The sequence below is a fragment of the Pseudoclavibacter chungangensis genome (assembly GCF_013410545.1).
Classification (GTDB): domain Bacteria; phylum Actinomycetota; class Actinomycetes; order Actinomycetales; family Microbacteriaceae; genus Pseudoclavibacter; species Pseudoclavibacter chungangensis.
In genome coordinates, this window is record NZ_JACCFV010000001.1 from 574,843 (window position 1) to 687,654 (window position 112,812).

Sequence of the window (112,812 nt, forward strand, 5' to 3'; positions counted from 1 at the left end):
AGTGCCAGTCTACGAACGTCATGTCACGTCCGGAAAGGACGAAGTACCCATATGTCGAAGATCATCGCCTTTGATGAAGAGGCCCGCCGCGGTCTCGAGCGTGGCCTGAACACGCTCGCCGACGCGGTCAAGGTCACCCTCGGCCCGCGCGGCCGCAACGTCGTTCTCGAGAAGAAGTGGGGCGCGCCCACCATCACGAACGACGGCGTCTCCATCGCCAAGGAGATCGAGCTCGAGGAGCCCTTCGAGAAGATCGGCGCCGAGCTCGTCAAGGAGGTCGCGAAGAAGACCGACGACGTCGCCGGTGACGGCACGACGACGGCGACCGTCCTCGCCCAGGCACTCGTCCGCGAGGGCCTCCGCAACGTGGCCGCGGGCGCCGACCCCATCACGCTCAAGCGCGGCATCGAGAAGGCCGTCGAGGCCGTCACGGCCGAGCTGCTTTCCTCCGCCAAGGAGGTCGAGACCAAGGAGCAGATCGCTGCGACCGCGTCCATCTCGGCCGCCGACCCGCAGATCGGCGAGATCATCGCCGAGGCGATCGACAAGGTCGGCAAGGAGGGCGTCGTCACCGTCGAGGAGTCGAACACCTTCGGCACGACGCTCGAGCTCACCGAGGGCATGCGCTTCGACAAGGGCTACCTGTCGCAGTACTTCGTGACGGACCCCGAGCGCCAGGAAGCCGTCTTCGAGGACCCCTACATCCTCATCGTCAACAGCAAGATCTCGAACATCAAGGACCTCCTCCCGGTCCTCGACAAGGTCATCCAGTCGGGCAAGCCGCTGCTGATCATCGCCGAGGACGTCGACGGTGAGGCGCTCGCGACGCTCGTCGTGAACAAGATCCGTGGCAACCTGAAGACCGTCGCCGTCAAGGCGCCCGGCTTCGGCGACCGCCGCAAGGCCATGCTGCAGGACATCGCGATCCTCACGGGCGGACAGGTCATCTCCGAGGAGGTCGGCCTCAAGCTCGAGAACGCCACGGTCGACCTGCTCGGTCGTGCGCGCAAGATCGTCGTCACGAAGGACGAGACCACGATCATCGAGGGCGCCGGTGACCCCGAGGCCCTCGCGGGTCGCGTCGCCCAGATCCGCGGCGAGATCGCGAACACCGACTCCGACTACGACCGCGAGAAGCTCCAGGAGCGCCTCGCGAAGCTCGCCGGTGGCGTGGCCGTCATCAAGGCCGGTGCCGCGACCGAGGTCGAGCTCAAGGAGCGCAAGCACCGCATCGAGGACGCCGTCCGCAACGCGAAGGCCGCCGTCGAGGAGGGCATCGTCGCCGGTGGTGGCGTCGCCCTCATCCAGTCGGGTGAGAAGGCCCTCGCGGCCCTCGACCTGCACGGTGACGAGGCCACCGGGGCGAACATCGTCAAGGTCGCCGTCGACGCACCGCTCAAGCAGATCGCGCTCAACGCGGGCCTCGAGCCCGGTGTCGTGGCCGAGAAGGTTCGCGGCCTCGAGGCCGGTCACGGCCTCAACGCAGCGACGGGTGAGTACGTCGACATGATCCAGGCCGGCATCCTCGACCCGGTGAAGGTCACGCGCTCGGCGCTGCAGAACGCCGCGTCGATCGCCGGTCTGTTCCTCACGACCGAGGCCGTCGTCGCTGACAAGCCCGAGAAGGCTGCTCCGGCCGCCGGCGCGCCCGACATGGGCGGAATGGACTTCTAGTCCGCACAGCACCCTCCGCGAAAACGAGCGGGCGGCCCCATCGGGGCCGCCCGTTCCGCGTTCCGGCACAGGATGTCCGATGGTCGGTGGATCAGCCGGCGGCCGCCGATCCTCTGCGAACCCGCGACCCGCCGAATCCGCTACCCCACGAACCCGCGGACTCGCTGCCTCGCCGTGCCATTGCAACCGGGCCATTGCACCGTGCCCCGCGCCCGTCCATCGGCCGCGGGTGAGGCGCGCCGGACTCAGGCGCCGAACATCCGCCGCACGTCGTTCTCGGCGCCGTCGTAGCTCGTTCCCGCCGCACCCAGCGCCGTGGTGATGAGGCCGATCTGCTCCTCCACCGTGAGCTGTGTGCCGCGCCACTGCTGGACGACCGCCTGGAACGAGGTCGACGCGTCGCCCGACCAGCAGTCCTGCAGCGCGACGAGTCCCGCCGTCAGCGCGGCCGCCTCGGCGCGGACGCGCTCGACGGCCCCCTGCGTCTGGACGACCGCCGCGAGCAGACGCTCGCTGTCCACCTGATATGCGACCATGTGGGCCTCCTCCGTTCGATGCGGTTGTCCACCGCATGCGTGGAGGCTACGAGTACTCGAGGTCGTCGCCCGGATCGGCGACCGCGGTTGTGGAGACCGGCTCGTCCACATCCTCCGCCATGAGCAGTGGGAACACGAGGCGGAACGTCGCGCCGCCACCCGGGGTCTCGACGACGTCGACGGATCCGTCGTTCGCGCGCATGATCGCCGAGACGATCGCGAGACCCAGACCCGAACCGCCCGTCGCCCGATCGCGAGAGGTGTCGGCGCGCCAGAACCGCTGGAAGATCTTCTGCCGGATCGGTTCCGGGATGCCCTCGCCGTGGTCGATGATCTCCACGACCGCGAGTCGCGCGTCGGGGTCGAGGGCGATACCGATCTCGAGCGGCGTGCCGGGCGGCGTGTACCGCAGAGCGTTCCCGATGAGGTTGGAGATCGCCTGGCGCACCTTGTCCTCGTTCGCGAGCACCATGGCGGGGAGGTCGGTCGAGTCCTCCGACGCAGCGGCACGGGGGCCGTGCACGGCGTCCTCCGCGGCGGGCGAGGCGCCGACGGTCGCCTCCGCCTCCGCTGCCGGTGTGCGTCGACGGAGGATGCGCCCGACGTTCGGCCGGGGGAGACCGGTGGGTCGCGCAGCACTCAACCAGCGTCGGAGGGCCGGCCTGTTCTCGGGGGCCGGGTCCACGTCGTCCTCGCCGGGGGCCGCCGTCGACGCAGGCCCGGACGCGTCCGTGGCGGCAGGGACGCCTCGCGGCGCCGGGGAATCGTTCACCGCCGCGTCCCGTTCGACGTCTCGATCCGATGCGCCGTCGCCGGCATCGGCGTCGGCGTCGAGCGCGTCCGGCGCACCGTCGACGACGTCGCTGACCCGGACGCCGAGGGCCCTGATCCGGCGATCGGGTGCCTGCGCGGTCGCGTCCATGGCCGCGTCCTCGGCAATCGGCTCGAGATCGATGATCGTGCGAACGAGCTCGCGGGTCTCGTCCAGCCGGGCGAGCTGCAGGAGGTCCTCGACGAGGCCCCCCATGCGCAGCGCCTCCTTCTCGATGCGGTCCATGGCCTGACCGACCTTCTCGGGCTCGTCGAGCGCGCCCATCCGGTACAGCTCGGCATAGCCCCGAACGGTCACGAGCGGTGTCCGCAACTCGTGGCTCGCATCGCCGACGAATCGGCGCATCTGCTCGATCGTGCGGTTGCGTTGCTCGATCGCGCCGTCGATGCGGCCCAGCATGATGTTGAGCGAGCGCGAGAGACGCCCGACTTCGGTGTTGGGCGTGGCGCCGGCGAGCCGCTGCGAGTAGTCACCCGCTGCGAAGGAGATCGCGGTCCCCTCGACCTCGCGAAGCGGCTGGAGCGTCGCCGACACGAGCAGACGAGTGAGCGCGGCCGCGAAGATCACGACGGTGAGGCCGAATCCGAAGAAGATCGCGAGGAACGCGGCCATCGTCGCTTCGACCGTCTTCATGTCGCGGGCGATGACGAGCGTGCCGGACGCCGTGTCCGAGCGGTAGTCCGCTTCGGGGACGACGATCGCACGCCACGGTTCCCCCGTGCCCGTCCTGATCGTCTGGATACCGAATGGCGCGCCCGCCTCCGGGGCCGAGGCCTCGACCTCGACGAGCCCGCTCGCGTCGGGCCGCAGCGCCGTCGGGCCGTTCCAATTGCTCACGATCACCTCGCCGTCCTCGTCGAGGAGCGCGACGAAGTACGGCTGCGGCGCATTGCGGATGTTGTTGATGTCGAACGTCCTGTCCGACACGTCACCCCCCGACGATCGTCGCCGGATTGCGTGCGAGGTCGTTCAGTTGCGCGTCGAGCTGCGCGACGAGCGCCGGACGCAGGAGCAGGGTCGTCCCGATGCCCGCGATGACGAGACCGAGCGTCAGCAGCGCGACGATGACGATCGTGAGTTTGTTGCGAAGGCTGAGCTGGTTCCAGCGGATCGCGCGGTAGGCCACGCGCCTATCCCTTGGCGGACGGGACCTTCAGCATGTATCCGAAGCCGCGCTTCGTCTGGATGAGCGGCTCGGGCGTGTGCTGGTCGAGCTTGCGCCGAAGGTAGGAGATGTACGACTCGACGATGCCCGCGTCCCCGTTGAAGTCGTACTCCCAGACGTGGTCGAGGATCTGCGCCTTCGAGAGCACACGGTTCGGGTTGAGCATGAGGTAGCGCAGCAGCTTGAACTCGGTCGGGCTGAGCTCGATCGCCTCGTCGCCGATGAACACCTCGTGCGTGTCCTGATCCATCGTGAGGTCGCCCGCCCGGATGACGGCCTCCTCTTCGGCGAGCATCGTGCGCCGCAGGATGGCCTTGATGCGTGCGACGATCTCGTCGAGGCTGAACGGCTTGGTGACGTAGTCGTCGCCGCCGGAGTTGAGGCCCTCGATCTTGTCGTCCGTGTCGTCCTTCGCCGTCAGGAACAGGATCGGCGCGGTGTAGCCGGAGGCCCGGAGGCGCTTCGTCACGCCGAAGCCGTTCATGTCGGGCAGCATGACGTCGAGCACGATGAGGTCGGGTTCCTCCGCGATCACGGCCGAGATCGCCGAGGCGCCGTTGCCGACGGCCCGCACCATGAAGCCGGCGAACCGCAGGCTCGTCGACAGGAGTTCTCGGATGTTCGGTTCGTCGTCGACGACCAGGATCTTGGGTCCGCCTTCAGTCATGCGTCCAGTATCTTGCCGCTGATCTGGGAGCACGCTGACGAGCTGCGGCGTGTCGGTGTGCGCGTGGGCGTGGCACGATCGGCTCATGACGAACGCGCGTTTCTCCCAGGGCCACCACGAATCGGTTCTCGCGTCGCACGGTGTCCGCACCGCGCAGGACTCGGCGGCCTACCTTCTGCCGTCCCTGCGGCCGGGCATGCGGGTGCTCGATGTCGGCTGTGGCCCCGGGACCATCACGCTCGATCTCGCGGCGCTCGTCGGGTCGACCGGGCTCGTGGTCGGGATCGAGCCGAGCGAGGCGCCGCTCGGCGTCGCGCGGCGCAACGCCGAAGATCGCGGCGACGCCCGAACCCGTTTCGAGGTGGGCGACGTGTTCGCCCTCGACGAGGCACTCGGACGCTTCGACGTCGTCCACGCGCATCAGGTGCTGCAGCACGTGGGTGATCCGGTGGCGGCACTGCGTGCCATGGCGGCCGCCACGGTACCCGGCGGCCTCGTCGCGGCACGCGATGTCGACTACGGCTCGGTCAGCATCTTCCCCGAACTCCCGGAGCTCGGACGCTGGCTCGCGCTCTATCGGGCGGTTGCGCGGGCGCTCGGTACCGAACCGGATGCGGGACGTCGGATGCGCGCGTGGGCCGAGGCGGCCGGGTTCGAGGGGGCCACGGTGACCGCGAGCGTCTGGGCGTTCGCCGATCCGTCCTCGCGCGCGTGGTGGGGCGGTATGTGGTCGCGTCGCATCCTCGAATCCGACATCGCGCGCCACGCCGTCGAGCTCGGCCTCGCCGACCGTCCGGAGCTGGAAGCGATCAGCAGGGCATGGTCGACGTGGGCGTCGTCCCCGGACGGCTGGATCGCACTGACGCACGGCGAGGTCCTGGCCCGCACCCCGACCCAGGCCTGAGCCGATCCTCGGGTTCGCGTTCCGGGTGGTTTTCGGGCTTCCGGGGCACCCGGAACCCCGAAAACCACCCGGAACTCGGCGGAGGGTCAGGCCCCGATCCGTTCGCGACACGCTGAGAGGAACGCCGCGCCGGCCTCGTCGTCCGCGAGATCGTCGAACGCGTCGACCGGGTAGGGACGGGGGAGCGGGCCGTCGCCGGGGCGCACATCGAGGTGTCGTACGCCGAAGCCCCGCTCGTGCAGGTGATCCGCCATGTCGTAGTCGGTTCGTGAGTCGCCGACCGTTCGCCAGGTGTCGGGGAGCGGCCCGAGTTCGGCGAAGTGGTCGAGGGCCCGCCTCGCGCCGAGGCGCTTGCCGAGGCGGGCCGACTCGAGGTCGACGGCGATGATCGTGGGGTCGATCCGATAGGGCGTCCGGCCGGCGCTGTCGAGGGCCTCGTCGTCGCCCGTTCGCAGCCCGAGATCGAGGCGTCGGGCGAGCGACTCGAGTGCGGCGATGAACACCGGTTGAGCGCCGGCGTAGGTGTCCGCGTCGACGTCGATCCGCTGTTCGACCGAGATCATCGCGCGTTTGGTCGTGTCGACGAACATCGTCTCGGCGAAACGGGACGAGACGAGCGCGGCGACGGCGTCCACGATCGTCCTGTCGAGTGCGACAGCGGGGTCGACCTCGACGCGTCCGAGCCCGTCGGGGCCGACGGGGGCCCATGCGCCGCCCTTCTCGAAGACGCCGAACAGGCGGGTCCCCTGGCTCCCGAGCGCCCCGGCGAGCCCGTGCGCGAGCAGCGGACGCACGAGCTGCTCGCCGACGAACGCGTCGGACCGCCCCGTGACGAAGGCGACGGGAACCCCCGCGGCGACGAGCGCCACGAGGTCGTCCAGGATCGAGGGGATCCGCACGGATCGCGCCACGGGACTGGCGAGCGGTCCGTCGACGTCGAGAAGAAGACCGAGCTCGGTCGCGGCGGGGCTCTGGGGAACCATGACTCGAGCCTATGAGGCCGAGCCCGAAAATGGCAGGCGCGTCGCGTTCCGGGTGGTTTTCGGCGGGCGCCGCGCGGAGCGGGGGTCAGCGGGCCGCGTCGGCGAGCAGGTCGGCGCCGTCGAGGATCGTGTAGGCGTAGCCCTGTTCGGAGAGGAAGCGCTGGCGGTTCTGCGCGAAGTCCTGGTCGACGGTGTCGCGCGCGACGAGCGTGTAGAACGACGCCGTCACGCCGCTCGCGGACGGCCGCAGCAGGCGGCCGAGTCGCTGCGCTTCCTCCTGGCGCGAGCCGTAGCTGCCGGACACCTGGATCGCCACCGAGGCGTCGGGGAGATCGACCGAGAAATTGGCGACCTTCGACACGACGAGCACCCGCTCACGTCCCTCCCGGAACGCGGTGTACAGCTCCTGCCGCTCGGCGACCGGCGTCTGGCCCGTGAGCTTCGGCGCACCGAGCACCTCGGCCAGTTCGTCGATCTGATCGAGGTACTGGCCGATCACGAGGATCTGCTCGTCGGGGTGGCGGTCGATGATCGAACGCACGAGCGGGAGCTTCGCCGGTGCCGTCGCGGCGAGCCGGTAGCGCTCGTCGTCCGCGGCCGCCGCGTACTCCATGCGCGTCTCGTACGGGAGGTCGACGCGCACCTCGAAGCACTCCGCGGGTGAGATGAATCCCTGCGCCTCGATGTCCTTCCACGCCGCGTCGAATCGCTTGGGCCCGATGAGACTGAACACGTCACCCTCGCGCCCGTCCTCGCGGACGAGCGTCGCCGTGAGCCCGAGCCGACGACGCGCCTGCAGCTCGGCCGTGAGCTTGAAGACCGGCGCGGGGAGGAGGTGCACCTCGTCGTACACGATGAGTCCCCAGTCGAGCGCGTCCAGGAGCGAGAGGTGGCGGTACTCGCCCTTCCGGCGCGACGTGAGGATCTGGTACGTCGCGATCGTGACGGGCTTGAGCTCCTTCGTCTCGCCGGAGTACTCGCCGATCTCGTCCTCCGTGAGCGTCGTGCGACGCAGGAGTTCGTCGCGCCACTGCCGCGCCGAGACGGTGTTCGTGACGAGGATGAGCGTGTTCGTCTTCGCGGCGGCCATCGCCCCGGCGCCGACGAGCGTCTTCCCCGCGCCGCAGGGAAGGACGACGACGCCGGAGCCGCCCTCGAAGAAGTGGTCGACGGCGTCGCGCTGGTAGTCGCGCAGGTGCCATTCCCGCTCGTCGAGCGCGATGTCGTGCGGTGTTCCCGGCGTGTAGCCGGCGTGATCCTCCGCGGGCCACCCGAGCTTCACGAGCTGTTGCTTGAGCTCGCCCCGAGCCCACGGCTGGACCCTGATCGCTCCCTCACCCGCGGACCCTTCGACGAGCGGCACGATCTTCTTGGAACGCGTCACCTGCAGGAGGACCGCCGGGTCGTCGCTGCGCACCACGAGCGCGCCGGGCTCTGCGTCCTCACGCCGGTCGCGCTCAATGACGAGCCGCCCGTAGCGTGACACCGTCTCGCGGAGGTCCTGCTCGACGGCGGCCGGGACGGGGAACTTCGCGAACCTGTTCAGGGTCTCGAGCATCTCGTCCGCGGTGTGTCCCGCCGCTCGCGCGTTCCAGAGCCCGAGTCGCGTGATGCGATAGGTGTGGATGTGCTCCGGGGCGCGTTCGAGTTCGGCGAACACGGCGAGGGCATGTCGTGCGTCCTCGGCGTCGGGGTGGGCGACTTCGAGGAGGACGGTGCGGTCGCTCTGAACGATGAGGGGGCCGTTTGGCATAGGGATCGAGTCTATCGCCGTCGGGCCGACGTGCCCTCAGCCGTGAGCAATCGGCCGTGGCGACGGCTCACGCTTCGCCGTCCCCGGGCGCGGCGTCGTCGAGGAGTTCGAGTGCGTCGAGCGGGAGGGTGCGTTCGACATCGGAGGCCTCGTCGCGGGCCCGGAGCCGGTGCGCGGTGACGCTGAGCGGGCGCAGTTCGAGCACCCGCGGCTCGTCACCGCGGACACTGACGCGGACGCGCACCGAGGAGCGTGCACGTCGCGCGAGTTCGAGCCGTCGTTGGAGCCACGTGGTCGCCTCGTCGTCGGCGAGGCGTGCCGAGTCGGCGAGCAGGGCCCGCGCGAGCTCGCGGGCCGGTGTCGGCACGGGAAGTGTCGGGGCCGTCGCGGTGACGCGTTCGACGGCGGGCCGCTCCCGTCCGGCATCATCCTCCATCGCGACGGGGTAGCGGGCCTCCACGAGTGCCCAGTAGACGGAATCGACCGGCAGGATGGAGTGCAGCGTGCCGGATGCGCCTCGCCGGAGGTCGAGCGGCCGCAGGTCCTGGTCGACACCCAGACGATCGAGGAGGGTGGGGTCGCTCGAGGACACCCTGGTGCCGGAGACGCCGTCCTCCACGACGCGTCGCACCCGGACGAGGCCGTGGGTCCGCGCGGCTTCGTCGAGCAGGTATGCCACGGGCTGGGGGAGCGGGGTGAGCGAGAGCGAGCGCAGCCGCTCTCGGATCTCGTCCATGCCGAGCCCGCTGCTGAGCCCGCGTGCGAGGGACGCGAGGGACAACCGGTACGTCGATGCGAGGCCGCGTGTCTCGAGATCGGCGACCGCGCGGAGTCCGGCATCGGCGTCGGCGGGGAGCGGGCCGGGGGCGATGATCGTGAGGTCGGGCTGGATGTAGACGCCCTCGATCTCGTCCGGGAGTGCGGCCCGGATGCGCTCCGTCGCGTCGTCGAGGTCGTCGGACAGCGCGGCTCGGCCGAGCGCGGTCGGTTCTCCGCCCGTGAGCGCGCCGACCGATTCGGCGACGAGCGCGGCCTCGCTGTCGCCGCGAGGCCCATTCACGAGCTCTCGATGCTCGGCGACGCCGAGTCCGTCGAGCCACTGCTCGGCGAGGACGCGCCATCGCGCGACGGTGCCGTCCGCCAGGAAGTCCCGGCCACGCTCGGTGGGGCGCCAGGTGCCGTCGGCGTCGCCAACGAGTCGAGCGCCCACGAGCCAGCCGGCGACCGCCGCGACGAGTTCGTGTGGCTCGTCGAGCGATGCGGCGATGCGACGGATGTCCGTTCCGCCGATGCGCGTGCCGGATCGTCCTGTCCGAACGGGGATCGGGGCGGCGTCGAGCCGGGCGAGGACGTCGGCTGCGAGGGAGGTCAGGGCGAGCGCCCGCTCACCGGCTCGGGCCTCGTGCTCGCCGTCGCCGTCCTGGCGGTGCGGTTGGTCGTCGCCGAGCAACTCGGACACCTGTCGCGACACGTCGGGAAGGACCTCGACGCCGTGCGGGCCGAGCACGGCGAAGCCCCGCCGTCGGGCGCGCAGGCGTGCCTGCGGGTCGCCGCTCCGGAGCCGGTGGAGCTCGCGCCACCCCAGCCGTTCGAGATCGTCGTGGACGCGCCGCGGCTCGAGCAGCCATTCCGCGAGGTCGATGAGCGAGCCGGTTCCACGCAGCGGCACGCGGCGTTCGACCACGAGCGCCGCGAGTGCGTCCTCGTCGCGTGCTCGCAGATCTCCGAGGAGTCGAACGACGGAGTTCACGTGCGAGGCGCTCCTGGGCCGCGCGCGGGACGTCGGGCCGGGGTCCCTCGCAGACCGCCGTGGGTCGGGCGAGCTCGCTCGGTTCGGTGCCTGGTCGTCACGATGGGCCTACCGGTCGTCCGTCCGGTGCCGTCGGTTGGACACGATGCGGATGATGACGAGCGTCAGCATGAGCACGAAGGCGATCGGGAGTCCGAAGTAGGCGACGAGGAAGAGGGTCTGCCAGAGCGGTGTCGTCATGGCGTCGCCCGGGACGCCCGCGAGCGGCGCGCCGACGACGACGATGAGCGCCACGAAGGCGATGACGGCGATGCCCAATGCCATGAAGGCGATGATCCGCTCGACCTTGGAGATCGGCGCGCGTGCGGGTGTGCTCACCGTCCCACCCTAAACGAACCGCACGCGGCCGATTAGACTGGAGCCGCCGCTCGCGTCTGCGCGGGCGAGCTTTTGTGGCGCCGACCGGCCGGACGACCGGCAGCGGCCCGACGGACGACGATCTGCGGTCGCGAGGCGACCTGCGAAGGAGATGGCCATGCCGACCGGCAAGGTGAAGTTTTACGACGAGGCGAAGGGCTTCGGATTCGTTGCGAGCGACGACGGTCAGGAGGTCTTCCTGCATGCGACGGCGCTGCCGGAGGGCGTGAAGACGGTCCGGCCCGGTACCCGGCTCGAGTTCGGCATCGCGGACGGGCGTCGTGGCGCGCAGGCACTTTCGGTGCGGATCGTCGGGCAGCCGCAGAGTGCGGTGCGTGCGCAGCGGAAGTCACCGGACGACATGGCGGTCATCGTCGAGGACCTCGTGAAGCTCCTCGATCAGGTGGGCGGCGGACTTCGTCGGGGCCGGTACCCGGAGGGCGCGCAGGCGAACAAGATCGCGGCCGTGTTGCGCCGTGTTGCGGACGACCTCGATGCCTGAGCCGGAGTTCGATGGTTCGAGCCCGACGGGTGACGTCTCGTCACCCGTCGACGGCACCGAGGCCGGGTCGACCGCCGGGCACGACGGCGCGTCGACCGAGGCGGCGGAGCGGTCGGACGGCGATGGGCCGGTCGAGGCCGTCGCGGCGGCACCAGCTCCGGTGCGGCTCGCGCTCGACAGTCCCGCGCTCGCCGAGTCCGAACGACTGGCGCGGGCGGCGCTCGCCGAGATCGCTCCTGCCTCGCTCGTCGGGGCACTCGTCGGGGTGGACGACGAGGGGGACGGCGTGTACTCGCTGCGCTTCGCGACGTCGCAACCCGGGTACGCCGATTGGCTCTGGACCGTGGCGATGAATCGGCTCGTCGACGAGGCGACGCCGAACGTGCTCGAGACGGAACTGCTGCCCGGGCCGGATGCGCTGCTCGCTCCCGCATGGGTGCCGTGGGCCGACCGGCTCGCGGAGTACGAGGCCACGCACGCCGAGGGCGCGGATGCCGATGACGCGGGGGCCGAGACCGCGGCGCGTGCGGTCCCGACCCGGCGCAGACGACGCACGAGGGTGCGGGTCGACGGGACGCAGGCTGCCGTGGACGACGTGTCGGCGGCGGACGGCCCGTCGTCCGGGCACGCGGCGGATGACGATGAGTCGGTGGCCGAGCGGGACCGTGCCGGTTCGACGGGCGACGACGAGCGCGGGCGTCGTGACGCCACGACGCGGCCGGCTCGCGGGACCGTGCTCAGGACGGGCGCGCGACGACGCCGCACCGTCCGGGAACGCGCGGCGACGGAGGAGCTCGGTGACACGAGCATCCCGGAAGGCGCGTCCGGTTCCGAGTGACCGGACCCGGCACGCGGCGGGCGACCGCTCGCGTGCCGCGTCACCCGGCCGCGAACGGGCGGCAGTCCGTCGGTGTCTCAGCCGAGCCGCTCGACGACGAAGTCGATCGCGCGCGTGAGTCGCGAGACGTCGTCGGGGTCGATGGAGACGAAGGTCGCGATGCGCAGCTGATTGCGGCCGAGCTTGCGGTACGGCTCGGTGTCGACGATGCCGTTCTCGCGGAGCGTCCGTGCGACGGCGGCCGCGTCGACGCCCTCGACGAGGTCGATCGTCGCGACGACCTGCGAGCGCCAGGCGGGGTCGCCGACGAACGGCGTCGCGAAGTCGCGCTCGTCGGCCCAGCGGTAGATGGTGGAGGACGAGCGGGCCGTTCGCTCGGCGGCCCACGCGAGCCCGCCGTGCTCGTTGAGCCATTCGATCTGGGCCTCGAGGAGGAGCAGGGGCGAGAGCGCAGGGGTGTTGAGGGTCTGGTTCTTGCGTGAGTTCTCGACGGCGTGGCGCAGTCGCAGCGTCTCGGGGATGTAGCGCCCGGACGCGTCGAGGCGTTCGATGCGCTCGATGGCCGCGGGGGAGAGGAGGGCGAGCCACAGGCCGCCGTCCGAGCCGAAGTTCTTCTGCGGCGCGAAGTAGTAGGCATCGGTCTGCGCGATGTCGACGTCCACGCCGCCGGCCGCGCTCGTCGCGTCGACGACCGTGAGCGCGCCGGGATCCCCCGCGACACGCCCGATCGGTGCCATGGCGCCGGTCGAGGTCTCGTTGTGTGGCCAGGCGTACACGTCGACGCCCTCGACGGGCTCCGGAACCGCGATCGACCCGGCCGGTGCCTCCCGCACGTCGGGAGCCTCGAGCCAGGGTGTCGTGACCGCGGACGCGAACTTCGAGCCGAACTCGCCGAACACCGCGTTCTGTGCCCGGCGTTCGACGAGCCCGTACGCGGCGGCGTCCCAGAACGCCGTCGCGCCGCCGTTCGCGAGCACCACCTCGTAGCCGTCCGGTGCGCGGAAGAGCGACGCGATCCCGGAACGGATGCGGCCCACCATCTCCTTGACGGGGGGCTGCCGATGCGAGGTCCCGAGCACGTTCACGGAGTGCGCGACGAGGTGGTCGACCTGCGCCGGTCGGACGAGCGACGGGCCGCACCCGAAGCGCCCGTCCAGGGGGAGGAGTTCGGCGGGAATGCGGATTTCTGGCATGGTGCAAGCCTACGCGCGCACGTTTCCGTCCCCGGACGCCGGTAGGCTGAGGCGTCAGCGTCGTGAGCGGAGGCACCGTGACCAACCTGGTCGATACAACAGAGATGTATCTGCGCACGATCCTCGACCTCGAGGAGGAAGGGATCGTGCCCCTTCGTGCGCGCATTTCGGAGCGGCTCGGTCATTCCGGGCCCACGGTCTCGCAGACCGTGGCGCGCATGGAGCGAGACGGACTCGTGGAGGTCGCACCCGATAGACGACTCGTGCTGACGCGGGACGGCCGGGCGAAGGCGATCCGCGTGCTGCGCAAGCATCGGATCGCGGAGGGCCTGCTCGCGAAGGTCATCGGTCTCGACCTCGCGATCGTGCACGACGAGGCGTGCCGCTGGGAGCACGTCATGAGCGACGAGGCGGAACGCCGGATCTTCGAGTTGCTCGACCGTCCCAACGAGTCGCCGTACGGCACGCCGATCCCCGGCCTGGACGAGTTCGGTGCCGAGCCCGCCGATGCCTTTCTCGACGGTGTCGTCGATCTGGCCACGGCGCTCGCCGGAGCGATCGAGTCCGGCAGAGACCACGTCGATGCGGTGATCCGTCGTCTCGGCGAGCCCGTGCAGTCGGACATGCCGACACTTCGTCTCCTCGACGATGCGGGACTCATGCCGGGTGCGAAGGTGCGGGCCTCCCGGGCGGGCGGCCGGATCTCGGTCGCGGTCGAAGGGACCGACGAGCAGATCGAACTGCCCGACGCGCTCGCGGAGCACGTCTACGTCCTCGGGGACGCCTGACGCCGTCGGACGCCCCTCCGGCTCGGCAACACCGCGTGCGGCGTTCTCGGGACACGCCGGTCACGGCGATGTCGTGCGAACATCACGGAGTGCTGTACGCTGGCTGAGTGGCAGGTGGTATCTGCCCCTCAACGCGGTCCGAGACCACGAAGTTGACGATGTCGTCACCGTGACTCCCGCTCTTCTCCGCCGAACTGAGGCACTCCGTTACGCAACTGTTAGCGATTTGCGTCGAAAACGTGACATTTGCCGGGAATTGCCCTAGCGTGGTCAACGTCAAGTCGAGCGACGGGGTTTCCGCCGCTCAGCGACCTAGCTGATGCGCCTTTCCCGCCCTCGGCTCGGATCCCCTGAACGAACGCAACATGGGGCGGGAGCGGCCGAAAGGCCGGGGCGCTGGAGGAAGCCTTTGGACACCACGACCATCGCACCGCTCACGCGCCGTGAAGCCCGTGAGATCGAACGTCGTACGGGGCGTCGCCCCGTGGCGGGGGCTGTTGCGCCGACCGAGTTGACGCTGACCACCGCCCTCGACGTCGCACACACGGACGTCGAGGACACCTCGCGCATCGAGCGCAACGAGATGGCCGCGCTCGTCTCGGTCGTCCCGACCGAGATCATCGAGCGCATCGCCGCTCCGAGCCCCGTCGAGTCGCTCGTCGACGCCGAGACCGAGATCCCGGACGCGTTCCGTGGTCGTCCCGTCTCGGTGCGCGCCGCCAAGCCGGCGTCGCTCGTCGCTCGCCAGCGTCGCCGCCGCGCGACCGGCCTCGCGATCGCCGCGTCGGCCGCCGCACTCGCGACCGCGGGCGCCATCATCCCCGCTTCCCTCGGGAGCGCGAGCAACGAGGCGCACAGCGCGAACCTTCTCGAGCAGGCCAACGTGGCCGCCGCCGGGACGTCGACCGCTCCGGACGATGCAGCCGCCGACGCGGCCGCACCCGTGGTCGACCTCGTGCCCGCTCCCGAGCAGGTCGACGGATCCGACCCGTTCAGCGTGACCACCTTCTCCGCCGACGAGGTCTCCGAAGCCGCCGAGGTCAAGGGCACGACCGACGGAGGCGTCTCGACCGGCGGCTCGACCGGTTCGGACACCCAGGGCGCCGGTGGTGGCGGCTACGGGAGCGGATACGGCGAAGGCGTCATCAACACCGCTGCGAGCATGCTCGGCCAGAACGCGGGCTGGACCTGCGACCGCTTCGTGCGTGAGGTCTTCGCCGCGAACGGCATCTCGGTCGGTGTCGGCGTCAGCGCGATCGCCGCTCAGGGGTACCAGGTCAGCGCGAGCGAGGCGCGTGCGGGCGACCTGGTCGTGTGGCCGGGCGAGCACATCGGCATCTACGACGGTGCCGGCGGCGTCTACGACAACCCGGGCGACGGGCGTCCCAACGCGCACCGTGCGATCTGGAGCAGCAACGTCATCTACATCCGCCTCTGATCTCAGGGGATCGGAGCACCGACGCGCAGGGGCGGCATCTCACGATGCCGCCCCTGCGCGTTTCGTGTATGGACTGGCGGGATCCTCAGGGTTCGTTGCGGTCGATTCCGGTCGCTCAGGAGGTGCTGCACATCGCTCGCCCGTCAGGCTGTGACTTCGGTGTGATCCGATCGTGACTTTTTCGTGATCTTTGGTTATCGTTGCCGCAGCGCCGGGGAGCACCGCCCCGCGCGCGACCACGGACCCGCACGATCCCGCCCGGTCCGAGAGGGAAAGCCACGAACACCGGGGCGGGACGCGGACCCAGCCGCGGTGCAGGGAGATGCCATGACCAACATCAGCTCAATGCTCGAGGCGCCCCTCACGCGGCGCGAAGCCCGGGAGATCGAGCGACGCACGGGACGACGCCCCGTCGCGGGTGGTGTCGCGCCGACCGAGGTGACGTTCACCGGCGTCCGCGGCGACATCGACGACCGCACGCGGATCGACGACACGTCCCGCATCGAGCGCGCGGACATCGCGGGCCTCGTCTCGGTCGTCCCCACCGCGGTTCTCGAACGCATCGGATCGCCCGTCGACGAGACGCAGGTGACCGACGCTCCCGCGGCCTTCGCGCGGTCGACCGCGACCGTGCGCGCGCCGCGGCCGTACGCCGTCGTCCGGCGCGAACGGCGACGCAAGGCCGCGGGTATCGCGGTCGCGGCATCCGCCGCCGCGCTCGCGACCGTCGGTGCCGTGGTTCCGGTGCAATTGGCGGCGGGCGCGGACGAGGCGTCCCAGGCGAGCCTCCTCTCGGCAGCCCAGCAGGCGCAGCAGGAGGCGGCACAGCAGTCGGCACCGGTGGACGAGGCGGCCCCACCGCAGGTCGACCTCGTCGAGGCCCCGGTCGAGGCTGCCGGTGCCGACGCGTACTCGGTCACCTCCCTGACGGCGGGGGACGTCGCCGAGATCGTTCCGCCCGAGCCGGTCGCGGACGAACCCGCCGAGGACACCGCGAGTGAGGGGACGAGCGGCGGTACCGCTGCGGACGAGTCGACCGGCGCGTCGCAGGGCGGCGGCGAATCGACGCCCGGCAACGGCTACGGCCAGGGCATCATCGCGACCGCCGAGAGCATGCTCGGTGGCGGTCAAGGATGGCTGTGCACCGACTTCGTGAGCGCCGTCCTGACCGCGAACGGCATCCCGCATGCGCAGGGGACCGTCAGCACGATGGCCGCGAGCGGCACCCCCGTGTCCGACCCGCAGCCCGGAGATCTCATCGTCTTCTCGAGCGGTCACATCGGCATCTACGCCGGTGGCGGCATGATGTACGACAACCCCGGATTCAACAGCTCGTACGTCGGGTGGCAGAACGTCTACCGTTCGATCGACGTCATCGACGGTTCGTACTCGTTCGTGCGCATGGGCTGACGCAGGCGCCTCGAAGGGCGGCTCGCACCGGAATCCCCGGCGCGGGTCGCCCTTCGACATGGTTGCCGACGCCGCTCGGAGACGCACGCCGAGACCAACTCGACACCTGTCCGTGATCTGATCGTGACTTTTCCGTGATCTTTCGTTATTCTTAATCGTGTCGCCGGCTCCATCACCCGGCCGCGTCCGAGGGCCAGCACCATCCCGCCCGGGTTCTCGGACCGTTCCTCACCCCACGGGCGGGGCGTCGCCCCCAGCGACGGTGCCAGGAGATTCGATGAACGACTTCACCTCGACGACCGCGACGCTCACGCGACGGCAGGCCCGCGAGATCGAACGCCGGACCGGGCAGCGCCCCGTCGCCACGGCCGCGGGCACGGCACCCGTGCGGACCGTGGATCGGACGGAACAGGTTCTCGCCGACGCCGTCCGCGAGCGTCTCGATCGGGCCGGCGCGACCGCCCGCCTGCGGATCGCCGAGCGCCTCGAGAGCGAGATGGCCGAACCGGTCGGTCCCGCGGCGACCGTCTACGAGCAGGAGCAGGCCGCCGAGCCCACGCTCGACGAGAGCGAGCCGGCGACCGCCCCGGCATCCGGTTCGGCGTTCGCGAGGACGAGCGGGAGCACGCGTGCCCACCGCCCCCGCACGCGGTCGCGCCGACGCATGATCGGGACCGGGGCGGGCATCATGGCCTCCGCCGCGGCACTCGCGACCGCGGGCGTGGTCGCGCCCGGTGTCGTCGCAGGCGGCACGGAGGCCAACCTGCTCAGCGCCGACCAGTCGCTCGATGAGTCGACGACCGACGCCGGGACGCAGACGGCCTCCGCCGCCGAGAGCGCCGCCCCCCAGGGACCGCTCGTGCCGGCTCCGGAGTCGGTCTTCGACGCGAGCGAGCTCAGCGTGACTCAGTTCGATCCCTCCCAGGTGGACGGCGCATCCGTCGAAGCGCCCCAGGTCACGCCGACGTTCGTTTCCCCGATCCCCGGCGGCAGCATGAACGAGGGGTACGGCACGCGCGGCGGCGCCCACAACGGCATCGACGTCGTCATCCCTGGCGGCGGCACGTGCGGGACCGAGCTGCAGGCGATCACCTCCGGCACCGTGACGTTCGCGGGCCCGCAGGGCGGGTACGGCAATCACGTCGAACTGGCGCTCGACGACGGCACCGTGGTGTCGTACTCGCACCTCGAGCCGAACGGGATCGGCGTCTCGGTGGGGCAGCGGCTCAATGCGGGCGACCGCATCGGTTCCGCGGGGACGACCGGCAACTCGACCGGCTGCCACCTCCACTTCGAGGTCAAGATCGGCGGCTCGTTCGTCGACCCGGTGCCGTGGCTCGCCGCGAACGGCATCGTCCTCTGACATGCGTGTGACGTGGGGCGGTCGGGACGTGATCCCGGCCGCCCCACGTCGTCGTCCGGGTGAACGAGACGTGACGACACGGCGCCTCCGTGCGCGCGTGTCGCACGAGTGGTCTACGCTGAACCTGGATCGCACCGGACGAGGAGCGCGTATGCCGAGGAACGTCACCGCACGGACCGGTGCGTCGCGCGTGCCCGGCGAGGCGATACGACCGTTCGTCGCGTCGCGCGTCACGATACGCCCGCCGCGTCCGCACCCGGGGTACCGCCAGTTGATGGCGGTGCCCTTTTTTCGTCTCCGCGCACACGACGTCACGGGGCCCGCGCGTCCCGGCGCGTGCCGGCGGCTCTCCACCATGAAGGAGTCCCCATGCGAACGCTCGTCCTGAACGCCGGCTTCGAGCCCCTGGGCGTCGTCACCGACCGTCGTGCCCTCACGCTCGTCATGAACGGGCGCGCGAGCGTCCTCGACGTGGACGAGGAGCGGCCCGTGCGAAGCGTCGAGGGCAGCTGGCCGCGGCCCGTCGTCATCCTCCTCAGGCGCTACGTCAAAGTGCCGATGGCGCGCGTGTCGCCCGTGAGTCGGCGCGGTGTCCTGCGGCGCGACGATCACCGGTGCGGATACTGCGACGCGTTCGCCAACACGATCGACCACATCCTGCCCCGCTCGCGAGGCGGTGCCCACTCCTGGGAGAACCTCGTCGCGTGCTGCCTCACGTGCAACAACGTCAAGGGGGATCGCACGCCGGCCGAGATGGGGTGGCGTCTGCGGCGTGCCCCCGTCGCCCCGCGCGGCGTCCACTGGACCGGCCGAGGGATCGAGCACGCACAGCCCGAGTGGGCGGCCTACCTTCCGGCGGCCTGACGGACGAGTCCGCGGCCCTTCGTCAGCCGGCCGTCGCGCGGCGAGCGCACGCGTCGGCGAACGACTCGAGGCGACGCCGCAGCGCGCGGCGACGGAACGGGACGGTCAGCGCGCCGACCTGGCGCCGCAGGATCGGTACCCGGAGGCGACACGTCTCGACGACGGTCACTCGGGTGCCACCCGCGATGAGCGGCGTGAACCGCCACCCCTCGCCGTAGGCGTCGAGCGATGCGGGCCCCTTGATCATGCGCAGCGTGAACTGCGTCCCCGCGTGCACGTGCTCGTATCGCAGCAGGAGCCGGACGCCCGCGGGTGAGCGGGTGAAGAGCACCGCGTCGTCGACCGGTCGGGTGGCGCCACGCACCCAGCGTCGGTGGCTGACCTCGGGGTCCCATGCTGCCCGTTCCTCGCCGACCGCGGTCGCGACGGTGAACGCGTCGGCGGGGGAGAGGGGCACGTCGACGGTCACTTCGAGACGGGGCATGACGACAGTGTACGGAGCCCGCCGTCGGTGCTCGCCGAGGTCGATACAGTTGCGACATGACGGATGCCGCAGCCAACGTTGAAGCCGCACGCAAAGCCCTCGCCGAAGCGGAAGCCGCGCTCGCGGCGGCGCAGGCGAACGCCTCGGGGGCCGCACGGACGCCCCCGGCCGATGGGCCCACGGCGCCCGGAACCGACGCACCGACGCCCCCCGGCGAGTCCGTGCCGTCCACGGATCCCACCGCCACCGCCACGGACGCCGGAACGGATTCGGCGCCGGCGCCCGAGTCGTCGGCACCGGACTCGGTGGCAGGTGCCCCGGCATCGCCCACCGGTCCGCTCGACGAGGCGGCCGTCGAGGCGATCCGTGCGGGCTACGCCTTCACCGAACCGGCCCTCGAGATCGGGGCGCTCGTCAACGGCGAGGCGCGCCCCGACGTGCCCGTGCGGATCCCGGTCGCCATGACCAATCGTCACGGCCTCGTCGCCGGCGCGACGGGAACCGGCAAGACGAAGACCCTGCAGGTACTCGCCGAGCAGCTGAGCGCCGCGGGCGTCCCCGTCTTCGCGGCCGACATCAAGGGCGATCTCTCGGGGATCGCCACGCCGGGGGAGTCGAACGAGAAGCTCCTGGCCCGCACGCGGGGCATCGGCCAGGACTGGCAGGCCGCAGCCGCCCCGGTCGAGTACTTCTCGCTCGGCGGTCGCGGGCACGGCGTGCCCATCCGCGCGACCGTGACGAGCTTCGGTCCGCTCATGCTGTCGAAGGTGCTGGGGCTCAACAAGACCCAGGAGTCGAGCCTCGGTCTCGTGTTCCACTACGCCGACGAGAACGGGCTCGCGCTCGTCGACCTCAACGACCTTCGCACCGTCCTGCAGTACCTCACGAGCGCGGAGGGCAAGGCCGAACTCGACGGCATCGGCGGCCTCTCGAAGCAAACCGCAGGCGTGATCCTCCGCGAGCTCGTGAACTTCGCCGAGGCCGGGGCGGACGTGTTCTTCGGCGAACCCGAGATCGACACGCAGGTGTTCCTCCGGCAGGCCACCGACGGCCGCGGCATCGTGAGCCTCCTCGAGGTCCCCGGTGTGGCGCAGCAGCCGGCCGTCTTCTCCACGTTCCTCATGTGGCTGCTCGCCGACCTCTTCAACGAACTGCCCGAGGTGGGTGACCTCGACCGGCCCAAGCTCGTGTTCTTCTTCGACGAGGCGCACCTCCTCTTCAACGGTGCGAGCAAGGAGTTCGTCGCCTCGATCACCCAGACCGTGCGGCTCATCCGCTCGAAGGGCGTCGGGATCTTCTTCGTGACGCAGACCCCCAAGGACGTCCCCGACGAGGTGCTCGCGCAGCTCGGGTCGCGGATCCAGCACCAGTTGCGCGCGCACACGCCCGACGACGCGACGGCGCTGCGGGCCACGGTGCGCACCTACCCGAAGTCCGGGTACGACCTCGAGCAGGTGCTCACACAGCTCGCCACGGGCGAGGCGATCGTCACGGTCATGAACGAGAAGGGCTCACCGTCGCCCGTCGCGTGGACCCGATTGCGGGCCCCGCAGGCGTCGATGTCCCCGACGCCGGAGGAACGCATCGAGGCAACGGTCGCCGCATCGCCACTGCTCGCACGGTTCGGTACCGCGGTCGACCCCGAGTCGGCGCACGAGATCCTCTCGGCGAAGATGAACGCGGCGGCCGAGGCGACGCGTGCGGAGTCGGAGCGTGTCGAGAACGAGAAGCGCGCCGCGGCCGAGCAGAGGGAGCGAGACCGTCAGGCCGCGGCGGCCGAGAAGGAGGCCGCGCGACAGGAGCGAGCGACGAGGACGCGCACCACGTCCCGCGGCCGCGACAAGAACGTCGTCGAGGAGATCCTCGGATCGCGAACGGGCCAGACCGTCGTGCGCGAGGTCGTCCGCGGGGTCTTCGGCACCCTCTTCAAGAAGAAGCGCTGAGGCCCGGACGTGCACGTCGGGCCGGTCCCGAAGGACCGGCCCGACGTGCACGTCACTCAGGAGAAGAGGTCGAGGAGATCGCTCCCCGAACCATCGCTTCCCCGTGCTCTCTAACCGGTGACGACCGGCTGTCCCTCGCTCGGCTGCACGACGACGAACCCGGGGCCGTGGAACGCGAGCTGGAACGACTCCCCGGAGCCACGGCCGATGAGCGAGCCCATCTTGAAGTCGTTCTTGATGGTCGGGGCGAGGTTGCTCGACCAGCACACGGCTGCCTGCGGGTCGACGAACGTCGGCTGCTGCGAGCAGTCGAGGAGCATGGGCGGGCCGTCGCTCGAGATCGCGACCGTCCCCTGGCCGTTGACGACGAGGTTGAAGAGGCCACCCGCGAGGATGCCGGCGTTGCCGATCATCTTGATGTCCCAGGCGAGGTTCGCGTCGAACGCGAGCAGGCTCGACGTGTTGACCGTGACGCCGTCACCCGTGAGCTCGATGAGGAAGACGTCCTCGGCGGCGCGAGCGAAGAAGACCTCTCCCTGGCCTGCCACGCGCTGCAGGTTGCCGCCCTCGCCCGAAACCATCTTCTTCATGAACTTGCCGACGCCGCCGGACCCCTCGTACTTGAAGTCCATCTGCCCTTGGTAGGCGACCATCGCGCCCTGGGCGGCGAGCACGTCGGGGCCGAGGGCGACCCGCAGCATCTTCGACGACTGCAGCGTCCAGCGCTGTCCCGTCTGCCGTTCCTGCAGTGACTGGTCGAAAAGGGGACTGCGCATGGGAGTGGTCCTTCCGTGGAGAATCCACCGGCGGAACTGCCGCACGGCGGTGTCTTCCGGTCGACGCAGCAGCGCCGCCCGCGACAGTGCAAGCGTAGGGCGGAGCGACCCTCCGGGACAGACTTTCGGGACTCTTGCGCGCGCGAATACGACTGGAGGATGACGAGCGCCGTGCGTCCCGCCGACGTCGCACCGGGCGCCGCGAATCGCGCGGAACCCGCTGTGCCGGCCTCGAACCGGGAGATCGGCGGTAACGGTTACATAACACCGGGATCGATGCGCCGCGATCCCCGTCATTGCGGGGCAGTGGCACGATGATTCGCCGCGTGGTCAGGGTTGACGGGGCCCGCTTTCCGGCTCCCGTCACGGGCAGCGCCGCGGCGAGCTTGCTACTGTCGAAGCACCGGCGTCGCAGTCGCCGTGGGGTCGACACCGCGCGGACGCTCCTGAGAGCGGAGGAAATCGCCGTCGACCACGCATCGCAGATCCCATCCGGGTGATCGACGAATTCGCGCGTTCGCGCGTTCATCGCATCCCGGGACGACGTCGGCCAGATCCAGCATCGAACGAGAAGGGAAACCCGATGGGCGAACCACCGATCTCCGTCCGAGGCGTCTACAAGGTGTTCGGACGCAGAGCGAGCGAAGCCGTTCGGCAACTCGAGGCGGGCGCCGAGCGCTCCGAGCTCGACAAGGGAACGGTCGCCGCCGTCATCGACGCGACCTTCGACGTGAACCCGGGCGAGATCTTCGTCGTCATGGGGTTGTCCGGCTCCGGCAAGTCGACACTCATCCGTGCCCTCAACGGCCTGCACGACGTGACCGCGGGAAGCGTGCTCGTGCACGGCGTCGACCTCGCGAAGGCGAACGACGCCGAGATCCGACGTGTCCGACAGGAGCACGTCTCGATGGTGTTCCAGCACTTCGCGCTGTTCCCGCACCGCACCGTCATCGAGAACGTCGCGTTCGGCCTCGAGGTGAAGGGCGTCGACAAAGCCGAGCGCACACGGCGAGCACAGGAGATGATCGACCAGGTCGGGCTCACCGACTGGGCCGATCGCCTGCCGTCCGCACTCTCGGGCGGCATGCAGCAGCGCGTCGGCATCGCCCGCGCCCTCGCGTCGGGCACCGACATCCTGCTCATGGACGAGGCGTTCAGCGCCCTCGACCCGCTCATCAGGCGGGAGATGCAGCAGGAGCTCATCGACCTGCAGGCCGAGCTCGGCAAGACCATCGTCTTCATCACCCACGACCTCAACGAGGCCATGTTCCTCGGTGACCGCATCGCGGTCATGCGCGACGGTCGCATCGTGCAGATCGGCACGCCGGAGGAGATCCTGACGGACCCCGCGAACGACTATGTCGCGCAGTTCGTGCAGGACGTCGACCGTGCCCGCGTCCTGACGGCCGAGTCGGTCATGGAGCCGGCGCGCGCGGTGGTCCCGACGACCGCCGGGCCCCGCGGCGCACTGCGCGTCATGCGCGACACGCAGTCCGACAGTGCGTTCGTGACGGCACGTGGGCGTGTGTTGCTCGGAGCGGTCACCGACCGGCGCGTCCTCCACGACATCAAGGCCGGGGTCACCGAGCTGCAGCCGTCGATCATCACCGACATCGCGACGGCGAGCCCCGACACGTCCGTGTCCGATCTGCTCGAGCTCTCGGTCGATTCGCGCCTCCCGATCGCCGTGGTCGACGAGCAGCGCCGCCTCCAGGGGGTCGTCCCGCGCGTCACGCTCCTCGCGGCGCTCGCGAACGTGCCGACGGTCACCGGGGCCATCGACCTGCCGGACACATCGGCATCGCCACTGCTCGACACGCAGGCCACCGGGCTCGACGAACCGACCGACGAGGTCGTCGTCGAGGAGATCATCGAGATCGTCGAGGAACCGGCCCACGACGCACCCACCGCCGGAACGAACGAAGGGACCGGGCGCGCATGAACGACGCCACCATCCGCATCCCGTTCGGCGACTGGGCCGAGGTCGTCGTCCACTGGCTCACGACGACGCTCGGGCCCGTCTTCGACGTCCTCCGGGCGATCTTCGGCGGCTTCTACGACATCGTCTACCTCGTGCTCGGCACCCCGCCGTTCTGGGCCGTCATCATCGTGCTCGTCGCGATCGGCTACTGGGCGGGGCGCTGGAAGCTCGCCCTCGGGACGCTCATCGGCCTGTTCGTGATCGTCTCGGTCGACCAGTGGGACAACGCGATGAAGACCCTCGCGCTCGTCCTCGTCGCGAGCACGATCGCCGTCCTCATCAGCATCCCCGTCGGTATCTGGGCGGCCCGGTCGAACACCGTCTCGAGCATCGTGAAGCCGGTTCTCGACTTCATGCAGACGATGCCCGCGTTCGTGTACCTCATCCCGGCACTCGTGCTCTTCCGCATCGGCGTCGTCCCCGGCATCGTCGCGACGATCATCTTCGCGCTCGCGCCCGGTGTCCGCATGACGGAACTCGGCATCCGTGGCGTCGATCGCGAGGTCGTCGAGGCCGCCCGGTCCTTCGGGGCGACTCCCGCGCGCATCCTGCGCCAGGTGCAGTTGCCGCTCGCGATGCCGTCGATCATGGCGGGCGTGAACCAGGTCATCATGCTCTCGCTGTCGATGGTCGTCATCGCCGGCATGGTCGGTGCCGGCGGCCTCGGCGCCGACGTCGTCCAGAGCCTCAACCGGATCGACGTCGCCCTCGGATTCGAAGCGGGTATCTCGGTCGTCGTCCTCGCGATGATCCTCGACCGCATGACGAGCGCCTTCGCCAAACACGACCGGACGCGACGGACGAAGCGCGAGGCGAAGACCAGCGCCGAGGACGAGAGCGTCGCCGAGAAGGTCGCACAGGCTGACCTCGAGCTCGATGCCGCGAACGCCGCCGCACGGCGGCCGTCCCGATGACCCCAACCCACCCCGAAGAACGAGAGAAAGAAGGCAACATGCGCAAGCGACACGGAGCCGCGATCCTCGCCATGGCGGCCACGGCCGCCCTCGCCCTGACGGGCTGCACCGGTGCAGGCGGCGGCGAGACGCTCGAGAACGGCGACCAGAAGGACATCACGATCGCAGTGTTCAACGGCTGGGACGAGGGCATCGCGGCGAGCGAGCTCTGGAAGGCCATCCTCACCGAGAAGGGCTACAACGTCACGCTCGAGTACGCCGACCCGGCACCCGTCTACTCGGGCCTCTCGACCGGCGACTACGACGTCACGCTCGACACCTGGCTGCCGATCACGCACAAGAGCTACATCGAGCAGTACGGTGACTCGATCGTCGACCTCGGCGCCTGGAACGACGAGGCGAAGCTCACGTTCGCCGTGAACGACGACGCCCCGATCCAGTCGATCGACGAGCTCGCGGCGAACGCCGCACAGTTCAACAACACGATCGTCGGGATCGAGCCGGGGGCCGGCCTGACCGAGATCACCCAGGACGCGGTCATCCCCGGCTACGGACTCGAGGGCATGACGTACACGACCTCGTCGACCGCGGCCATGCTGACCGAGCTCAAGACCGCCACCGACAACGGCGAGAACATCGTCGTGACGCTCTGGCGCCCGCACTGGGCGTACGACGCGTTCCCGATCCGCGACCTGGAGGACCCGCAGGGCCTGCTCGGTGACGCCGAGGGGATCCACTCCTTCTCGTCGACCGACTTCGCCACGACGCACCCCACGGTGAGCGGCTGGATCTCGAACTTCAAGATGGACTCCGAGACGCTCTACTCGCTCGAGAACGTCATGTTCAACGAGAACTCCACCGACGACTACGCACCCATCGTCGAGCAGTGGATCACCGACAACAAGGCGTACGTCGACGGCCTCACCGCGTAGCACCGAGCCGCTCGGCTACCATCGCATCAGGCGATAGGGCCGGGGGAGCGACGCCGCTGTCGGGCGGCGACGCTTCCTCGGCCCTCCGCACTCATCCACCGCCCATCGCCGCGCCACGCGCACAGAGGAGATCTGCATGTCGGCATCTGAATCCACCACCGCGCTCGAATCCGAGGTGCGCAGCTACTCCCGTTCGTGGCCGACCACGTTCGAGTCGGCCGTGGGCGCGACCGTGACCGCCGACGACGGCACGACCTACCTCGACTTCTTCGCGGGCGCGGGCGCCCTGAACTACGGACACAACGATCCGCGGCTCAAGCAGGCCGTGATCGACCACTTCCTCGCCGACCGGCTCGTGCACTCCCTCGACATGTTCACGACGACGCGCGTCGACTTCCTCCGTACCTTCAAGTCGCTCATCCTGGAGCCGCGCGGCCTCGACTACAAGGTCATGTTCCCCGGCCCCGCCGGCACGACCGCGACCGAGGCGGCCCTCAAGCTCGCCCGCAAGCTCACCGGCCGCACCAACATCGTGCACTTCACCGACTCGTTCCACGGCATGACCGTCGGAGCCCTCGCCGTGACCGGCAGCGCGAAGAAGCGCGGCGGTGCAGGGGTTCCCCTCTCGAACGCGACCGTACTGCCGTACGACGGCTACCTCGGCGACGGCGTCGACACCCTCGACTACTTCGAACGACTGCTCGCGGACGCATCGAGCGGCGTCGACCGGCCGGCCGGCGTCATCGTCGAGTCGGTGCAGGGCGAGGGCGGCATCAACGTCGCCGGCCTCGACTGGCTGCGCCGGCTCTCGGCCATCTGCGAGCGCGAGGGCATCCCGCTCATCCTCGACGACGTCCAGATGGGATGCGGCCGTACCGGGGCCTTCTTCAGCTTCGAGGACGCCGGCATCGTGCCCGACATCGTCGTGCTCTCCAAGTCGATCTCGGGCATCGGGCTGCCCATGGCGCTCACACTCTTCAAGCGCGAGCACGACGTGTGGGCGCCCGCCGAGCACAACGGCACGTTCCGCGGCATCGGCCCCGCGTTCGCGAGTGCCGCCGAGACGCTCCGGCTGTTCTGGTCGGACGACACGTTCGAGCGGGCGACGCGCGCGAAGGGCGAGCTCGCCGACGAGCGCTTCCGGGCCATCGTCGACGCCTACCCCGAGGCGGGTCTCTCGACGCGCGGGCGCGGTCTCGCTCGTGGCCTCGTCTTCCCCGACGGCGCGCAGGCGACCGCGGTCACGACGAAGGCGTTCGAGCGAGGGCTCATCGTCGAGACGGCCGGTGCGTTCGACGAGGTCGTCAAGCTCCTGCCTCCGCTCACCGTCACGGACGACGAGCTCGAGCGCGGCCTCGCGATCATCGCGGAGGCCACGGCGGAGGTGCTCGCCGAGGCGCACGCCTGATCGCCGCGAACTAATCGGACGGCCGCTACTCCCTCGGGAGCGGCGGCCGTTCGCGTGCGCGGCACCTCCCGATTGCGGACGCTCACGGCCTGTGGATAGGTCCGGCAGCACGAGGCGCGCCCGACTACGGTCGGACCACCGGTGCGAGCCTCGCGCCGCGGAGGGAGCGTCTCATGGAACGGACCACCGCTCGCAAGCGCATCAGGACGCGCGCACTCGTCATCGGCGGCAGCGTCGTCGCGGTCGCCGGGGCCGTGGCCGCGACGAACCTCGTCGTGCGCCTCGGTGAACACCTGTCGGGTGGCACCCAGGCGGTGCCCGCCGATCCGGTGGCGACCGTCCTCGACCTCGTCCGCGGCAGCATCGGGTGGACGGGTGCCATGACGCTCGTGCTCGCGGGCCTCTTGGTCGTCCTCGCGGGCCTCGGCGCCCTCACCCTGTGGGTCCTCCGACGCCGGCGCGCACGGCGGACGCGGGTCGACTACGCGGCGCGACACATGGGGCGGGGCGACGACGTCAAGGCTCTCAGCCGGACTGCGGCCGCGGCGACGAGCGCCCGACTCGGGCTGCGTGGCAACGACGGCCTGCTGCTCGGTGAGACCGTCGGGCGCCGAGAGCCGCTGTACGCGGGATGGGAGGACATGTGGGTCGTCATCGCAGGCCCCCGCACGGGCAAGTCGACGTCCGTCGCGATCCCGAGCATCGCCGCGGCACCCGGTGCCGTCGTCGTCACCTCGAACAAGCCCGATGTGGTCCATGCGACGCGGCACCTCCGCCTCGCTCGCGGCCGCGTCTGGGTGTTCAACCCGCAGCGCGTGTCGACCGACACGGCCACGTGGTGGTGGAACCCGCTCTCGTCCGTCGTCGACGACGTCTCGGCCGCCGAACTGGCCGCACATTTCGCGAACGGCTCACGCCAGCCGGGTGCACAGACCGACGCGTTCTTCGACCCGGCCGGGCGCGACCTCCTCACGGGACTCCTCCTGGCGGCGGCGGCCGGTGGTGAGCCGATCACACGGGTCTCGACGTGGTTGAGCGATCCGGAGGACCGCGAGCCGGTCGGGTACCTGCGCGAGCACGGGTGGGACACGTGGGCGGAGACCGTCCAGGGCGTCATCTCCTCGCCCGACAAGCAGCGCGGCGGTGTCTACGGAACCGCACAGCAGATGGCCGCATGTCTCGCGAACTCGCACGTGCGCGAGTGGATCACGCCGGGTGATCCCGGTGACGGTCGGCCGGAGTTCGACCACCGGGCATTCGGATCGTCGACGGACACGCTCTACTCGCTGTCGCGCGAAGGGGCGGGGAGCGCGGGGCCGATCGTGCTCGCACTCACGGCGGCCGTCGCGCAGGCCGCCGAACGTGCGGCCAGTGAGCGCGCGAGCGGTCGCCTCGCGATCCCGATGGTCGCGGTGCTCGACGAGGCGGCGAACGTCTGCCGGTGGGGTGCGCTCCCCGATCTCTACAGCCACTTCGGCTCGCGTGGCATCATCATCCAGACGATCCTCCAGTCCTGGTCACAGGGCTGCGAGGTGTGGACCGAGCCGGGCATGAACAAGCTCTGGTCGGCGTCGAACATCAAGCTCTACATCGGTGGCGTCGCGGAGACCCAGTTCCTCGAACAGCTCTCGCAGACCATCGGCGACCGCGAGTTCCGCACCGAGACGGTCACGAGGTCGCAGGGTGACCCGAGCTTCGCGGTCCAGACGTCGACCGACCGGATCCTCACGGTGTCGGAGCTGGCCGCGCTCCCACGCGGGCGCGCCGTCGTCGTCGCCTCGGGCTCGCGCCCCGCCCTGTTGCGAACCGTCCCGTGGTGGCAGGGGGATCACGCCACGGCGATCCGCGCATCGATCGCGGCGGCGGAGCAGGCGGAGCGCACGGCGGCGTCGAACGGCATGCACGCCGTCGGTACCGACGCGCAGCGCGGCGACCACCGCGGATCCGATGGGAGGCGGCCCGAGCAACGGAGCGGTGGCGGAACGGTGCACGGCGACCGGGCCGCGGCTCCGGACGTCGTGGCAGGTGCCCGGACGACGCTGACGGAGCGTCGAGCATGAGCGGCTTCAGCTGGCCGGATCGCGAGAACCTCCGGGACGCGGACGACGACCCGGTGACCGACCTCGCGGGCGAGCCCACGGTGTTCGAGGAGTTCGACGACGACGAGGAGGAGCGCGACGACGCGCTACCCGAGCCGACGCGGTTCGCGGATGTCGACGATTTCGTTCGCAACCACCTTCGCCACGTCTACATCCGGCAGGTGGGAACCCATTCGAGCAATCTCCACTGGTGCACGAAATGGTGGGCCGTTCCGGAGGCGGTCCACCGTCTGCACGGCATCTGGCGTGCCTGGGAGTCGCTCTCGGCCGACGAGGAGCTCGGCCTCGCCATGTGGTATCGCGACTTCTGCGATCCGGGGATGAGCGAGTTGCTCGCGCCCGATGGGCCGTTCCAGGGCGTTCCCAAGGCCTGGCTCGCCTCGGACCAGCCCGGTGAGCCGTGGACGTGCGAGCCCGCACCGCGAGGGGTCGTGGAACGTGCGCTCGATGATCCGGGCGGAGTGGATGCCCGCAGACGATAGGGTGCCCGCATGTCCGTGGACGACCTCTCGCCGAGCAACCAGAACTACCTCAAGGTGATCTGGGCGCTCAGCGAGTGGACGGACGGTCCCGTGACGACCTCGGCGATCGCCGAGAAATCCGGGCTCCGGCTCTCGACCGTGTCGGATGCGGTTCGCAAGCTCGGCGAACAGGGGCTCGTCGAGCACGCGAAGTACGGTGCCGTGACGCTCACGACGGTCGGCGAGCGTCATGCGGTCGCGATGGTGCGCAGGCACCGGCTCATCGAGACGTTCCTCGTCTCGGCCCTCGGGTTCCGCTGGGATCAGGTGCACGACGAGGCCGAGCGCCTGGAGCACGCGGTCTCCGACTTCCTCGTCGACCGCATCGACGAGGTGCTCGGCCACCCCGAGCGCGACCCGCACGGCGATCCGATCCCGTCCGCCGCGGGCGTCGTGACCGCCCCGCGCGCGCAGCGGCTGACGGAGGTGGCGCCGGGAACGGCAGTCGTGGTGGAGCGGATCGCGGACGACGATCCGGCGCTCCTGCAATACTTCGCGGAACTCGGTGTCGGTGTCGGGGTGCGCCTCGGCGTCGAGCCGGGGGCACCGTACTCCGGGGCGCTCGACGTGCGCATCGGCGACGGCGCACCCGTCGCGCTCGGCTCGACGGCGACCGATGCGGTGTGGGTGTCGATCGGTTGATGCTCGCGCGGCGGGCACCGGTTCCGTCGGGGTACCGGTTCCGTCGTGACCGTCAGGCGACGTCGAAGTCGGCCGTGACGGACGCGCGGACCGTGATGTCCGCGGGGGTGAGCGTGAGTACCGGTTGCGGTGCGCCCGCTGCTCGTCCGCGGAGCATCGTGGCCGGTTCCGCACCGTCCGGCCCTGCCCCGCCCGCGGGGCGCAGACCGGGTTCGTAGAGCCCGACGAGGGCCGGCGACGCGGAGCGGCCGGCTGCCTTCGCGTACGTCGCGGCGCGCTTGATCGCGTCCTCGACGGCGAGCTCGCGCGCCCGATCGGTGAGGCGGGTTTCCGTCTCGTCCGTCAGCTTCCACGTGACGCCGGCGATCGAGGCGCCGGTCGTGTTCCCGATCTCGACGATCCACTCGCCGAGCGCGTCGACGTCGGTGAATGTGATCCAGAGATCGGCGTTGGAGCGATAGCGGACCTCGGGGTCGCTGCTCTCGTCCGGGCGCCGTTCGTAGGGTTCGACGCGAACAGTCTGGGCGTGCCACACCCGCACGGCACCGGAGTCGACGGCGTGCTCGGCCTTCGCCGAGATCCGCTCGTGCACGTCGGTCGTGTCCCTGAGCACCGATTCGCGTGTCGTCCCGTCGAAGCCGACACCGAGGTGCAGGACCGCCTCCTCGGGCGTCGTGCGCTGTTCGCCCTGTCCGGCGACGGAGATCCTCATCACGTGGTCCTCTCGGATGATCGGTCGCGCGGGGTGGGGGACCTTCGTGGGCGGCGGGCTCGCCCGGGTCGCGCGCGGCGGCGTCGGGCTCGTCGAAACGGTATCGTCGAGCCCTGGCGGGGTTCGTGTGAGTTGCGCGAGGAGGCGGTGCGGTGGGCACGGTGCGTGGGGAGCCGGCGTTCCGGATGGACAACGATGTGCTCGCGTTCCGGTTCACCGAGACGCTCGCCGAACGCTTCGGTGACCGCGTCGAACGGCTCCCGACCCCCGAGCGGTTCGGGCAGTGGCTCGAGGCGAATGGCCTCCGTTTCGACGAGGCCGTGCCGACCCGGGCCGAGCTGCGCGCTGCGCAGGCACTGCGAGAGGTCGTGTACCGGGTGGGGGCGACCGTCGCGCAGCGGGGGGCCCCGGATCCGGTCGATGTGGAGGCACTCAACGCCGCCTCGCGTCGGGGGAGGGCCTACGTGGAGCTGCGGGACGGCGTCGCGGCGCTCGTGTCGGGCGGGCGGCGGCCGGTGATCGATGCGCTCGGCGTGATCGCGCAGGATGCGATCGGATCCGTCGCGGGAGCCTTCGCGGAGCTCGTCTCGGTGTGCGCGGATCCGTCGTGCCGGGGGCTGTTCCTGGATATGAGCCCTGCCACGAACCGTCGATGGTGCTCCATGAACACGTGCGGGAACCGCGCGAAGAAGGCGGCGATGGCCGAACGGCGGCAGCTCGCCGAGCGCTGAGCCGGCCGATGGCCGGACTCGCGGTTCGCCGGCACGGGACGACGGCCGACAGCGCCGGCTCGGAGCGGCGCCGACGGTGCCGGCCCGGCCCGTGGTGCGATCTCGGCGTGGGGCGCCGGAGCATCGCTGCCCGGCGCCCCTGTTCGTGCCGTCCCGTGAGGGGTCAGCGCTGCAGTGCCGGTGTGCCCGTCGACCGCGGTGCCGCCGGTGAGCGGGTCGCGGATGCGCGCTCGGTCGTCCGGGAGGACGTGGCCGTGGCCCGCGACGACCGGGTGGACGTCCCGTCGACCTCCGTCGAGGCGGGTGCCGTGCTCGATGATCCCTTCTCGGCCGTCGTGCGACGCGACGACGGACGGGCGTTCGACCGATTGGTCTTCTTCGCGGACGACGCCTCGGCCGACGGCGAGGACGTCGTCTTCGTGCGCGTCTTCGATCCCCGGGTCGACTTCGTCGCATTCGTCGTCGCCTTCGACGAATCGGCCGACGGTGTCGCCTCGTTCGTCGATGTTCGTGAGGCGGAGTGCTCGGCGGCCGCGTCGCGGGAAGCCGATCGCGATTTCGACGTGGGCTTGCGTGATCGGGCGGACGTGCTCCGCGTCGTCCGCGTGCCGGACCCCTTCGCGGACGTGGGCTCGGCCGTCGCCGAGGTGGCGTCGGCCCCGGTGCGTTCCGCCTCCTGCGTCGTCGCCGACGACGCGTCGCGCCCGGTGCCGGACCGCCCACGGTTCGCCTGCTCGGGGGCGCCCGTCGCCCGGTCCGGTGGCTCGGGAGCGTCGGCGCGCTCCGCGGTGGTGCGTTCCTCGGAATCCCGTGCCCGCTCGGGTGCGGCGGAGCCGTCGCTCGCGGATTCGCTCGCATCGCGTTCTGCGGTATCGCGAGTCCCTGCACCGGTCCCGTCACCGCGCGTCGAGGCATCCGCGCTCGGCTCGTCGAGGTGCCGGCCGTCGGCAGCTCCGGTGGTTGCGCGGTCGGTCCCGGCCGAGGCGTGGTCGTGGGCGTGAGCGCGGTCGACACCTTCGCGTGCCGCCGCGGCCTGCGCCTCGGACTCGATGCGCACATCGACGCGGTAGCCCTTCTCGACGAAGCGTTCGACGATCCGTGTCACCTGATCCGGGTCGGTGCCCGACACGTTGACCACCGTCGACGCGCCGCGCGCGGCGACCTGCTCGGTGGCGGCGCCGAGGAACTGGGCGCGGCAATCGGCGAGGAACGCCTGCTCCTCGCGATCGAGCACCCCGTCGATACCCGCATGCACCGATTGCCGGTGCTCCCGGAACCGGCGCTGCGCCTCCGCGAGGAGCGGGCCGAACTGCTCGGCGCCCAGGACCACGAGGTCGTCGCGCCCGCCGAGCTGCTCGGCGGCGGAGCGGGTCGCGTCGGCCGGATCGTCGGCACCGAAGAAGTAGGCCTCCGGCGATGCCCCGGCCCGCTCGGTGAACCGATCACGTGCCGCGCTCGTGCGCGACAGGATGCGCTCGATGCGTTCGATGAGCTTCGGCACGAGGTAGCGGCTCGTGAGTTCCGCCGCGACGAGCTTCGCGCCCGCGACGGCGACCGGGACGGCGCTCATGCCTCGACCTCCGAGCCGTGCGGTGAGTTGGGTCGGGACGTGTGTGCGTGTGTATGGGTCATTCATGCTCCGATCTCGTGTGGAGCACCGTAGATCGCGGGTTCGGCGGCGGGGCGAGCGCGGTGCGCCACCTGTGGACAACTCGTCGTCCGGGTGCGTGGGGAGAACAGGGCGGCTCGCGCCGTTCGGGTGGCGCAGGTAGAATCTCCCCTCGGCGCCCGTGGACGGCGCCCGTCAAGTCCGGTGTATCTACCTGGCTCCCGATCGGTGACCAAGGCGGCACGTGAACGCCGCGTCCGCCGCGGAGCAGGGAGCCTTCATGTCCGTGATCCAGGAGAAGCCCACGAGCCTCGTCGGCGAGGCCGGCGCCGGGTACTTCCCCATCGCGCTCGTCGCCCGTCTGCCGTTCTCGATGATGGTCGTCGGCGTGCTGACCCTCGTCGTCGCGGGCCGGGAGTCCATCGCGCTCGGCGGTCTGAACTCCGCCATGGTCGGTCTCGGGTCGGCCCTCGCCGGACCGTTCCTCGGCATGGCCGCGGACCGCTTCGGTCAGCGACCGGTCATGCTCGTCGCGGGCATCGGCAACAGCCTCGCCCTGCTGGCGATGGCGCTCGTCGTCTACAGCCCGCTGCCCGACGCGGCCGTTCTCGCGACCGCGTTCTTCGTCGGCGCGACCGCACCCCAGGTGTCACCGATGTCGCGGAGCCGGCTCGTGGGCATCATCACCTCGCGCCTTCCCGCCTCACGGCGTGCGCGAGTCCTCGACGGAACGATGGCGTACGAGTCGGCCGCGGACGAGATCGTGTTCGTGTTCGGCCCGGTGCTCGTCGGGCTGCTCGCCACGACCCTGTCACCCGCGGCACCCGTCATCGGCGCCTCCGTCCTCACGCTCTTCTTCGTGACCGCGTTCGCCCTGCACCCGACGGCGCGCACCGCGAATCGCGCGAACGCAGCGGCGCCACGACCGGCGCCGCTCGTCGAGCTCCTGCGACCGCGCCTGCTCGTCCTGTTCGTCGGCGTGTTCGGCGTCGGGGTGTTCTTCGGCACGACGCTGACCTCCCTGACGTCGTTCATGACCGAGCTCGGGGAGCCCGAGCAGGCCGGTCTGCTCTACGGCGTCATGGGCATCGGTTCGGCGGCGCTCGCGCTCGCGGCGGCACTCTTCCCGCCGCGATTCACGATGCGGGCCCGCTGGCTCGTGTTCGCGGTGTTTCTCGTCATCGGCGCGGTCGTGGCGGTCGGGGCCCGCTCGGTGCCGGTCATGCTGCTCGCGCTCGCGATCATGGGGATCGGTGTCGGGCCCACGCTCGTCACGGCGTTCGGGCTCGTCGCGGCCCGGACACCGCGCGGTCGCTCGGCGACGGGCATGACGATCGCGGGCGCCGCCATCATCGTCGGCCAGTCGGCCGCCGCGGCCGTCGTGGGGATCGTGGCCGGGTCCATGGGGTGGACGGCCGCGCTGTGGTCGCCGCTCGTGGCGGCGGCGATCGTCGCGCTCGCGGGCGTGGTGAACTGGTTCCTGAGGCGCGGCGAACGCTGACGCGCGTGGTGGCGGGCCGGCCCACCACCACGCGGGCGATCACGCGGTCGCGCCGGCCGCGGCCTCCTCGGCGTCCATCGATTCGACGAACTCGCGCTTCGACGCCTGCCAGACGTCCTCGGTGAGGTTCGTGCGCCAGTAGCCGGAGATCGAGGCCTGTGCCCGCTCGAGCCCCTGGTCGACGTAGAACCACCGCCGGAGCACCTTGATCATGTCGGCGTTGCCGTGGACGAACACCGAACGTCGGCCCTCGGGCAACTGGACGCTGCGGACGGCGTCGGCGAGGGGGACACCGTACGGGCGGTCACCGCGGTGGATCCAGTGGAGTCGCGTGCGCTCGGTGGTTCGCACCGGGATCTCGCCCTCTGGCCCGGCGACCTCGACGAACACGTCGGCGTCGGTGTCGTCGGGGAGAACATCGAGCGCCGCCGCGATCGCCGGCAGGGCCGACTCGTCGCCCGCGAGCAGGTGATACGGGGCCTCGGGGTCGGGGGCGTAGCCTCCGCCGGGGCCGTAGAAGCCGAGCTCGTCGCCGGGCCGTGCGGCCGCAGCCCACGGCCCCGCGAGCCCCTCGTCGCCGTGCACGACGAAGTCGATCGCGAGCTCGTTGGTCTCGGGGTCGTACGACCGGATCGTGTAGGTGCGCGTCACCGGCCACTGCTCGCGCGGCAGAGTCTCCTGGAGCACCTCGGGATCGAACGGTGAGGTGTACGCCGCGCCTGCCGGCGGGTAGAGCAGCTTCACGTAGTGGTCGGTGAGCGTGAGCTCGGGGAGCGAACGGAGGCCGTCGCCCGTGAAGACGACGCGGATGAGTTCGGGGCTCAGTTGCTCGGTGCGAAGGACCACGGCCCTCGTGACGGATCGGTTTCGCTTGTGCTCGCGTGCCAATTGGACTCCTTCGAACGTGTCATGTGAGGGTACCCTCACTCCTTCCGTCGCTCGTGTGGACGACGTCATGCGGCGTCCGGATCGCGGGGGCCACCGTCGATGCCGAAACACGCCGATGACGGCGTGCCCGGCTCGTCCGGTCAGCGGTGCCGGGGGTCGTCACCGGCGCCGGGCACGACGACGCCCGATTCGTAGGCGGGGACGACCGCATGCACGCGATCGCGCAGGCCGAGCTTCGTCAGGATCCTGCTCACGTGCGATTTCGTCGTCTGCTCCGCGATGAACAGCGTGGCCGCGATCTCGGCGTTCGAGCGCCCCGCTGCGAGGAGCCGGAAGACCTCGAGCTCCCGTTCGGTGAGTGCGGCGAGCGCCGCGGTGTCGCTCGCGCGAGGTTTCGGTGTATCCGTGAACGCGCGGACGAGCCGATTCGTCACGCGCGGCGAGAGCAGCGCGTCCCCACCGTGCACGACGCGGACCGCGTTCACGAGTTCGTCGGGAGCGGCGTCCTTGAGGAGGAAGCCGCTCGCACCTGCGCGCAGGGCGGCGAAGACGTAGTCGTCGACGTCGAAGGTCGTGAGCATCACGATCCGTGGGCGATGGGTCGAGAGCGGGTCACCGAGGATCGCCTCCGTCGCCTCGATGCCGTTGCGTTTCGGCATGCGCACGTCCATGAGCACGACGTCGGGCTTGAGGGAGCGCGTGCGCGCGAGTGCCTGTTCGCCGTCCTCGGCCTCGCCGGCGATCTCGATGTCGGGTTGAGCGCCGAGGATCGCGACGAGCCCCGCGCGGAACATCGGCTGGTCGTCGACGACGAGCACGCGGATGCTCATGCGCCCGCCGCCGGACGTCGGGGCACCCGGGCCGTCACGGTGTAGCCGCCGTCGGGATCCGGCCCGTGCGCGAGTGAACCGTCGACCGATGCCATGCGTTCGATCATGCCGCGGATGCCGTGCCCACCGTGGTCGGCGGAGCCACGCGGCGTCGACGGCCGGGTATTCCGCACGGTCAGGACGAGCTCGTCGTCGAGGGCCCGCAGGGCGATGTCGACCGACGATCCGTCCGCGTGCCGGATGACGTTGCTCAGGGATTCCTGCGTCACCCGATACAGCGCGAGCTGAACCGCCGAGGACGGTGCGGACCTCGATCCCCGCGTCGCGCGTCGCCGCCACGAGCGCCGGGAGGTCGGAAAGCGTCGGCTGTGGGGCGTCGAGCGTCTCGGCACCCTCGCGGAGCACGCCGAGCAGCCCGCGCATCTCACCGAGCGCCGTGCGGGCCTGGAGCGCGATGCCGTCGAACTCGTCCGCGACCTCGTCGCTCATCCCGTGCAGCCGGTAGCGGGCCGATGTCGCGCGCATGTGGACGATCGACATGCTGTGCGCGACGACGTCGTGCATCTCGCGCGCGATCCGGGATCGTTCGATGTCCCAGCGCCGATCCTCCTCGAGCACCTCCTTCTCGTGTCGTGCCAGGTCGACGTCACGGCGGGCCTGGACGAGCTGGGTGACGGTCGCCGCGATCGCGAACACGGTCGCCGAGACGCTCGCGGCGACCACGATGTCCACGAGGACGCGCTCGGCCACGGCAGGCTCGTGGGGGCCGTCGCCCCGTCGTCGGCCGCCCACACGGTCGTGCTCCCGATCGCGATCCCGAGCACGGAGACGCCGTGCAGCGCCGCCGCCACCCGTGGCGTGACGAGCACGAGCGGCACGGTCGCGGCCTGTACGAGGACGAGCGGGACGAGCAGCGCGACGGCCGCGCCCGTCGTCGGATAGAAGCTGAGCTGGACCGGGATGTTGACGCTGACGAGTGCGACGGCGAGGCCTGCGCCGATGAGCCATTCGAGGCACCCGGGCGGCGACGGGACGATCGACGCGAACCGGAATCGCCGGAGGCGCTGCACGGCGTTCACGGTGCGATCGCCTCGGGACGTGCGGTGCGCGTCGTCCGCGTCGGTCGTCCACCGCGTGCGGCGACGCGGTCCACGACGAGGCCGACGAGGAGCGACACGAGGATCGCCGCAGCCGACGCGACGGCGGGGGAACCGCCGAACAGGGCACCGGCGACGGTTGCGATACCGAGGCACATTCCCGCCCACACGGTGCCCCCGATGAGCGCGAGGGACGCGAATCGTCGTGTCGCCATGCCCGTCGCCCCTGCCGTCATGTTCACCGCCACCCGACCGACCGGGATGAAGCGGCCGACGAGCACGAGCGTAGCGGGGCGCTCGCGGATTCGGCTGCCCGCCCACGCCATCGCCCGGCGCACGGCGGGCCGGGACGCGGTCGCTCGGCGACCACCGATCCGTCGGCCGATCGCGAAGGCGACGAGGTCACCGAACCATGCGCCCATCGCCGCGACGAACAGCAACAGCGCGACGAGCCAGAACCCGTCGTGACCGGACGAGAGCACCGCCGCGAGCGCCGCGACGACGACGGTCTCGCTCGGCACGGGCGGGAAGAACCCGTCGACGACGCACAGTGCGAGGACGACGATCGGCACGAACGGCGAGGTGACGAGTGCCGAGAGGAGGTTGTCGAGTTGCTCCATGGCGGGGCTCCTTTCCGAGAACTCCGGGACGGTACCCGCCGTTCGGACACCCGGTCGTCCCCCGTGCGTTCCGTCGACCCCGTACGTCGGTACGGCCGGAGCGCTCCCGATGGACGGACGTTCGCGCGGTCGCGGGCGGAACCGGGGGAGGGGGTGTTCGGCCCGCGCGAGGGACGCGGTCGTGGCGTGTGCCTCGCGACACTCTACGGGTCGGTCCGCAGCGGGCCGCGGAACGGAGCGATCATGTCCATTCTCGAAGCGCGCGACGCTCGGTCGCGTGTCCGGCCGGCAGAGGCCGAGCGGTCACCACGCGTTCGCCACGATCGTGACCTCTCGATCGACGTGGCACGGGCGTGGTGCCTGCTCGTCGTGGTCGTGCTGCACGCCTCGATGGTCGGTATCGGGGTCGTCCGGGGAGGCCTCGTCGTCGGGAACGCGCTCGAGGGGTGGGACGGATTCGCGAGCGCGAGCTGGTTCGTCCAGGTCATGCCGCTGTTCTTCGTCCTCGGTGGCGCGAGCGGGTACCTGCACTGGACCCGCGTGGAGCGCGACGGCGGTGGTCGGCGGGCGTTCGTCGCCGATCGCGTGCGGCGGTTGCTCGTCCCCGCCGTGGGTGCGGCGGCTGCCGTCGTCGTCCTGCTCGTGGTGCTCTCGATCGTGGGCGTGGACGGTTCGCTCGTGGCCGAGGCGGGATTCCGCGCGAGTCAACCGCTCTGGTTCCTCGGGGTGTACCTCCTCTGTTCGTGCGCCGTGCCGCTCGCCGTCGCGGCGCACCGGGCTCGCCCGGCGACGACGTTCGCGGTGCTCGTCGGAGCCGCCGCACTCGTCGAGGTGCTGCGCGTCGTGGGCGCGCCACCGATCGTCGCGGTCGCGAATCTGCTGTTCGTGTGGCTGCTCGTCCAACAGCTCGGCTTCCTGCTCGCCGACGGCACGATCGACCGCGTGCCGAGGGACGTGCTGCTCCCCGGTGCGGTCGTGGCGGTCGCGGTGGCGCTCGCGATGTGTTCGTGGGGTGTCGGGTCGTTCGATCTGATCGCCGCGCTCAACCCGCCGTCGGCCGTGCTCGTCGTCGTCGGGATCGCGCAGCTCCTCGTCTTCGCCGCCCTGCGTCCGACACTCCGCAGGCTGGCCCGCCGACGCGGCATCGGGCGCGTGGTTCGTGCCGTGAACGAACGGGCGATGACGATCTACGCGTGGCACATGCTCGCGCTGCTCGGCCTCGCCGGGCTCCTCGCGACGTCGGGGCTGCCCCTGCCCGACCCGCTCGGGTCCGAGTGGTGGGCGACGCGCCCGCTCTGGCTCCTCGCGTCGCTCGTGGCCGTCGCGACCGTCGTCGCGTTCGCGGGAGGGATCGAGCTGCGGCGAGGGCCCTCGTCGCGATCGGCGGTGCGCGGTGGACGGTTGCGCGTCGCGACGGCAGTCACCGTCGCGTCCGTTGGGACGCTCGGCGTGCTCGTGTCGGGCGGCGCGATCCTCGGGTGGCTCATCGCGCTGGCGGGGTGGAGTGCCGCGATCGCATCCCTCCGGTCAGGATCCGGGCGTGAGGCCGCTGCGCCGAGCCGTGCGGAACGGTGAGGGCGTCCGTACACGAGGACGGCGCCGGGCGGGGTGATCCCTGCCCGGCGCCGACCTGTGTCGGCCGCCACGGCTCACGTCAGTCGGCGGGGTGTCGTCGGGGTCGCAGCGTGCGGATCACGATGACGAGGCACAGCGCGCTGATGCCCGTGACGACGGCGAGCGATTCGAAGTACGGAATGCTCGGGAGGAGGATCGCGAGGACGGTCGGCAGGAGGAAGCCGGCGTAGGCGAGCGAGTAGTAGACGCCCGTGAGGGTCGCGAGGTCGTCGGGGTGGGAGATGCGCTGGATCTCGAGCAGGCCCGCAACCATGCACACGCCGTACGCGCACCCGAGCAGCACCGCGACGGCGGCCGCCGCGAAGGGTGAGTCGGTGAGGCTCGCGAGCGCGGCCGCGCCCATGCCGAGGGTCATGAGCGCGAGTCCGAGCCAGCTCGCCCCGCCTCGCACCCGCGCGTCGATCGCGGGGACGAACGACTGGACGACGGCACCGGAGCCGAGCGCGAGGACCGTGAGGAGGGTCGCGTAGAGGGTCGTGTACGAGCCGAGCCGGTCGGCGACCGCGGCGGGGAGCACGGCGTAGGCCACGCCCGCCGCGCCGAACACCCACGGTGCGAGGGGCACGACGATGCCGCGGAACCGGGAGCGGTGGTGGAGCGGGATGAGGCGGCGGCGCTCGACCTCCGGGGACGGGATCGGGCCGGGGCGGTGCGTCTCGGGGACGGACAGGCCGAGGACGAGCGCGACGACGGAGAGCGTCGCGTGAACGAGGTAGGGCAGCACATCGGGCAGGGGGGCCCACTGGGCGAGAAGCCCCGTGACCCCGGCGCCGAGTCCGAACCCGAGTGTGAGGGTGAGCGAGGGACGCCGAGCCCCGGCGGTGCTCGATGCCTTCGTGTCGAACGGGGCGCTCGACAGCTCCTTCATCCAGCTCGTCCCGACCGACATCGCGACGCCGACGCCGACACCCGCGAGGACGCGCCCGGCGCACAGCAGGAGGTAGTGGTGGAGCCCCGGTGCGAGCATCACGCTCGCGATGAGCCCGCAGATCATTCCGGCGAGCCACACCCAACGGCGACCGAAGCGGTCGGAGAGCGGGCCGGCGACGAGCAGGCCCGGGACGAGACCCGCGACATAGGTGCTCAGCAGGAGGTTCGCCTGCCAGGCGCTGTAGCCGCCGAGCCCCTCGTACATCGCGATGAGCGGCGTGAAGTGGTTGCCGCCCCACGCCAGCATGAAGACGGACGGCGCGAGGCGCAGCCACGCGCGCGGCGCGGTGCCGACGGTGGGGACGGTGCCGGTCGAGAGGCTTCCGGTCGCGGTGCTCATGCGACCTCGCTCACGAGATGGCCGACGCGGACGTGCGCCCGGATGGCGTTCGAGAACGCCTCGGTGTCGCCGGACTCGGCGAGGGCGGCGAGCGCGGCGTGCTCCTCGACGAAGCGATCGACCGACTCGGGGTGCTCCGTGACCGTGTCCGCGATGAGGCGCGCGAGCCGCGGCCCGTACGCCGCCATCGTCTCGGCGACGACGGCGTTGCCCCAGGCCGCGACGATCGTCGCGTGGAATGCGTGATCCTGCTCCGCGAACGCGAGGTGGTCGCCGTCGGCGATCGCCCTCGTCTGCCGCGCGAGGGAGGCCGAGAGGCGCTCGCCGAGTTCGCGTCGCTGTTCGTCCGGTCGTTCCGCGAGGTGGCGGACCGCGGCGGTCTCGAGCATCGTCCGCACTTCGAGCAGATCGCGGCGCACCGCGGGGGAGATCGTCGTGACGAGCGCCCCGCGCTTCGGCTTGAGCTCGACGAGGCGCCAGTTCGCGAGCTGGAGCATGGCCTCGCGAGCGGGCGTGCGGCTCGCGCCGGCGAGGTCGGCGACCTGCGCTTCGGTGAGGAGCTCACCCGGCGGGATCTCCCCGGTGACGATCCGGCGCGCGACGGTGGCCGCCGCGCGATCGGCGAGGGCGCCGTCCGTCCGGCGCCAGGGAAGTTCGAATCCGCTCTGCATGCCTCGAGGATACACCTTGCATGCGTTGATAGATACACGGATAGATACATTTGCGAAGGGCGACGTGCCGAGCGCTGCCGGTCCGGGATGCAGTCTCGGCGCCTCGACGGCGCACGCAGCGGCCGTGTCGTCGCCCGTCGTCGCTGGCACGAACGAACGAACGACAACGCACCGTCCGACGGTGCGGTGTCGTTCGTGCGCGCGACGACGCGGGCGGTCGTGTCGCGGCCCGAGCCGTGACGCGGTCAGTCCGCGGTGACGCCGTGCAGGACGGGCTCCGCCACTTGCTCGTGCGCGGACTCGTGCGGCTCACGGAGCCAGGCCAGGACGGTCGTCATCCGCAGGTCCAGGAGCTCGGCGATGCGCTCGGCGGGAACACCCTCGTCGCGCAGTTCGAGAACGCGTGGATGGAGCCGTTCGCGCTCGGCCTTGCGCATGTGGTTCCGGACGGGTTGCAGTGGGGAGCCGGCCCGGCGCTGCTGCCAGTGGCGAGGGCAGAGTCCGTCTTCGAACTGGGCACGGCCGCAGCCGGTGAATGTGCAGAGGCTCATGGCGATTCCTTGAGCATCGGGTGATCCGGGCGCCGGGGGACGCCGGCGTCGACGGAAATGCAGACGGGATATCCGTTGATGCCTGGATCGGAGACGTGGGGGCGTCTGCGGGCCGAGCCGCGGGCGGCCGACCTGAGCGGTCGACTCACCGACCGTTGTCGCGTGGAACCGTGCCCGAGGAGTCCTCGAACGGTGACAGCGCATCACCGTCGGCTGTGAATTCGATATGAGGTTGTGGAACGAGCTTGCGGACGGGCTGCCGTGCCGGGGCGAGAGGTGCGTCGTGCCGCTCAGGGGGCGACGTGGGGGTGTTGTGCATGACGGCCCCGTATCGTCGGGCCCACCGTGAACCGGCGGAGCCGATGAGGGAGTGGAGGGCGTGATGCGCGCGGTGCTGATCGAATCGAAGGGTGATGCGGCCCGGATCGTCGACGTGGACGAGGCGGAGCTGCTCGACGGGGATGTCGAGCTGGATGTCCTCGCGTCGAGTTTGAACTACAAGGACGGCCTCGCGCTCGCGGGACGGGGGATCGTCCGATCCTGGCCGATGATCCCGGGGATCGACATCGTCGGACGGGTGACCGCGTCCCGGTCCGACGCGTGGAAGCCGGGAGACGTCGTGGTGCTCAACGGTGACGGTGCGGGTGAGACGCGGCTCGGCGGCTTCGCGACGCGAGCACGGGTCCGGCCGGATGCCCTCGTCGCCCTGCCGGAGGGGCTGACGCCCGGGCAGGCGGCGGCCGTCGGGACGGCCGGTTTCACGGCCATGATCGGCGTGCTCGCGCTCGAGGACGCCGGTGTCGAGCCCGGTGGCGAGGTGCTCGTCACGGGAGCGGCGGGCGGTGTCGGCTCGATCGCGATCTCGCTCCTCGCGGGTCGCGGGTACCGCGTCGTGGCTTCGACCGGACGTGCGGACTCGGAGCGCGAGTACCTGCAGGGTCTCGGCGCGGCGGAGGTGATCGACCGGGCGGCGCTCGGTGATGAGCTCGGTGGGCCGCTGCAGCGGCAGCGGTGGGCGGGCGCGATCGATTCGGTCGGCAGCACGACGCTCGCGAACGTGCTCGCGCAGACGGTCTACGGCGGCACGGTCGTGGCGTGCGGGCTCGCGCAGGGGGCCGATCTGCCCACGACGGTCATGCCGTTCATCCTGCGCGGCGTCACCCTGACGGGCGCGAACTCCGTCGATGCGCCGCGTGCACTGCGCGAGCGGGCCTGGGCGGCGATCGCGGCCGAACTGGATCGGGACGTCCTCGATTCGCTCACGACCACGATCGGTCTCGAGGACACGCCGGCGAAGGCGGTCGAGATCCTCGAGGGGCGCGTGCGCGGCCGGACGGTCGTCGACCTCTCACGGTGATGCCGGAGTCGACACCCGCCCCGGCCACGTGCGCCGTCCGAGTGGGGTGACATGATCGACCGGTGTTCATGTTCATCGTCCTCGTGACCGTCGCGCTGTTCGTCATCGGGCTCGTTGCGGCCGCTGTGATCCTCGTCGTCGTGCTTCGGGCACAGCGCGGGAGGCCCGACCGCACGCCGCCATCACCGGGCGGGTCCGGAAGTGAGCACTGACCGGGTTCGTCTCGGGAGTGTGCCGGTGCGCCCGTGGCGCTCATCGAGCGGGGGACGAGCGTCGACCTCGTCGATCGTGCGTCCGTGACAGGTCGGTTCCTCGGTGCCCCTGGAGGGACTCGAACCCCCAACCGTTTGCTTAGGACGCAACTGCTCTTCCATTGAGCTACAGAGGCTGGCACGAACATGCTAGCGGTCCGCTGCGCGCGGCGCGCCACACGCGTCCGCGATCGCCCGTTCGCCGGGGCCCGGGCGTGGTGCGACGCGAGGGGACGACGAAGCCCGCTGGGCCCGGACGCTTTGCGTCCGGGCCCAGCGGGCTTCGTCGTCGCACCGAAGGTGCGGCCGATCCCCTTACTCCGAGTCGGCCTGACCCGCGCGGCGTCGACGCGCGACGAGCACGAGTGCGAAACCGGCACCGAGCGCCGCGATCGTTCCGACGAGGAACGGTGCGCCCTCGAACGTGCCACCGGTCGTCGCGAGCGACTCGTTCGGCGTGGTCGTCGTCGGCACGGCCGGCGGAATCGTCGCGGATGCGGTCGGCGTGGCCTCGGTGGGCGGCGCCGCGGCGGGCGGCGTGCTCGAAGCGGGCGGCGTCGACTCGGCGGGCGGGACCGAGGCGGGCGTCGTCGGCGTCACGGTCGGCGTCTCCTCCGGAACTGCCTCGAAACCGACCTCGACGGCCGCGGCGAGCTGCGTGGGCGCGACCGAGTCGAACGTCGAGAAGATCTGGCAGCCGAACGAGCGGGCGACGCCACCGGGCGACTGGTGCCAGTTGATCTCGTCCGGACGTGGGACGAGCGCCTCGACCCCGACCGTGAAGCCGGTCTCGGACGTCGGCGTGTACTCGAACGTGACGGGCGACTCGGTCACCGTGAGCTTGCCGTCCGCGATCGTCGCGGCACCGTTCACGACGTGCAGATCACCGGGCTCGGCACCTTCGACCTGGACGTCGAGCGGACGGTTCAGCAGGTTCGTCTCGATCGTGAAGGAGGTCGTCTGGCCGACCTGGAGGTGGGCGCCCTGGTCGGGCGAGGTGAGCTCGAGCTTCGCCTCCGAGCGCATCTCTTCGAGCGTGCTCTCCTGCCACCCGTCGGGGAAGGTGTTCGCGCGGCAGTTGCTGCCGCCGGCGCCGTCGCTGATGCACCACACGGCCTGCGAGACCTTGTAGCGCGAATCGGTCGAGGAGTCGATCGTGGCGGCGTGGTGTGTGCCGCTGCGGTCGGTGAAGCCGTGCGTGACGATCCACGAGATGAGCAGCTCGTCGTCGGCCGAGAGCTTCGGGTTCGTGTCGAGGTTCTCGAGCGGCTTCAGCTCGGTGCCGTTCCCGGCGAGCAGTTCACCGTCCCGGCCGGTGCGGCCGCACGAGTCCTTGCCGAGGTCGGTGCAGTACATCCACGTGGAGACCGCGCCGACACCCTCGACGAACCTGACCGCGCACAGGGGCGTGCCGCCCGAGTTCGTCGAGCCCGTGTTGTCGTAGAGCACGACGACGTGGCCGTCGTTGAAGTTCGTGAGTCGTTCACCCGAGACGAGGAGCGCCGACTTGCCCCACGGCGTCGAGCCCTGCCCCGTCGCGGGATCGATATTCGTGGAGCCGAGGCACGCGGTAGCTTCGAACTCACCGACGGGCAGCGAGGTGATCGCGGTGTTGATCGATGTCGTGGCCGAGCTCCCGCCCTCGGCGGGTGGCGTCGCGTTGGCGCTGATCGCACCGGCGAACAGGCCTCCGAGCGCGAGCGCGGCAGCGGCGGAGCCCACCAGGATGGCCCTTCCGACTGTGATCAGACGTCCGTGGACGTCGCGGACCTTCGAGGTCCCGATGGACTGCTCCATAGTGGTGCGTTCTCGCTCTCAAATCGGCGCGTCGAATGCAAGACGCGCACTACCCCCAAAACACTGAAAGGTTAGTGAGCGTGTCCTGCGTGAACAACGCCCAGGAGTCCCCATGAATACAGCTTGTGCCGTCGATAGCAATGTGCTAATTCGCAGTGCATCATCGGGGGTGGGGATGACGAACGGGTGTTCCGGGCGTGGCCTCCCCGGCCCGATGCCGGTCCGCGATGCCGTCGATTCGGCGAGCATCGGCGGAACACACGGGCGAGGTCCCGAATCGAGACCGGATCGTCACCTATGTTGGCACTCGTGTGGGGCCTGTTCCGGAGACGTCATCAAGAGCCCGCCGCGGCGACGGGCGGCGGGGGGCCGTCCGGCGACGCCGAATCGCGTGACGAGCAGGCGACCGCTCCCGTCCCCGACCTGAGCGCCGTGCGCGAACGACTCGAAGCCGAACAGCGCGAGGCCGATGAGGGATTCGTCGAGGCGCGCGGTCGCGGAGCAGAGGCCCCGAAGCCGAGCGACGACGAGCGCGGGGCCACGTCGTGGGTCGCCGACGCCGTCGCGAATCGCGCCGGGTCGCGGCCCGGCCGCAACGCCCAACCCGACGTCGACGCCGGTACGGAGTCGCCGGAGATCGCGGCAGCACGCGCGGAACGCGACGAGGCGGCCCGCGCCGAAGCGGCCGAACGCGCCGAGGCGCTCGCAGCCGTGCACGAGACGTGGCTCGACGCGCTCGCGGTCGTGGGTGGCCCCGCACCCCTGCTCTACTTCAGTGACGAGCCCGGCACCCTCATCGAACTGACGAGTGCGCACCCCGGCGGCATCGCCCCGCTCATGGCCGGCAAGACGGTCGCGCTCAGCAACCTCGTGCGGGAGAACAGCGCGTTCCGCGCGGCGCGCGCCGCCGCCGACCTCATCGCCCAGAAGGGCGGCGAACTCGTCTCCGGCCGCGGCATGGGCACGCTGAGTCTCGCGACGGGCATCGCGGAATGGACACACGACGACGTCCACCACCGCGCCCCGGTCCTCACTCGTCCCGTCGGCCTGCGGCGCATCGGTCGCGACTACGAGGTCGTCGTCAAGGGCCAGACCCACGTCAACGCATCGCTCGTGCGTGCGATCGCCGAGCAGTTCGGCGTCCGCCTCGTGCCTCGCGAGCTGCTCGAACTCGTGCGCGGAACCGACGCGTTCCTGCCCCAGGCGGTGTTCGATCGGGTCCGCTCGGAGACCGCCCGGATCCCCGGCTTCACCGTCTCGGCGCGTGCCGTCGTCTCGAGCTTCGGCGACGTCGCCGACGCGATGCTCCGCGACGCGACCCGGCTCGACCACCCCATGCTCCGCGCGCTCGCGGGTGATCCGTCGGCCGTGGTCGCTCTCGAACGTGCGAGCGGCGGACCCGGTGAGGCCACGAAGGATTCGAGGCCGGACCGTCCGGCACCCGACCGACGGGATCCCGCGACCGATCGGCTGCTTCTCGACGCCGACGGTGAGCAGGAGCGCGTCGTCGACGCGATCGCGGCCGGCGGGTCGCTCGTCGTCGACGCCATGCCGGGCACGGGGTTGACCCAGACCGTCGTCAACGCGATCGGGACGCTCGTCGCCGACGGCCGTCGCGTCCTCGTCGTGAGTCCGCGCTCGGCGAGCCTCCGCGCGATCCGGATGCGATTCCGGGCGATCGGCCTCGACGGTCTCGCCCTGACGCCTCGCACCCTACGCCGGGACGCGATCGCCGCGATCTCGCGCAACGAGCGTGCGGCGAAGCCGGACGTCGGTGAGATCGACGACGCGCTCGTGCGGCTACGGCACGTCCTCGCCGACTACCGGGCCGCCATGACGCGCCCGGATCCGGTGCTCGGTGTCACGGTCGTGGAGACGCTCGACGAGCTCGCGCGCCTCGAGCTCGGCGACCGGCCGCCGTCGACCACGGCACGCCTCGATCGCACGGCCATCGAAGCCCTCGCGGCGGGTCGCGACGAGGTGGCGATGCAATTGCGTGAGGTCGGGACCCTCGGCCAGTTCCGGTACGGTCCCGACGACTCGCCGTGGTACGGCGTCGCGTTCGAGTCGACCGAGGACGCGAATCTCGCGCAGCGCACCGCCCGCGAGCTCGCCGACGGGGAGGTCGCCGATGTCGTCGAGGAGGCGCAGCGGCTCGTGGGGCGAACGCGATTGCGTTCCGCCGAGACCTTCGCCGAGCTCGGGATCTACCTGCGTCTGCTGCTCGACATCCGCGAGACGCTCGATCGCTTCAAGCCCGAGGTCTTCGACCGCTCGCTGGCGGAGCTGATCCAGGCCACTGCTCCGCGTCGCGATGCGGGCGACATGACGTCGGCACGCAAACGGCAATTGCGGCAGCTCGCTCGTGACTACGTGCGCCCCGGCGTGACGGTGCCGGACCTGCACGAGAACCTGCAGCTCGTTCAGCGTCAGCGCATCCTGTGGCAGCGTTACGTGACGGACGGCTCGACACCGACCGTGCCGACCGGCATCGCCGAATCGCGCGCCGAGCACCGTGCCGTCGCGGAGCGTCTTCGCATCGTCGATGGTCCGCTCGTCGAAGCCGGAGCCCCGTCGCTCATTGACGTCCCCCTCGACGAGTTGCAGGAACGGCTCGACGAGCTCGCGGCCGAGAGCGAGGTGCTCGACAACCTCGTCGAGCGTCTGCGCATCACCGAACGACTCCACGGTCTCGGTCTCGAACCGCTGCTCGTCGATCTCGCCGACCGTCATGTCCCGGCCGACGAACTCGCCGCGGAACTCGAGCTCGCGTGGTGGCAATCGGTCCTCGAAGATCTGCTCGAGCGCGACAAGTCGCTCCTCAACGCGAACACCCGCGTGCTCACGCGCCTCGAGGGCGACTTCCGGCTCGTCGATCAGGCGCACACCGAAGCGAGTGCCGCGCAACTCGCGTGGCAGCTCGCGGAGGAGTGGAAGATCGCTCTCGTCGATCACGAGGAACAGGCGGGGGAGCTGCGGCAATTGCTGCGTCGGGCCGGGCTCTCGTCGGCTCGCCTGGCCGCGCAGGCCGGCGCGGTCTCGGAACCCCTCACGCACGTCTGGCTGACGACGCCCTACGACGTCCCACTCGTCTCGGACGCCATCGAGTTCGACACCGTCGTCCTCGTCGACGCCGCCGCAGTGTCGCTCCCCGAGGTCGTCGGCGCGATCCGGCGCGGGCGACAGCTCGTCGCGTTCGGCGACCCCGTCACGCAGTTCCCGTCGCCCTTCTCGATCGCCGTCCGGACGACGGGCGACGGCGTCGGGCCGGAGGAGGGCCTCAGCGAGGACGAGGTGCGGGAGTCCGTTGCGGCCTCCGCCTACGCGAAGCTCGCGGCACTCGTCCCCGAACACCGACTCACGCACAGCTACCGGGCCGGCGGGGAGGACCTCGCCGAACTCGTGAACCGCCGCTTCTACGAGGGCCGTATCAGATCGATGCCGTGGGCCGGCACCTTCCTCGGGTTCCCGAGCCTGTCCTACTCGTTCGTCGAGGGCGGGTCGGGCATGCCCGACCCGGTCTCCGGTGCGGTCGACTCGACCGATGCAGAGGTGACCCGTGTCGTCGAACTCGTGATCGATCACGCGATCCATCGGCCACGCGAATCGCTCATGGTCGTGAGTGCGTCCCCCCGCCACGCCCTCCGGGTCCAGCAGGCGGTCTATTCGGCGGCGTCGAAGCGGGCCGAGCTCGCACCGTTCTTCACGGAGGAGCGCGGGGAGCCGTTCATCTCGACGACGATCGAGCGATCCACCGCGCAATCCCGCGACCGCGTCATCCTCTCGGTCGGCTACGGTCGCACACCGCACGGCCGCGTGCTGTCGGACTTCGGCGTGCTCGGCACGGCGATGGGGGAGCGGGCGCTCGCCGTCGCGATGACCCGCGCGCGCCGTTCGCTCGTGATCGTCTCGAGCATCCGTCCGGGGGAGATGGACCCGTCGCGGATGTCGCGGGGCACGCTCGGCCTCGCGCAGATCCTCGGCGAGGCGGAGCAACAGCTCGCGCTCCCGGAGCGGACGAGCGAGGACGCGGCCCCGATGCTGCTCGATCTCGCGCGACGGCTCGAGGACTTCGGGATGCGCGTGGAACTCGACCATCGTGGACGCATTCCGCTCGCCGCCGCGTACGGTGGCCGAGCGATCGCGATCGACACGGACGGAACGGATGCCGACGTCATCGGCGACGTCGAGCCGACGCTGCGCGAGTCGCTTCGACTCCGGCCCGAGCTGTTGAAGCGGCTCGGCTGGTACTACCTGCGCGTCCACTCCTTCGAGCTGTTCGCCAACCCCGATGCGGTCGCGCGTCGCGTCGCAACCGCGCTCCAGGTGCCGCTGCCGTCGGAATCCACCGCGCTACCGGCATCGGGGAGGCGAGGCGAGGTCGCGGGAAGCACGGGAATCGGTGCGGTGGAGCTGAGCGAGGCCGACGAGCTCGCAGCCTCGGAGGAGGCGCTCGCACGGGCGTCACGTCCGCACCTGCCACGCGCCGAGCCCGACGCGCGACGCGAGCCCGATGAGCGACGCGAGGACGACGGGCAGCGCGAGCCGGACGACGACGGGCACTGAGCCGCCGACGAACGCCATCGACGTCGACCGGTGGCATGCGCGAGCGACCGGTGTCGGGGGGGGCACGGACCCGTCGGGTAGGGGATGATGGACGTGCGTCCGCAGGGCGTGGCGCGTTCGACGCGTCTCTGGTGCTCGATCAGGAGGTGGCGTCCGATGCCGCGAGGTTCGCGACGCGTGCGCACGCAACCCGCTCCCGGCGCCGACCCGGAGCCGCAGCGCGTCGTCGCGCGAGCGGGGCGCCTGTTCGGGGACGGACCCGATCCGGAGCTCGCCGCCGAGGATCGGGTCGATTCGTGGGGTGACGACGGTGTCGACGTGTTGCCCGACCGGGCTGCGTCCGACAACGCGGGACGCCTCGAGGAAGACCGGCCACCGCACTATGCCTGAGCCCGCCGCTCCGGACGGGCGCGGCGCGGACGAACGCGAGAGTCTCGAGGGCACCGGCGCGGTCCCCGTCGTCCCCGGGGCCACGCGTGGCCCCGTCGACGTCCCGATCGCGCCCCGCGCGACCTCGGCGCGGGGTCCCGCCGAGCCGACCGTGACCGAACGGATTCCGCCCGAGATCTGGACGCTCCTCGTCGCGACGTTCTTCATGGCGATCGGTTTCGGGCTCATCGTGCCCGTCCTGCCGCAGTACGCGAACAGTTTCGGCGTGGGGGCCACCCTCGTCGCCGTCGTCGTGAGCGCGTTCGCGTTCATGCGATTCGTGAGCGCCCCGCTCGGCGGCTCGCTCGTGAACCGGCTCGGCGAACGCCCCGTCTACGTCGTCGGCATGCTGCTCGTGGCGGCGTCGACGTTCGCGACCGCGTTCGCGGAGGCCTACTGGCAACTGCTGCTGTTCCGGGGGCTCGGTGGCATCGGCTCGGTCATGTTCTCGATCGCCGCGTCGGGCTTGCTCGTCCGCTACGCACCTCCCTCGCTCCGGGGCCGGGTTTCCGCCCTCTGGGGCGGCATGTTCCTCGTCGGGAACATCACGGGGCCGCTGTTCGGCGGTCTGCTCGGACAGTTCGGCATGCGGGTGCCGTTCCTCGTGTATGCGGCGACGCTCGTCGTCTCGGCGCTCATCGTCGCCGTCTTCCTCCGCCCGGGCGCGGTGCGCGGAGCGGGCGGCCCGGCCGCGTCGGCGCCCCCACGGCGCCTCGCGGAGGCCCTGCGGGTACCCGCCTATCGCGCCGCGCTCGTCGGTGGCATCGCGAACGGCTGGGCGAACTTCGGCGTGCGCAGTGCCGTGGTGCCGCTGTTCGTCGCGGCGGTCGTGAGCAGCGAGCCGTGGATCGCGGGGCTCGTCGTCGCCGTGACCGCGGTCGGCAACGTCCTCGCGCTGCAGTGGTCGGGGCGTGCCGCGGACCGGATCGGACGCCGGCCGCTCATGCTCTGGGGAACGGGGATCGCGGTCGTCGCGATGCTCGTGCTCGTGTTCACCGGCGACCTCGTCACGCTTCTCGTGAGCGGATTCGTCGCGGGCATCGGTGCCGGTATCGCGGCGCCGGCACAGCAGGCGGTCGTGGCGGACGTCGTCGGCTACGGACGCTCCGGCGGACAGGTGCTCTCGACGTTCCAGATGGCGCAGGACTTTGGCACGATCGTGGGCCCCGTCGTGACCGGGCTCGTCATCGACGCACTCGGCTACGGGTGGGGATTCGGCGTCGCTGCCGCCGTGCTCTTCCTGTCGTTCCTCATGTGGTTCCCCGCGCGCGAGACGCTCCAGAAGCCCGACGCGCGCTGATCGGCGGCGCTCCCGTGCACGGTGACCGCATCCCGCCGGAACGCCGAAGGGCCCGCCTGAGCGGGCCCTTCGGGGCGGTGTGTTCGCGCCGCGCGGCGCGGCGCGATCAGCGCGACTGTTGTGCCTTCAGGAGGTCGCGGATCTGGGTGAGCAGCTCCACGTCGGTGACCTCGGCGGCCGCCTCGGGCTCCGGGTGGCCGTGCTTGCGCACGTACGCCGCCTCCTTGAACTTGTTCATCGGGAGGATGAGGGCGAAGTAGACGACCGCGGCGATGAGGAGGAACTGGATGACCGCGGCGATGACGAGGCCGACGCCGAGGTTGACGCTACCGATCTGGATCGTCGCCTTGGAGATCTCGTCCGCGTTGAAGATCGCGGAGATGACGGGGTTGAAGATGCCGTCGACGAGTCCGTTGACGATCGCGGTGAATGCTGCGCCGATGACGACGGCGACCGCGAGGTCGATCACGTTGCCGCGCAGGATGAAGTCCTTGAAGCCCTTCATGGGATTCCATTCTCGAAAGGCCGAATGAATCGGCCGGAGTCGTGGGGTCGGGGGATCAGTTGGTGGAACTGCCGGTGGCGCTCGGCGCCGCCGGTGTCGGGGCCGGGGTCGACGCAGGAGCCGGTGAGCTCGCGGGCGCCGAGTCCTGCGAACCGCCGGATGCACCGTCGGTCTTCGGCGACGCCGAGGCGACCGAATCCGTGCGATAGAAGCCGGAGCCCTTGAACGCGATGCCGACGGGGCTGAACACCTTCCGCAGGGCACCACCGCAGCGGTCGCACACGGTCAGGGCGTCGTCGGTGAACGACTGATGGATATCGAAGGCATTGCCGCACGAGGGGCAACGGTACGAATATGTGGGCATCGGATCTCGCTTTCCAAACCCGACTAGGGTACTCGCGTTCGCGCGCCCTGCCTACGGTCGAAAGTCCCCATGCCCTTCGCCCGCCGAAAACCTGTGCGGGAGAGTCTAAGCCTCTTCATCGGACGCCTCTCCGGCCGCTCGTCGCGATTCCGCGAGTGCGCGATCCGGGGACGGGGCGAGCGCCACGTGCGTGCGGGGTCAGCCGAAGTGGGTGACACCAGCGGGGCGGACGACGCCGTCGACGGGAACGTCATGCGCTTCCGCGGGCACCTCGTCGAGCAGTTCGTCGTCGTGGATGACGGCGAAGACGTGCGGCCGCGCTCGCAGCGATGCGAGCGCTCGGTCGTAGTACCCGCGGCCCCAGCCGAGTCGCACGCCGCGTCGATCGACCGCGGCGGCGGGCACGAGGACGAGCTCGGCCTGCGCGAGCGCGGCGGCCCCGAGCGTCCGACCGACGGGCTCGGGGACACCGAGCGCGCCCGTTCGCTCGGCCGCACCGTCCGCGTCCACCCAGTCGAGCGATCCGTCGGGCGCGGCAACGGGCAGCAACACGCGGATGCCCTCGGCAGCGGCGAGCGCCAGGAGCGCGCGGGTGCCGGGTTCGTCGGCGGACGAGAGGTAGGCCGCGACGACACGGGCGTCGAGGGCGGTGACGAGTTTGAGCGCGGCCTCCGCGATACGGCGGTCCGCATCCGACCGCTCGTGGGCGGTGCGGTCGCGTCGTGTGCGTCGGATGCGTGCGCGGATGGACCGCTTGCGCTCCGCGTGCTCGTCCATATCGTGAGCCTATGCCCCGGTGTCGTCCTGGTCGGGACGGGTGGGGCGGATACGATGCCCACATGCATGCGCGACCGCGGAAAGCCGTCATCCCCGCCGCCGGCCTCGGGACGAGGTTCCTCCCGGCGACGAAGGCCATGCCGAAGGAGATGCTCCCGGTCGTCGACCGGCCGGCGATCCAGTACGTCGTCGAGGAGGCGGCGGCAGCGGGGCTGCGCGACGTGCTCATGATCACGGGGCGCAACAAGACGACGCTCGAGAACCACTTCGATCGGGTCGCCGAACTCGAGACCATGCTCGAGGACCGCGAGCAGCACGAGAAGCTCGCGCTCGTGCGCGAGGCAACGGAACTCGCCGACCTCCACTACCTCCGCCAGGGCGCCCCGCTCGGACTCGGACACGCCGTCCTGCGTGCGAAGAAGCACGTCGGGGCCGAGGCGTTCGCCGTGCTGCTGGGGGACGACCTCATCGTCGACGACGGTGTGCTGCTCCGCCGCATGCTCGATGTCCACGAGCGCACCGGCTCGTCGGTCGTCGCGCTCGGCGAGGTGCCGCGCGAGCGCGTCAACTCCTACGGGGTCGTCGCCTACGAGCCCGGAGACGAACCGGACCTCGTGCGCGTGACGCGCCTCGTCGAGAAGCCGGACCCGGCCGACGCGCCCTCCAACCTCGTGATCCTGGGCCGCTACGTGCTGCGCCCCGAGGTGTTCGACGTGCTCGAACGCACCGGGCCCGGTCGCGGTGGCGAGATCCAGCTCACCGACGCACTCTCCGAGCTCGCGGCCTCGAGTGACGCCGGTGGCGTGATCGGTGTCGTGCACTCGGGACGACGCTTCGACACGGGAAACCGGCTCGACTACGCGAAGGCGGTCATCGAGCTCGCGCTCGCGAACGAGGAGCTCGGTCCCGCGCTGCGTGCCTGGCTGCCGGGCTTCGTGGCCGGGCTGGAGGCCGGTGACTGATGGCGGTCATCCCGACCCTCACCGACGCCGGTGTGGTGGTCCGCGGGATCCGCACGCGCGACGCTCGTGAACTCGAGTCGCAACTGCTCGCGAACCGCCAGTGGTTGCAACCGTGGGAGGCGACGAATCCCGACGGAACCGGACGCTGGGACGTGCGGGGGAGCATTCGCTCCCTGCTGCAGCAGGCGAACGACCGGACCGCGCTCCCGTTCGTGATCGAGGTCGACGGTCGGCTCGTGGGGCAGCTCACCGTCTCCGGCATGGCGTACGGCGCGCTGTCGTCGGCGACGCTCGGCTACTGGGTCGCGCAGGCGGCGGCCGGACGGGGGGTCGCGACGATCGCGACGGCGCTCGCGACGGATCACTGCCTCATGCAACTCGGCATGCACCGCATGGAGATCTGCATCAGGCCCGAGAACGACCGCTCGCTGCGTGTCGTGCAGAAACTCGGGTTCCGGTACGAGGGGCTCCGGCGTCGGTACATCCACATCGACGGTGATTGGCGCGATCACTTCTGCTTCGCGGTCGTGCGCGAGGAGGTGCCCTTCGGAGTGCTCGCCCGATGGCGTGCGGGGGATGCCGACCCGAGTCTCGCGGAGGTCACGGCTCATGACGTCGAACTCTCGCATCACCCGATGACGCGCGGCTCGCGCTGACGCACGGTCGCGCCGGCAACTCGAGTCACCGAGGGCGGTCTCGTCGGCGCGCGAGCCGCCTCGAGGCGGGGATCACGCCGCATGCGGGCGAGGCATCGGCGGTGCCGTGCTGACGCCACCCGGCGTCGATGCCCCGGTGGCTCGACGCCTCGACCCACGAAGCCCATCCGTCTCAACGGCAACACCAGCATCATGAGTCACGCGAGTCACATATGCCACAGCAAACCCATCATTCTCAAAATTCTCAGCAGACACGCCACTTTCAATTCGCCACATCCCTCACTCGTGCCCCTAGCGTTTGGGGCATGGAATTCGGAGGCGCCAGCAGCATCGTGTTGCTCCTTGCGGTGGGGTTGTGGACCGCGTACTTCGTGCCCTCGTGGGTGCGTCGTCGCAACTACCTCGCGACGGAGCGCAACGCCGTCCGCCTGCAGCAGGCGCTGCGGGCCCTCGCCGAGACCGCGGAGGTGCCGGACGCGATCCGCGTCACCACGAGCGGTCGTGATGTCGCCGAGCAGCGTCGCAAGCTCAAGCGTGCGCGGAGCGCGGCCGAACAGGCCGAGCGTGCCCGGGTCGTCGCCGCCGAGCGGTCGCTGCCCGTCGTGCCGGCGCCGCGGAACGAGAGCGACCGGGCGCGCCAGGCGAAGGCGACTCGTCGTGGTCGTCTCGTCTCCACGACAGTGCTCGTCGCGGGTGCGATCGTCGCGGGCGTCGGTGTGCAGATCGGCCTCACGGTCGGCACCTGGTGGCCGACCGTCGGTGGCACCATCGCCGTCCTCGCAGGCCTGGCCGCGTTGCAGCGCCTCGCTCGGGTCGCGAACGCGCAGCGTCTCGCGGCAGAACGTCAGGTCGCCTCGGCGTCGACGTCCTCCCGACGGGCCGCTGCCGCGCCGTCGCCGACGGCCGTGACCGAACCCATCGACCTCGAGCCGGTCGCATCGGCGACCCCGGTCGCATCGCCGAGCGTCTCGCAGCCGGGATGGGTGCCGGTGTCGGTGCCCCGCCCGCTCTACCTCGGGCGGTCGAACGTCGACGACGACGCCACCGAGCCCGGCCCCGACGGTGGGCCCGGGGGCGGCGTGAAGGACGAGTCGTTCGGCCCCTCGCAGCTCGAGGCACTTCGTGCCGCGGCTCGCGCGTCCGAGCAGGCCATTCGAGACGCGCACCGGCAGGACGGCGTGATCACGTTCGGCACGCCGCGTGTCGCTCGCGCGTCCGACGCGCCGCGTGCCTCGGTGGACCAGGTCGACACGATGCCGATCGAGCGTGCGGCCGCCGCGGGCGCGACCGTCATCGAACCGATCGCGGTGCCGGAGGGGGCACTCGTGTCCCGCTCGGACGCACGAAGTGCGTGGGCGCGGATGGGTGTCGTCGCCGAGGAAGACCTCGAGGCGCAGGCGTCGTTCATCGGTCGGCGTCGGGCCGGCTGAGGGAGTCCCGCAACGGCCCGGGGCGGACTTCCAGTACATTGGTGGATGACCCGTACCCGGGCTGTTCGACTTGTTGGGGGCCGTCATGACCACGCGTGACCAGGGCGATCCCTTCGCCTCCGCGGACGCGGTTCCCCTCAATGTTCCCGGCGGCGTCTTCGATTCACGGCCCGACGAGGCACCCGACCGGACGGGGTCGACGAACGCGCGCATCCTGCTCGGGGGGCCGCTGTCCCGTGTGCGGGCCGCGCCGGTCGCGAAGCGGGCCGGCTGGCTCGTGGCGGTCGCGTCCATCGCGCTCATGCTCGTCGTCATCCCGGCGGGAATTACCACGTTCGCGTCCGTGCGGCGCGCGGCGATCGAGGCGGCCGAGGAGGCCGCCGCCTCGCCCGAGGTCGTCGTGCTGAGCGCGGCATCGGTCGCGGTGCAGGAGGGACTCCAGCCCATCGACTCGGCCTACCTCATGTCGAGCGGTATCGCGGCCGATCCCGAGAAGTCCGAGATGGCGAGGTTGCTGTCCGAGACGAACACGTTCGTCATGGCCGACAATGCGGCATCCGCGAAGACGTCGAGCGATGCCGCGGTGTCCTACTTCGTCAGCACGTACTCGCAGTCGTTGCCCGGCCGGGCTGCGACGATTCTCGAGGAGTACCCGGAGTCGAACTGGGAGACGGACGAGCGCATTGATGAGCTCGGCGACATCATCCGGTCGAACGCGCAGGGGCAGGATCTCTCGGCACTCGTCAGTGCGGTGGTCGAGCTGCCGCAGCGTGTGGGTGACGCGATGTCGGAGCACCTCGGCAATCGGGTCACGTACGTCCCGCCGAGTCCGACGTCGACGTCGACGCCCGCGCCGACGACGAGCATTCAGCCGCAGCCGACTCAGCAGCAGCCGACGCAGAAACCGAGCCCGACGTACACGCAGGGGCCGAACCCCGACGACGGCGATGACGACAACGACAACGGGAACAACGGCGGCGGTGGTGGGAACCGCGGCTGACGCACCGTACGGCGGTCCCCGTGGCGAGCGCGACACGCTCGATTTGCCCCGCGATCGGGGCCCGGTGTACATTTGATCCTCGCAAGGGCCTATGGCGCAGTTGGTAGCGCGTCTCGTTCGCAATGAGAAGGTCAGGGGTTCGAATCCCCTTAGGTCCACCCAATCGGACGTACTAGAACCGCTGACATCGGAAGATGTTGGTTCGGGTACCAGAGCGGCGAACGGCTCAGCGAGTCGGATCGTCGCCCTTTCGTCTTCGCTGATCTCGATGCCGTTGGTGAGTGCTTGGTTCGCCAGGCGCTTGCCTTGGTCGTCGGTGCGGGCGTAGAGCGTTGCGCAGTCGACGAGCAGGCTGAGCGCGGTGCTCAGTTGCTTGCGTGATCCCTCGTGCTGGTCGTGCTCGGTGGCGAGCCTGCGGTCGATGTCGGCCAGGCCGGTGCGGATGCGGTCTTGGTGCCGCTTGAGAGTGTCGAGGTCGATCGCGTCGGCGAAGTGGGCGGCGAGCAGCTTGTCGCTCTCGGTCTGGAGGCGTTGCCGGTTCGCGGTCAGCTCGGCCAGTTCCTCGGAGCGGGAGGCGAGGCGTTCATCGAACGCGGCCTCGACCTGTGCCGCGAGTGCGGCGTACTGCTCTTCCGTGATCGCGATGTCGCGGTAGCAGTCAGCGACGAGTTGCTCGGCGATCCCGACGGGCACGGCGCGGCGGGTGCAGTTCTTCCGCTTCGAGGCACGGCCGGAGCAGACGTAGTAGGCGTAGCGGACGCCTTGCCGGTTGGCCGGGAAGTCGAGCTGCATCCGTGATCCGCACGACCCGCAGAACAGTGAGCCTTTCAGGTAGTGGTCGTGGGTGCGTCGCCGTTCGGATGCTTTCTTGCGTGAGTCGAGCAGCCGTTGCACCTGCTGCCAGGTCTCCACGTCGACCAGGGCTTCGTGGGTGCCGGTCTGTTCCGCGCCTTTGTAGCGGACGATGCCGATGTAGTACGGGTTGCGCAGCAGATCGAAGAACGTGGCGCGCCCGACCGGGCCAGAGGGTCGCTTCGGCGTGGGCACGCTGGTCAGCCCGCGCGCGGTCACCTCAGCAAGCAAGTCGACAACGGTGCGTTCCCCGGCGGCGTACTGCTCGAACACCCACCGCACCAGCGGTGCACGTTCGGGGTCGATCTCGACGGTGCGGTACTCGCGGCCCTGCTCGTCGCGCTTGCGGACGTTGAGGTAGCCGATCGGGGCACGCATCGGGGTGCCGCCGGTCTCGAACTTCTGCGTCAGCCCCTTGGTGACCTCGGTGGCGAGGTTCTTGGAGTAGAACTCCGCGATGGACGACATGATGCCGTGCAGCAGCATCCCCGAGGGCGTCTCGTCGATGTTCTCCGTCGCCGACACCAACGTCACGCCAGCTTCGACCAGACGACGGTGAATCTCCACATCGTCCAAGCGATTCCTTGCCAGGCGGTCGACCTTGTGCACGATGCAGTAGGTCACCTGATGCGTGGCGATGTACTCCAGCATCCGTTGCAGGTCGGGCCGGTCGGCGGAGCGGGCGGACTCCCCGGCGTCCACGAACTCGGCCACGATCCGCGCACCGAGGTCGTCGGCCTTGCGGGCGTTGGCTTGTCGTTGGGCGGGGATTGAGAATCCCTCGTCACGACCGCCCTTGGACGCCTGTTCCTTGGTCGAGACCCGCTGATAGGTCACCGCCGTCAACATCGGCGCGGTGTCGGTTGTCGCGCGTCAGACTTTGTGGCAGGACCGTTGATTGAGTCCTGAACGGAGTGTTTGACCATGGGTAGACCACCAGTGATTCCGGTGGAGAAGAAGACGAGGATCGTGCTCAGCGTCCTCGCCGGCGAGATGACGATCGCCGAGGCAGCGGGGCGTGAGAAGGTCAGCGAGCAGTCGATCGGCCGATGGAAGGCGGACTTCCTCGAGGCCGGGAAGACTGGTCTGGCCGCGGGCAAGTCCGGTCCGTCGTCGCGGGAGCAGCAGCTCGAGGCGGAGGTCGAGGAGTTGACACAGGCACTCGGCGAGGCGGCGGTCGAGATCCGGGTGTGGAAGAAGTCTGCGGAGGGCCGGTTGGGCCCTTCGAGGACCTCGAGGTGATCCGCGTCGAGGCGGGCATGTCGACTTCGAGGTTCGTGAAGCTGATCGACATGCCCGAACGCACCTGGCGGCGCTGGCAGGCCAAGGCGAAGCAGGAGCAGCCACCGAAGGGGCCGTGGCCGCAGCCCGCGCGGGACGCCGCCCGGGATCTGGTGACCAAGCACGCGCTGGCGAAGCCGGCGTGGGGACACCGGAAGATCTGGGCGCTGACCCGCCACGACGGGCACAAGGTGTCGCAGGCGACCGTGCTGCGGCTGCTGCGCGACGGCGGGCTGATCCTGCCGTCGGAGTATCAGAAGCAGCGCCGGCAGCTGGCGAAGGATCGCAAGGCGGCGTTCGCGAAGAACCCGACCGGCCCGAACCAGGTCTGGCAGCTGGACTTCAGCGAGTTCGAGACCACCCAGGGCGGGATCTGGCGGATCGCGGGGTGTCGGGACTGGTTCTCGAAGCTGGAGCACCCGTTCCACGTGTCGCCGACCGCGAACCAGCACGACGCGATCGCCGCGATCGAGCTCGCTCTCGCCGACTACGAGGCGATGTTCGGTCACCCGCTCGTCGACGAATGTCACATCGATGAGGAGACCGGTGAAGTGCTGCCGGTGCTGACGATTGTGACAGACAACGGCGGTCCGTTCCGGTCGCTGAACTTCGAACTGTTCATCATGCGTCATCCGGAGCTACGGCACGTCCGCACCCGGGTGCGCACACCCGGCCAGAACGGGTCACGCGAACGCGGGTTCGGGACGCTGAAGTACGAGCGGCTGTTCCTCGATGAGATCCCCGACGCCTTGACGCTCGTCGAGCGCGCCGAGGACTACCGAATCGAGTACAACACCGAGCGCCCTCACGAGGCGATCTCCTGGAACCGGCCACTGGAGGTGCACCTGGGCCTGGCCGATCCCGCCATCCCCACCTTTGAAACCGAAGAAATCCTGCCAACTACTTGACGCGGGACAGGAAGACCGAGGCCCTCGCCGCGACCCGGCACCTCGACATGGCATCCTTGAAAGAGTCGATCCGTCGACTCCAGACAACATGATGACTCGCCCCGGCATGTCCGGAGAGCTGTTTGCTGGTGTCAGCCGGCTCTTTCAACCGGTTCGTTGCGAGCGTAGTCGAGTTGCTCGACCTCGAGGGGTGTGAGGTCGTCGATGGAGCCGTGGGTGCGTTCGGTGTTGAACCAGAGCACCCAGGATGCGGTCGCCGCCTCGACCTGATCGACGTCACGCCAGGGACCTTCGTGGTGGATGAGTTCGGACTTGTAGAGCCCGATCTGCGATTCCGCGAGAGAGTTGTCGTAGGCGTCGCCGACGGATTGGGCCGCCCCCTTCATTCGGTCCGGTCGCTGTGCGAGTCGTCGGTTTCCAGTTGATGGGTGCATTGCCGAGCGTAGTCGACCGGTGCGAGGTATCCGAGCGATGAGTGTCGGCGGTCGTGGTTGTACTCGGTCTTCCAGTCGCCGATCACGACCTGGGCGTGCAGCAGCGAGTAGAAGCTGTTGATGTTCAGGCACTCGTCGCGGAGCCTGCTGTTGAACGACTCGACATACCCGTTGTGCCAGGGCGAGCCGGGCGGAATGTAGAACAGGCCGGTGCGGGTGCCGGCCCAGTCGGCCATCGCGTCGCTGATGAACTCCGGGCCGTTGTCTGATCTGAGCACCGCGGGCGCGCCGCGGACGGCGGCGAGGTCCTCGAGGTGGGCAGTGAGTCGGTCCGCGGTGATCGACCGCTCGACAAGCCCTCCGATGCATTCACGGGTGTGCTCGTCGACGATGGAGCAGATCTTGATCGGGCGGCCCTGCTCGTCGGCATCGAACTGGAAGTCCACCGCCCACACGAGATTCGGGGCGACCGCTGCCGGGGCATCGACGGTCGAGGATCCGACGCGTTTGCGCCGCCGCCGCTGGGGGACACGGAGGCCTTCCTCGCGCCAGAGCCGCTGGATCTTCTTGTGATTCACGGCCCACCCCTCGCCGCGAGCGTCGTGGTAGGCCCTGCGGTATCCCCACCGCGGGTGCTTCTTTGCGTACGCGCGCAGCCAGTCCCGCAACGCCCTGTCCGGGTCGGCGGTCGTGTCGCCCTTGAGCGGGCGACGGTACGCGGACCTACTCAGCCCGGCCAGCCGGCACGCCATCCGCTCGCTCACCTGCAGTGTCCTGATCAGGTGAGCGACGGCGGCGCGGCGCCTACCCGGGCCTAGAAGTTTCCCTCAGCCAACTCCTTGAGCGCGGCCTTCTCCAGCTCCGCTTCGGCCAGCAGTCGCTTCAGAGTGGCGTTCTGCTTCTCGAGCTCCTTGAGCCGCTTCGCGTCGTCGGCCTTCAGGCCGCCATACTGGTTCCGCCACCGGTAGTACGTCTGCTCGGACACGCCGAGCTCCCGACACACCGCCGCGACGTCCGCGCCGTCGGCGAGCATTCTGTCGGCCTGCCCAAGCTTTCGGACGACCTGCTCCGGGGTGTGGCGCTTCCTGCTATTCGTCATGATCTGACCAGTCTCCCTGCCCGAACCCTCGGGCGACAGGACCACTCACATAACGACTGGACCTACAAAACGGGGTCAGCCCAGGATCCGACGGACGGGTCGATGCCTTCGTCGACGAGCCGATCGGTGAAGGCGATTGACGTGTAGACGCTGCCCGCGTCGGTGTGATGCGTGAGCCCCTCGAACCCGGTGATGCCTTCGCGGCGGCGGGTGAAGAGAGCCATGTCGAGGCAGTCGAGCACGAGCGGTGTGGTCATGCTCGTCGCGGCGCGCCAGCCGATGATGCGGCGGGAGTGCGCGTCGAAGACGAACGCGACGTAGACCCATCCAGACCACGTCCACACGTATGTGAAGTCCGCGACCCAGAGCTGGTTCGTGCGGAACCGGGCGAAGTGTCGGTCGACGAGGTCCGCGGGGCGGGTCTCGCGCGGATCCGTGTCGACGGGACGCTTCCGCTTCCCGCGGAGCACGCCGGCGATCCCAAGCTCACGCATGAGGCGCTCGAGCGTGCAGCGCGCGATGTCGTGACCGTCACGGCGGAGCCGCAACCAGAGCTTTCGGGCCCCGAGCACCTTGCGGTGCGCCTGCCACGCCGCCAGGATGATCGGCTTCCACCGCTCATCCGACACGGCCTGGGATGACGGTCCGCGCCCGCGGGCGTCGTAGTAGGTCGATGGGGCGATCTTCACGCCGTGCTGGGTGAGCACAGCGCAGATCGACTCGACACCCCATCGGAGCCCGCCCTCGGTGCGGTCCTTGTGTTCGTCGATGAAGGCGACTATCGCTTGTGTGGCCGGTCGAGTTCGGCCGCGAAGAAAGCTGAAGCCGCCTTCAAGATCTCGTTCGCCCGCCGCAGCTCGGCGTTCTCCCGCTTCAGGCGCTTGATCTCCACCGCCGCGTCAGTCGTCACACCGGGCCGGTCTCCCGCGTCGACCTGCTCCCGACGGATCCAGGTGCGAATCGTTTCCGGCGACCCGATGCCGAGCATCTGCGCGACCGCGGTCATCGCCTGATACTCGCTCGGATAATCGGCCCGCACCTCGACGACCATACGGACAGCGCGCTCACGAAGCTCGCGCGGATACTTACTGGGACGTCCCATAAGACAGATCCTTCCAAGGAATCCTGTCTCCGGACACACCGGGGCGAGTCATTCCACGATTACGGAGGTTCAACCACTGGTTCACTCTCGTTATACCTTCCTGCCTCGTTCGCCGGACCCGACCCATCTGGTAGTACTGGACCGTCCCGGCTTGGTCAGGGCTGCTTCCCACCCTCCCCAGCGTCTCCTGGGTCAGGCTGCCCTCAACTTCAACCCGGCCGCTGCGACGACCAAGCGACAGGGGTCTCTCACCCCCATCCGCACACACAGCGCCTCATGGCGCACCTTGACGACGTGGAACGCGTCGAGCACCGCGGTGGCGTCTTCGAGCTTGTCGTCGATCGCGGTCTTGTAGCCGGCGAACGGGTCCAACGCCGCGACCTGCACGTTCTTCCGGAACGCATCGCCGCGGTCTGCGAGCCAGGACGCGTAGGCCTTCCCTGACCGGCCGGGCACGAGATCGAGCAGTCTGGCCCGCGTCGTTCCGTGGTCGTCGCGGCTCAGGTCGACCATCCCGGTCAGCTCCTTCGGGCCGTGCTTGCGAGGATCGACGTGATGCCAGATGTGCTCATCCACGCCGAGCGTGGTCACGTTCTCGAACCGGGACTCATCGGCCGCCGACTTGACGAGCTCGGGCTCAACCGCGCGCCACACGGTCTTCCACGATGTGTCGAGCTGACGGGCCAGACTGTGAACGGTCGCGTGCTCGCGACGTAGCTGCCCGATCGCCCATGCCACGGCGCGCTGGGTGATCGACCCGCGTCGGGCAACCAGATCCGGGAGCTGCTCCACGAACGTCTTCCGCACGCAATCCTCCTCGCCACACCGCCAGACCCGTTGCCGCCACACAATCCGCACCCGTGTCGTCCCGGGCACGTCATGAAGCACGCGACGGCGCCGGCCGCGACTGGTCGCGATGACTCCACACGACAGGCACCCGATCGGAGCTGCCAGGCTCGAGACCGTCACGACCAGCAGCCCGTCACGGCGCTGGGCGTGCTCGACATAGACACCGGGAAGGCCGAGCAGAACGTCGCAGCGGGAACACGGATCGGCGGAGCGCGCGTCAGCGCACCCCGAAGTAGGGTGAAGCACGTCGAGGTCCTCGGAGTCGATCAGACAGTTAGCGCTACTGATCCTCCGGGACCTCGACCCCTACCCGCCGACCATCACCCGGCGAGCCTCACCCCCACCAAATGTCCGAAGAGCCGGCAAATGTCCGAAGAGCCGGCAAAGCGGCTCATCCCAATCGGGGGTGTAGGAGTTGGGGTCTGAAGCCGCCGGTCTCGAGCAGGCTGCGGGCGATGTAGTTGGTCAGGTTGCGGAACCCGAGTGCGGAGCCGCGCAGGTGTTCGAGCCGTCCGTTGAGCGCCTCGGTCGGCCCGTTGCTGGTGCCGGGTCGTTCGAAGTGGGCGAGCACGTCAGCGGCTCGCTTCTTCAGGGTCCGGCCCAGGGTGGTGAGCTCAGTGAGCACCTTGGGGACGCCGGCGCTGTGGTCGGTGATCAGCTTCTCCATGAGCTCGCGGCCACGTTGCCGGTCCTCGTGGCGATAGGCGGCGATCATGCGCTGGTAGACACCCCAGGCCGCCTCGACCTCGGCGTGAGCGTCATCAACGAACAGCGCGCGTAGCCTGTCTCTCTGCTTGTCGGTGAGCAGGTCCGCGCCGGTGTGCAGCGTGCGCCGCGACTTGTAGAGCGGGTCGTCGCTGAACCCACGGTGCCCGTGGATCGCCAGTTGGACCCGGCGCCGGCACCTGTCGAGGGCGTCACCGGCCAGGCGCACGACGTGGAAGGGATCCATCACCGTGAACGCGTCCGGGATCTCCTCTGCAGCGGCGGTCTTGAACCCGGTGAAGCCGTCCATCGCGACCACCTCGACCGCGTCACGGAAGGCGTCGTCGCGGTCGGCGAGCCAGGTCTTGAACGCCGCCTTCGACCGGCCCTCGACCATGTCCAGCAGCCTGGGCCGGCGCCATCGCGGACCGGGTGAGGTCGATGATCACGGTGACGTACTTGTCGCCACGCCTGGTGTGGCGCCAGACGTGCTCATCGACGCCAATGACCTTCACGCCCTCAAACCGCGTGGGGTCGTTGATCAGCAGCCGCTTGCCTTCAGCCAGGACCGCGTTGGTGGCGGTGTCCCACGCGACCCCGAGTCCCTCGGCGACACGGGCGACGGTGAGGTGTGCGACCACGCTCCCTTCCAACGCCCACCGCAGCCCGGTGCGCGAGAGCTTCGCGCGTGGCTCCGCCGCGGCGCTGGTGTCTTGGCGCCACACGTGTCCGCAGTCGGCACAGCGGTAGCGGCGCACTACAACTGCCAGCACGGTCGGTCGCCAGACCAGCGGCTCGTGGGCCAACCGCCGGATCACGGTGTCACGAGCAGCGCTTTCGCTGCCGCACCCTCGGCACCACTGATCTGGTTCCACCACGCGGCACGCGAGGACCGCACGATCCGGTTCAAGTCGTTGTCCAGTCACGCTCAGACAGAGGCCGTCGAGTCGAGCGAAGGCGGTCAGGTCAAGGCGGCCGAAGCCGGCCGGCGGGGTAGCGTCGGACACGTCGAGGTCTCTCGGATGGATGGCGTAGGAACTTCCGTCGTCGGGAGACCTCGACGTCTACCTGTGGACCGACGCGCCCGGCCGACCTACACCGTCATCTGAGAAGATCCCTGAAACGTCTTCGACGACGACGGGACCGGCGAGGAGGAGGGCGCGGTGAGCTAAAGGAATGGAGCTTGCTCGGCTTCGACGCCGCCGCAAGCTCCGGTGAAACGGTCGGTACTGGTCGGTCGTCGTCGGTCACCACCGGATGGCGGCGTCCCTCACGCTCGGCGTTTGCGCAGGTCAGCGGCTCGTTCGCCCAGTGGGCGCATCAAGCGATAGACGCAAAGCCGACGTGATGAGGTCGTCGGTTCGATTCCGACAGGCGGCTCCGGCGAAACGCCCCTGACCTGCGGAAACGCAGGGCAGGGGCTGTTCGGTTCTGGTGGTCGCGCGATGCGCTGGCCTCACGGCTCTGCCCGACACCGACGTCGCTCTCCTCTGCGACGGACCCCTCGCCGGCTGAGCGCTCGCGGCCGGCATCCTGTCCGTGTGCCGATAGGCCTCGCACCGCTCGGCAACGCAGCATGGCGTTGCGTCGCGACCTGGCGACGGCTCGGCGGGGCGCGATCATCTCGTGCGTTGGCGGACTACGGGAGCTTGGACGCGAGGACGTCGGCCGCCAGGATCTCGGGTGCTGCGCTGAGGAGGTGCTGGTTGGCCGTCAGGGCTGCGACGATGGCGCCGTTGGCGTGGGCGTCGCGAGCGGCCTCGTCGGGGAATGCATCGAAGATCCAGAAAGTGTCGGCGTGGGTCCTGACCGCGAACCAGACGATCGTTCCTACTTCTTCGTTGGCGAGTTCGACAGCGCCGGCGAGCAGATCGGCGAGCGCGTCGTGCTGTCCATCGGCCGCGACGATCTTGGCGACGAAGGCATACGGAAGTGATGCGGGTGTGGACATGAGGGACTCTCCTTGAGGTCGTGGTTCTTCGTGGGACGAGTTCAGCGTATGACGAGCAAGGGCCGGTGGGGAGTGGCGTATACGACAGTATTGCTATTGTTTACGTCATGCGTATCGGACTCATCGCGATTGACGGCTGCTTCGGTTCGGCTATCGCGTCGATCCTCGACATCGTGCGGGTGGCCGAGGGAGCCCGCGGCGAGGTCGACCCGCGGATCGACCCGATCGAACTCGCCATCCTCGGACCGAAACGGCGAGTGACCACGACGTCATCGATGACCCTGTCGGTGGACCAACCGCTGTCGGAGTCCGGAGAGTTCGACGTGGTCGTCGTCCCTGCGCTTGGAACCCTTACGGCCGCCGCTACCAACGACGCCCTCCAGAGCCGAGATGCTCGTTCGGTCATCGCCTCGCTCGGGCGCCTCGACGAGGCGACCACCCGGATCGCCGCGGCGTGCACCGGCGTGTTCGCTGTCGCCGAGACCGGTCGGATGCATCATCGGCGGGCGACGACCAGCTGGTTCCTGGGGCCGGAGTTCCTGAAGCGCTATCCGACCGTCGCCCTCGATCTCGACACCATGGTCGTGGTCGACGGGAACCTCGTCACCGCCGGCGCCGCGTTCGCCCACATCGACCTCGCGCTCTCACTCGTGCGATCGATCAGCCCCGACCTGGCCCAACATGTCGCCAAGCTCCTCCTCATCGACGAGCGCCCGTCGCAGGCGGCCTTCGTCGCCTACGAACATCTCCGGCACGAGGACCCGATCGTCGTCGAGTTCGAACGCTTCGTGCGCGCCCGCCTGGACGAACCGTTCAACGTCGCCTTCGTCGCGCAGTCGCTCGGCACCAGCCGGCGCACCCTCGAACGACGAGTCCGTGCGGCGCTCAACCTCACTCCGCTCGGCTTCGTCCAACGGCTTCGCATCGAACGAGCTCGGCACCTCTCAGCAACCACGGACCTCACCTCCGCCGAGATCGCGCTACGGGTCGGCTACGCGAACGCCGAGACTCTGCGCTCCCTCCTGCGCAGGGAGCGACGCCGTTCCTGACCTATCGCCATGCCTTAGAACCACCTCTCAGCACGTTGCGTCGACGCTCCTGCGTCGCCCCTGGACGACCCACTCGACACGCCCGCAGCACAGGCCATGCGACGTGCCCCGGCTTCCCGGACGGTCGGGTTTGGGTGGCTGTGATGTCGCTGCGTTCTCGTCGAGAGGATCAGCAGACCCGATCAGAGTCGATTGGGATAAAACGCGAAGGCGGTCAGGTCAGGGCGGCCGAAGCCGGCAGGCGGGGTAGCGTCGGACACGTCGAGGTCTTTCGGATGGATGGCGTAGGAACCTCCATCGTCGGGAGACCTCGACGTCTATCTGCGGACCGATGCGCCCGGCCGACCTACACCCTCATCTGGGAAGAGCCGGCAAAGCGGCCAAGACCTCGGGGGAGATGGCTTCTGCGTCCCGCTTGAACTCATACCGCCGGGGACTGCTGCACGAGTAGGTGACAGTTCCTAGTCACGCCGCCAGCGCGACGGTCGTGTTCATGATGGTCTCGAACTCGATGGGCGTCAAACGGCCCAGGCGTGCCTGTCTGCGGCGGCGGTGGTAGGTCCGTTCGATCCAGGTGACGATCGCGATCCGCAGCTGGTCGCGGGTGGTCCAGGTGCGGCGGTCGAGGACGTTCTTCTGCAGCAGCGCGAAGAACGATTACATGGCCGCGTTGTCCCCGCTCGACCCGACTCTGCCCATGCTCCCGACCATGCGGTGGCGGGTCAGAGCGCACAGGAACTTCCGGCTGCGGAATTGACTGCCCCTGTCGCTGTGCACCACGCAGCCGGCGACGTCGCCGCGCATCAAGGCGGCGTTCTCGAGCGCCTGGACGGCCAGACGCGACTTCATTCTCGAGTTGATCGAGTAGCCCACGATCCGGCCGCTGAACACGTCCTTGATCGCGCAGAGGTAGAGCTTGCCCTCTGCGGTCTTGTGCTCCGTGATGTCCGTGAGCCAGAGTTCGTTCGGCGCCTCGGCTGTGAACTCGTGCCGCACCCTGCCGTCCTCGTCGATGACGGCGCAGAGATCGTCGTGCACGGCCGGCCCCGGCTTGCGGGCCTTGCCGCGCTTGGGCTTGCCGAACACGGACCACCAGCCGTTGCTCGACGCGATCCGCCACGCGGTCCGGTCCGACATTGCCTCACCCGCGTCACGGGCCTCATCGGCGAGCAGTCGGTGCCCGAACTCGGGGTCTTCCTGGTGGGCGTCGAACAGCGCGTTCGCGCGATACGCCTCGACCACCTCGCTCGGGGTGATGGGGGAAGCCAGCCAACGGTAGTAGGGCTGACGGGAGAGCTTGAGCACCCGGCACGTCACCGTCACAGGGATCCCTGCGTCGGCGAGCTCCGTCACGAGCGGGTACCACCTTTTCCCGGCAGGTTCGCCTGCGACAGATACGCCGCCGCGCGGCGCAGAACCTCGTTCTCCTGCTCCAAGAGCCGGTTCCGCTTGCGCAGCTCACGGATCTCGGCTGCCTCCGACCGGGTCTGCCCGGGCTTGGCGCCCTCGTCGATGTCGGCACGACGCAACCACTTCTGCAGCGTCATCGGGTGGACCCCGAAGTCTTTCGCGACCTGCTCGATCGTCACTCCGGGCTCACGGTTCCTCGCGACGCGCACCACGTCGTCACGGAACTCGGACGGGTAGGGCTTAGGCACAGCAACATCCTTCCAGGCCGCCCTCCCGGGCAAGCCAGATCAGATGTCACCTACTCGTGCAGCAGTCCCATCTGCTCGTCACAACCACCGTGCGCGAGGAGGTGCGCAGCGCCCTCGGGCGCGGCCGCGTCGATCTCGCGGAACGTCCCGACGCAGTCGCCGAACTCCTCGAACGTGCCGGACTCGCGGGGCTCGAGGAGCAGCACCCGCTGCGCCTCTCGGGGGGCCAGCGCCAGCGCCTCGCCGTCACGCTCGCCGTCGCCGCCGAGCCCGAGCTCGTCCTGGTCGACGAGCCCACGAGCGCACAGGACCTCGCGGGGGCCGAGCACGTGCGCCGACTCGTCGCCGACGGGGCCGAACGCCGCGCGACGGTGATCGTGTCCCACGACCCCGCGACCTTCGCGGACCTCGCCACCCGTCACCTGGAGATCCACGACGGCACGATCCGCGAGGCGACGCGATGACCGCCCGCGCGACGCGCACCGACAGGCCAGATGCGGGCCGTTCGCGCGCGGTGCCACGTGCGGCGGGCGCGGTGCATCCGCTCGCGCTCGTGATCCTGCCGCTGCCCGCGATCGTCGCGACGCTCCTCACCGAGGGCGTCGGCATCGGGCTCGCCGCGATCGCGGTCGGGCTCGTCGTCGCGGCGGCACGCGGCCCCCGCTTCGCGGGAGGGCTCCTCGTCGCGACCCTGCTCGGCACGTTCGTCCTTTGGACCGGCTTCGCGTTCGCGATCCCGGCCGAGCCCGCCGAGTCGTCCGCCGTCGTCACGTGGCTCCCGTTCCACCCACCCGTCGACACCGCCCTCGTCGCCCTGCGCAGCGCGCTGCGGATCGTGTCGATCATGACCCTCGCCATCGCGATCGCCGCATTCATCCGCTGGGACGTGCTCGCCGACACCCTCATCGACCGGTTCCGCGTGCCCTACCGCCTCCTCGACGTCATCGGGCTCGGTGGTCGATTCGCGGTCCTCATGCGCCGGGACCTCGCGACCGCGCGGACGCTCGTGCGATTGCGCACGCGCGGATCCCGCCTCCGGTCCGCGCGGCTCGGCGCGGGGCTCGCGGTGCCGGTGCTCATGGCCGCCTTCCGGCACGCCGACGAACTCACGGTCGCGATGGAGGCCCGGGGCTTCGGCGCCCACGACGACCGGACGGTGCACGCGGCGGTGCCGCTCCGAGTCCGCGACGGTGTCGTCGTCGGGATCGTGTGGGGTGTCACGGTGTTCGCGGCGGTCGTGCAGGAGGGCGTTCCCGTCCTCGTCGTGTGAGCGCGCGGTCACGGTGCCGCGCGGTAGCGTCGGGACTGCGCCGCGTCGTCGCTCCGCCGGAGCGCGGGCGCGCGGAAGACGGGAATCGCACATGGAGCACGTCGACACGATCGTGGTGGGGGCCGGGGTCGCCGGCCTGACGGCCGCGCGACTGTTGCATCGCGCGGGGCGCCGGGTCGTCATCCTCGAGGCACGGGATCGCGTCGGTGGCCGCGTCTGGACGGATCGGTCCGACGGCCACATGACCGACCTCGGGGCATCGTGGATCCACGGCATCACCGACAATCCCGTCGCGGCCGCCGCTGCCGCGTTCGGCATGCGCACCGTCGAGTTCACGGTCGGCGGGTACCAGCCCGACGGGCGGCCGATCGCGCTCCACGACCCCGACGGCACGCGATTGAGCGACGCCGAGGCGGCCGCGTTCGCGGCGGACGTCCACGCGATCGACGAGGCACTCGTCCCGATCATCGCCCGATCGGCACCGACGGCCTCCTACCGCGAGGTCGCCGAGGAGGCGCTCGCGGCACAGGACTGGGACGACGAGCGGGCCGAGCGCGCTCGGGAGTACCTCGAACACCGCGCCGAAGAGCAGTACGGCGCGTGGATCGAGGACCTCGCCGCCCACGGACTCGACGACGATCTCATCGAGGGCGACGAGGTCGTGTTCCCCGACGGCTACGATCGGCTTCCCGAACACCTCGCGCGGGATCTCGACGTGCGACTCGGAGCGATCGTGACCCGGGTGACGTGGACGGGAACGGGCGTTGTGGTGCAGCTCGGCGCGGCCGAACTGAGCGCCGACACGTGCATCGTGACGGTGCCCGTCGGTGTGCTGCGGTCCGGATCGTTCACGATCGAGCCGCCCCTGCCGGAGCCCGTCGCGGGAGCGCTCGACCGGCTCACCATGAACGACTTCGAGAAGATCGTGCTGCGCTTCGAGCACCGGTTCTGGGACGACGACGTCTACGTCGTCCGCAGGCAGGGCCCCGCGGCGCGCTGGTGGCACTCCTGGTACGACCTGACCCGCCTCGACGGGACGCCGACGCTCCTCACGTTCGCGGCCGGTTCCGCGGCGGTCGCGACGCGTGGCTGGGACGACGAACGCATCGTGTCGTCGATCCTCGAGCAGTTGCGCGGCATCTACGGCGACCGCGTGACGTCGCCGATCGCGGTCGAGCGGTCCGATTGGCGCGGTGACCCGTTCGCGCGGGGCTCGTACGCCTACATGACGCTGGGCTCGACGACGGCCGACCACGATGCGCTCGCGACGCCCATCGAGGGCGTGCTGCACCTCGCGGGGGAGGCGACGTGGACGGATGATCCCGCGACCGTCACGGGTGCCCTGTGCTCGGGGCACCGAGCGGCCGAGAACGTCCTCGGCGCGACGATCCCGATCGAGTCGCTCTGGGCCCCACCCGCTTGACACCCCCTGCCCCTGACACCCCTGCCGCCCCTCCCGCCACAAAAAAGCCGGGTTGTTGCTACCGGGCCGCGGGCCAGGTAGCAACAACCCGGCTTTTTCGCGGTTGCCGGGGCGCGCGATCCCATGAGTGCCCGTTTCGCGAGGGCTGTGGTCGCCGGACGCTGGCGCGGGCGGCGCCCCTCGATATGATGGTTTCATCATGTCGCCAATTCGTCGCGGGAGCCCGATCTACGAGATCAAGGCGAACCTGTTCAAGGGGCTCGCCCACCCGTTCCGCATCCGCATCCTCGAGCTGCTCTCGGCGTCGCCCGAGGTCGCCGTCTCGAGCATGATCGAGGAGACGGGGCTCGAGGCGTCGCACCTCTCGCAGCACCTCGCGGTGCTGCGGCGCTATCGGCTCGTGGACTCTGAGCGCCGCGGGAGCACCGTGTACTACCGCCTCGCGCACCCCGAGACCGCCGACATGCTCGCCGTCGCCCGGACCCTCCTCGTCGCGATCCTCGCCGAGGACGGCGAACGCCTCGACGAGGCGCGCGAACTCGCCCCGGCGGAGCCGGTGCAATCGTGACCACGGCCTCGCTCGGCGATCGGCTCGGCGGCGCCGTGCGGTCGCTGCTCCCGTCGCGGGCCGACTACCGAGACGTACGCCGCACCTGGCGACGCGACCTCCTCGCCGGTGTCACCGTCGGCATCGTCGCCCTCCCGCTCGCACTCGGTTTCGGCGTGAGCTCCGGTCTCACGGCCGAGCAGGGGCTCGTCACGGCCATCGTCGCGGGCGTGCTCGCCGCCGTGTTCGGTGGCTCGAACGTGCAGGTCTCGGGGCCGACCGGCGCCATGGTCGTCGTCCTCGTGCCGATCGTCGCGGCACACGGGCCGCAGACGGTCGCGCTCGTCAGCATCCTCGCGGGGCTCGTCGTGCTCCTCGCGGGTGTCCTCCGGCTCGGACGCGCCGTGAGTGTGATCCCGTGGCCCGTCATCGAGGGGTTCACGCTCGGGATCGCGATCATCATCTTCCTGCAGCAGATCCCGTTGCTCACGAGCGCGACGCAGGCGTCGGCCGGGGCACACAGCTCAAACGCCCTCGTCGCGGCGGTGCAGTCGCTCGTCGAGGCGGACTGGGGTTACGTGCCCTGGGCGGTCGGGGCGGCACTCGTGGTCATCGCGTGCATGGTGCTCGCGCAGCGGCTGCAGCCGGCCGTGCCGGGATCGATCGTCGGTGTCGTCCTCGTGACGCTCCTGTGCGCGTTCGTCGCGACGCCGCTCGCCGTGATCGGTGCCCTACCGAGCGCGCTCCCCGCGCCGAGCCTGCCCGACGTCCCGATCAGTGCGTTGCCGGGCCTCGCGGGGGCCGTGCTGACGGTCGCGGCGCTCGCCGCCATCGAATCCCTGCTCTCGGCACGCGTCGCCGGGTCGCTCGAGGACACCGGCCGGTTCGATGCGGACCGCGAGCTCGTCGGGCAGGGGATCGCTTCGATCGGATCCGGCGTGTTCGGCGGTATGCCCGCGACCGGTGCCATCGCCCGGACCGCGGTGAACGTCCGCTCCGGTGCGCGAACCCGGCTCGCCGCGATCGTCCATGCCGGGGTCCTGCTCCTCGTCGTTCTCGCGGTCGCCGGCCCCGTCGGCATGATCCCGCTCGCGGGGCTCGCGGGTGTCCTCATGCTCACGGCGTGGCGCATGGTGCACGCCGGAACCGTGCGGTCGATCCTCCGATCGACGCGGGCCGACGCGATCGCGTTCGTGCTGACGGCGCTCGTCACGGTCGCCTTCGACCTCGTGATCGCGGTCGCGATCGGTGTCGTGTTCGCGGGTGTCGTGGCGATCCGCAACATGGCGGGCGGTACCGCCGCGGTGCTCGAACCCCTTCCGGGAGAGCACGAGTCGGGCGACGAACGGATCGCGCTCGTGCGCCTCGACGGGCCACTCATCTTCGCGTCGGCCGAGCGGGTCTTCGAGCGGGTCACGGGGCTCGACGGGGTCGCCGTCGTGATCCTGCGGGCGTCCCGGATCGAACACGTCGACGCGACGGGTGCGCACGCGCTCGCGGACATCGTCCGGGCGCTCGAACGGCGGGGGATCACGGTCCTGCTGAAGGGCGTCCGCCCGGCGCACGAGGACCTCTTCCGGCGGATCGGCGTGCTCGGCTCGCTCCGACACCAGAACCACCTCTTCGACGAACTGCCGGACGCGGTGGCCCACGCGCGGCGGCACGCCGCACAGGGCGCCGCGACCGACCGGTCGACGAGCCGGAACGCCGCGGGGGAGGACGCACAGGACGACGCCCCGGCCTGAGTCGACGAGGCACACGAAACGCACCGCGCCTCGAAGGCCGCGACCCCCGAATGCGAGCCTGCGGACATGTGAACCCGCGAGTGCGCGAATCGAGGCCACCCGCAGCGCAAAAAGCCGGGTTGTTGCTACCGGGCCGCGGGCCCGGTAGCAACAACCCGGCTTTGTTCGGGAAGAGGTCGGAGGGGGTCAGAGGTAGAGGTGCTGGTTCGCCTTCTCCTCGTCGTACTCCGCGCGGGCGCGCTGCGTCGACTCGAGCTCCGACACCTCCGAGACGGGCACGTCCCACCACGCGCCCGAGCCGCCGAAGCGGCCCTGTGCGTCGACGCGCACGTACACGACACTCGTGCCGTCGTACGCCTTCGCCTCCTCGAGCGCCGCGCGGAACGTGTCGGCCGTGTCGGCCGTCCACACCTTCGCGCCGTAGCTCGCCGCGTTCGCGGGGAAGTCGACGTCGATGCGTGCGCCGTCGTGGCGGAGGCCCTCGCCGCGCTCGCGGAAGCGCGTGCCGAACTCCTGCGAGCCGCGCGTCTCCGAGAGCGCCGCGATCGAGCCGTAGCCAGAGTTGTCGACCACGACGAACGTGATCTTCAGGTGCTCCTGCACGGCCGTCATGATCTCCTGCGAGAGCATGAGGAACGTGCCGTCACCGATGAGGCCGAACACGTGCCGTGTGCGGTCGGCGAGGCCGTTGCCGATCGCGCCGGGGATCTCGTAGCCCATGCACGAGTTGCCGTACTCGATGTCGTAGCCCTTCGTGCTGCCGGGCCGCCACAGGCGGTGCAGATCACCGGGCATCGAGCCCGCGGCGTTCACGACGACGTCGCGCTCACCCGCGGCGTCGTTGAGGATGCCGAGCATCTGCGCCTGCGAGAGCGTGGGGCTGTCGTCGAGCTCGATGATGCGGTCGATCTCGCTGCGCCACGCGGACGCCGACTCGGTCGTCGCCGCGCGCACCTCGGGGGCGACCGACCAGTCGCCGAGCAGTTCGAGCAACTCGTCGAGCGTCTCGCGCGCATCGCCGAGGAGCGGCGTCGCGGCCTCCTTGAACGCGTCGATCTCGGCGACGTTGATGTTCACGAACGCCACGTCGGGGTTGCGGAACAGCGTGTTCGAGGCCGTCGTGAAGTCGGTGTAGCGCGTGCCGATACCGATCACGACGTCGGCCTCGCCCGCGGGCGCGTTCGCGTACACCGAGCCCGACGCGCCGAGCGCGCCGAGTGCGAGCTCGTGGGTGTGCGGGAAGGACGCCTTGCCGGCCTGGGTCACGCCGACACCGATGCCGGTGGACTCGGCGAAGCGCACGAGCGCGTCCGTCGCGTCCGAGTAGATGACGCCGCCGCCCGCGATGATGATCGGCTTCGAGGCGCCGCGGATGAGCTCGGCGGCGCGCCGCAGGGCCGCGCGGTCGGCGCGGTTGCGGGCGATGTGCCACACGCGGTCGCGGAACAGCGAGGCGGGGAAGTCGTAGGCCTCGGCCTGCACGTCCTGGGGGAGCGCGATCGTCACGGCGCCCGTGTCCGCCGGGCTCGTGAGCACGCGCATCGCCTCGAGCAGCGACGGCGCGAGCTGTTCGGGCCGCCAGATGCGGTCGAAGAAGCGACTCACGGCACGGAACGCGTCGTTCGCGGTGATGTCGGCGGCGTAGGGCATCTCCTGCTGCTGCAGCACGGCGCCCGTGCTGCGCGTCGCGAACACGTCGGCCGGGAGGAGCAGCACGGGGAGGTGGTTGACGGTCGCCGTCCCCGCGCCCGTGACCATGTTCGTCGCGCCCGGACCGATGGACGTGCTGACGGCGAGCGCGCCGAGGCGATTGCGCATCTTCGCGTAGCCGGTGGCGATGTGCACCATGCCCTGCTCGTTGCGGCCCTGGTAGTACGGGAACTCGTCCTGGTACTGGAGCATCGCCTGGCCGATGCCCGCAACGTTGCCGTGGCCGAAGATGCCGAAGGCGCCGCCGAAGAACTTCTCGGTCACGCCGTCGCGTTCGACGTACTGTGCGCCGAGGAATCGGATGACGGCCTGGCCGACGGTGAGGCGGACGGTGGATTCGTTGTGCGTCATTGCAGTGTCTGTGTCTTTCTCGATGGATGGATCAGGGGCGCGCCGGGACGAAGGGGACGCGCGGGTCGATGCCCGACTCCGCCCAGTCGTCGGCGAGCGCGGCGAGGCTCGGGTCCTGGTGGGCCTGCAGCGTGCGCTCCGGTGCGGGGCCGGCGAGCACGTTGAGGTAGTAGAGGTCGTGGCCGTGGGCCGCGACGGTCGTGTGGTAGCCCCAGGGGATGAGGCAGATGTCGCCGTCGCGCACGGGCTCGTCGAGCTCGAAGTCGCGCTCCGGGCCGTAGACGCGCTGGAGGGCCCAGCCGTTCTCGGGATCCCGGAGTCGGTAGTAGTAGGTCTCCTCGAGCTGGGCCTCCCCGGCGTGGTCGTGCTCGTGCTTGTGGGGCGGGAAGCTCGACCAGTTGCCACCGGGTGTCCACACCTCGACGACGTGGAGGCGGTCGGCGGGGAACGAGGGCGGCATGAGGGTCGAGACCTGGCGCGAGGCGTTGCCACCGCCGCGGGCCTCGACCGGTAGGTCCTCGGGCGTGACGAGCACGACCTCGTGCTTCGTCGTGGCGGGGGCCGCGGCGACGGCGATCTGCGCGCCGGGGCTCGCGGTCAGCTCGACGCGCGTGTCGCGCGGGACGTAGAGCAGGTGGGCGAGGCCGGCGAACACGTTCTCGCGACCGCCGAAGGTGTACTCGGCGTCGTCAACCGTCGCCGACACCGTCCCCGAGAGGGGGATGAATGCGCGCTCCGCGCCGTCCGCGGCGAACTCGACGGTCTCGTCGCCGGGCTCGAGCACCTCGAACGACACGTACTCCCAGCCGGCCAGCTCGGGCGTGACGGTCTTCCATTCGCCGGCGGCGAGGATCTGCGGATTCGTCATGCGGGGTCCCTTCTGCATCGAACGACGCGACCAACAGATCGTATCGGACAATGGACGAGCTGTCCACGTTGCGATAATCTGTGGTTCGTGGTGAGGTGCCCGCCAGACCATCGACGCCCGATCGTGGCTCAGTCGACGCGAGCGGGCAGCAGTGCCGCTTCGCCGCGGAGCACCCCGGCCAACTCGTCCACCGAGGAGCGGATGTCCTCGGCGAGGCCACCGACGGATAGGCAGCCGACCGTGGTCCCCTCGGCGTCGCGCACGGGCACGCCGATCGCGCCGATGCCCACCGTGACGTCCTCGTCCGAGGTTGAATGTCCGGTGTCCCGCGTGCGTGCGACATCCGCCCTGAGCTCGTCCGCCGTCGTGAGGGTCGTCGGGGTGAGGGCCTCGAACGGGGCGTTCGTCAGGTAGTGCTCGACCTCGTCGTCGCTCCGGAATGCGAGGAACGCGCGCCCCGCGGCGCCCGCGTGCAGCGGGAGCGTGCGGCCGGGGCGGAGGATGAGGACGTCGAGTCCGCGCCCCGGGGCCCAGTCGATGCACACCGCGTGAGTGCCGCGGGGCACGCTCAGGAACGCCGTCTGTCCCGTGTCCTCGGCGATCCGGTCGAGTGCCGCTCGCCCGTCGCGCCACTCGCGCATGCCGGCGCGACTCGCGTCGGCGAGGCGCAGCCAGCGCTTGCTGAGGTTGATCCGCCCGTCGTTCGACGGCCGCACGAGGTCGACGGCCTCGAGCCCCGCGGCGAGCCGGTAGACGGTCGGGCGGGGGACGTCGATCGCCTCGGCGATCTCGGCAGGGCTCAGTGCGCCGCGCTCGGCCAGGGCATCGAGCAGGTCCTTCGCGTTCGCGAGGACGCGCGTGGGTTTCGTGGCGCTCATGCCGCCTCGCCGCCCCCCGACGCGCGCGCCGGTTCGAACCCCAGCGCGTCGCTCACGCGTGCCGCCGCGTCCAGGACACGCGTGCGCGTGTTGAGCGCGGGGTCGAGCAGGCGTCCGCGCACACCGCTGATCGAGAGCGCGGCCTCGACCTCGCCGCGGTGGTTGAAGATCGGTGCCCCCACGGCCGCGATGCCGGGGGTGACGTCGCCGTCCGAGAGCGCCGTGCCCGATTCGCGGATCTCGTCGATCAGGGCGGTGAGCTCGCGTCGTTCGGTGCCGTTGCGTGTGAGCTGTGCGATGAGCGCCGTCCGCTCCGCCGCGGGCAGGAAGGCGAGGATGGCCCTCGGGGCCGCGCCGTGATGGAGTTCGAGGGACTTGCCGAGGGCCAGTGCGAGGCTCCGGACGTCGGAGCCCTCGAAGCGTTCGACGCACACGGCGCGGTCGTCGGCGCGAAGGCACAGGAAGCTCGTGGCGCCGGTCTCGGCGAGGAGCTTCCGCAGTTCGGGTACGGCCGCCTCGCGGACGCTCAGGCGGTCTTCCACGACGCTGCCGACGCGGAGGAAGTCGAGGCCGAGGCGGAACGTTCCGCGTCGGCTGCCCGACTCGATCCAGCCGAGGAGCTGGAGGTTCGACAGGATCCGGTAGGTGGAGGAGGTGGGCTCGTCGACCGCGTTCGCGATGCTCGTGGCGCTCGATTCGCCGGCCTCGCCGAGGTGGCGGAGGACCGCGTCGGCCTTGTCGAGGATCTCGAGTCTCGCCCGTGCTGGCGCATCGTTGTTCACGGTGACACTCTCTCATGGAGTGGACAATGAGTGTGAATACCGTTTCATCTCATTGAATGGACAAACAGTCCGTTAGGCGATATATTGGTCTCCGATGCACTCGACCAACGAAGGAACGACATGACCGCGACCACATCACGGCCCTCGCCGGAGGAGCTCGCCGCCGTCGCGCGGCGCGCCCGATGGCGCATCATCGAGACGGTGACCTCGAGCAAGGCGGGCCACATCGGTGGGCCCCTCTCGGCGACCGATCTGCTCGTCGCGCTCTACTTCGCCGAGCTCGACATCGATCCCGCCGACCCGAAGAAGACCGACCGCGACCGCTTCATCCTCTCCAAGGGGCACTCGGCCATCGGCCTCTACTCGGTGCTCGCGCTGCGCGGCTACTTCCCGGAGGAGGAGCTCGCGACGTTCGACCACGGCGACTCGCGCCTGCAGGGCCACCCCGACATGCTGCTCACGCCGGGCGTCGACGCCTCGACCGGCTCGCTCGGCCAGGGGCTCGCGTTCGGCGCGGGGATCGCCCTCGGTGCGAAGAAGCTCGGACGTGACTTCCACACGTGGGTCATGGTGGGCGACGGCGAGATCGAGGAGGGCATGGTGTGGGAGACGGTGCTCTCGGCCCCGCGCTTCGGCCTCGACAACCTGACGCTCATCATCGACCTCAACGGGCTCCAGCAGTACGGCTGGCCCGCCGGCCCCGACGACCGCTTCGATCGCAGCGAGCCGGTCGGGCACGTCGACCTCGAGCGCGTGTTCACCGGATTCGGCTGGAACGCCCTCTCGATCGACGGGCACGACTTCGACGCGATCCTCGGCGCCTTCGACCGCGTCACGGACGACCGCGGCGTCTCCGGGCGCCCGACGGTCATCATCGCGAACACGCGCAAGGGGCGCGGCATCTCCTTCACGGAGGGCACCTACAAGTGGCACAACGGCGTCGCGACGGACGAGCAACTGGACCTCGCCCGCACGGAGCTGCTCGGAACGACGGAGGACGCACGATGAAGGCACAGCGCGTGGTGTGGGGCGAGACCCTCGCCGAGCTCGCGGCGAGCGACGACCGGGTCGTCGTCCTCGACGGTGACCTCGCGACGTCGACGCGGTCCGACCTCGTCGCCACGGCCGTGCCGGACGCGTTCGTGCAGGTCGGCATCGCCGAGCAGAACATGGTCGGCATGGCCGTGGGGCTCTCGACCCTCGGCTACCGGCCCTGGCTCTCGACGTTCGGCGTGTTCCTCACGAACCGCGCACTCGACCAGATCCGCATGCTCGTGTCGCAGACGCGCGCACCCGTGCGGGTTGCGGCGGCCTACAGCGGCCTGTTGAACGGTTCGGCGGGGAAGACCCACCAGGACATCGAGGACTTCGCGATCATGCGGGCCATGCCCTACATGACCGTGCTCGCCCCGGCGGACGAGTTCGAGGCCGAGGCGGTGTTCCGCTGGGCGGCCGAGTTCGACGGCCCGCTCTACGTCCGTGTCGCACGGGACCCCGTCGCGCCCGTCTTCGACGAGAGCTACGCCTTCGAGCCCGGGACGCCTCGACTCCTGACCGAGGGCGGCGACGTGACGATCGTGTCGACGGGCGTGCAGACCTCGCGCACGGCCGAGGCCGTTCGCCTGCTCGCCGAGCGCGGCGTGTCCGCGACGCACGTGCACCTGCCCACGCTCAAGCCGCTCGACGTCGACGCGTTCCTCGGGCTCGTCGGGGACGCATCGCTCGTCGTGACCGTCGAGGAGCACAGCCGTATCGGCGGGCTCGGTGGGCTCGTGAGCGAGATCCTCGCCGAGCGCGGCGGACCCCGGCTCGTGCGGGTCGGGCTCGAGGACCGCTGGTCCGAGTCCGCGCCGAACGACTTCCTGCTCGACAAGTACGGGCTCTCGCCCGAACGCGTCGCGGACGCGGTCGCGCAGCAGCTCGCCGCGGTGTGAACCCGTGACGGTCATCGCCTCCACGGGGCCCTCGACCCGCCCCGAGGACGGAATCGTCCGTCCTCGGGCGCGCGTCGTGACGCTCACGCCGTCGCCCGCGATCGACCGGCTCTACGTCGTCGACGCGGTCCTGCCGGACGAGGTCAACCGCGCGCGAGACGTGCGCTGGTTCCTGTCCGGCAAGGGCGTCAACGTCGCCCGGAATCTGGCGCGCGTCGGCGGCGGCGCGCTCGCGGTGACCCCGCTCGCCGAGCGGGAGCACCACCTGCTCGTCGAGGAGCGGCTCTACCGCATCGTCCCGACCACGCGCCCGACCCGGGTCAACACGGTCGTCGTGTCGCGATCGGGCAGCACCATGAACGTCAACGAGCACGCGCGACCCATGCCGGCCGACGAGTGGGACGGCATCGTGGCGGCGACGATCGCCGCCGTGCAGGAGCGGCGAGCGCACTGGCTCGTCGTGGCGGGGAGCATTCCGGCTCGCGCCGACGGGACGGGCGGGCAGGATCCGCGCGCACTCGTCGCCGGGGCGCGGGCCGTCGGCGCACGCGTGTGTCTCGACTCCGGCGGGCCGACCCTCCGGGCGTGGCTCGAGGCCGGCGCCGCGCCCGATCTCGTGAAGCCGAACGCCGCCGAACTCGCCGACGCCGTCGGCCGCCCCGTGACGACGGTGGGGGAGGCGGTGGACGCGGCGCGGGAACTCGTCGATCGCGGCGCTGTGGCGGTGCTCGCGAGTCTCGGTGGTTCGGGTGCCGTCCACGTCACGGCCGACGGCAGCCTCTGGGGCAGGCCGCCGCGCGTCGAGGTCGTCAACACGACCGGCGCGGGTGATGCCGCGCTCGCGGGCTTCGTCGCCGATCTGGACGGCGAGGCCGACGTCGACACGCTCGCGGCCGCGATGCGTCGAGCCGTCGCGTGGGGAGCCCACGCGGTCGCAACGTTCGAGGCCGTTCCGCCGAATCACGCCGAGCTCCCGGGGGTCGTCGTCGACGAACCGCCGCGGGACCTCCCCGTCGAGGCCTGAACCGTCGGTGTGCGAGCCGTCGGTGCCGGACGCGGAACGGCACCGACACGAACGCGTGACGGCGAACGGGCCGGGAAGCGAGTGCTTCCCGGCCCGTTCGCCGTCCACGGGCGGTGCCGTCAGTCGGGGACGCGCTCGAACGCGTGGACCCCGGAGGCGTACGCCGAGCGGAGCGCGGCATCGAGCGGGAGCGCGCGATGGGCGTCGGAGAGGATCTCGACGCCCCACGGGCCGTCGAAGCCGAGGCTGCGCATCGCGCCGATGAATCCCGTGACGTCCTGCACGCCCTCGCCGAGCAGGCGCCGACGATCGCGGGTGTCCTCGAAGAGCGTCCCGATCGGCTCGGCCTCGGCGTCGCACAGCTCCACTCCGAAGACGCGCTCGGGCGGCATGGTCGCCGTGAGGTCCACGAGCGAGGTCCCCGCGCGGAACACGTGCCAGAAGTCGATGACGAGCCCTGCCGCGGGATGCCCGACGAGCTCGACGAGTTCTGCTCCACGAGGTACCGTCTCGATCATCGAGAAGGGGAGAGGCTCGAGCGCGACACGGGTACCGCGGTCGGCGGCCTCGACGGCGAGTGCGCGGAGCGGGGTGACGAGGGGACCGAGGTCGTCGATCGGCGGCCCCATGTCGGTTCCCGCCTTGATGAACGTCGCCCCGAGCGCCTCCGCGGCATCGAGCAGGAGCGTCCAGCGCTCTCCGCGACCGCCGGGACGCCACCAGCCCTCGGCGAGCTCGACCTCGACGTGCGTCAGCCCGGCGTCGCCGATCGCGTCGCGAAGTGCCGCGAAGCCGATCGTGTCGCGCGCGAGGCGGAGGTCGTCGTGGACGAGCCCGAGCCCGCTCCAGCCGGCGGCCGCGACGGCCCGCACCCTGTCCAGGACCGGGTACGGGCTCGTCTGGTCGGCGGCGCCGGGGAGCGCCGCACCGGCGCTCGTCCAGCACGTCGCGACGAGCCGCGGCGTCGTCATGCGTGCAGGTCGACGGGGACCGTGATCCCCTCGGCAGCGGAGCGCACGGCGGCATCGGCGAGCACGAGCGCGGCACGTCCGTCCTCGAAGCCGGGGCTCTCGTGCGTCGCATCGCGGATCGTCCGGACGAACGCGGCGAGCTCGGCCCGGTAGGCCTCGGCATACCGTTCGAGGAAGAACGTGTGGTACCCGGCGCGCCCCTCGACACCGTTCGGGCCGAAGGCACGGACGGTCGTCGGGCTCACGTTCGAGACCTGCAGGAGCCCCTGTGCACCGAACGCCTCGAGGCGCTGGTCGTAGCCGTAGACGCTGTGTCGCGAGTTCGTGATCGTGATCAGTTCGCCGCCGGCACCGCGCAGGGTCACGACGGCGGCGTCGTAGTCGCCCGCGTCGCGGATGCCCGCATCGAACTGGTGCGCGCCGCGCGCCGTCACCTCGACGATGTCGGGCACGAAGAAGCGCGCCATGTCGAAGTCGTGGATCGTCATGTCCCGGAAGATGCCACCCGACACGGCCACGTAGCCGATGGGCGGCGGCTCGGGGTCGCGGCTCGTGATCGAGAGCTGTTCGAGCCGGCCGATCTCGCCGGCGGCCACGCGGCGGCGGACCTCGGCGAAGTCGGGGTCGAAGCGTCGGTTGAAGCCGAGCGCGATCGGCGTGGTCGACCCGGCCGCCTTGCCCCGCAGGGCGTCGACGCGGGCGATGTCGAGGTCGATCGGCTTCTCGCACAGCGCCGGGACACCCGCGTCGATCGCGGTCGAGAGCAGATCGACGTGCGTGGGGGTCGGCGAGGCCATGATGATCGCGTCGACGTCCGGCGCGGCGAGCACCTCGGCGGCGTCGGCCGTGACGTTCGTGACGCCGTACCGCGCCGCGGTCGCCGTGGCCTGCTCGACGAAGGGATCGCACACCCAGGTGAGCGTCGTCTCCGGCAGCGCGGCCACGCTCGCGGCGTGGACCTGGCCGATGCGGCCGGTGCCGATGAGGCCGATCTTGAGCGGTTCGGTCATGGTCGTTCCTTACTGGGTCGTGGTCGTCACGTCGACGGGGCGACCCGTTCTGCACGATTCGGCGGCCGCCTGGGCGATGCGGATCGCGTCGAGTCCCGCTCGAGGCGGCGTGAGGTTGGCATCGAGCTCGCCGTTCGCGACACGCACGAAGGCCGCGATCTCGGCGCGGAAGGCGCGTTCGAAGCGCTCGATGAACTGCTCGTGCGGTGCCTCGGGCGCCGTGCCGCCGGGCTCCGTCGAGGTGATGGGCGTGTGCGCGTCGAGACCCGCACCGAACGAGTCGAGGGACCCGAAGACCTCGAGACGGACGTCCTGACCCGCGCCGTTGCGACGGAGCCCCGTGACGTCCGCGATCGCCCCGGAGTCGAGCACGAGCGTCGCGCTCGCGGTGTCGACGTCGTCATGCTCCGCGTGGACGGGCGCGTCGAGGACGGCACCCGTCGCCCACACACGCGTGACGCGGCGGCCCGTGACCCACGGGATCGAGTCGAAGTCGTGGATGAGCAGGTCGCGCCAGATGCCGCCCGAGTGCGGGATATAGTCGGGCGAGAGGGGGAGCCGGTCGTGGTCGATGCCGTGCACGGCACGGACCGTCCCCGCGTCGCCCGCGCGCACGCGTCGCCGCAGCTCCTGGTGGGCGGGGTCGTAGCGGCGATGGAACGCGACCATGACGGGCGTTCCGAAGCGGTCGAGCTCGTCGGCGAGCGATTCGAGGCGTTCGAGGTCGAGCGTGAGCGGCTTCTCGACGAGCGTGGGGACGCCCGCGCGGGCCGCCCGCAGCGTCAACTCCGGGTGCGAGGCTGTGTTTGTCGCGATGACGATGCCGTCGAGCGCGGGCAACTCGCTGTCGAGGCCGTCACCGATCCGGACGTCGGCCGCCTCGCCGGCCGGGGCGTGTGCCCCGGCCAGCGACGCGGGCGCATCGAGCGCGATGGCCGCCCGGACGTCGTCGAGCGCCGGGCCGAGGCGGCCCGGGTCCCGCCCGAGCAGCACGACCTCGTCGACCCCGGGGTCCTGCGCCAGGTTCCGCGCGTGCATCCTGCCGACCCGTCCGAGGCCGATGACGCCGATGGGCACGGCGTCAGCCCCGCTCGGCGAGGTCGGCGAGGACACCGCGCAGGAACGTCACGGATGCCCGCGCGTCCTCGATCGGTCCGGTCCCGGGCGCCGGTTCCTCGAGCACGACCTTGTCCTGTTCGAGCACGAACCAGCCGTCGTAGCCGGCGTCGACGAGGCTCGACACGATCGCGCGCACGTCGACGTCGCCCTGCCCGAGCGGTCGGTAGAGGAGGTCGTCGCGGATCGCCTCGAAGTAGCTGAGCTCGTCGCCCTTCACGCGCTGCATGCCCTCGATCGACACGTCCTTGAGGTGCGTGTGGGCGATGCGTGCCGCATACGTGCGCGCGAACGCGACCGGATCGGTGCCACCGATCATGAGGTGCCCGGTGTCGAAGCAGAACAGCGCGCTCGATCCGTCGACGACGCGCTGCACCTCGTCCGCGGACTCGACGACCGTTCCCACGTGGGGGTGGAGCGCCGCGGTGACGCCGCGGGATGCCGCGAGCTCGCGGATCGCGTCGAGGTTCACGAACAGCGTCGACCACTGCGTCTCGTCGAGAACCGGCCGTGCGGCGTCGTAGCCGTCGATGCCCGTGACCGCCGCGACGACGAGCACGCCCGCGCCGGCCGCCTCGTAGTCGTCGAGCTCGCGCGAGATGCGGGGGAGCGGGTCGCTCGCAGGGTCGTGGAGCACGACGGGGACGAAGCTCCCGATCGCCCGCATGTCGAAGCGGGCGAGCTCGGCCGCCTTCGCGGCGGGTTCGGGCGGCAGGAAGCCGTCGGGGCCGAGTTCGGTCGCCCCGAAGCCGATCTCACGCATCTCCGTGAGCACTCGCTCGGGCGTGAACTGGAATCCCCAGTCGGGAACCTCGCTGATGCCCCAGCTGATCGGGGCGGTCGCGATCTTCGGTGTGCTCATCGTGCGTCGCCTCCCGTGCGGATGTTCGCGGTCGAACCCTCGATCACCGGGGTGGCGACCCACTGGCCGGACGCGGCGGACTCCTCGGCGGCGGTGAGCACCTGCGCCGAGGCGAGTGCGTCGTGGATGTTGGACGTGTCGGACGGGCGGCCGGTCGCGGCGAGCAGGAACTTGTTCGCCTCGATCGTCTTGAGGTCGTCGTAGCCCATGGGCGTGCCCGCGCTCGGCTGGAAGCGCGAGAACTCAGGGAACGTCGCGTCGGCGAGAAGGCGGCGGTAGCCGACCGACCCGTCGGCCTCGCGCACGGCGAGTTCGAGCTCGTTCATGCGCTCGAAGTTCCAGCGCAGCGAGCCGTTCGTGCCGAAGATCTCGATCGCGTACTCGGCCTTGGGGCCGACCGCGATCCACGACGCATCGAGCGTGCCGAGGGCCGTGCTCGCGAGCGCGGTCTCGTCGAAGCGGATGAGCAGGTTCGCGTAGTCCTCGTTCTCGACGGGGAGGAGCTTGCCCTCGTCCGGTGAGCCGGGCACGCCGGGACGCTCGTGGATGAACGTGCCCGTCGACGCCGTCACGGCACCGATGGGGCCGAGCAGGAAGTGCACGAGGTCGACGAGGTGGCCCATGAGGTCGCCCAGGACGCCCGAGCCGCTCTGTTCACGGACGAATCGCCACGCACGGGGCGCGTTCGGGTCGGCGTTGAAGCCGCCGAAGAATCGGCCGCGCACGTTCGTTATCGTGCCCAGGGCGCCCTCGTCGACGAGTTTGCGGGCGAGCTGGATGGCCGGTGGGTGGCGGTAGTTGAAGCCGATCGTCGTCGCGACGCCCGCTTCGATCGCGGCGTCGCGGACGGCGGCCGTGTCGGCCTCACCCCGGCCGACGGGCTTCTCGATCCAGAACGGCTTGCCGGCCTTCGCTGCCGCGATCCCGATCTCCGCGTGGAGGAAGTTCGGGGCACAGATCGACACGACCTCGACCTCGGGGTTCGCGAGGACCTCGTGGTAGTCGGCGGTCGTCGAGGCGTAGCCGAGGACGTCGCGCGCATAGGCGCGCCCGGCCTCCGCGGTGTCGGCCGCCTGGACGAGTCGCGGGCGCAGGCCGAGGTCGGGATACACCTGCGGCACGTTCGTGTAGGCACGGCTGTGCAGGCGTCCCATCCAGCCGACGCTGATGAGTCCGACGCCGATCTCTCGGGCGTCACGGGGGGCGTCAGTCATGACGGTCTCCTTGTGCTGGCCGCGCTCGTCGCGGCCGAACGGGTGATGACACGTCACCGGGAGACGGTCGCGCATCGTCGCGCTCTCGGTGGTCCGTGGTCGTGTTGGACCGGTCCAACATACGATCGCCGCTCGCTGGTGTCAATCGGGCATCCGGTCGTGTCGCGAGCGAGTCGGCCTGCGGTGGATCGTGACGTCACCCCTTGCGCGATACATCTCGATTACGTACCGTGTGCCGGACAGTTTGTTCACTGAATGAGTTATGTATGGGGTCCGATCGAGATCGGAACCAGCACGGACAAGGAAGTCGACATGAATACAGCAGAACCCGGGGCAGGGTCCAGAATCGCGTTGCCACCGCTCGTCGCGGGGGCCTACCGCAAGCGGCTCGGCCTCATCTCGATCGTCGCCTGCTTCGGCGGCCTGCTCTTCGGCTACGACACGGGCGTCATCAACGGCGCCCTGCGGCCGATGGCTGCGGAACTCGGCCTCACGGCGCTCACCGAGGGGGTCGTGACGAGCTCACTCGTCTTCGCCGCCGCCGTGGGGGCGCTCTTCGCGGGGCGCATCTCGGACGCCTGGGGTCGCCGCACCACGATCATCGGCCTCGCGGTGCTGTTCTTCGCCGGAACCGTCTTCGTCGTCCTCGCGCCGGGCATCGGCGTCCTCATCGCCGGTCGCATCATGCTCGGCCTCGCCGTCGGCGGTGCCTCGACGGTCGTCCCGGTGTTCCTCGCCGAGCTCGCGCCGTACGAGATCCGCGGCTCGATCACCGGTCGCAACGAGGTCGCGATCGTCATCGGTCAGCTCTCCGCGTTCGTCATCAACGCGATCATCGGCAACGTCTTCCACGCCGAGGCGCACTCGTGGCGCATCATGTTCGCGATCTGCGCGATCCCCGCCATCTGCCTCTTCGTCGGCATGCTCCGCATGCCCGAATCACCCCGCTGGCTCGTCGAGAAGGGGCGTCACGAGCAGGCACTCGCCGTGCTCAAGACCGTGCGCCCCGCGGACCGCGCCGAGGCCGAGCTCGAGGAGGTCCTCGAGATCGCACGCGAGGAGCGCGAGGAGCACCAGATCGGTCTCAAGGCCGTGCTCACCAACAAGTGGCTCCTTCGGATCCTGTTCATCGGTATCGGTGTCGCGATGGCCCAGCAGCTCACGGGCATCAACTCGATCATGTACTACGGGCAGATCGTCCTCATCGAGTCGGGCTTCGACGAGAGCGCCGCCCTCATCGCCAACATCGCGCCCGGCATCGTCGCCGTCATCGGCGGGTTCATCGCGCTCTACATGATGGACCGCGTCGACCGTCGGAAGACGTTCGCCATCGGCCTCACCCTCACGACGACGTCCCACCTGCTCATCGGCTTCGCGTCCATGCTCCTCCCGGTGGGCAACCCGGCCCGTCCGTTCGTGATCCTCGCGCTCGTCGTGCTGTTCGTCCTGTCGATGCAGACGTTCCTCAACGTCGCCGTCTGGGTGTGGCTCGCCGAGGCGTTCCCGCTGCACATGCGCGGCCTCGGCATCGGCGTGTCGGTGTTCTTCGGGTGGACGACGAACGGCTTCCTGTCGCTCTTCTTCCCCTCGCTCATCGCCGCTGTCGGCATCACGGGCGCGTTCTTCATCTTCGCCGGCGTCGGCGCGATCGCGCTGCTCTTCGTCATCACACAGGTGCCGGAGACACGCGGCGTGACGCTCGAGAAGCTCGAGGTCGGCGTCACGACCGGTGCGATCTTCACCGTCCCCGCGACGAGGAAGCGGCGCCGCTGAGGTCTGTTCGTGCCCGGGGTGCCGTCACGGCGCTCCGGGCACGGGCCTCAGCTCCCGTACGCGTCGCTGATCTCGTCGAGCCGGTCCCACGCCCGCTCGACGGCGTCGTCCTCGCCGTCGACCGCGAGGGCGAGCGCGTCGAGCATGACGTGCCATCCGATCGCGAACTCGGTCGCGGCGTCCGCGTCCGCTCCGTCGTGTACGAGCCCGAGTGCGGTGGCGCCAGTCCCGTCCGGTGACACGCTCCAGGTGACCACCGAGTCGTCGATGCCCTCCCACTGCCACGTGTGCGCGTACCGGCCGTCGGGGGCGTCGTCCGTCGCGGGCTCCGCGACGAGCACCGTTCCCGTCGCGACGAGGTCCTCGCCGAAGTCGAATCGGATCGAGCCGCCCACGCGTGGATCGAGCCGGCAGTCGGGCAGCCACTCGGCGAGTCGATCGGCGTCCGTCAGCCACGTCCATGCGTCGACGGGGCCGATCGGGAGCGTGCGGCGCAATTCGATGCGGACCCGTCCGTCCTCGTCGTTCGAGAGCGTCGCTCGGTCGTCGTCGGGCCTCGTCACGGTGCTGTCCTCCGCTCGGCGCCACGCGGGCGCTCGGTGCTCGTCGTGGTGTCCGGCGGGCGAATCGCCCGGTCGGCCACATGCTGGAACTCGCCGCCGGAGTCCAATAGCGTCGGTCCCGGCCCGGCGCGATCGACGATACCCGGCGGGGCCCGGTCATCGCCCGAGGCGGTGCCCGTTCGATCGGCCCACGAAGGGAATCCGCATGTCGTACCTCGCAGCAGACGACCGATACGAGCACATGCCCTATCGGCGCACCGGTCGGTCGGGCCTCGATCTGCCGGCGCTCTCGCTCGGCTACTGGCACAACTTCGGCGACGACCGCTCGTTCGAGACGCAGCGCGCCATCAGCCGCCGCGCATTCGATCTCGGGATCACCCACCACGATCTCGCGAACAACTACGGCCCGCCGTACGGCTCGGCCGAGCGCAACTTCGGCAAGCTGCTCCGCGAGGACTTCGCGCCGTACCGCGACGAGCTCGTCATCTCGACGAAGGCCGGGTGGGACATGTGGCCCGGACCCTACGGTCAGGGCGGCGGATCGCGGAAGTACGTGCTCGCGTCGCTCGATCAGTCGCTCGAACGGCTCGGTCTCGACTACGTCGACATCTTCTACTCGCACCGGCTCGACGCCTCGACTCCCCTCGAGGAGACGATGGGTGCGCTGCACACGGCGGTCCAGCAGGGCAAGGCGCTCTACGTGGGCATCTCGTCGTACGACGCGGCGCGGACGCGGGAGGCCGCCGAGATCCTGCGCGATCTGGGGACGCCGCTCCTCATCCACCAGCCCTCGTACTCGATGCTCAACCGGTGGATCGAGACGACGGGTCTGCTCGACGCGGTGGGGGAGCTGGGCGTCGGCGTCATCGGCTTCACCCCGCTCGCGCAGGGCCTGCTCACGAGTCGCTACCTGAACGGCGTCCCGGCGGACTCGCGCGCCGCGCACGACTCGTCGCTCGACCGCGACACGATCACGCCCGAGGTCGTCGAACGGCTTCGCGCGCTCGACGCGATCGCCACCGAACGCGGGCAGACGCTCGCGCAACTCGCGCTCGCGTGGGCACTGCGCGACGAGCGGGTCACCTCGCTCGTCATCGGCGCCTCGCGTGTCGAGCAGCTCGAGGAGAACGTCGCCACACTCGGGCGACTCGACTTCGACGACGCCGAGCTCGCCCGGATCGACGAGCTCATCACGGCGCCGACCGCGGGGGTCGACCTGTGGGAGGCGGCACGCGAGGGGCGCGTCTGACGGCACGGATGCATCGTCGCGGGTGACGGACGTCGCGTCAGGATGCGTCGGCGGCCGCGCGAACGTGCGCGGCGAGCTGTTCGAGCGAGGTCGTGAGCGCCCGTGAATGCTCGCCGGCGTCGATGCCGTCGGGGACGTCCGTCGCCCGGACCGTGATGATCGTGCGGTCCTCCGTCCCGCTCAGTGCCCAGGTCATCGTCATGGTTCCCGCGAAGCGCGGGTCGTCGGACGCGAACTCGATCCGTTCGACGACCCGGCGGTCGGTGACGATCTCGGCGAACTCCGCTTCGACGACGTCCGTGTCGTCCGTGGACTTCCCGCCGCCCGCCTCGTCGAAGCGGAGCACCATGCGGTACCCGCCGCCGTCGGTCGCGTCGAAGCGCTCCATCGTCGCGTGCGCCCCGGGCGGCGGGAGCCACGCGCTCCGCGCGTCGGGATCGAGGAGCGCGCGGAACACGTCACTGCGGGGCGCGTGGACGAGGACGGAGGCCGTGTCGGTGCGGGACATGCGGGGAGTGTAGGGGCGCCGCCTGGCCGTCCCGGGCGTGGTCCTTGACAGTCCCGGTGCCGCTCCGGAAAATTGAGAAAGCGCTTACTCGCATCGTGGCGACAGCGTCGAGGAGGAAACCCGTGACCAACCAGCAAGCGTTCGACTACATCATCGCCGGGGGAGGGACGGCAGGAAGCGTGCTCGCCGGTCGGCTGAGCGAGGACCCGTCGGTCCGCGTCCTGCTCCTCGAGGCGGGACGCTCGGATCGCCACCCGTTCATCCACGTGCCCGCCGGGTTCGCGAAGCTCACGGCCGGCCCCTTCCAGTGGGGCTACTCGAGCGTTCCGCAGGAGCACGGCAACGGACGGCGGATCCCGCTCGCGCAGGGGCGCGTGCTCGGCGGCGGCGGATCCATCAACGCCCAGGTGTTCACGCGCGGGGTCGACGGTGACTACGACGGCTGGGCGAACGAGTACGGCGCGGAGGGCTGGTCGGCCGCCGATGTGCGCCCGTACTTCGTGCGCTCCGAGCGCAACAACCGACTCGCCGGACCGCGCCACGGCACGGAGGGGCCCCTCGGCGTCTCCGATCTCGCCTCGCCGCACCCGCTGTCGCGGGACTTCGTGAAGGCCGGGCAGGAGTTCGGTCTGCCCTACAGCAACGACTCCAACGGTGACCGCCAGGAGGGCATCGGCTTCTACCAGACCACGACGTACAACGGTCGGCGCTGCAGCGCGGCCGTCGCGTACCTCGGTGGGGGAGCCCGCAAGCGACCGAACCTCGTCGTCCGCACGCACGTCACCGTGTCGCGCATCATCGTCACCGACGGGCGTGCCACCGGCGTCGAGGTCATCGAGAACGGCACGCGGCACCGCTGCCTCGCGCGACGCGAGGTCCTCGTCGCGAGCGGCGCGTTCGGCTCCCCCAAGCTCCTGCAGCTCTCCGGCATCGGCGACCCCGCGGATCTCGCGGCGGCCGGGGTCGAGACGGTGCACGCACTTCCGGGTGTGGGCAAGAACCTGCAGGACCACTGCGATCTCGACATCATCGACGAGCTGAAGGACTACGCCAGCCTCGACCGGCTGAACAGGGTACGTCCCGCGACCGCGATCGCGGGCCTCGAGTACCTCGCGTTCCGCTCGGGTCCCCTCGCCTCGACGGTGGTCGAGGCCGGCGGCTTCAGCTTCGGCGACCCGAACGAGGCCACCCCGGATCTGCAGTTCCACTTCCTCCCCGCCGCCGGGGTCGAGGCCGGCATCGGGTCCGTGCGTCCCGGCTACGGGGCGACCCTCAACTCCTGCTTCGTGCGACCGCGGAGCCGCGGGACCGTGCGCATCGCGTCCGCCGACCCGACCGTCGCGCCGCTCATCGACCCGAACTACCTCGCCGACGAGCGCGATCTCGAGATGGCCGTCGTCGGGGTCGAGCAGAGCCGCGAGATCATGGCGCAGCCCTCCATGGCGCGCAACATCAAGAAAGAGCACATCGGCGACGGCAGTCCCGTGCGCACGAAGGACGAGCTCGTCCGGTTCGTGCGCAACTTCGGCCGCACCTCCTACCACCCCGTCGGGACGTGCGCCATGGGCGTCTCGGACGACTCGGTCGTCTCGCCGCGTCTCCAGGTGCACGGCCTCGAGGGCCTGCGCGTCATCGACTCCTCGATCATGCCGCGCATCGTGAGCTCGAACACGCAGGCGCCGACCGTGATGATCGCCGAGAAGGCGGTCGACATGATCCGCGAGGACGCTCGCTGACACGAACGTCGCGAACGCCACGAACGCCACGAACGGGCGGGCGGTGCCGGACGAACCTCGTCCGGCACCGCCCGCCCGCCGCGGACGCCCGACGTCGTGATCGGCCGGCGGACGGCTCCGGCCGTCGCGCCGCACTCGACACGTGTCCGCGTGGGCGGGACGACGAGGCGGGGCCCACCGTGCGCACGGTGGGCCCCGCCTCGTCGTCCTGCCTCGGTTCGTCCTCGCCTCGGTGTCGTCGATGCCTCAGGCGAGCGAGGTGCGGATCTGGATCGTCTTGACCTCGGTGAACTCCTCGAAACCGACCTGGCCCATCTCGCGCCCGTAGCCGCTGCGCTTGACGCCCCCGCCGGGCAGTTGCGGCGCACCGTCGATCGTCGTGTTCACCCACACCGTGCCGCTGCGCAGGCGACGGGAGACCTCGAGGGCGGTGTCGATGCTGCCGCTCCACACCGAGTTCGCGAGGCCGTAGTCGACGGCGTTCGCGAGGCGCACCGCCTCGTCGGTGTCGGTGAAGCGCGTCACCGCGAGCACCGGCCCGAACACCTCCTCCGAGAACAGCCGCGTGCCGGGGGCGACGTGGTCGACGATCGTGGGCGCGACGTAGAACCCGTCGCCGAAGGCACCCTCCGTGAGGCGCTCACCGCCCGACACGACGGTCGCGCCGTCCTCGCGGGCTCCGGCGACGAAGCCGAGCACGTCGTCGAGGTGCTGCTCGTGGATCATCGCGCCGACGGTCGCCTCCTCGTCGAGCGGCGCACCGACGTGCAACTCGGCGGCCTTCCGGCCGAGCACGGCCACGAACTCGTCCGCGATGTCCTCGTGCACGAGCAGGCGGGCGCCCGACACGCAGCACTCACCGGAGTTGAACGTGACGGCGAACAGCACGCCGTCGGCGGCCTTCTCGAGGTCCGCGTCGGGGAAGACGATGCTCGCCGCCTTGCCGCCGAGTTCGAGGGAGAGTCGCTTGAGCGTGCCCGAGGAGGCCGCGACGATCGACTCGCCGACGGCCGTGCTCCCGGTGAAGGACAGGAAGTCCACCTCGGGGGAGCGCGCGAGCAGCTCGCCGACAACGCGCCCCGGCCCGGTCACGACGTTGAAGACGCCGCTCGGGAGGCGGGCCTCCTCGAGGAGCGATGCGACCTCGAGGGTCGTGCCCGCCGTGAGCTCTGACGGCTTGCAGACCGCCGTGCAGCCGGCGGCGAGCGCGAACGGGAGCTTCTGCATGAGGAGCAGGAGCGGGAAGTTCCACGGGGTCACCATCGCCACGACGCCGCACGGTTCGCGCGTCACGAGCCCCGTGAATCCGGGTCCGAGATTCGTGTGCACGTCGCCGTGTGTCGTGAGCGCGCACGCGGCCGCGTACTCGACGAGGCCGATGCTGCCCTCGACGTCGCCCCGGGCCGTCGAGATCGGCTTGCCCGTCTCCTCCGCCTCGATGCGCGCGAGCTTCTCGTGGTCGCGTCGCATGAGCGTCGCGAGCGTCGAGAGCACGCGGGACCGGGCCTGGCCCGAGATCGTCGGCCACTCGCCCTCGTCGAACGCGCGGCGAGCGGCGTCGATCCCGCGCTGGGTCACGTGCTCGTCGGCGCGCGCGAAGCGGGCGACGAGCTCGCCCGTCCCGGGGTTTCGCCGTTCGAACGGCTCCGAGTCGAGATGCTCGGTCGCGCCGTCGATGACGACACCGTACGACTTGACCCGGTTGATGTCCGTGTGGGTTGCTGCCATAGGAACTCCTTGGGTAAGCGCTTACTCAATTTGGCGCGCGGCGGTTGCAGCGTATCACCGCGCTCGGTGCGACGGGAGTCTCGACGCCTCGGCTCTGAGGAAACCGTTTACTGATCGACTAGGCTCCCTGTGGAATCACGGAAGGATCCCCAATGGCGCGAGAATCCACCCGGCGGGTCACGATCCAGCACGTCGCCGACGAGGCCGAGGTGTCGATCGCGACCGTCTCGCGCGTCGTGAACGGCGACGCGAAGGTGAGCCCGGTGCTCGCCGAGCGGGTTCGCGAGGTCGCCGGCCGCCTCGGCTACCGGCCGTTCGCAGCGGCGAGGGATCTCGCCTCGGGGCACTATCGCAGCATAGGGGTCGTCGTCCCCGACCTCGGCAACCCGTACTTCTACGACGTCATCAAGGCGACGAGCGTCGGCGCCTCGGCCGAGGGGTATCGGCTCGTCATCTCCGATTCGGGGGACGACCCGGCCGTCGAACTCAGCATCGCCCGGGAACGACTGTCACAGGTCGACGGACTCCTGTTGCTCTCGTCGCGCATCGACGCCGACGGTCTCGCGACGCTCGCCCGAGCGACCACGCCCGTGACGCTCGTGAACCGCGTGGATCCCGAGTCCGGCCTGCCCGCCGTCGCGGTCGACAACTTCTCGGCCATGCTCGGCCTGTGTCACCACCTGTCCGTGCTCGGGCACCGACGGGTCGTGTACCTCGCGGGTTCCGCGAACGCGTGGCAGAACCGGGAGCGGTGGCGCGCGATCGAACAGGCCCGGGTCATGGGGCTCGAGGCGACGCGCATCGATGTCGCGGCGACGATCGAGAGCGGTGTCGCCCACGCGGAGGCCGCGCTCGAGACGAAGCCCACCGCGATCATCTGCTGCAACGACCTCATCGCCGTCGGGCTGCTCACGAGGCTCCGTGAGCTCGGGGTCCGCGTGCCCGAGGACGTGTCGGTGACGGGATTCGACGACATCGATTTCGCCCAGCACACGGTGCCGACGCTCACGACCGCCGTGAGTCCCCGGGCCGAGCTCGGCGACCGCTCGTGGCGTGTGTTGCGCGCGCTGCTCGCGGGCGAGCAGCCGCCCGCGGTGCCACTGCTCCTGGCGACCGTCGTGCACCGTGGCTCGACCGGTCCGGCGCGCGACTGACCGAGGCCCGCTCCGAAGTCGTGCTTGCGCGTTCCGTGCGGGGGTCGTATGGTCCATGAAAGCGCTTACTAGCCCGATTCGCCGCCCCCGGTCGAGAACGATCTCGTCGAGGGAAGCTCGGATCGGCGAAGCTTGACTTTGTGAGTAAGCGCTTACACGATGCGAGTCCCACGGGACGACGTTTCAACGAGGAAACCAAGCATCACCTGCACCGTAGGGAAGATTCAATGAGGAATTCGTTCAGGGTGGCCGCCGTCGCGGCCGGTCTCGTCACCGTCCTGCTCGGCGCGACCGCGTGCGCCGACGCCGTCTCGAGTGGCGGCGGGAGCGGCGAGGCCGGGCAGTGTGCCCCGGAGGACGTGCAGCTCGTGCAGTCGGGCCGCGGACTCGACAACGAGTACTACGTCGCCGTCGACGCGGCGGCACGCGCGTTCGCGGCGTCGCAGGGGCTCGAGGACAACTATCACTGGATCGCGAGCGACGGCGACTCGTCGAAGCAGCTCCGCCAGATCAAGTCGATCCTCGCGAAGGGGGGCGAGTGCGTCGTGCTCAACGTCGACGCGAACGAGTCCTCGCTCGTGCCGTCGATCGTCAAGGAGGCAGAGAACGCGGGCGCCTGGCTCGTCACGCAGTGGAACCGTCCCGACGGGGTCGCGCCGGAGACGAGCGACTCGCCGAACTGGGTCGCGCACATGTCGGTGGACGGCGTGCCCCAGGGATACGAGACCGCGAAGGCGCTCTTCGAACGCATGGGCGGGAGCGGGTCGATCGTCGCGCTGCAGGGCATCCTCGACAACCCGCCGGCGAAGGAACGCTTCGAGGGCCTGCAGCAGGCACTCGAGGAGTACCCGGGCATCACGCTCCTCGAGGACCAGACCGCCGAGTGGTCGCGAACCTCCGCGCAGGACATCACCCAGACCTTCCTCACGAAGTACCCGGGCCAGATCGGCGGGGTGTGGGCCGCGAACGACTCGATGGCGCTCGGTGCGCTCGAAGCGATCAAGAACGCCGGCCAGCAGGGGACGATCGCGGTCTCCGGCATCGACGGACTGAGCGAGGCGATCGACCTCGTGCAGGATCCCGCGAGCGGCTACGTCGCGACGTCGCAGTCCACGGCCGCCGCCCAGGCCGCCTTCGGCCTCGCGATCGGCCTCGCGGCCGCCACGGGCCAGATCGACCCGAGCTCCGAGCCCGCCGAGCACCGCTCCTTCTATCTGAAGCCCCTGCCCGCGGTCACCCCGGACACGGCATCCTCGCTGCCCGACCCGGCCGATATCAGCGGGTTCGACCTGACGGACATCTGGTCGGAGGTCGGGGGGCCGATCACATGACCCGCCTCGACAAGACCATCAGTGCGGCCGCGACGGCCGTCCCCGAGACGGACACGCGCTCCGGCCGGGCCGAGCGACTGCGCGCGCTCGTGAGCTCCGAGCGGGTCCCCGTGCCCGCGCTCCTCGTCCTGCTCGTCATCGCGATCGTCATGCTCGTCGTGAATCCCGTCTTCCTGAGCCCGGGCAACCTCCGGGGCATCGCCGAGCAGAGCGCCGTGCCCATCGTCGTCGCGGTCGGGATGACGTTCGTGATCCTCATGGGTGGGATCGACCTGAGCCTGCCCGGCGTCATGGCGGCCGTCTCGCTCGTGACCGCGCTCACGCTCGCGAACGACCGCACGGGCCTCGACCTCGGGCTGTGGTCCATACCGCTCGGCTGCGCCGTCGGCGCGGCGCTCGGGCTCCTCGCGGGCCTGTCGGTCGCCGTGCTCAAGGTCCCGTCGTTCATCGTGACGATCGGGACGTGGCAGATCGGGCTCGGCATCGGCCTGCTCCTCTTCGGCGCGAAGCCCCCGCGCATCCTCGACGACGGCGTCCGCCAGCTCGTCAACGGGACCGTGCTGGGGGTCGCCGGCGCCGTGTGGATCGCGCTCGCGGTCGTCGTGCTCGGGTGGCTCCTCGAGACGCCCACCCGCTTCGGTCGGTACGCGTTCGTCATCGGCGGCAGTGAGGAGATCGCCCGGCTCTCGGGCGTCCCCGTGCGTCGCTACCGCGCCGCCTCGTTCGCGGTCGCGGGCGGGACGGCCGGCCTCGCCGCCGTCCTCGCGACACTCCGGACGGGCGTCGGCGACGTCGGAATGGGCGACAGCCTCCTGTTCACGACGATCGCGGGCATCGTGATCGGCGGCACCCTCCTGACGGGCGGCAAGGGCGGGGTCGTGCACTCCGTCGTCGGCGTCGTCGTGATCGTCGTCATCTCCAACGCCATGGTGCTCGGCGGCGTCAGTTCCTACATCCAGCAGGCCGTCCAGGGCGGCGTGGTCATCGTGGCCGCGGCCCTGTCGCTGTGGCGACTGCGCGCGAGATTGCGAGTCGTGAAATGAGCGGACAGCCCGTCCTCGAACTGCGGGGCGTCTCCAAGTCGTTCCCCGGGGTCGCAGCACTCACGGACGTGTCCATCGAGATCCGCCCGCACCAGGTGCTCGGACTCATCGGCGAGAACGGTGCCGGGAAGTCGACGCTCCTCAAGATGCTGACGGGGCTCGAACAGCCCGACACGGGCGAACTCCTCGTCCGCGGTGAGCGTGTCGCGCTCCGGGGCGTGACGGCCGCCAACGCACAGGGCATCGCCATGGTCTTCCAGGAGCAGTCGCTCCTCGAGAACATGCTCGTCGGCGAGAACGTGCTGCTCGGCACCGAGGGGCCCGCCGTCCGCTTCGGCGTCTACCGGTGGGGGCAGATCCGACGTCGCGCGCAGCACTACCTCGACGTCGTCGGCGGCGATCTGCGCGCGGGAGAACAGACGAGCAGGCTCTCGTTCGCGAAACGACAGATGGTCGAGGTCGCGAAGGCGCTCGCGACGGGCGAGCACGGCAACGACCAGCCCGTCATCCTGCTCGACGAGCCGACCTCCGTGCTCGAACACGACGAGATCCGAACGCTCTTCCGCATCGTGCGAGAGCTCACCGAGCGCGCGAGCGTCGCGTTCGTGTCGCACCGGCTCGAGGAGGTGCTCGAGCTGTGTGACCGCGTCTACGTCATGCGCGACGGTCAGGTCGTGCACGAGTGCGTGCCGCGCGAGGTCGGGCACGACGAACTCTTCGCGCTCATGGTGGGGCGCGACGCGTCCGAGGGGTACTACCACGACGAGCTGCAGCGGCCGGCCGACCCGGACACGCGCGTCGAGGTGCGCGGGGCGAGCGCGGGCGCGTTCGAGGACGTGTCGTTCTCGATCGCTCGCGGTGAGGTCCTCACGATCATGGGGGTGCAGGAGAGCGGGCGCGAGGACATCGGCCGGGCACTGTTCGGGGCGATCCCGCTGCGCGCGGGCAGCATCACGATCGACGGGGAGGCGGTCGCGTTCCGCAGCCCGGCCGACGCCGTGCGGGCCGGCATCGGCTACGTCCCGAGCGAACGCAAGGTCGACGGTGCCGTCCTCGGGATGAGCGTCGCCGAGAACCTCGTGCTCGCGCACCCCGAGGAGGTGAGCGTCGGGCCCGTGCTCTCGGCCCGGAAGGAGCGCGAGGCGGTCGCCGGATGGACCGAGCGGTTGCGCATCAAGACGCCCTCGCCGACAACCCCGATCCGGAACCTCTCGGGCGGCAACCAGCAGAAGGTCGTGCTCGCCAAGTGGCTGCAGGATCCCGATCTGCGCCTGCTCGTGCTCGACACACCGACACGCGGCCTCGACGTCGGCGCGAAGGCCGACGTGTACGCGCTCGTGCGCGAACTCGCGGCGAAGGGGCTCGCCGTCCTGCTCATCGCCGACACGCTCGAGGAGGGTATCGCCATGGGCCATCGGGTTCTGACCATGAAGGACTGCCGCATCACGGGCGAGTCCGCCTCGACCCCCGACGACCGCCCGGACCGGGCGGCCCTGCTCGAGAGGAGGGTGTGACGTGACCACGACCACCGAAACCGCCGCGCTCGCGATCGCTGCCCGTCAGGAGAACCGCACGTTCGGGGGACGCGTCCGGCGCCTCCACGAATCCGGGTTCGCGCCGGTCGTGCTCCTCGTGCTCCTCGTCGCGATCGTCGCGATCTACGACCCGTCGTTCCTGCGGGTCCGCAGCCTCATGTCGCTCCTCGAGCAATCGGCACCGCTCGTGCTGCTCGCGCTCGCCCAGGGCGTCGTCGTGCTCACGGGACGCATCACCCTCGCGAACGCGACCCTCGCGAGCCTCGCGGGCATCACGCTCGCGAAGCTCCTCGGCGCGTGGGGCGGGGCCGCGGTTCCCGCGGTCCTGCTCGGCGCCGTCGTCCTCGGTGCACTCATCGGCATCGTGCACATGGTCGCGCAGATCCCCTCCTTCATCGTGACGCTCGGGTTCATGGGCGTGTTCGCGGGGCTCTCGCTGTTCCTCTCGGGTGCGGACTCCGTGCTCGTGACCGACGGCTACGGCGCGGTCGAGTGGATCGGCTTCCGACTTTTCGGGATCCCGATCTCGTTCCTGCTCGTGCTGCTCGTCGCGGCCGTGCTCATGGCCGTCTACCGGTGGCTGCCGATCGGACGGGCGGTCATCGCGATCGGCCTCAACCAGCGCGCCGCCGCGTTCAGCGGGATCCGCGTCGACCCCGTCATGGTGTTCGTCTTCGCGCTCTCGGGGCTCCTCTCGGGGCTCGCGGCGGTCGTGCAGCTCGCACAGCTCCAGTCCGCGGGTGCGACGACCTCGGACTCGCTCCTGCTGCCGAGCATCGCCGCCGTCATCGTGGGCGGCTGCTCGATCGCGGGCGGTGTGGGCGGCATCGGCCGGATGGTGCTCGGGGCGCTCGTCATCGCGCTGCTCAGGGTCGGGCTCGATCTCGTGGGCGTCGATTCGGCGTACCAGCCCATCGCCTACGGCGTCATCGTGATCCTCGCGATCGCCGCGACCGTCGACCGCCGCCGGGGCAGTGTCGTCGCCTGAACGAACGCGGACCGCGACGGCGCGGTCCGCTCGACGAAAGGAGAACCGCATGCACGCGCACGAGACGAGGACGCTCGGACGCACCTCGATCGGGACGACGCTGCTCTCGTTCGGGGGCTCGCCGATCGGCAACTTCCTGCGACCGATGGATCATGAGGAGGCCCGGTCGCTCGTCGACGACGCCTGGGCACTCGGGACCCGCACGTTCGACACCGCGCCCCTGTACGGCCACGGCCTCAGCGAGCTCCGGCTCGGCGAGGCGCTCGCCGGACGGCCGCGCGAGGAGTACGTCGTCTCGTCGAAGGCCGGCCGCGTGCTCATGCCCGCGGCGCCCGGCAGTTTCGAGTCGGGGCTCTGGGCGGAGCCCGCACCGTTCCAAGCGACCTTCGACTACACGCGCGACGGCGTCCTGCGTTCGGTCGACCAGAGTCTCGAGCGGCTCGGGATCGACCGGATCGACATCGTCTACATGCACGACGTCGATCGGTACACGCACGGCGAGACGCAGCCCTCAGCGTTCCGGACGGCCGTCGACGAGGGTTTCGGGGCGCTCGCCGAACTGCGCGACCAGGGCGTCGTCGGCGCGATCGGCTTCGGTGTCAACGAGGCCGATGTGTGCGCGCAGGTCGTCCGCGAGACCGACACCGATTGCGTCCTCCTCGCCGGGCGCTACACGCTGCTCGAACAGGAGCCGCTCGACGACCTCCTGCCGCTGTGCGAGGAGCGTGGCGTCGGCGTGGTGCTCGGCGGGGTCTACAACAGCGGCATCCTCGCGACGGGTCCCACGGACCGATCGAAGTTCAACTACGCCCCCGCGCCGCCCGAGGTGCGTGCGCGGGTCGCGCGGATCGCCGAGGTGTGCGCGAGGCACGACGTGCCGCTCCCGGCCGCCGCGCTCGCGTTCGCCGCCGCTCACCCCGCCGTCGCGAGCATCTGCATCGGCTCGCGCACGGTCGCGCAGCAGCGCGAGACGGCGGCGCTCCTCGGGACGGTCGTGCCCGCGGAGCTGTGGGCGGAGCTGCGCGAGGCCGGTCTGCTGCGCGACGACGCCCCGACGCCCGAGTCGGCGGGAGCGTCCCGATGAGCGCGGCGGTCGGCGACGACGGGCGGATGCGGGCGGCGCGGTTCCACGGTCCGGGCGACATCCGCATCGAACGGATCGCGCGGCCGCCACTCCGTGGCGGTGCCGTCGAGATCCGTGTCGAGTGGTGCGGCATCTGCGGAACGGATCTGCACGAGTTCACGGACGGCCCGATCTTCTGCCCGACGCCCGACGATCCGCACCCGCTCACGGGGGAGACGTCGCCCGTCGTCCTCGGGCACGAGTTCACGGGCATCGTGACTGCGATCGGTGACGGGGTGCACGGGGTCGCGAACGGTGAACGCGTTGCGGTCGAACCGCGGCTCGTGTGCGGCACGTGCGACGCGTGCCGTCGCGGCCTGCGCAATTGCTGCGCATCGGCAGCGACGATCGGCCTCGCGGGTGGCGGCGGCGGTCTCGCCGAGTACGTCGTCGTCGACGCGGACCTCGTCTTCCCGTTCGGTGAGCTCGGTGCCGAGGCCGGTGCGCTCGTCGAGCCGCTCGCGGTCGCGTACCACGCGATCCGGCAGTCGGGCTTCGAGGCGGGGGACACGGTGGTCGTCTTCGGCGCAGGGCCGATCGGACTGCTCGTGCTCGCCGTGCTCCGGGCACTCGGTGCCGGGCCCGTCGTGGTGGTCGAACCGACCGCGACGAGGCGCGCGCACGCCGAGGCGGGCGGCGCGGCCGCCGTGCTCGATCCGCGGGTCGACGACGTCGCCGGGGGCATCGCGGCGCTGACGGGCGGTGACGGCGTCGCGGTCGCGTTCGACTGCGCGGGCGTGGACGCGACGCTGCAGGGCTGCCTCGACGCCGTCCGGGCGGGCGGCACGGTCGTGAACGTCGCGATCCGGGGGCGCCCCGCGACCGTCGATCTCCTTCCCCTCGTGCTCAAGGAGGTGCGTCTCGTCGGCACGATCTGCTACGCGGGCGACCATGCGTCGGTCATCGAACTCCTCCGCGCGGGTCGCCTCGACGTCGGGCATCTCGTGACCGCCAGGATCGGGCTCGACGACCTCGTGGACGGTGGGCTGCGCGCGCTCCTCGACGACCACGGTGCCCAGGTGAAGATCCTCGTCTCGCCGGCGGCGGGCGCGACCGGCGCGAGCGAGGAAACGACTTGACGACGTCGCCGATCTGTTGAACGAACGACAAACAGATGCCTGACCCGACCGGGTCCGAATCAACTGTTTGACGAATGTAATTGACGAGCGTAAAGTTCCCTCTCGGTCGACGAAGGGAACGGAAATGGGACGCGAAGATCCGAGGCTCGCCCGGTCGCGCGACGCGCTCGTGGCGGCGATGACGGAGGCGCTCGACTCCGACGAGGGGATCGACCGACTGACGATCGCCGAGCTCACGAAGCGCGCGGGCGTCAGTCGGCCGACCTTCTACCAGCACTTCGCCGACCCGGCCGCGCTCGTCCGCGCGGCAGGGGTCGCCCGGCTCGAAGCCGTCTTCGTGTGCGTGCCCCAGGCCGCCCTCGGGGAGAGCTGGCGACGATTCGTGCGCGGAACGATCCGCACGATCCTCGCCGAGCTGCACGAACGGCGTCGCTTCTACCTCCGCGCGCTCGATGCCGACAACGGGGGCGATCTCAGCCGCGACGTCATCGAGTTCCTCGCCGTCCGGCTCCGTGACGTGTCGCCGCTCGGACCCGTGCTGCGACGCGGCGTCGGCGACGACCTCGCCGTCGCGCGCTCCGAGTTCCTCGCGGCGGGCGTCTTCTGGCACGTCGCGCGCTGGTTGCAGCGCGACGGTGCGAGCGCCGAGGCGATCGACGACATCGTCGAAGAGGTGAGCGAACTCCTCCTCACCGCCTCGGGCGCGACGCCCGAGGAGATCGCGACCGCGCGTGCCGAGGACGCGCTCGACGCCACGGGGGTGCGCGCATGACCGAACGACTCCAGGCGATCGCGAGCAAGCTGCACATCTCGCCCCGCGTGCTCATCGTCCTCTTCGGGCTCTCGATCATCCCCCTCATCTACGCGGGTGCGCTCATCTGGTCCAACGAGGATCCGACGCACCGGCTCGACACGATCCCCGCGGCCATCGTGAACCTCGACCAGCCCGCCGTGCCCGCCGTCGGTGACCCCATCCACCTCGGCGATTCGCTCACCGACGAACTGCTCTCGACGACGTCCGAGACGAATTTCGCCTGGCAGGAACTCGACGCGCAGACCGCGCAGTCGCGACTCGAGTCGGGTGACGTGCTCGCGGTGCTCACGATCCCCGAGGGGTTCTCGGCGGCCGCGGCCTCGCTCGGCGGGGACGACCCCGCGGCGGCACGGCAGGGGCGCCTGCAGATCGAGACGAACGACGGCGCGAACCTCATCGTCGGCAACATCGCATCGACCGTCGGGACGGCCGTCGCGGATGCCCTCGCGACACAGGTCTCCGAGCAGTATCTCGGCCAGATCTACGCCGGGTTCAGCAAGATCCACACGAACCTCACCGATGCCGAGGACGGCGCGTCGCAGCTCGCCGACGGCGCGGCCACCGCCAACGACGGTGCGGACGAACTCGTGGTCGGTCTCGGTGACCTGCGCACCGGTGCGTCGCAGGCATCGTCCGGCGCGCAGCAGCTCGCGGCGGGCAGCGGCGAGCTGGCGGACGGCGCGCAGCAACTCGGTCAGGGCGCCACCACGGCCGCCGACGGAGCCGGGCAGCTCGCGGACGGCGCACAGCGCACGAACGCCGGCGCCCAGCAACTGAGCGACGGGCTCACCGAATTGAACGGGGTCACGAGCCGTCTTCCAGCGGCGACCCAGCTGGCGTCCGACGGCGCCGGCGTCGTCGCGACCGGGGCCCGCACCACGGCGACCGACGCGCAGACGGCCTCGACGACCGCCACCACGGTCGCCGAGGAGACGGCCGCCGTCGCCGCGGCGCTCGACGCCTACCAACCCGCCACGGGCGGGACCTCGACGCCGGTCGACACCACCGCGGTGACGCAGGGTGCGAGCGGGGTCGCGTCCGGCGCATCCGGCGTCTCGGACGGTATCGCCGCGCTCGCGGCCGACGCCGACGGCCTCACGCCCGAGGAGCTCCAGGCCCGACTCGCCGAGCTCCAGACGCAGGCGGACGGGGTCAGCAGCGACGCCACGACGCTCGAGTCCGACGCCGAGGCACTCGGGACCGGGGGAACGGGCAGCGGTGGGGAGACCCCCGCCGACACCGATCCCGAGCTCGCGGCGCTCCGAACACAGGCGCACGGTGCGGCCGACGACGCCGCGACGCTGCAGCAGCAGAGTGCGACCGTCCAGGCCGAGACCGAACAGGTCGCGATCGGGACGGAGGCCGCCTACCTCGGGACGAAGGTCGTCGTCGTGGCCATGGAGCAGCTCTCGACCGCCGTCTCCGGTGCCGCCCAGGGCGCGGCCGCGGTCGCCGACGGGACCGCCCAGGTCTCCGACGGGTCGACGTCGCTCCAGAGCGGTGTCCAGGCCCTCGCGCAGGGGACGACGGGGCTGCAATCCGGTGCCGAGGACCTCGAATCGGGGGCCTCGCAGCTCGCCGACGGCACGGGCCAGCTCGCGGACGGCGCATCGCAGGCACAGGACGGTGCCTCGCAGCTCGCCGACGGGACGGGGCAGCTCGCGGACGGCAGTTCCGAGCTGCAGAACGGGCTCGCGAACGGCGCGTCCCAGGTGCCCAACTACACGGACTCGCAGGCGCAGACCCTCGCGACCGCCGCCGCCGCGCCCGTGGGCATCGACACGGTCAGGCAGAACAAGGTACCCGGCTACGGCGCGGGACTCGCGCCCTACTTCATGGCCCTCGGGCTCTGGGTCGGTGCTATGGCGTTCTATCTCATGATGCCCGCGATCAACGAACGGCTGCTCGCGAGCCGCCGGGGCGGCTTCGCCGTCGCGCTGCGGAGCTGGCTGCCCGGCGCCATGATGGCGGTGGTCCAGGCGATGCTCATGGTGCTCACCGTGCACGTCGTCCTCGGTGTGCCGGCCGCGAACCCGTTGCTCCTCGTCGGTGTCGCGCTGCTCACGGGGATCACCTTCATCGCGATCAACCAGGCATTCATCTCGCTGCTCGGTGCGCCCGGCCGGTTCCTCGCGCTCATGATGGTGGTGCTCCAGCTCGCTTCCGCGGGCGGGACCTACCCCGTCCAGACCGCGCCCGAGCCGTTCCAGGTGCTGCACGGCATCCTGCCGCTGACGGCGACCGTCGAGTCGTTCCGCTCGCTCATCGCGGGGGGCACGATCGGCCTCGACCGGGTGCTGCCGGTGCTCCTCACGTGGCTGTTCGCGAGTCTCGCGATCACGTGGATCGCGGTCGCGCTCAAGCGCCGCGCCGCCCGCGCGAAACTCACGGACGGGCCGGGGGAGGGGGCCGCGGCGACCGGACGGGGACGTGTGGCGAGCTCCCGTCGCGCGGTCTCGGCCGCGTGAATCCGGGTGGCCCGGACGGTGCGCCCGTGACGACCGCTCGGCGCGATGGGAGGATGCGGGCATGTCCGATGCCGCCCCGATCCGCAGCGCCGTGACGCTCATGCTCGTCCGCGCGTCGCCACTCCGCGTGCTCATGGTGCGTCGGGGCGACGTCGGTGCCTTCGCCGGTGCGCTCGCGTTCCCCGGCGGGGTCGTGGACCCGGACGACGCGAGCCCGGAATGGCTCGGCGTGCTCGACGGCGCCCACGGACTCGACGTCGACGAGCGCGCCCGCCGCGTCGCGGTCGTGCGCGAACTCTACGAGGAGACGGGGCTCGTGTTCGGCCACGCGGATCCGCGGCGAGGCCCGGTGGGAGACGATCTGCGGCGGGTGTGCCTCGAGGGTGGGCTGCGGCTCGATGTCGGGTCGATCCGTCCCGTGTCGCGGTGGGTGACGCCCGCGGGGTACCCGAAGCGCTTCGACACCCGGTTCTACGTCGCCGCCGTCGACGGCGAGCCGATCGTGCGCGCCGACGGCCTCGAGATCGCGTCGCTCGGGTGGGAATCACCGCGGGATCTCGTCGAGCGAGCCGGCGGTGCAGGGGTGAACGTGATGCTACCGACGCTCGCGAACCTGCAGCGGCTCGCGGCGACGGGGCCCGAATGGGGTGCGTGGGCCGATGCGTTCGAGCGTGCGCCCGATCCGGTCGAGCCGACGCTGCGCGTGCGCGAGGGCGGCGTGCGCGTCGTGGCAATTCCCGCCGTGGCAGGCTCCGGCCCCCTCGAACTCCCGATCGACTGAGCGGGCGGCGCATTCGACGGATGAGGGACGGACACGGCGGGGCGCAGGGTGTCGAGAATGCCCTGCGCCCCGCCGTTCAACCGACCGGCATCGGACGTGACCGCGCACCGACGCCTGGTCCGTCCGGACGCGACCGACACGTCCGGGGACTCGATCGTCCGGTCGTGATGCGCGCCCGTCGGCCGACGTTCGCTCCCGAAGCTCGGGATCCCGAACCGGATGATGCAGGTAAGGCTAACCTAAAAGCTCGACCGTGCCAAGGGAATCCGCGAATCCGGACGGAACGCTCGCGTATCGTTCACGCAGGTCCATCCCGGAGGTGTCGTGCCCGATCCGATCGCACGTGCTGCCCGCCGCGGAGCGTTCGAGTGTTTCGCGGCCGAATCCGTCGTTCTCCTCGGCGGGGGAGCAGCACTCCTCCTGCAACTCGCGCACCCCGCCATCGGCACGGCGGTCGCGCGCCACAGTCGCGTGCGGAGCGATCCCCTCGCGAGGCTGTTCGGCACGCTCGAGTTCCTCACGGCGGAGGCGTTCGGTGACGACGACGATCGCGCGAGGGTCCGGCGTCGCGTCGCGGCCGCCCACCGGCCCGTCCACGGCGACGAGCCCGCCGCGGGAGGGGCGTACCGTGCGGACGATCCCGAACTGCAGCGATGGGTGGCGGCCACGCTCTACGTCGCCGGTCGGGCCGCGCACACGCGAGCGTTCGGGGAGCTTCCCGCCGACAGGGCCGCCGCGGTGCTCGCGGGCTTCGGCGGCGCGGCGACGGCACTCGGGATGCCAGCCGCGATGTGGCCGAGCGACGAGGCGACGTTCCGTCGGGTCTGGCGCGCGGGCCTCGCGTCGCTGCGCGTGACGGACGAGGCGCGTGCGATCGGCCTCGGGCTGTTCGACGGAACGGGGGTGCCGTGGCCGCTTCGTCCGCTCCTGCCCGTGCTCCGGGCCGTCTCGATCGACCTGCTCCCCGCTGAGGCCCGTGCCGCCTACGGCGTGCGGCACCGTCGGCGCGACCGCTTCGCCGCGGAACTCGTGTGGGCGCTCGTCGTCCCCGCGTATCGGCTCGCCCCGGCCGTCCTGCGACGACTCCCGGCACGGGTCCTGCTCGCGCGCCTACGTCTGGCCTGAACCGGCTGGCACCGACACCCAGCAGCCTTCCGTATGCTCGGAGCATGCCGGAACAACGCGACGACACGCAGGCCTCCGCATCGGCGCAGGGGACCTACTCGACCGTCGGGCAACCGTACGACCGCGACACGAACTACATCACCGACCGCATCACGCGCGACGCGCGGCCGGTCGGTGACGGAACCCTGAGCTGGCCCGTCGAGGCCGGCAGGTACCGTCTCGTGGTCGCCCGCGCGTGCCCGTGGGCGAACCGCGCGACGATCGTCCGGCGCCTCCTCGGCCTCGAGGACGCGATCTCGATGGCCGTGTGCGGACCCGTGCACGACGAGCGGTCGTGGACCTTCGACAAGAGCCCCGGGGGTATCGACCCCGTCCTCGGCTACGAACGGCTGCAGCAGGCGTACTTCGCGCGATTCTCGGACTACCCCCGGGGCATCACGGTCCCGGCGATCGTCGACGTCCCCACTCGAGCGGTCGTGACGAACGACTTCCCGACCATGACCCTCGACTTCTCGACCGAGTGGACCGCATTCCACCGCGACGGCGCGCCCGACCTCTACCCCGAGGCGCTCCGTGACGAGATGGACACGCTCATGCACTTCGTCTACACGGAGATCAACAACGGTGTCTACCGGTGCGGCTTCGCGGGCAGTCAGGACGCGTACGACCAGGCCTACGCCAGGCTGTTCACGGCACTCGACAAGGTCGGGGAGCGGCTCTCCACGCGGCGCTATCTCATGGGAGACACGATCACGGAAGCCGACGTGCGGCTGTTCACGACGCTCGCGCGCTTCGACCCCGTCTACCACGGCCACTTCAAGTGCAATCGCCAGAAGCTCGCCGAGATGCCCGTGCTGTGGGCCTACGCGCGGGACCTGTTCCAGACGCCGGGCTTCGGTGACACGACCGATTTCGTCGACATCAAGCGCCACTACTACGAGGTGCACCGCGACCTGAACCCGCTCGGAATCGTCCCCCTCGGTCCCGAGCTCCACAACTGGCTCACGCCCCACGGCCGCGAGGAGCTCGGTGGCTCACCGTTCGGCACCGGCACGCCACCGGGACCGGTGCGCGAGCCGCTCGAGGACGGTCACGGAATCGTCGGCACCGGGGACCCGCTGCGGGCATGACGACCGACGGGCGGCCGGGCGACGGCACCGGGAACGAGGACGACCGCGGGGCCACCGCACGGCCGCGGTCGGCGATGCGGTGTGCCGTCCCGGTCGACGGCGGCGCCCTCGGGGTCGCCGAGTGGGACGACGGAGTCGACGCCCCCGCGCCCGCGGTGCTCGCCGCACACGGCGTGACGGCGACGGGTGCGGCGTGGCAACTCGTCGCGGATCGCCTGCCCGGCACGCGCGTGATCGCCCCCGATCTTCGCGGACGCGGCCGGTCGAGCGAGCTCCCGGGGCCGGCGACGCTCGTCCGGCACGCGGACGACCTCGCGAGGGTCCTCGATGCGACCGACATCGACCGCGTCGTGTTCCTCGGCCACTCACTCGGCGCGTTCGTCGGCGTGCGGTTCGCCCAGCGACACCGCGACCGGCTGCACGCACTCGTCCTCGTCGACGGTGGCCTCCCGGTCGTGACCTCGGGGATCGACGCCGAGCCGGATCCGCGCCGCGTGCTCGGCCCGGCGTTCGACCGACTCACCCGCAGCTTCGAGACCGTCGACGACTATCTCGACGCCTGGCGCGCGCATCCCGTCATCGGTCCGCTCTGGTGCGGCGCCGTCGAGCGTGCCCTCCGCGACGAGCTGCAGGGCGACGGACCGTATCGCGTGGCGGTCGACGTCGATGCGGTCGTGCAGAGCCTCGTGGAGTTCGAGGGGGGTGACGGCTACCGTGAGGCGCTCATCGGCCTGACGGTCCCGACCGTCTTCGTCCGAGCCGGGCACGGCCTGACCGGCGGAGTGCCCCTCTATCCGCACGACACGGCCTCGTCCCTCCTCCGGTTCCTGCGCTCCGTCACCGTCGTCGACGCCCCCGACGAGAGCCACTACTCGCTTCTGTACGGACCGACGGGGGCATCGATCACCGCCGACGCCGTGCGCGAGCAGGTGGCGGTCGCCGCACGACGTGAGGCGGCTCGTGCCGCGCATCCCGCCTCGGGGCACATCCGCATCGTGCGGCCCGCGCCGGACTGAGGTCGCCGCGACCCGACGCGTGCGGCAGACTGGGTGCCGACGGCGGCCCCGGCGTCACGACGAGGAGGAGCGGTGCATGACCGATCCCGGGAGTCTTCGCACCGGCGAGGTGACGTGGCTCGATCTCACGAGCACCGATCCGCAGCGCTCGGAGGCCTTCTACGCCGAACTGTTCGGTTGGCGCTTCGAGTCGGGGCCCATCGACGGGTACCGCATCGCGACGCGTGACGGTCTCGTGCTCGCGGGTCTCGTCGCCGCCGAGCCGGGCGATCCGCTCGATGCCTGGACGGTCTACCTGCGGGCGGACGATCTCGTCCGGACGTATCGCACCGCGACGGATCTCGGGGGAACGCCGTACGCGGCGCCCACCGCGATCGGTGACCACGCCGCGGGATCCGTGCTCGCCGACCCGACCGGGGCGGTGTTCGCGCTGCTCCGCCCCGGCACGTTCCGTGGCCTCGGCGAGGTCGGGCTCCCGGGGTACCCCGCATGGTTCGAGTTGCACTCGACGGATGCCACGACCTCGATCCGCTTCCACGAACGGGTGTTCGGCCTCGAGACGGACGCCGTCGCGGACGAACCGGGGTTCCGCTACTCGACGATGCGGGATGCGGAGGGCGAGACGGTGTTCGGTGTCGTCGACCTCGAGGGCCTCGTCCCGGCGGGCACCGGTTCCTCGTGGGCCGTCTACTTCGGTTCCGCCGATGTCGAGGCCGACGTGGCTCGTGCGATCGACCTCGGCGGCCGCGCCGTGCTCGAGCCCGTCGACACGCCGCACGGACGGGTCGCGACGCTCGTCGACCCGTGCGGCGCCGCGTTCAACCTCATGCGCGTCGACGAGTGAATGGTCCTACTGGGCGGCGGGCTCCCCTGAGGAGTCGTCCACGGCGTTCGCCTCGCGGTCGGCGATCTCGCGCCGGATTTCCGCCATGTCGAGTTTCTCGATCGCGTCGATGAGCTGATCGAGCGCGGCGCCTGGCAGAACGCCGGGCTGCTGGAACAGCAGGATGCCGTCCCGGAATGCCCAGACCGTCGGAATCGAGCGGATCTCGAGGGCGCCCGAGAACGCGTTGTGCGCCTGCGTGTCGAGCTTCGCGAACGTCACCTCGGGGTGGCGCTCCGACGCCTCCGCGTACACGGGCGCGAATTGGAGGCACGGTCCGCACCACGAGGCCCAGAAGTCGATGAGGGTGATCCCCTCGGACCGGACCGTCTCGTCGAAGGTCTCGGGCGTGATGTCGATCGTCGTCATGGGGACTCCTGTCGTGGGAGGTCGGGAACCGGTGCCGCCGGTCGGGCGATTCCCCGGTCAGTACGTGTCGTCGGGACGGCGGAACGGGTTCGCTTCGCCCGAGCCCTGGTCCTGCGACCACGGAACGTCGGAGCCGAGTGCGCTGTCGTCCTCCCACGGCGGCACATCGTGACCGGTGTCGGCCGCCCCGGCGTCACCGTAGGCGGGAGCGTCCCCGTACGTGGGGACGTCATCGGACGCCGGGGCGTCCAGGGTCTCCTTCGCGAGCGGGATGGGATCGTCGTCGAGTGCGCCGTCCGTGAACGGTGCACCCTGCACGTCGTCGCCCACGCCGCCGAGTCGCTTGGGCACACGGTAGTGCTCGTAGAGCGCGTCCTCCTCGGCGGGGGAGAGGTTCTGATCGATCTCCGTCACGGGTGCCGAGGTCACCTCGGTCTTCGTGTACGGCACGACGATGCGGTTGCCGTCCAGGTGCGCCTCGTCGAGGGGGATGAAGAACTCCTTGGTGCCGAACAGTCCCGTCTTGGCCGTCACCCA

At 70.6% G+C, this 112,812-nt stretch carries 101 protein-coding genes, 2 tRNA genes and 5 pseudogenes (1 of these 108 only partly in view); 59 read left to right on the top strand and 49 right to left on the bottom strand.

Translation table 11 applies throughout. The features are described 5' to 3' along the window. Positions 1 to 51 precede the first annotated feature (51 nt). Positions 52 to 1,674: a chaperonin GroEL gene (gene groL / locus HNR16_RS02505; RefSeq protein WP_158039464.1), complete on the top strand. Its 1,623-nt coding sequence runs from the start codon at positions 52 to 54 to the stop codon at positions 1,672 to 1,674. 245 nt (positions 1,675 to 1,919) lie between these two features. Here groL and HNR16_RS02510 read toward each other — a convergent pair whose 3' ends face one another. From HNR16_RS02510 to HNR16_RS02520, 4 genes are read right to left on the bottom strand one after another with little or no spacing between them, the layout of a single operon-like run. Next, positions 1,920 to 2,210, bottom strand: a complete 291-nt coding sequence (locus HNR16_RS02510; protein ID WP_158039465.1) for a WXG100 family type VII secretion target — start codon at positions 2,208 to 2,210, stop codon at positions 1,920 to 1,922. A gap of 46 nt (positions 2,211 to 2,256) precedes the next feature. Then, positions 2,257 to 3,969 (bottom strand): sensor histidine kinase, encoded by a 1,713-nt coding sequence (locus HNR16_RS02515; RefSeq protein WP_225737751.1) that lies wholly within the window; start codon positions 3,967 to 3,969, stop codon positions 2,257 to 2,259. Between the two features lies 1 nt (position 3,970). After that, entirely contained in the window at positions 3,971 to 4,168 is a 198-nt protein-coding gene (locus HNR16_RS18050; RefSeq protein WP_225737752.1) for a hypothetical protein, read from the bottom strand. 4 nt (positions 4,169 to 4,172) lie between these two features. Continuing rightward, a complete protein-coding gene (locus HNR16_RS02520) occupies positions 4,173 to 4,874 on the bottom strand; it encodes a response regulator transcription factor (protein WP_158039466.1) in 702 nt (233 codons plus the stop codon). Between the two features lie 85 nt (positions 4,875 to 4,959). Between HNR16_RS02520 and HNR16_RS02525 the strand changes: the two genes are divergently transcribed. Continuing rightward, positions 4,960 to 5,778, top strand: a complete 819-nt coding sequence (locus HNR16_RS02525; RefSeq protein WP_158039467.1) for a class I SAM-dependent methyltransferase — start codon at positions 4,960 to 4,962, stop codon at positions 5,776 to 5,778. A gap of 86 nt (positions 5,779 to 5,864) precedes the next feature. On the opposite strand, the gene HNR16_RS02530 is transcribed toward HNR16_RS02525, so the two are convergent. From HNR16_RS02530 to HNR16_RS02545, 4 genes are all read right to left on the bottom strand, one after another. Continuing rightward, complete coding sequence (locus tag HNR16_RS02530) at positions 5,865 to 6,761, bottom strand: Cof-type HAD-IIB family hydrolase (RefSeq protein ID WP_158039468.1); 897 nt, start codon at positions 6,759 to 6,761, stop codon at positions 5,865 to 5,867. Positions 6,762 to 6,846: 85 nt separating this feature from the next. Then, positions 6,847 to 8,514 (bottom strand): DNA repair helicase XPB, encoded by a 1,668-nt coding sequence (locus HNR16_RS02535; RefSeq protein ID WP_158039469.1) that lies wholly within the window; start codon positions 8,512 to 8,514, stop codon positions 6,847 to 6,849. 67 nt (positions 8,515 to 8,581) lie between these two features. Continuing rightward, positions 8,582 to 10,264, bottom strand: a complete 1,683-nt coding sequence (locus tag HNR16_RS02540) for a helicase-associated domain-containing protein (RefSeq protein WP_158039470.1) — start codon at positions 10,262 to 10,264, stop codon at positions 8,582 to 8,584. Positions 10,265 to 10,372: 108 nt separating this feature from the next. Further along, positions 10,373 to 10,642, bottom strand: coding sequence for a hypothetical protein (locus tag HNR16_RS02545; RefSeq protein WP_158039471.1), 270 nt, complete (start codon positions 10,640 to 10,642; stop codon positions 10,373 to 10,375). Between the two features lie 157 nt (positions 10,643 to 10,799). On the opposite strand from HNR16_RS02545, the gene HNR16_RS02550 reads away from it, so the two are divergent. Further along, positions 10,800 to 11,183 (top strand): cold-shock protein, encoded by a 384-nt coding sequence (locus tag HNR16_RS02550; protein ID WP_158039472.1) that lies wholly within the window; start codon positions 10,800 to 10,802, stop codon positions 11,181 to 11,183. Further along, entirely contained in the window at positions 11,176 to 12,021 is an 846-nt protein-coding gene (locus tag HNR16_RS17755; protein WP_218868365.1) for a DUF3027 domain-containing protein, read from the top strand. Before HNR16_RS02550 ends, HNR16_RS17755 begins: the two co-directional genes overlap by 8 nt. A 77-nt stretch (positions 12,022 to 12,098) precedes the next feature. On the opposite strand, the gene serC is transcribed toward HNR16_RS17755, so the two are convergent. After that, a complete protein-coding gene (gene serC, locus HNR16_RS02560; RefSeq protein ID WP_158039473.1) occupies positions 12,099 to 13,214 on the bottom strand; it encodes a phosphoserine transaminase in 1,116 nt (371 codons plus the stop codon). A 77-nt stretch (positions 13,215 to 13,291) separates the two neighbouring features. Here serC and HNR16_RS02565 point away from each other — a divergent pair, with 77 nt between their 5' ends. From HNR16_RS02565 to HNR16_RS02585, 5 genes are all read left to right on the top strand, one after another. After that, positions 13,292 to 14,002, top strand: coding sequence for a metal-dependent transcriptional regulator (locus tag HNR16_RS02565; RefSeq protein WP_158039474.1), 711 nt, complete (start codon positions 13,292 to 13,294; stop codon positions 14,000 to 14,002). Between the two features lie 409 nt (positions 14,003 to 14,411). Further along, a complete protein-coding gene (locus HNR16_RS02570) occupies positions 14,412 to 15,440 on the top strand; it encodes an NlpC/P60 family protein (protein ID WP_158039475.1) in 1,029 nt (342 codons plus the stop codon). A 327-nt stretch (positions 15,441 to 15,767) separates the two neighbouring features. Beyond that, the gene (locus tag HNR16_RS18055) at positions 15,768 to 16,850 is read left to right on the top strand and encodes a C40 family peptidase (protein WP_225737753.1); all 1,083 of its coding nucleotides are present in this window, start codon (positions 15,768 to 15,770) and stop codon (positions 16,848 to 16,850) included. A 277-nt stretch (positions 16,851 to 17,127) separates the two neighbouring features. Next, positions 17,128 to 18,213 (top strand): M23 family metallopeptidase, encoded by a 1,086-nt coding sequence (locus HNR16_RS02580; RefSeq protein WP_158039476.1) that lies wholly within the window; start codon positions 17,128 to 17,130, stop codon positions 18,211 to 18,213. A gap of 369 nt (positions 18,214 to 18,582) precedes the next feature. Continuing rightward, positions 18,583 to 19,077 carry an HNH endonuclease gene (locus tag HNR16_RS02585; protein ID WP_158039477.1) on the top strand — a complete coding sequence of 165 codons (495 nt, stop codon included), beginning with the start codon at positions 18,583 to 18,585 and terminating at the stop codon, positions 19,075 to 19,077. 22 nt (positions 19,078 to 19,099) lie between these two features. Here the strand turns inward: HNR16_RS02585 and HNR16_RS02590 are convergent, their stop codons facing one another. Beyond that, positions 19,100 to 19,561, bottom strand: coding sequence for an SRPBCC family protein (locus tag HNR16_RS02590; protein WP_158039478.1), 462 nt, complete (start codon positions 19,559 to 19,561; stop codon positions 19,100 to 19,102). 56 nt (positions 19,562 to 19,617) lie between these two features. On the opposite strand from HNR16_RS02590, the gene HNR16_RS02595 reads away from it, so the two are divergent. Further along, a complete protein-coding gene (locus tag HNR16_RS02595) occupies positions 19,618 to 21,504 on the top strand; it encodes a helicase HerA-like domain-containing protein (protein ID WP_158039479.1) in 1,887 nt (628 codons plus the stop codon). 110 nt (positions 21,505 to 21,614) lie between these two features. Here HNR16_RS02595 and HNR16_RS02600 read toward each other — a convergent pair whose 3' ends face one another. Continuing rightward, entirely contained in the window at positions 21,615 to 22,280 is a 666-nt protein-coding gene (locus tag HNR16_RS02600; RefSeq protein ID WP_158039480.1) for an AIM24 family protein, read from the bottom strand. Between the two features lie 583 nt (positions 22,281 to 22,863). On the opposite strand from HNR16_RS02600, the gene HNR16_RS02605 reads away from it, so the two are divergent. The 7 genes from HNR16_RS02605 to HNR16_RS02635 all read left to right on the top strand — a co-directional run bounded on the left by HNR16_RS02605 (position 22,864) and on the right by HNR16_RS02635 (position 30,777). Next, on the top strand, positions 22,864 to 24,222 hold the full coding sequence (locus HNR16_RS02605) for a quaternary amine ABC transporter ATP-binding protein (protein WP_158039481.1): 1,359 nt from the start codon (positions 22,864 to 22,866) through the stop codon (positions 24,220 to 24,222). Further along, positions 24,219 to 25,175, top strand: coding sequence for an ABC transporter permease (locus HNR16_RS02610; protein WP_158039482.1), 957 nt, complete (start codon positions 24,219 to 24,221; stop codon positions 25,173 to 25,175). Before HNR16_RS02605 ends, HNR16_RS02610 begins: the two co-directional genes overlap by 4 nt. A gap of 38 nt (positions 25,176 to 25,213) precedes the next feature. After that, positions 25,214 to 26,107: a glycine betaine ABC transporter substrate-binding protein gene (locus HNR16_RS02615; RefSeq protein WP_158039483.1), complete on the top strand. Its 894-nt coding sequence runs from the start codon at positions 25,214 to 25,216 to the stop codon at positions 26,105 to 26,107. Between the two features lie 136 nt (positions 26,108 to 26,243). Continuing rightward, positions 26,244 to 27,515, top strand: a complete 1,272-nt coding sequence (ectB, locus tag HNR16_RS02620; protein ID WP_158039484.1) for a diaminobutyrate--2-oxoglutarate transaminase — start codon at positions 26,244 to 26,246, stop codon at positions 27,513 to 27,515. 173 nt (positions 27,516 to 27,688) lie between these two features. Next, a complete protein-coding gene (locus tag HNR16_RS02625) occupies positions 27,689 to 29,575 on the top strand; it encodes a type IV secretory system conjugative DNA transfer family protein (RefSeq protein WP_158039485.1) in 1,887 nt (628 codons plus the stop codon). Continuing rightward, positions 29,572 to 30,096 carry a DUF4913 domain-containing protein gene (locus tag HNR16_RS02630; protein WP_158039486.1) on the top strand — a complete coding sequence of 175 codons (525 nt, stop codon included), beginning with the start codon at positions 29,572 to 29,574 and terminating at the stop codon, positions 30,094 to 30,096. Before HNR16_RS02625 ends, HNR16_RS02630 begins: the two co-directional genes overlap by 4 nt. Before the next feature lie 9 nt (positions 30,097 to 30,105). Then, entirely contained in the window at positions 30,106 to 30,777 is a 672-nt protein-coding gene (locus HNR16_RS02635) for a metal-dependent transcriptional regulator (RefSeq protein ID WP_158039487.1), read from the top strand. A gap of 52 nt (positions 30,778 to 30,829) precedes the next feature. On the opposite strand, the gene HNR16_RS02640 is transcribed toward HNR16_RS02635, so the two are convergent. Beyond that, on the bottom strand, positions 30,830 to 31,489 hold the full coding sequence (locus tag HNR16_RS02640) for an SIMPL domain-containing protein (RefSeq protein WP_158039488.1): 660 nt from the start codon (positions 31,487 to 31,489) through the stop codon (positions 30,830 to 30,832). Between the two features lie 152 nt (positions 31,490 to 31,641). On the opposite strand from HNR16_RS02640, the gene HNR16_RS02645 reads away from it, so the two are divergent. Next, positions 31,642 to 32,220 carry a CGNR zinc finger domain-containing protein gene (locus HNR16_RS02645; RefSeq protein WP_218868366.1) on the top strand — a complete coding sequence of 193 codons (579 nt, stop codon included), beginning with the start codon at positions 31,642 to 31,644 and terminating at the stop codon, positions 32,218 to 32,220. Positions 32,221 to 32,383: 163 nt separating this feature from the next. Here HNR16_RS02645 and HNR16_RS02650 read toward each other — a convergent pair whose 3' ends face one another. Then, positions 32,384 to 33,790, bottom strand: coding sequence for a hypothetical protein (locus HNR16_RS02650; RefSeq protein ID WP_158039489.1), 1,407 nt, complete (start codon positions 33,788 to 33,790; stop codon positions 32,384 to 32,386). Between the two features lie 319 nt (positions 33,791 to 34,109). Between HNR16_RS02650 and HNR16_RS02655 the strand changes: the two genes are divergently transcribed. Continuing rightward, positions 34,110 to 35,330, top strand: coding sequence for an MFS transporter (locus HNR16_RS02655; RefSeq protein WP_158039490.1), 1,221 nt, complete (start codon positions 34,110 to 34,112; stop codon positions 35,328 to 35,330). Between the two features lie 39 nt (positions 35,331 to 35,369). Here HNR16_RS02655 and HNR16_RS02660 read toward each other — a convergent pair whose 3' ends face one another. The 5 genes and pseudogenes from HNR16_RS02660 to HNR16_RS02670 all read right to left on the bottom strand — a co-directional run bounded on the left by HNR16_RS02660 (position 35,370) and on the right by HNR16_RS02670 (position 38,765). Continuing rightward, complete coding sequence (locus tag HNR16_RS02660) at positions 35,370 to 36,176, bottom strand: siderophore-interacting protein (RefSeq protein ID WP_225737754.1); 807 nt, start codon at positions 36,174 to 36,176, stop codon at positions 35,370 to 35,372. A gap of 182 nt (positions 36,177 to 36,358) precedes the next feature. Then, positions 36,359 to 37,048 carry a response regulator gene (locus tag HNR16_RS18960; RefSeq protein ID WP_225737758.1) on the bottom strand — a complete coding sequence of 230 codons (690 nt, stop codon included), beginning with the start codon at positions 37,046 to 37,048 and terminating at the stop codon, positions 36,359 to 36,361. Further along, on the bottom strand, positions 37,045 to 37,476 hold the full coding sequence (locus HNR16_RS18965) for a sensor histidine kinase (protein WP_377700640.1): 432 nt from the start codon (positions 37,474 to 37,476) through the stop codon (positions 37,045 to 37,047). Before HNR16_RS18965 ends, HNR16_RS18960 begins: the two co-directional genes overlap by 4 nt. Next, a pseudogene (locus HNR16_RS18970) lies at positions 37,448 to 38,056 on the bottom strand (histidine kinase); the annotation flags it as partial. The gene HNR16_RS18965 and the pseudogene HNR16_RS18970, both read right to left, overlap by 29 nt. Positions 38,057 to 38,123: 67 nt before the next feature. After that, the gene (locus HNR16_RS02670; RefSeq protein ID WP_158039493.1) at positions 38,124 to 38,765 is read right to left on the bottom strand and encodes a DedA family protein; all 642 of its coding nucleotides are present in this window, start codon (positions 38,763 to 38,765) and stop codon (positions 38,124 to 38,126) included. 243 nt (positions 38,766 to 39,008) lie between these two features. On the opposite strand from HNR16_RS02670, the gene HNR16_RS02675 reads away from it, so the two are divergent. Then, positions 39,009 to 40,340, top strand: a complete 1,332-nt coding sequence (locus HNR16_RS02675; protein ID WP_158039494.1) for an acyltransferase family protein — start codon at positions 39,009 to 39,011, stop codon at positions 40,338 to 40,340. 79 nt (positions 40,341 to 40,419) lie between these two features. Here HNR16_RS02675 and HNR16_RS02680 read toward each other — a convergent pair whose 3' ends face one another. The 3 genes from HNR16_RS02680 to HNR16_RS02690 form a co-directional block, all read right to left on the bottom strand. Further along, positions 40,420 to 41,670 carry an MFS transporter gene (locus tag HNR16_RS02680; RefSeq protein WP_158039495.1) on the bottom strand — a complete coding sequence of 417 codons (1,251 nt, stop codon included), beginning with the start codon at positions 41,668 to 41,670 and terminating at the stop codon, positions 40,420 to 40,422. Further along, positions 41,667 to 42,341: a GntR family transcriptional regulator gene (locus tag HNR16_RS02685; protein WP_158039496.1), complete on the bottom strand. Its 675-nt coding sequence runs from the start codon at positions 42,339 to 42,341 to the stop codon at positions 41,667 to 41,669. Before HNR16_RS02685 ends, HNR16_RS02680 begins: the two co-directional genes overlap by 4 nt. 245 nt (positions 42,342 to 42,586) lie before the next feature. Next, a complete protein-coding gene (locus HNR16_RS02690) occupies positions 42,587 to 42,892 on the bottom strand; it encodes a hypothetical protein (protein ID WP_158039497.1) in 306 nt (101 codons plus the stop codon). A gap of 382 nt (positions 42,893 to 43,274) precedes the next feature. Between HNR16_RS02690 and HNR16_RS02695 the strand changes: the two genes are divergently transcribed. After that, positions 43,275 to 44,249, top strand: a complete 975-nt coding sequence (locus HNR16_RS02695; RefSeq protein WP_158039498.1) for an MDR family oxidoreductase — start codon at positions 43,275 to 43,277, stop codon at positions 44,247 to 44,249. 62 nt (positions 44,250 to 44,311) lie between these two features. Next, a complete protein-coding gene (locus HNR16_RS02700; RefSeq protein WP_179558061.1) occupies positions 44,312 to 44,461 on the top strand; it encodes a hypothetical protein in 150 nt (49 codons plus the stop codon). 104 nt (positions 44,462 to 44,565) lie between these two features. Here HNR16_RS02700 and HNR16_RS02705 read toward each other — a convergent pair. Together HNR16_RS02705 and HNR16_RS02710 are read right to left on the bottom strand one after the other, a co-directional pair. Further along, a tRNA-Arg gene (locus HNR16_RS02705) sits at positions 44,566 to 44,637 on the bottom strand. A gap of 178 nt (positions 44,638 to 44,815) precedes the next feature. Beyond that, entirely contained in the window at positions 44,816 to 46,297 is a 1,482-nt protein-coding gene (locus tag HNR16_RS02710) for a thioester domain-containing protein (protein ID WP_158039499.1), read from the bottom strand. Between the two features lie 297 nt (positions 46,298 to 46,594). Between HNR16_RS02710 and HNR16_RS02715 the strand changes: the two genes are divergently transcribed. The 3 genes from HNR16_RS02715 to HNR16_RS02725 all read left to right on the top strand — a co-directional run bounded on the left by HNR16_RS02715 (position 46,595) and on the right by HNR16_RS02725 (position 52,592). Further along, complete coding sequence (locus tag HNR16_RS02715; RefSeq protein ID WP_179558062.1) at positions 46,595 to 50,863, top strand: ATP-binding protein; 4,269 nt, start codon at positions 46,595 to 46,597, stop codon at positions 50,861 to 50,863. Positions 50,864 to 51,040: 177 nt separating this feature from the next. Further along, positions 51,041 to 51,253 carry a hypothetical protein gene (locus tag HNR16_RS02720; protein ID WP_158039501.1) on the top strand — a complete coding sequence of 71 codons (213 nt, stop codon included), beginning with the start codon at positions 51,041 to 51,043 and terminating at the stop codon, positions 51,251 to 51,253. Further along, the gene (locus HNR16_RS02725) at positions 51,246 to 52,592 is read left to right on the top strand and encodes an MFS transporter (protein WP_158039502.1); all 1,347 of its coding nucleotides are present in this window, start codon (positions 51,246 to 51,248) and stop codon (positions 52,590 to 52,592) included. The genes HNR16_RS02720 and HNR16_RS02725 overlap by 8 nt, the downstream gene beginning before the upstream one ends. 106 nt (positions 52,593 to 52,698) lie before the next feature. Here HNR16_RS02725 and mscL read toward each other — a convergent pair whose 3' ends face one another. The 3 genes from mscL to HNR16_RS02740 form a co-directional block, all read right to left on the bottom strand. Then, the gene (gene mscL, locus HNR16_RS02730; RefSeq protein ID WP_158039503.1) at positions 52,699 to 53,097 is read right to left on the bottom strand and encodes a large conductance mechanosensitive channel protein MscL; all 399 of its coding nucleotides are present in this window, start codon (positions 53,095 to 53,097) and stop codon (positions 52,699 to 52,701) included. Positions 53,098 to 53,152: 55 nt separating this feature from the next. Beyond that, positions 53,153 to 53,461, bottom strand: a complete 309-nt coding sequence (locus HNR16_RS02735) for an FmdB family zinc ribbon protein (protein ID WP_158039504.1) — start codon at positions 53,459 to 53,461, stop codon at positions 53,153 to 53,155. Positions 53,462 to 53,659: 198 nt separating this feature from the next. Further along, a complete protein-coding gene (locus tag HNR16_RS02740) occupies positions 53,660 to 54,238 on the bottom strand; it encodes a 5-formyltetrahydrofolate cyclo-ligase (protein ID WP_158039505.1) in 579 nt (192 codons plus the stop codon). Positions 54,239 to 54,300: 62 nt separating this feature from the next. On the opposite strand from HNR16_RS02740, the gene galU reads away from it, so the two are divergent. The 6 genes from galU to HNR16_RS18070 all read left to right on the top strand — a co-directional run bounded on the left by galU (position 54,301) and on the right by HNR16_RS18070 (position 59,084). After that, positions 54,301 to 55,200: a UTP--glucose-1-phosphate uridylyltransferase GalU gene (gene galU, locus HNR16_RS02745; protein WP_158039506.1), complete on the top strand. Its 900-nt coding sequence runs from the start codon at positions 54,301 to 54,303 to the stop codon at positions 55,198 to 55,200. Then, entirely contained in the window at positions 55,200 to 55,856 is a 657-nt protein-coding gene (locus HNR16_RS02750; RefSeq protein WP_158039507.1) for a GNAT family N-acetyltransferase, read from the top strand. Before galU ends, HNR16_RS02750 begins: the two co-directional genes overlap by 1 nt. A gap of 305 nt (positions 55,857 to 56,161) precedes the next feature. After that, the gene (locus HNR16_RS02755; protein ID WP_158039508.1) at positions 56,162 to 57,286 is read left to right on the top strand and encodes an AAA family ATPase; all 1,125 of its coding nucleotides are present in this window, start codon (positions 56,162 to 56,164) and stop codon (positions 57,284 to 57,286) included. Between the two features lie 85 nt (positions 57,287 to 57,371). Continuing rightward, on the top strand, positions 57,372 to 58,286 hold the full coding sequence (locus tag HNR16_RS02760) for a hypothetical protein (protein ID WP_158039509.1): 915 nt from the start codon (positions 57,372 to 57,374) through the stop codon (positions 58,284 to 58,286). Positions 58,287 to 58,371: 85 nt separating this feature from the next. Next, positions 58,372 to 58,444, top strand: a tRNA-Ala gene (locus HNR16_RS02765). A gap of 229 nt (positions 58,445 to 58,673) precedes the next feature. Continuing rightward, positions 58,674 to 59,084 carry a hypothetical protein gene (locus tag HNR16_RS18070; RefSeq protein WP_244960541.1) on the top strand — a complete coding sequence of 137 codons (411 nt, stop codon included), beginning with the start codon at positions 58,674 to 58,676 and terminating at the stop codon, positions 59,082 to 59,084. On the opposite strand, the pseudogene HNR16_RS02770 reads toward HNR16_RS18070, so the two are convergent. Then, a pseudogene (locus HNR16_RS02770) lies at positions 59,004 to 59,987 on the bottom strand (recombinase family protein); the annotation flags it as partial. The gene HNR16_RS18070 and the pseudogene HNR16_RS02770 overlap by 81 nt on opposite strands. A 75-nt stretch (positions 59,988 to 60,062) precedes the next feature. Here HNR16_RS02770 and HNR16_RS02775 point away from each other — a divergent pair. Beyond that, entirely contained in the window at positions 60,063 to 60,380 is a 318-nt protein-coding gene (locus HNR16_RS02775) for a transposase (protein WP_158042224.1), read from the top strand. Next, positions 60,377 to 61,327 carry an integrase core domain-containing protein gene (locus HNR16_RS02780; protein ID WP_179558063.1) on the top strand — a complete coding sequence of 317 codons (951 nt, stop codon included), beginning with the start codon at positions 60,377 to 60,379 and terminating at the stop codon, positions 61,325 to 61,327. The genes HNR16_RS02775 and HNR16_RS02780 overlap by 4 nt, the downstream gene beginning before the upstream one ends. A 131-nt stretch (positions 61,328 to 61,458) precedes the next feature. Here HNR16_RS02780 and HNR16_RS02785 read toward each other — a convergent pair whose 3' ends face one another. From HNR16_RS02785 to HNR16_RS02815, 7 genes and pseudogenes are all read right to left on the bottom strand, one after another. Beyond that, on the bottom strand, positions 61,459 to 61,713 hold the full coding sequence (locus HNR16_RS02785) for an integrase core domain-containing protein (RefSeq protein WP_179558064.1): 255 nt from the start codon (positions 61,711 to 61,713) through the stop codon (positions 61,459 to 61,461). Next, a protein-coding gene (locus HNR16_RS02790) for an IS3 family transposase (protein ID WP_179558065.1) occupies positions 61,710 to 62,860 on the bottom strand; the annotation gives its coding sequence in 2 pieces (ribosomal slippage) (positions 61,710 to 62,590 and positions 62,590 to 62,860; 1,152 coding nt in all). The genes HNR16_RS02785 and HNR16_RS02790 overlap by 4 nt, the downstream gene beginning before the upstream one ends. A 62-nt stretch (positions 62,861 to 62,922) precedes the next feature. Continuing rightward, on the bottom strand, positions 62,923 to 63,642 hold the full coding sequence (locus HNR16_RS02795; protein ID WP_179558351.1) for an IS3 family transposase: 720 nt from the start codon (positions 63,640 to 63,642) through the stop codon (positions 62,923 to 62,925). Continuing rightward, positions 63,639 to 63,962 carry a transposase gene (locus tag HNR16_RS02800; protein WP_179558066.1) on the bottom strand — a complete coding sequence of 108 codons (324 nt, stop codon included), beginning with the start codon at positions 63,960 to 63,962 and terminating at the stop codon, positions 63,639 to 63,641. The genes HNR16_RS02795 and HNR16_RS02800 overlap by 4 nt, the downstream gene beginning before the upstream one ends. A gap of 192 nt (positions 63,963 to 64,154) precedes the next feature. Further along, positions 64,155 to 64,754, bottom strand: a complete 600-nt coding sequence (locus tag HNR16_RS02805; protein ID WP_179558067.1) for a transposase — start codon at positions 64,752 to 64,754, stop codon at positions 64,155 to 64,157. Positions 64,755 to 65,202: 448 nt separating this feature from the next. Next, positions 65,203 to 66,523 (bottom strand): annotated as a pseudogene (locus tag HNR16_RS02810) (ISL3 family transposase). Positions 66,524 to 67,155: 632 nt separating this feature from the next. Next, positions 67,156 to 67,467 (bottom strand): putative quinol monooxygenase, encoded by a 312-nt coding sequence (locus HNR16_RS02815; protein ID WP_158040203.1) that lies wholly within the window; start codon positions 67,465 to 67,467, stop codon positions 67,156 to 67,158. A gap of 107 nt (positions 67,468 to 67,574) precedes the next feature. On the opposite strand from HNR16_RS02815, the gene HNR16_RS02820 reads away from it, so the two are divergent. Continuing rightward, a complete protein-coding gene (locus HNR16_RS02820; RefSeq protein WP_158040202.1) occupies positions 67,575 to 68,516 on the top strand; it encodes a GlxA family transcriptional regulator in 942 nt (313 codons plus the stop codon). 465 nt (positions 68,517 to 68,981) lie between these two features. Here the strand turns inward: HNR16_RS02820 and HNR16_RS02825 are convergent. Further along, positions 68,982 to 70,174 (bottom strand): annotated as a pseudogene (locus tag HNR16_RS02825) (IS3 family transposase). 32 nt (positions 70,175 to 70,206) lie between these two features. On the opposite strand from HNR16_RS02825, the pseudogene HNR16_RS02830 reads away from it, so the two are divergent. The 5 genes and pseudogenes from HNR16_RS02830 to HNR16_RS02850 all read left to right on the top strand — a co-directional run. Further along, a pseudogene (locus HNR16_RS02830) lies at positions 70,207 to 70,638 on the top strand (ATP-binding cassette domain-containing protein); the annotation flags it as partial. After that, on the top strand, positions 70,635 to 71,444 hold the full coding sequence (locus HNR16_RS02835; protein WP_158040200.1) for an energy-coupling factor transporter transmembrane component T: 810 nt from the start codon (positions 70,635 to 70,637) through the stop codon (positions 71,442 to 71,444). The pseudogene HNR16_RS02830 and the gene HNR16_RS02835, both read left to right, overlap by 4 nt. Positions 71,445 to 71,535: 91 nt before the next feature. Further along, the gene (locus HNR16_RS02840) at positions 71,536 to 72,867 is read left to right on the top strand and encodes a flavin monoamine oxidase family protein (protein ID WP_158040199.1); all 1,332 of its coding nucleotides are present in this window, start codon (positions 71,536 to 71,538) and stop codon (positions 72,865 to 72,867) included. Between the two features lie 199 nt (positions 72,868 to 73,066). Continuing rightward, on the top strand, positions 73,067 to 73,435 hold the full coding sequence (locus HNR16_RS02845) for an ArsR/SmtB family transcription factor (RefSeq protein ID WP_158040198.1): 369 nt from the start codon (positions 73,067 to 73,069) through the stop codon (positions 73,433 to 73,435). Continuing rightward, positions 73,432 to 75,159: a SulP family inorganic anion transporter gene (locus tag HNR16_RS02850; protein ID WP_158040197.1), complete on the top strand. Its 1,728-nt coding sequence runs from the start codon at positions 73,432 to 73,434 to the stop codon at positions 75,157 to 75,159. The genes HNR16_RS02845 and HNR16_RS02850 overlap by 4 nt, the downstream gene beginning before the upstream one ends. Before the next feature lie 186 nt (positions 75,160 to 75,345). On the opposite strand, the gene iolD is transcribed toward HNR16_RS02850, so the two are convergent. The 4 genes from iolD to HNR16_RS18730 all read right to left on the bottom strand — a co-directional run bounded on the left by iolD (position 75,346) and on the right by HNR16_RS18730 (position 79,748). Next, a complete protein-coding gene (gene iolD, locus HNR16_RS02855; RefSeq protein ID WP_158040196.1) occupies positions 75,346 to 77,220 on the bottom strand; it encodes a 3D-(3,5/4)-trihydroxycyclohexane-1,2-dione acylhydrolase (decyclizing) in 1,875 nt (624 codons plus the stop codon). 31 nt (positions 77,221 to 77,251) lie between these two features. Then, positions 77,252 to 78,088: a 5-deoxy-glucuronate isomerase gene (iolB, locus tag HNR16_RS02860; protein WP_179558069.1), complete on the bottom strand. Its 837-nt coding sequence runs from the start codon at positions 78,086 to 78,088 to the stop codon at positions 77,252 to 77,254. Between the two features lie 128 nt (positions 78,089 to 78,216). Continuing rightward, positions 78,217 to 78,966: an IclR family transcriptional regulator gene (locus tag HNR16_RS02865; protein ID WP_158040194.1), complete on the bottom strand. Its 750-nt coding sequence runs from the start codon at positions 78,964 to 78,966 to the stop codon at positions 78,217 to 78,219. Next, positions 78,963 to 79,748, bottom strand: a complete 786-nt coding sequence (locus HNR16_RS18730) for an IclR family transcriptional regulator (RefSeq protein ID WP_158040193.1) — start codon at positions 79,746 to 79,748, stop codon at positions 78,963 to 78,965. Before HNR16_RS18730 ends, HNR16_RS02865 begins: the two co-directional genes overlap by 4 nt. Before the next feature lie 120 nt (positions 79,749 to 79,868). Here HNR16_RS18730 and HNR16_RS02875 point away from each other — a divergent pair, with 120 nt between their 5' ends. From HNR16_RS02875 to HNR16_RS02885, 3 genes are read left to right on the top strand one after another with little or no spacing between them, the layout of a single operon-like run. Then, on the top strand, positions 79,869 to 80,756 hold the full coding sequence (locus tag HNR16_RS02875; RefSeq protein WP_158040192.1) for a transketolase: 888 nt from the start codon (positions 79,869 to 79,871) through the stop codon (positions 80,754 to 80,756). Continuing rightward, entirely contained in the window at positions 80,753 to 81,682 is a 930-nt protein-coding gene (locus HNR16_RS02880) for a transketolase family protein (protein ID WP_158040191.1), read from the top strand. Before HNR16_RS02875 ends, HNR16_RS02880 begins: the two co-directional genes overlap by 4 nt. Before the next feature lie 4 nt (positions 81,683 to 81,686). Then, positions 81,687 to 82,706 (top strand): 1-phosphofructokinase family hexose kinase, encoded by a 1,020-nt coding sequence (locus tag HNR16_RS02885; protein ID WP_158040190.1) that lies wholly within the window; start codon positions 81,687 to 81,689, stop codon positions 82,704 to 82,706. A 119-nt stretch (positions 82,707 to 82,825) separates the two neighbouring features. Here the strand turns inward: HNR16_RS02885 and HNR16_RS02890 are convergent, their stop codons facing one another. Genes HNR16_RS02890 through HNR16_RS02910 form a run of 5 tightly spaced genes read right to left on the bottom strand, consistent with a single transcriptional unit; the run spans position 82,826 to position 87,879 of the window. Continuing rightward, complete coding sequence (locus HNR16_RS02890) at positions 82,826 to 83,677, bottom strand: sugar phosphate isomerase/epimerase family protein (RefSeq protein WP_158040189.1); 852 nt, start codon at positions 83,675 to 83,677, stop codon at positions 82,826 to 82,828. Continuing rightward, entirely contained in the window at positions 83,674 to 84,687 is a 1,014-nt protein-coding gene (gene iolG, locus HNR16_RS02895) for an inositol 2-dehydrogenase (protein ID WP_158040188.1), read from the bottom strand. Before iolG ends, HNR16_RS02890 begins: the two co-directional genes overlap by 4 nt. A gap of 9 nt (positions 84,688 to 84,696) precedes the next feature. Further along, positions 84,697 to 85,764, bottom strand: a complete 1,068-nt coding sequence (locus HNR16_RS18735) for a Gfo/Idh/MocA family protein (RefSeq protein WP_158040187.1) — start codon at positions 85,762 to 85,764, stop codon at positions 84,697 to 84,699. Positions 85,765 to 85,768: 4 nt separating this feature from the next. After that, a complete protein-coding gene (locus tag HNR16_RS02905) occupies positions 85,769 to 86,665 on the bottom strand; it encodes a sugar phosphate isomerase/epimerase family protein (RefSeq protein ID WP_158040186.1) in 897 nt (298 codons plus the stop codon). After that, a complete protein-coding gene (locus HNR16_RS02910) occupies positions 86,662 to 87,879 on the bottom strand; it encodes a Gfo/Idh/MocA family protein (RefSeq protein ID WP_158040185.1) in 1,218 nt (405 codons plus the stop codon). The genes HNR16_RS02905 and HNR16_RS02910 overlap by 4 nt, the downstream gene beginning before the upstream one ends. A 312-nt stretch (positions 87,880 to 88,191) precedes the next feature. Between HNR16_RS02910 and HNR16_RS02915 the strand changes: the two genes are divergently transcribed. Further along, positions 88,192 to 89,652 carry a sugar porter family MFS transporter gene (locus tag HNR16_RS02915; RefSeq protein WP_158040184.1) on the top strand — a complete coding sequence of 487 codons (1,461 nt, stop codon included), beginning with the start codon at positions 88,192 to 88,194 and terminating at the stop codon, positions 89,650 to 89,652. Positions 89,653 to 89,699: 47 nt separating this feature from the next. Here the strand turns inward: HNR16_RS02915 and HNR16_RS02920 are convergent, their stop codons facing one another. Further along, positions 89,700 to 90,215, bottom strand: coding sequence for an SRPBCC domain-containing protein (locus HNR16_RS02920; protein WP_179558070.1), 516 nt, complete (start codon positions 90,213 to 90,215; stop codon positions 89,700 to 89,702). Positions 90,216 to 90,420: 205 nt separating this feature from the next. Between HNR16_RS02920 and mgrA the strand changes: the two genes are divergently transcribed. After that, entirely contained in the window at positions 90,421 to 91,464 is a 1,044-nt protein-coding gene (gene mgrA / locus HNR16_RS02925; protein WP_158040182.1) for an L-glyceraldehyde 3-phosphate reductase, read from the top strand. A 37-nt stretch (positions 91,465 to 91,501) separates the two neighbouring features. Here mgrA and HNR16_RS02930 read toward each other — a convergent pair whose 3' ends face one another. Next, positions 91,502 to 91,972, bottom strand: coding sequence for an SRPBCC domain-containing protein (locus tag HNR16_RS02930; protein ID WP_158040181.1), 471 nt, complete (start codon positions 91,970 to 91,972; stop codon positions 91,502 to 91,504). Positions 91,973 to 92,094: 122 nt separating this feature from the next. On the opposite strand from HNR16_RS02930, the gene HNR16_RS02935 reads away from it, so the two are divergent. After that, entirely contained in the window at positions 92,095 to 93,708 is a 1,614-nt protein-coding gene (locus HNR16_RS02935; RefSeq protein ID WP_158040180.1) for a GMC family oxidoreductase, read from the top strand. A 246-nt stretch (positions 93,709 to 93,954) separates the two neighbouring features. On the opposite strand, the gene HNR16_RS02940 is transcribed toward HNR16_RS02935, so the two are convergent. Continuing rightward, entirely contained in the window at positions 93,955 to 95,436 is a 1,482-nt protein-coding gene (locus HNR16_RS02940) for an aldehyde dehydrogenase family protein (RefSeq protein ID WP_158040179.1), read from the bottom strand. A gap of 152 nt (positions 95,437 to 95,588) precedes the next feature. Between HNR16_RS02940 and HNR16_RS02945 the strand changes: the two genes are divergently transcribed. The 14 genes from HNR16_RS02945 (at position 95,589) to HNR16_RS03010 (ending at position 111,867) form a co-directional block, all read left to right on the top strand. Continuing rightward, complete coding sequence (locus tag HNR16_RS02945; RefSeq protein ID WP_158040178.1) at positions 95,589 to 96,590, top strand: LacI family DNA-binding transcriptional regulator; 1,002 nt, start codon at positions 95,589 to 95,591, stop codon at positions 96,588 to 96,590. 227 nt (positions 96,591 to 96,817) lie between these two features. Continuing rightward, a complete protein-coding gene (locus tag HNR16_RS02950; protein ID WP_158040177.1) occupies positions 96,818 to 97,921 on the top strand; it encodes a sugar ABC transporter substrate-binding protein in 1,104 nt (367 codons plus the stop codon). Next, complete coding sequence (locus HNR16_RS02955; RefSeq protein ID WP_158040176.1) at positions 97,918 to 98,964, top strand: ABC transporter permease; 1,047 nt, start codon at positions 97,918 to 97,920, stop codon at positions 98,962 to 98,964. The genes HNR16_RS02950 and HNR16_RS02955 overlap by 4 nt, the downstream gene beginning before the upstream one ends. After that, positions 98,961 to 100,478 carry a sugar ABC transporter ATP-binding protein gene (locus tag HNR16_RS02960; protein WP_158040175.1) on the top strand — a complete coding sequence of 506 codons (1,518 nt, stop codon included), beginning with the start codon at positions 98,961 to 98,963 and terminating at the stop codon, positions 100,476 to 100,478. The genes HNR16_RS02955 and HNR16_RS02960 overlap by 4 nt, the downstream gene beginning before the upstream one ends. Before the next feature lies 1 nt (position 100,479). Continuing rightward, positions 100,480 to 101,487: an ABC transporter permease gene (locus tag HNR16_RS02965; protein WP_158040174.1), complete on the top strand. Its 1,008-nt coding sequence runs from the start codon at positions 100,480 to 100,482 to the stop codon at positions 101,485 to 101,487. A 49-nt stretch (positions 101,488 to 101,536) separates the two neighbouring features. Further along, the gene (locus HNR16_RS02970) at positions 101,537 to 102,571 is read left to right on the top strand and encodes an aldo/keto reductase (protein ID WP_158040173.1); all 1,035 of its coding nucleotides are present in this window, start codon (positions 101,537 to 101,539) and stop codon (positions 102,569 to 102,571) included. Continuing rightward, the gene (locus tag HNR16_RS02975; protein ID WP_225737822.1) at positions 102,568 to 103,689 is read left to right on the top strand and encodes a 2,3-butanediol dehydrogenase; all 1,122 of its coding nucleotides are present in this window, start codon (positions 102,568 to 102,570) and stop codon (positions 103,687 to 103,689) included. Before HNR16_RS02970 ends, HNR16_RS02975 begins: the two co-directional genes overlap by 4 nt. A gap of 124 nt (positions 103,690 to 103,813) precedes the next feature. After that, positions 103,814 to 104,461 (top strand): TetR/AcrR family transcriptional regulator, encoded by a 648-nt coding sequence (locus HNR16_RS02980; protein ID WP_158040172.1) that lies wholly within the window; start codon positions 103,814 to 103,816, stop codon positions 104,459 to 104,461. Beyond that, a complete protein-coding gene (locus HNR16_RS02985; protein ID WP_158040171.1) occupies positions 104,458 to 106,971 on the top strand; it encodes a YhgE/Pip domain-containing protein in 2,514 nt (837 codons plus the stop codon). Before HNR16_RS02980 ends, HNR16_RS02985 begins: the two co-directional genes overlap by 4 nt. A gap of 61 nt (positions 106,972 to 107,032) precedes the next feature. Next, complete coding sequence (locus tag HNR16_RS02990; protein WP_158040170.1) at positions 107,033 to 107,752, top strand: NUDIX hydrolase; 720 nt, start codon at positions 107,033 to 107,035, stop codon at positions 107,750 to 107,752. Between the two features lie 324 nt (positions 107,753 to 108,076). Continuing rightward, a complete protein-coding gene (locus HNR16_RS02995) occupies positions 108,077 to 108,877 on the top strand; it encodes an oxygenase MpaB family protein (RefSeq protein WP_179558071.1) in 801 nt (266 codons plus the stop codon). A 44-nt stretch (positions 108,878 to 108,921) separates the two neighbouring features. Next, positions 108,922 to 110,007, top strand: a complete 1,086-nt coding sequence (locus HNR16_RS03000; protein ID WP_158040168.1) for a glutathione S-transferase family protein — start codon at positions 108,922 to 108,924, stop codon at positions 110,005 to 110,007. Further along, the gene (locus tag HNR16_RS03005) at positions 110,004 to 111,023 is read left to right on the top strand and encodes an alpha/beta fold hydrolase (protein WP_158040167.1); all 1,020 of its coding nucleotides are present in this window, start codon (positions 110,004 to 110,006) and stop codon (positions 111,021 to 111,023) included. The genes HNR16_RS03000 and HNR16_RS03005 overlap by 4 nt, the downstream gene beginning before the upstream one ends. A gap of 76 nt (positions 111,024 to 111,099) precedes the next feature. Then, entirely contained in the window at positions 111,100 to 111,867 is a 768-nt protein-coding gene (locus HNR16_RS03010; RefSeq protein ID WP_158040166.1) for a VOC family protein, read from the top strand. Positions 111,868 to 111,873: 6 nt separating this feature from the next. Here HNR16_RS03010 and HNR16_RS03015 read toward each other — a convergent pair whose 3' ends face one another. Next, positions 111,874 to 112,275: a thioredoxin family protein gene (locus tag HNR16_RS03015; RefSeq protein ID WP_158040165.1), complete on the bottom strand. Its 402-nt coding sequence runs from the start codon at positions 112,273 to 112,275 to the stop codon at positions 111,874 to 111,876. Positions 112,276 to 112,332: 57 nt separating this feature from the next. Next, positions 112,333 to 112,812, bottom strand: partial view of a PRC-barrel domain-containing protein gene (locus HNR16_RS03020; protein WP_158040164.1) — the 3' end only. 561 nt of this gene lie beyond the right edge of the window; 480 of the gene's 1,041 nt are visible here — the last part of the coding sequence; its start codon lies off the right edge, out of view; its stop codon occupies positions 112,333 to 112,335.

What these genes read in the sequence shown, in the direction of transcription:
- groL (WP_158039464.1), top strand. Translation starts at nt 52, where the DNA reads ATGTCGAAGATCATCGCCTTTGATGAAGAGGCCCGCCGCGGTCTCGAG.
- HNR16_RS02510 (WP_158039465.1), bottom strand. Translation starts at nt 2,210, where the DNA reads ATGGTCGCATATCAGGTGGACAGCGAGCGTCTGCTCGCGGCGGTCGTC.
- HNR16_RS02520 (WP_158039466.1), bottom strand. Translation starts at nt 4,874, where the DNA reads ATGACTGAAGGCGGACCCAAGATCCTGGTCGTCGACGACGAACCGAAC.
- HNR16_RS02525 (WP_158039467.1), top strand. Translation starts at nt 4,960, where the DNA reads ATGACGAACGCGCGTTTCTCCCAGGGCCACCACGAATCGGTTCTCGCG.
- HNR16_RS02530 (WP_158039468.1), bottom strand. Translation starts at nt 6,761, where the DNA reads ATGGTTCCCCAGAGCCCCGCCGCGACCGAGCTCGGTCTTCTTCTCGAC.
- HNR16_RS02535 (WP_158039469.1), bottom strand. Translation starts at nt 8,514, where the DNA reads ATGCCAAACGGCCCCCTCATCGTTCAGAGCGACCGCACCGTCCTCCTC.
- HNR16_RS02550 (WP_158039472.1), top strand. Translation starts at nt 10,800, where the DNA reads ATGCCGACCGGCAAGGTGAAGTTTTACGACGAGGCGAAGGGCTTCGGA.
- HNR16_RS17755 (WP_218868365.1), top strand. Translation starts at nt 11,176, where the DNA reads ATGCCTGAGCCGGAGTTCGATGGTTCGAGCCCGACGGGTGACGTCTCG.
- serC (WP_158039473.1), bottom strand. Translation starts at nt 13,214, where the DNA reads ATGCCAGAAATCCGCATTCCCGCCGAACTCCTCCCCCTGGACGGGCGC.
- HNR16_RS18055 (WP_225737753.1), top strand. Translation starts at nt 15,768, where the DNA reads ATGACCAACATCAGCTCAATGCTCGAGGCGCCCCTCACGCGGCGCGAA.
- HNR16_RS02580 (WP_158039476.1), top strand. Translation starts at nt 17,128, where the DNA reads ATGAACGACTTCACCTCGACGACCGCGACGCTCACGCGACGGCAGGCC.
- HNR16_RS02585 (WP_158039477.1), top strand. Translation starts at nt 18,583, where the DNA reads ATGCGAACGCTCGTCCTGAACGCCGGCTTCGAGCCCCTGGGCGTCGTC.
- HNR16_RS02590 (WP_158039478.1), bottom strand. Translation starts at nt 19,561, where the DNA reads ATGCCCCGTCTCGAAGTGACCGTCGACGTGCCCCTCTCCCCCGCCGAC.
- HNR16_RS02595 (WP_158039479.1), top strand. Translation starts at nt 19,618, where the DNA reads ATGACGGATGCCGCAGCCAACGTTGAAGCCGCACGCAAAGCCCTCGCC.
- HNR16_RS02600 (WP_158039480.1), bottom strand. Translation starts at nt 22,280, where the DNA reads ATGCGCAGTCCCCTTTTCGACCAGTCACTGCAGGAACGGCAGACGGGA.
- HNR16_RS02605 (WP_158039481.1), top strand. Translation starts at nt 22,864, where the DNA reads ATGGGCGAACCACCGATCTCCGTCCGAGGCGTCTACAAGGTGTTCGGA.
- HNR16_RS02610 (WP_158039482.1), top strand. Translation starts at nt 24,219, where the DNA reads ATGAACGACGCCACCATCCGCATCCCGTTCGGCGACTGGGCCGAGGTC.
- HNR16_RS02615 (WP_158039483.1), top strand. Translation starts at nt 25,214, where the DNA reads ATGCGCAAGCGACACGGAGCCGCGATCCTCGCCATGGCGGCCACGGCC.
- ectB (WP_158039484.1), top strand. Translation starts at nt 26,244, where the DNA reads ATGTCGGCATCTGAATCCACCACCGCGCTCGAATCCGAGGTGCGCAGC.
- HNR16_RS02625 (WP_158039485.1), top strand. Translation starts at nt 27,689, where the DNA reads ATGGAACGGACCACCGCTCGCAAGCGCATCAGGACGCGCGCACTCGTC.
- HNR16_RS02630 (WP_158039486.1), top strand. Translation starts at nt 29,572, where the DNA reads ATGAGCGGCTTCAGCTGGCCGGATCGCGAGAACCTCCGGGACGCGGAC.
- HNR16_RS02635 (WP_158039487.1), top strand. Translation starts at nt 30,106, where the DNA reads ATGTCCGTGGACGACCTCTCGCCGAGCAACCAGAACTACCTCAAGGTG.
- HNR16_RS02640 (WP_158039488.1), bottom strand. Translation starts at nt 31,489, where the DNA reads ATGAGGATCTCCGTCGCCGGACAGGGCGAACAGCGCACGACGCCCGAG.
- HNR16_RS02650 (WP_158039489.1), bottom strand. Translation starts at nt 33,790, where the DNA reads ATGAGCGCCGTCCCGGTCGCCGTCGCGGGCGCGAAGCTCGTCGCGGCG.
- HNR16_RS02655 (WP_158039490.1), top strand. Translation starts at nt 34,110, where the DNA reads ATGTCCGTGATCCAGGAGAAGCCCACGAGCCTCGTCGGCGAGGCCGGC.
- HNR16_RS18960 (WP_225737758.1), bottom strand. Translation starts at nt 37,048, where the DNA reads ATGAGCATCCGCGTGCTCGTCGTCGACGACCAGCCGATGTTCCGCGCG.
- HNR16_RS02670 (WP_158039493.1), bottom strand. Translation starts at nt 38,765, where the DNA reads ATGGAGCAACTCGACAACCTCCTCTCGGCACTCGTCACCTCGCCGTTC.
- HNR16_RS02675 (WP_158039494.1), top strand. Translation starts at nt 39,009, where the DNA reads ATGTCCATTCTCGAAGCGCGCGACGCTCGGTCGCGTGTCCGGCCGGCA.
- HNR16_RS02680 (WP_158039495.1), bottom strand. Translation starts at nt 41,670, where the DNA reads ATGAGCACCGCGACCGGAAGCCTCTCGACCGGCACCGTCCCCACCGTC.
- HNR16_RS02685 (WP_158039496.1), bottom strand. Translation starts at nt 42,341, where the DNA reads ATGCAGAGCGGATTCGAACTTCCCTGGCGCCGGACGGACGGCGCCCTC.
- HNR16_RS02690 (WP_158039497.1), bottom strand. Translation starts at nt 42,892, where the DNA reads ATGAGCCTCTGCACATTCACCGGCTGCGGCCGTGCCCAGTTCGAAGAC.
- HNR16_RS02695 (WP_158039498.1), top strand. Translation starts at nt 43,275, where the DNA reads ATGCGCGCGGTGCTGATCGAATCGAAGGGTGATGCGGCCCGGATCGTC.
- HNR16_RS02710 (WP_158039499.1), bottom strand. Translation starts at nt 46,297, where the DNA reads ATGGAGCAGTCCATCGGGACCTCGAAGGTCCGCGACGTCCACGGACGT.
- HNR16_RS02715 (WP_179558062.1), top strand. Translation starts at nt 46,595, where the DNA reads ATGTTGGCACTCGTGTGGGGCCTGTTCCGGAGACGTCATCAAGAGCCC.
- HNR16_RS02725 (WP_158039502.1), top strand. Translation starts at nt 51,246, where the DNA reads ATGCCTGAGCCCGCCGCTCCGGACGGGCGCGGCGCGGACGAACGCGAG.
- mscL (WP_158039503.1), bottom strand. Translation starts at nt 53,097, where the DNA reads ATGAAGGGCTTCAAGGACTTCATCCTGCGCGGCAACGTGATCGACCTC.
- HNR16_RS02735 (WP_158039504.1), bottom strand. Translation starts at nt 53,461, where the DNA reads ATGCCCACATATTCGTACCGTTGCCCCTCGTGCGGCAATGCCTTCGAT.
- HNR16_RS02740 (WP_158039505.1), bottom strand. Translation starts at nt 54,238, where the DNA reads ATGGACGAGCACGCGGAGCGCAAGCGGTCCATCCGCGCACGCATCCGA.
- galU (WP_158039506.1), top strand. Translation starts at nt 54,301, where the DNA reads ATGCATGCGCGACCGCGGAAAGCCGTCATCCCCGCCGCCGGCCTCGGG.
- HNR16_RS02750 (WP_158039507.1), top strand. Translation starts at nt 55,200, where the DNA reads ATGGCGGTCATCCCGACCCTCACCGACGCCGGTGTGGTGGTCCGCGGG.
- HNR16_RS02755 (WP_158039508.1), top strand. Translation starts at nt 56,162, where the DNA reads ATGGAATTCGGAGGCGCCAGCAGCATCGTGTTGCTCCTTGCGGTGGGG.
- HNR16_RS02760 (WP_158039509.1), top strand. Translation starts at nt 57,372, where the DNA reads ATGACCACGCGTGACCAGGGCGATCCCTTCGCCTCCGCGGACGCGGTT.
- HNR16_RS02775 (WP_158042224.1), top strand. Translation starts at nt 60,063, where the DNA reads ATGGGTAGACCACCAGTGATTCCGGTGGAGAAGAAGACGAGGATCGTG.
- HNR16_RS02785 (WP_179558064.1), bottom strand. Translation starts at nt 61,713, where the DNA reads ATGAAGGGGGCGGCCCAATCCGTCGGCGACGCCTACGACAACTCTCTC.
- HNR16_RS02800 (WP_179558066.1), bottom strand. Translation starts at nt 63,962, where the DNA reads ATGGGACGTCCCAGTAAGTATCCGCGCGAGCTTCGTGAGCGCGCTGTC.
- HNR16_RS02815 (WP_158040203.1), bottom strand. Translation starts at nt 67,467, where the DNA reads ATGTCCACACCCGCATCACTTCCGTATGCCTTCGTCGCCAAGATCGTC.
- HNR16_RS02820 (WP_158040202.1), top strand. Translation starts at nt 67,575, where the DNA reads ATGCGTATCGGACTCATCGCGATTGACGGCTGCTTCGGTTCGGCTATC.
- HNR16_RS02835 (WP_158040200.1), top strand. Translation starts at nt 70,635, where the DNA reads ATGACCGCCCGCGCGACGCGCACCGACAGGCCAGATGCGGGCCGTTCG.
- HNR16_RS02840 (WP_158040199.1), top strand. Translation starts at nt 71,536, where the DNA reads ATGGAGCACGTCGACACGATCGTGGTGGGGGCCGGGGTCGCCGGCCTG.
- HNR16_RS02845 (WP_158040198.1), top strand. Translation starts at nt 73,067, where the DNA reads ATGTCGCCAATTCGTCGCGGGAGCCCGATCTACGAGATCAAGGCGAAC.
- iolD (WP_158040196.1), bottom strand. Translation starts at nt 77,220, where the DNA reads ATGACGCACAACGAATCCACCGTCCGCCTCACCGTCGGCCAGGCCGTC.
- iolB (WP_179558069.1), bottom strand. Translation starts at nt 78,088, where the DNA reads ATGACGAATCCGCAGATCCTCGCCGCCGGCGAATGGAAGACCGTCACG.
- HNR16_RS02865 (WP_158040194.1), bottom strand. Translation starts at nt 78,966, where the DNA reads ATGAGCGCCACGAAACCCACGCGCGTCCTCGCGAACGCGAAGGACCTG.
- HNR16_RS02875 (WP_158040192.1), top strand. Translation starts at nt 79,869, where the DNA reads ATGACCGCGACCACATCACGGCCCTCGCCGGAGGAGCTCGCCGCCGTC.
- HNR16_RS02880 (WP_158040191.1), top strand. Translation starts at nt 80,753, where the DNA reads ATGAAGGCACAGCGCGTGGTGTGGGGCGAGACCCTCGCCGAGCTCGCG.
- HNR16_RS02890 (WP_158040189.1), bottom strand. Translation starts at nt 83,677, where the DNA reads ATGACGACGCCGCGGCTCGTCGCGACGTGCTGGACGAGCGCCGGTGCG.
- iolG (WP_158040188.1), bottom strand. Translation starts at nt 84,687, where the DNA reads ATGACCGAACCGCTCAAGATCGGCCTCATCGGCACCGGCCGCATCGGC.
- HNR16_RS02905 (WP_158040186.1), bottom strand. Translation starts at nt 86,665, where the DNA reads ATGAGCACACCGAAGATCGCGACCGCCCCGATCAGCTGGGGCATCAGC.
- HNR16_RS02910 (WP_158040185.1), bottom strand. Translation starts at nt 87,879, where the DNA reads ATGACTGACGCCCCCCGTGACGCCCGAGAGATCGGCGTCGGACTCATC.
- HNR16_RS02915 (WP_158040184.1), top strand. Translation starts at nt 88,192, where the DNA reads ATGAATACAGCAGAACCCGGGGCAGGGTCCAGAATCGCGTTGCCACCG.
- mgrA (WP_158040182.1), top strand. Translation starts at nt 90,421, where the DNA reads ATGTCGTACCTCGCAGCAGACGACCGATACGAGCACATGCCCTATCGG.
- HNR16_RS02930 (WP_158040181.1), bottom strand. Translation starts at nt 91,972, where the DNA reads ATGTCCCGCACCGACACGGCCTCCGTCCTCGTCCACGCGCCCCGCAGT.
- HNR16_RS02940 (WP_158040179.1), bottom strand. Translation starts at nt 95,436, where the DNA reads ATGGCAGCAACCCACACGGACATCAACCGGGTCAAGTCGTACGGTGTC.
- HNR16_RS02945 (WP_158040178.1), top strand. Translation starts at nt 95,589, where the DNA reads ATGGCGCGAGAATCCACCCGGCGGGTCACGATCCAGCACGTCGCCGAC.
- HNR16_RS02950 (WP_158040177.1), top strand. Translation starts at nt 96,818, where the DNA reads ATGAGGAATTCGTTCAGGGTGGCCGCCGTCGCGGCCGGTCTCGTCACC.
- HNR16_RS02955 (WP_158040176.1), top strand. Translation starts at nt 97,918, where the DNA reads ATGACCCGCCTCGACAAGACCATCAGTGCGGCCGCGACGGCCGTCCCC.
- HNR16_RS02960 (WP_158040175.1), top strand. Translation starts at nt 98,961, where the DNA reads ATGAGCGGACAGCCCGTCCTCGAACTGCGGGGCGTCTCCAAGTCGTTC.
- HNR16_RS02970 (WP_158040173.1), top strand. Translation starts at nt 101,537, where the DNA reads ATGCACGCGCACGAGACGAGGACGCTCGGACGCACCTCGATCGGGACG.
- HNR16_RS02975 (WP_225737822.1), top strand. Translation starts at nt 102,568, where the DNA reads ATGAGCGCGGCGGTCGGCGACGACGGGCGGATGCGGGCGGCGCGGTTC.
- HNR16_RS02980 (WP_158040172.1), top strand. Translation starts at nt 103,814, where the DNA reads ATGGGACGCGAAGATCCGAGGCTCGCCCGGTCGCGCGACGCGCTCGTG.
- HNR16_RS02985 (WP_158040171.1), top strand. Translation starts at nt 104,458, where the DNA reads ATGACCGAACGACTCCAGGCGATCGCGAGCAAGCTGCACATCTCGCCC.
- HNR16_RS02990 (WP_158040170.1), top strand. Translation starts at nt 107,033, where the DNA reads ATGTCCGATGCCGCCCCGATCCGCAGCGCCGTGACGCTCATGCTCGTC.
- HNR16_RS03000 (WP_158040168.1), top strand. Translation starts at nt 108,922, where the DNA reads ATGCCGGAACAACGCGACGACACGCAGGCCTCCGCATCGGCGCAGGGG.
- HNR16_RS03005 (WP_158040167.1), top strand. Translation starts at nt 110,004, where the DNA reads ATGACGACCGACGGGCGGCCGGGCGACGGCACCGGGAACGAGGACGAC.
- HNR16_RS03010 (WP_158040166.1), top strand. Translation starts at nt 111,100, where the DNA reads ATGACCGATCCCGGGAGTCTTCGCACCGGCGAGGTGACGTGGCTCGAT.
- HNR16_RS03015 (WP_158040165.1), bottom strand. Translation starts at nt 112,275, where the DNA reads ATGACGACGATCGACATCACGCCCGAGACCTTCGACGAGACGGTCCGG.